74 protein-coding genes and 1 tRNA gene (1 of these 75 only partly in view) are annotated in these 102,067 nt (G+C 56.9%); 23 read left to right on the top strand and 52 right to left on the bottom strand.

Translation table 11 applies throughout. The annotated features are described in order from the left end of the window. Together RBB62_RS01390 and RBB62_RS01395 are read left to right on the top strand one after the other, a co-directional pair. On the top strand, nt 1–2,386 hold the 3' portion of the coding sequence (locus tag RBB62_RS01390) for a TolC family protein (protein WP_309396269.1). 53 nt of this gene lie to the left of the window's left edge; only the last 2,386 of its 2,439 coding nucleotides appear in the window; its start codon lies beyond the left edge, outside the window; its stop codon occupies nt 2,384–2,386. A 47-nt stretch (nt 2,387–2,433) separates the two neighbouring features. After that, nucleotides 2,434–3,114 (top strand): LON peptidase substrate-binding domain-containing protein, encoded by a 681-nt coding sequence (locus RBB62_RS01395; protein WP_309396271.1) that lies wholly within the window; start codon nt 2,434–2,436, stop codon nt 3,112–3,114. A 44-nt stretch (nt 3,115–3,158) separates the two neighbouring features. Here RBB62_RS01395 and RBB62_RS01400 read toward each other — a convergent pair whose 3' ends face one another. Then, nucleotides 3,159–3,914, bottom strand: coding sequence for a hypothetical protein (locus tag RBB62_RS01400; RefSeq protein ID WP_309396273.1), 756 nt, complete (start codon nt 3,912–3,914; stop codon nt 3,159–3,161). A gap of 15 nt (nt 3,915–3,929) precedes the next feature. After that, the gene (locus RBB62_RS01405) at nt 3,930–8,384 is read right to left on the bottom strand and encodes a hypothetical protein (protein WP_309396275.1); all 4,455 of its coding nucleotides are present in this window, start codon (nt 8,382–8,384) and stop codon (nt 3,930–3,932) included. 435 nt (nt 8,385–8,819) lie between these two features. On the opposite strand from RBB62_RS01405, the gene RBB62_RS01410 reads away from it, so the two are divergent. Continuing rightward, nucleotides 8,820–9,434, top strand: a complete 615-nt coding sequence (locus RBB62_RS01410; RefSeq protein WP_309396277.1) for a polysaccharide deacetylase family protein — start codon at nt 8,820–8,822, stop codon at nt 9,432–9,434. Between the two features lie 25 nt (nt 9,435–9,459). On the opposite strand, the gene RBB62_RS01415 is transcribed toward RBB62_RS01410, so the two are convergent. Then, nucleotides 9,460–15,357 (bottom strand): alpha-2-macroglobulin family protein, encoded by a 5,898-nt coding sequence (locus tag RBB62_RS01415; RefSeq protein WP_309396279.1) that lies wholly within the window; start codon nt 15,355–15,357, stop codon nt 9,460–9,462. A gap of 84 nt (nt 15,358–15,441) precedes the next feature. Between RBB62_RS01415 and RBB62_RS01420 the strand changes: the two genes are divergently transcribed. Both RBB62_RS01420 and RBB62_RS01425 read left to right on the top strand, forming a co-directional pair. Further along, entirely contained in the window at nt 15,442–15,753 is a 312-nt protein-coding gene (locus RBB62_RS01420; RefSeq protein WP_309396281.1) for a DUF971 domain-containing protein, read from the top strand. A 41-nt stretch (nt 15,754–15,794) separates the two neighbouring features. After that, the gene (locus RBB62_RS01425; protein ID WP_309396283.1) at nt 15,795–16,241 is read left to right on the top strand and encodes a hypothetical protein; all 447 of its coding nucleotides are present in this window, start codon (nt 15,795–15,797) and stop codon (nt 16,239–16,241) included. 96 nt (nt 16,242–16,337) lie between these two features. Here the strand turns inward: RBB62_RS01425 and RBB62_RS01430 are convergent, their stop codons facing one another. The 9 genes from RBB62_RS01430 to hemF form a co-directional block, all read right to left on the bottom strand. Continuing rightward, entirely contained in the window at nt 16,338–16,988 is a 651-nt protein-coding gene (locus RBB62_RS01430; RefSeq protein WP_309396285.1) for a response regulator, read from the bottom strand. Between the two features lie 41 nt (nt 16,989–17,029). After that, nucleotides 17,030–18,400, bottom strand: a complete 1,371-nt coding sequence (locus RBB62_RS01435; protein WP_309396287.1) for an MFS transporter — start codon at nt 18,398–18,400, stop codon at nt 17,030–17,032. A gap of 255 nt (nt 18,401–18,655) precedes the next feature. Next, entirely contained in the window at nt 18,656–20,593 is a 1,938-nt protein-coding gene (locus tag RBB62_RS01440; protein ID WP_309396289.1) for an ABC transporter ATP-binding protein, read from the bottom strand. A gap of 3 nt (nt 20,594–20,596) precedes the next feature. Continuing rightward, nucleotides 20,597–21,664, bottom strand: coding sequence for an ABC transporter permease (locus RBB62_RS01445; RefSeq protein WP_343219062.1), 1,068 nt, complete (start codon nt 21,662–21,664; stop codon nt 20,597–20,599). Nucleotides 21,665–21,765: 101 nt separating this feature from the next. Beyond that, on the bottom strand, nt 21,766–25,098 hold the full coding sequence (locus RBB62_RS01450; protein WP_309396293.1) for an ABC transporter substrate-binding protein: 3,333 nt from the start codon (nt 25,096–25,098) through the stop codon (nt 21,766–21,768). A 270-nt stretch (nt 25,099–25,368) separates the two neighbouring features. Continuing rightward, nucleotides 25,369–26,373 (bottom strand): LacI family DNA-binding transcriptional regulator, encoded by a 1,005-nt coding sequence (locus tag RBB62_RS01455; protein WP_309396296.1) that lies wholly within the window; start codon nt 26,371–26,373, stop codon nt 25,369–25,371. Nucleotides 26,374–26,443: 70 nt separating this feature from the next. Beyond that, entirely contained in the window at nt 26,444–26,866 is a 423-nt protein-coding gene (locus tag RBB62_RS01460; RefSeq protein ID WP_309396298.1) for a hypothetical protein, read from the bottom strand. A 39-nt stretch (nt 26,867–26,905) separates the two neighbouring features. Next, nucleotides 26,906–27,940 (bottom strand): uroporphyrinogen decarboxylase, encoded by a 1,035-nt coding sequence (gene hemE / locus RBB62_RS01465; protein WP_309396300.1) that lies wholly within the window; start codon nt 27,938–27,940, stop codon nt 26,906–26,908. 288 nt (nt 27,941–28,228) lie between these two features. Beyond that, nucleotides 28,229–29,167, bottom strand: a complete 939-nt coding sequence (gene hemF, locus RBB62_RS01470; RefSeq protein WP_309396302.1) for an oxygen-dependent coproporphyrinogen oxidase — start codon at nt 29,165–29,167, stop codon at nt 28,229–28,231. Nucleotides 29,168–29,493: 326 nt separating this feature from the next. Here hemF and RBB62_RS01475 point away from each other — a divergent pair, with 326 nt between their 5' ends. The 3 genes from RBB62_RS01475 to RBB62_RS01485 all read left to right on the top strand — a co-directional run bounded on the left by RBB62_RS01475 (nt 29,494) and on the right by RBB62_RS01485 (nt 33,174). Then, complete coding sequence (locus RBB62_RS01475) at nt 29,494–30,018, top strand: hypothetical protein (RefSeq protein ID WP_309396304.1); 525 nt, start codon at nt 29,494–29,496, stop codon at nt 30,016–30,018. Nucleotides 30,019–30,296: 278 nt separating this feature from the next. Continuing rightward, nucleotides 30,297–31,724: a UDP-N-acetylmuramate--L-alanine ligase gene (locus RBB62_RS01480; protein WP_309396306.1), complete on the top strand. Its 1,428-nt coding sequence runs from the start codon at nt 30,297–30,299 to the stop codon at nt 31,722–31,724. A gap of 67 nt (nt 31,725–31,791) precedes the next feature. Beyond that, nucleotides 31,792–33,174: a porin gene (locus RBB62_RS01485; RefSeq protein ID WP_309396308.1), complete on the top strand. Its 1,383-nt coding sequence runs from the start codon at nt 31,792–31,794 to the stop codon at nt 33,172–33,174. A gap of 84 nt (nt 33,175–33,258) precedes the next feature. On the opposite strand, the gene RBB62_RS01490 is transcribed toward RBB62_RS01485, so the two are convergent. The 6 genes from RBB62_RS01490 to RBB62_RS01515 all read right to left on the bottom strand — a co-directional run bounded on the left by RBB62_RS01490 (nt 33,259) and on the right by RBB62_RS01515 (nt 40,964). Beyond that, a complete protein-coding gene (locus RBB62_RS01490) occupies nt 33,259–34,338 on the bottom strand; it encodes a nitrilase-related carbon-nitrogen hydrolase (RefSeq protein WP_309396310.1) in 1,080 nt (359 codons plus the stop codon). 152 nt (nt 34,339–34,490) lie between these two features. Continuing rightward, nucleotides 34,491–34,997, bottom strand: a complete 507-nt coding sequence (locus RBB62_RS01495; protein ID WP_309396312.1) for a hypothetical protein — start codon at nt 34,995–34,997, stop codon at nt 34,491–34,493. 360 nt (nt 34,998–35,357) lie between these two features. Beyond that, nucleotides 35,358–37,469: a RecQ family ATP-dependent DNA helicase gene (locus RBB62_RS01500; protein WP_309396314.1), complete on the bottom strand. Its 2,112-nt coding sequence runs from the start codon at nt 37,467–37,469 to the stop codon at nt 35,358–35,360. 181 nt (nt 37,470–37,650) lie between these two features. Then, nucleotides 37,651–38,748, bottom strand: a complete 1,098-nt coding sequence (locus RBB62_RS01505; RefSeq protein WP_309396316.1) for a DUF4129 domain-containing protein — start codon at nt 38,746–38,748, stop codon at nt 37,651–37,653. Next, nucleotides 38,745–40,016 (bottom strand): DUF58 domain-containing protein, encoded by a 1,272-nt coding sequence (locus tag RBB62_RS01510; RefSeq protein ID WP_309396317.1) that lies wholly within the window; start codon nt 40,014–40,016, stop codon nt 38,745–38,747. Before RBB62_RS01510 ends, RBB62_RS01505 begins: the two co-directional genes overlap by 4 nt. A 3-nt stretch (nt 40,017–40,019) precedes the next feature. Then, complete coding sequence (locus RBB62_RS01515; RefSeq protein WP_309396319.1) at nt 40,020–40,964, bottom strand: AAA family ATPase; 945 nt, start codon at nt 40,962–40,964, stop codon at nt 40,020–40,022. 151 nt (nt 40,965–41,115) lie between these two features. Between RBB62_RS01515 and ychF the strand changes: the two genes are divergently transcribed. Further along, a complete protein-coding gene (gene ychF, locus RBB62_RS01520) occupies nt 41,116–42,216 on the top strand; it encodes a redox-regulated ATPase YchF (RefSeq protein WP_343219058.1) in 1,101 nt (366 codons plus the stop codon). Here ychF and RBB62_RS01525 read toward each other — a convergent pair whose 3' ends face one another. The 3 genes from RBB62_RS01525 to RBB62_RS01535 all read right to left on the bottom strand — a co-directional run bounded on the left by RBB62_RS01525 (nt 42,217) and on the right by RBB62_RS01535 (nt 44,786). After that, nucleotides 42,217–43,317, bottom strand: coding sequence for a hypothetical protein (locus RBB62_RS01525; RefSeq protein WP_309396321.1), 1,101 nt, complete (start codon nt 43,315–43,317; stop codon nt 42,217–42,219). Between the two features lie 15 nt (nt 43,318–43,332). Then, nucleotides 43,333–43,770 (bottom strand): glycine-rich domain-containing protein, encoded by a 438-nt coding sequence (locus tag RBB62_RS01530; RefSeq protein ID WP_309396323.1) that lies wholly within the window; start codon nt 43,768–43,770, stop codon nt 43,333–43,335. A gap of 224 nt (nt 43,771–43,994) precedes the next feature. Beyond that, nucleotides 43,995–44,786 carry an ABC transporter ATP-binding protein gene (locus tag RBB62_RS01535; protein ID WP_309396325.1) on the bottom strand — a complete coding sequence of 264 codons (792 nt, stop codon included), beginning with the start codon at nt 44,784–44,786 and terminating at the stop codon, nt 43,995–43,997. A 110-nt stretch (nt 44,787–44,896) separates the two neighbouring features. On the opposite strand from RBB62_RS01535, the gene RBB62_RS01540 reads away from it, so the two are divergent. Then, the gene (locus RBB62_RS01540; RefSeq protein ID WP_309396327.1) at nt 44,897–45,682 is read left to right on the top strand and encodes a hypothetical protein; all 786 of its coding nucleotides are present in this window, start codon (nt 44,897–44,899) and stop codon (nt 45,680–45,682) included. A gap of 7 nt (nt 45,683–45,689) precedes the next feature. Here RBB62_RS01540 and RBB62_RS01545 read toward each other — a convergent pair whose 3' ends face one another. The 3 genes from RBB62_RS01545 to pyrG form a co-directional block, all read right to left on the bottom strand. Continuing rightward, nucleotides 45,690–47,486 (bottom strand): heparinase II/III domain-containing protein, encoded by a 1,797-nt coding sequence (locus RBB62_RS01545; RefSeq protein WP_309396329.1) that lies wholly within the window; start codon nt 47,484–47,486, stop codon nt 45,690–45,692. 154 nt (nt 47,487–47,640) lie between these two features. Further along, nucleotides 47,641–48,597 (bottom strand): AraC family transcriptional regulator, encoded by a 957-nt coding sequence (locus RBB62_RS01550; RefSeq protein WP_309396331.1) that lies wholly within the window; start codon nt 48,595–48,597, stop codon nt 47,641–47,643. Between the two features lie 20 nt (nt 48,598–48,617). Beyond that, on the bottom strand, nt 48,618–50,279 hold the full coding sequence (gene pyrG, locus RBB62_RS01555; RefSeq protein WP_309396333.1) for a CTP synthase: 1,662 nt from the start codon (nt 50,277–50,279) through the stop codon (nt 48,618–48,620). 206 nt (nt 50,280–50,485) lie between these two features. Between pyrG and RBB62_RS01560 the strand changes: the two genes are divergently transcribed. Then, entirely contained in the window at nt 50,486–50,947 is a 462-nt protein-coding gene (locus RBB62_RS01560) for a hypothetical protein (protein ID WP_309396335.1), read from the top strand. Nucleotides 50,948–51,264: 317 nt separating this feature from the next. Here the strand turns inward: RBB62_RS01560 and RBB62_RS01565 are convergent, their stop codons facing one another. After that, entirely contained in the window at nt 51,265–52,062 is a 798-nt protein-coding gene (locus RBB62_RS01565; protein ID WP_309396337.1) for a PEP-CTERM sorting domain-containing protein, read from the bottom strand. Between the two features lie 1,063 nt (nt 52,063–53,125). Here RBB62_RS01565 and RBB62_RS01570 point away from each other — a divergent pair. Beyond that, nucleotides 53,126–54,853, top strand: a complete 1,728-nt coding sequence (locus RBB62_RS01570; protein ID WP_309396339.1) for a sodium:solute symporter family protein — start codon at nt 53,126–53,128, stop codon at nt 54,851–54,853. Then, nucleotides 54,850–57,162, top strand: coding sequence for an FAD-dependent oxidoreductase (locus RBB62_RS01575; RefSeq protein WP_309396341.1), 2,313 nt, complete (start codon nt 54,850–54,852; stop codon nt 57,160–57,162). Before RBB62_RS01570 ends, RBB62_RS01575 begins: the two co-directional genes overlap by 4 nt. Nucleotides 57,163–57,208: 46 nt before the next feature. Here RBB62_RS01575 and RBB62_RS01580 read toward each other — a convergent pair whose 3' ends face one another. Continuing rightward, entirely contained in the window at nt 57,209–58,270 is a 1,062-nt protein-coding gene (locus tag RBB62_RS01580; RefSeq protein ID WP_309396343.1) for a LacI family DNA-binding transcriptional regulator, read from the bottom strand. 218 nt (nt 58,271–58,488) lie between these two features. Here RBB62_RS01580 and RBB62_RS01585 point away from each other — a divergent pair, with 218 nt between their 5' ends. Further along, the gene (locus RBB62_RS01585; protein ID WP_309396345.1) at nt 58,489–60,795 is read left to right on the top strand and encodes a DUF7402 domain-containing protein; all 2,307 of its coding nucleotides are present in this window, start codon (nt 58,489–58,491) and stop codon (nt 60,793–60,795) included. A gap of 15 nt (nt 60,796–60,810) precedes the next feature. Here RBB62_RS01585 and RBB62_RS01590 read toward each other — a convergent pair whose 3' ends face one another. From RBB62_RS01590 to RBB62_RS01625, 8 genes are all read right to left on the bottom strand, one after another. After that, nucleotides 60,811–61,536, bottom strand: a complete 726-nt coding sequence (locus RBB62_RS01590; RefSeq protein ID WP_309396347.1) for a hypothetical protein — start codon at nt 61,534–61,536, stop codon at nt 60,811–60,813. An 18-nt stretch (nt 61,537–61,554) separates the two neighbouring features. Further along, the gene (locus RBB62_RS01595; protein WP_309396349.1) at nt 61,555–64,863 is read right to left on the bottom strand and encodes a pilus assembly PilX family protein; all 3,309 of its coding nucleotides are present in this window, start codon (nt 64,861–64,863) and stop codon (nt 61,555–61,557) included. Between the two features lie 440 nt (nt 64,864–65,303). Beyond that, nucleotides 65,304–66,869: a sensor histidine kinase gene (locus tag RBB62_RS01600; protein WP_309396351.1), complete on the bottom strand. Its 1,566-nt coding sequence runs from the start codon at nt 66,867–66,869 to the stop codon at nt 65,304–65,306. A gap of 6 nt (nt 66,870–66,875) precedes the next feature. Next, entirely contained in the window at nt 66,876–67,553 is a 678-nt protein-coding gene (locus RBB62_RS01605; RefSeq protein WP_309396353.1) for a response regulator transcription factor, read from the bottom strand. 497 nt (nt 67,554–68,050) lie between these two features. Continuing rightward, nucleotides 68,051–68,863, bottom strand: a complete 813-nt coding sequence (locus RBB62_RS01610) for an ABC transporter ATP-binding protein (protein WP_309396355.1) — start codon at nt 68,861–68,863, stop codon at nt 68,051–68,053. 23 nt (nt 68,864–68,886) lie between these two features. Continuing rightward, nucleotides 68,887–69,816, bottom strand: a complete 930-nt coding sequence (locus RBB62_RS01615; RefSeq protein WP_309396357.1) for an ABC transporter permease — start codon at nt 69,814–69,816, stop codon at nt 68,887–68,889. 15 nt (nt 69,817–69,831) lie between these two features. Then, entirely contained in the window at nt 69,832–71,031 is a 1,200-nt protein-coding gene (locus RBB62_RS01620; RefSeq protein WP_309396359.1) for an STAS domain-containing protein, read from the bottom strand. Nucleotides 71,032–71,035: 4 nt separating this feature from the next. Further along, nucleotides 71,036–73,963 (bottom strand): ABC transporter substrate-binding protein, encoded by a 2,928-nt coding sequence (locus tag RBB62_RS01625; protein WP_309396361.1) that lies wholly within the window; start codon nt 73,961–73,963, stop codon nt 71,036–71,038. Between the two features lie 1,372 nt (nt 73,964–75,335). On the opposite strand from RBB62_RS01625, the gene RBB62_RS01630 reads away from it, so the two are divergent. The 3 genes from RBB62_RS01630 to RBB62_RS01640 all read left to right on the top strand — a co-directional run bounded on the left by RBB62_RS01630 (nt 75,336) and on the right by RBB62_RS01640 (nt 79,034). Then, nucleotides 75,336–76,493 (top strand): zinc-binding metallopeptidase family protein, encoded by a 1,158-nt coding sequence (locus RBB62_RS01630; protein WP_309396363.1) that lies wholly within the window; start codon nt 75,336–75,338, stop codon nt 76,491–76,493. Beyond that, nucleotides 76,477–77,454: a glucosyl-3-phosphoglycerate synthase gene (locus tag RBB62_RS01635; RefSeq protein WP_309396365.1), complete on the top strand. Its 978-nt coding sequence runs from the start codon at nt 76,477–76,479 to the stop codon at nt 77,452–77,454. Before RBB62_RS01630 ends, RBB62_RS01635 begins: the two co-directional genes overlap by 17 nt. A 146-nt stretch (nt 77,455–77,600) precedes the next feature. Continuing rightward, the gene (locus tag RBB62_RS01640; protein WP_309396367.1) at nt 77,601–79,034 is read left to right on the top strand and encodes a glycosyltransferase family 4 protein; all 1,434 of its coding nucleotides are present in this window, start codon (nt 77,601–77,603) and stop codon (nt 79,032–79,034) included. 100 nt (nt 79,035–79,134) lie between these two features. Here the strand turns inward: RBB62_RS01640 and RBB62_RS01645 are convergent, their stop codons facing one another. The 17 genes from RBB62_RS01645 to RBB62_RS01725 form a co-directional block, all read right to left on the bottom strand. Then, nucleotides 79,135–79,509: a hypothetical protein gene (locus RBB62_RS01645; protein WP_309396369.1), complete on the bottom strand. Its 375-nt coding sequence runs from the start codon at nt 79,507–79,509 to the stop codon at nt 79,135–79,137. Nucleotides 79,510–79,669: 160 nt separating this feature from the next. Beyond that, nucleotides 79,670–80,449, bottom strand: a complete 780-nt coding sequence (gene tpiA / locus RBB62_RS01650; RefSeq protein WP_309396371.1) for a triose-phosphate isomerase — start codon at nt 80,447–80,449, stop codon at nt 79,670–79,672. A gap of 13 nt (nt 80,450–80,462) precedes the next feature. Next, nucleotides 80,463–81,662 (bottom strand): phosphoglycerate kinase, encoded by a 1,200-nt coding sequence (locus RBB62_RS01655; protein ID WP_309396373.1) that lies wholly within the window; start codon nt 81,660–81,662, stop codon nt 80,463–80,465. Between the two features lie 95 nt (nt 81,663–81,757). Continuing rightward, nucleotides 81,758–82,210, bottom strand: coding sequence for a polysaccharide biosynthesis/export family protein (locus RBB62_RS01660; protein WP_309396375.1), 453 nt, complete (start codon nt 82,208–82,210; stop codon nt 81,758–81,760). Between the two features lie 10 nt (nt 82,211–82,220). After that, nucleotides 82,221–82,493 (bottom strand): Sec-independent protein translocase subunit TatA/TatB, encoded by a 273-nt coding sequence (locus tag RBB62_RS01665; protein WP_309396377.1) that lies wholly within the window; start codon nt 82,491–82,493, stop codon nt 82,221–82,223. Between the two features lie 69 nt (nt 82,494–82,562). Beyond that, a complete protein-coding gene (locus RBB62_RS01670; protein ID WP_309396379.1) occupies nt 82,563–83,360 on the bottom strand; it encodes a TonB C-terminal domain-containing protein in 798 nt (265 codons plus the stop codon). A gap of 96 nt (nt 83,361–83,456) precedes the next feature. Next, nucleotides 83,457–84,269 (bottom strand): sigma-70 family RNA polymerase sigma factor, encoded by an 813-nt coding sequence (locus tag RBB62_RS01675; RefSeq protein WP_309396381.1) that lies wholly within the window; start codon nt 84,267–84,269, stop codon nt 83,457–83,459. A 346-nt stretch (nt 84,270–84,615) separates the two neighbouring features. Further along, nucleotides 84,616–85,155: a cob(I)yrinic acid a,c-diamide adenosyltransferase gene (locus tag RBB62_RS01680; RefSeq protein WP_309396383.1), complete on the bottom strand. Its 540-nt coding sequence runs from the start codon at nt 85,153–85,155 to the stop codon at nt 84,616–84,618. Between the two features lie 90 nt (nt 85,156–85,245). Continuing rightward, nucleotides 85,246–86,757, bottom strand: coding sequence for a pyruvate carboxylase subunit B (locus RBB62_RS01685; RefSeq protein ID WP_309396385.1), 1,512 nt, complete (start codon nt 86,755–86,757; stop codon nt 85,246–85,248). A gap of 201 nt (nt 86,758–86,958) precedes the next feature. Continuing rightward, complete coding sequence (locus RBB62_RS01690) at nt 86,959–89,337, bottom strand: heavy metal translocating P-type ATPase (RefSeq protein ID WP_309396387.1); 2,379 nt, start codon at nt 89,335–89,337, stop codon at nt 86,959–86,961. 6 nt (nt 89,338–89,343) lie between these two features. Continuing rightward, a complete protein-coding gene (locus tag RBB62_RS01695) occupies nt 89,344–89,532 on the bottom strand; it encodes a hypothetical protein (protein WP_309396389.1) in 189 nt (62 codons plus the stop codon). After that, nucleotides 89,507–90,937, bottom strand: a complete 1,431-nt coding sequence (gene ccoG, locus RBB62_RS01700) for a cytochrome c oxidase accessory protein CcoG (protein WP_309396391.1) — start codon at nt 90,935–90,937, stop codon at nt 89,507–89,509. Before ccoG ends, RBB62_RS01695 begins: the two co-directional genes overlap by 26 nt. A 12-nt stretch (nt 90,938–90,949) precedes the next feature. Continuing rightward, a complete protein-coding gene (locus RBB62_RS01705) occupies nt 90,950–91,522 on the bottom strand; it encodes a cbb3-type cytochrome c oxidase N-terminal domain-containing protein (protein ID WP_309396392.1) in 573 nt (190 codons plus the stop codon). Next, nucleotides 91,519–91,701 carry a hypothetical protein gene (locus RBB62_RS01710; protein WP_309396394.1) on the bottom strand — a complete coding sequence of 61 codons (183 nt, stop codon included), beginning with the start codon at nt 91,699–91,701 and terminating at the stop codon, nt 91,519–91,521. The genes RBB62_RS01705 and RBB62_RS01710 overlap by 4 nt, the downstream gene beginning before the upstream one ends. Nucleotides 91,702–91,713: 12 nt before the next feature. Beyond that, nucleotides 91,714–94,131: a cytochrome-c oxidase, cbb3-type subunit I gene (gene ccoN, locus RBB62_RS01715; protein WP_309396396.1), complete on the bottom strand. Its 2,418-nt coding sequence runs from the start codon at nt 94,129–94,131 to the stop codon at nt 91,714–91,716. Beyond that, nucleotides 94,128–94,289 carry a hypothetical protein gene (locus RBB62_RS01720; RefSeq protein ID WP_309396398.1) on the bottom strand — a complete coding sequence of 54 codons (162 nt, stop codon included), beginning with the start codon at nt 94,287–94,289 and terminating at the stop codon, nt 94,128–94,130. The genes ccoN and RBB62_RS01720 overlap by 4 nt, the downstream gene beginning before the upstream one ends. Nucleotides 94,290–94,298: 9 nt before the next feature. Next, entirely contained in the window at nt 94,299–94,778 is a 480-nt protein-coding gene (locus RBB62_RS01725) for a hypothetical protein (RefSeq protein ID WP_309396401.1), read from the bottom strand. 80 nt (nt 94,779–94,858) lie between these two features. Between RBB62_RS01725 and RBB62_RS01730 the strand changes: the two genes are divergently transcribed. The 5 genes from RBB62_RS01730 (at nt 94,859) to RBB62_RS01750 (ending at nt 99,059) form a co-directional block, all read left to right on the top strand. After that, nucleotides 94,859–95,794 carry a PocR ligand-binding domain-containing protein gene (locus tag RBB62_RS01730; protein WP_309396403.1) on the top strand — a complete coding sequence of 312 codons (936 nt, stop codon included), beginning with the start codon at nt 94,859–94,861 and terminating at the stop codon, nt 95,792–95,794. Nucleotides 95,795–96,282: 488 nt separating this feature from the next. Further along, a tRNA-His gene (locus RBB62_RS01735) sits at nt 96,283–96,359 on the top strand. A 95-nt stretch (nt 96,360–96,454) separates the two neighbouring features. Continuing rightward, on the top strand, nt 96,455–97,759 hold the full coding sequence (locus RBB62_RS01740; RefSeq protein ID WP_309396405.1) for a tyrosine-type recombinase/integrase: 1,305 nt from the start codon (nt 96,455–96,457) through the stop codon (nt 97,757–97,759). Between the two features lie 152 nt (nt 97,760–97,911). Further along, nucleotides 97,912–98,481: a hypothetical protein gene (locus RBB62_RS01745; protein WP_309396406.1), complete on the top strand. Its 570-nt coding sequence runs from the start codon at nt 97,912–97,914 to the stop codon at nt 98,479–98,481. A 320-nt stretch (nt 98,482–98,801) separates the two neighbouring features. Continuing rightward, complete coding sequence (locus tag RBB62_RS01750; RefSeq protein WP_309396408.1) at nt 98,802–99,059, top strand: helix-turn-helix domain-containing protein; 258 nt, start codon at nt 98,802–98,804, stop codon at nt 99,057–99,059. Nucleotides 99,060–99,893: 834 nt separating this feature from the next. Here RBB62_RS01750 and RBB62_RS20180 read toward each other — a convergent pair. Further along, complete coding sequence (locus RBB62_RS20180; protein ID WP_343219059.1) at nt 99,894–100,100, bottom strand: helix-turn-helix domain-containing protein; 207 nt, start codon at nt 100,098–100,100, stop codon at nt 99,894–99,896. Nucleotides 100,101–100,249: 149 nt separating this feature from the next. On the opposite strand from RBB62_RS20180, the gene RBB62_RS01755 reads away from it, so the two are divergent. Further along, nucleotides 100,250–101,707, top strand: a complete 1,458-nt coding sequence (locus RBB62_RS01755; RefSeq protein ID WP_309396410.1) for a tetratricopeptide repeat protein — start codon at nt 100,250–100,252, stop codon at nt 101,705–101,707. Nucleotides 101,708–102,067: the final 360 nt, after the last annotated feature.

Genomic DNA, 102,067 nt, shown 5'->3' on the forward strand with positions numbered 1-102,067 from the left:
GCTTGCGAGTATAGTTTGCCAGGCGCAGACGGATGTGCCCGACGAAACCGTCAACCCCACCTTGACGATCGCCATCGTGCGTGATGGCCCGTCCTACATCCTCGATGCGATGATCGACGAGGTGAAGAGGGAGACCACGGCGTTGCTGAAAAGCAAACACAACATCGTTTTCCGTGAAGACGCAGATTTTAACGCGAACTGGTTTCCGGGTGGCGCTCGTTTGGCGCTCAAGCGCGCTTTGGACGATCCGAGTGTCGACGTTGTGTTGCTGCAAGGCTACTTCAGTTTGGAAGAAGCGGCCAGTGGAGTGGTGGAGCTGACCAAGCCCTGCATTGGCGCCTACGTGCAGGATCCGAAAATTGTCGCGCCATTCATCCAGAATGGCCGCTCCACAATCGATAACCTCTACGTCATTGTCTCAGATATTTCGCTGCACGACGATGTAAAGCAGTTCCAAGAGTTGGTTGGCTTTAAGAAGGTGCTCTACGCAGTCACCGATGCCTACTTGCAGGATCTAGAGAATGACGGTCCGGTGAAGGCGCTGCTTCAGCAAATCGATCAGGAGCTCGGCGTAGAACATGGCTTTATTCCACTGAGCTCCACGGCAGCGGATTCTTTGCAGGCAACGCCAGAGCGCGCCGAAGCGGTGTTCTTTTTTCCGCCCTTGCGTTTTCCGAGTGAAGCTCAGTTAGAAGACTACATTACTGGCGTCAATGCGCGTGCGATTCCCACGTTTGCGATGACGGGGGAGTCCGGTGTGGCGCAGGGCTTTCTCTTTGGCGTCATGCCTGACTTGCGCACGCAACTGGCGCGTCGCGCCGCACTCAATATCAAGGAGCTGTTGAGTGGTCGCGTTGCCTCGCAAATGGATTCGCTCTTTCGCGTCGAAAAGAAGCTTTATGTAAACGTGGTGACCGCGGCTGGCATTAACTTCGACTTGCCTACCGAGATGTTGTTCGACGCGGTATTGGTCGGCGGCGAAGCGCCGAAGATCAACGCGAGCCCGCTTAATCTGAACAAGGCTGTTGAAGCTGCATTGAAGGCGAATTACGATTTGCGCGCGCGGCGCGAAGATACTACCGCCACCTACGAAGCTCAGCGGCAATCGTTCTCTCAGATGCTGCCGCAAGTGAGCGCGGTTTACCAATATACGCGGAACAACGACGCGAAGGCGCGCGACTCGCTGGGTACGATTCCGCGGCAATCGAACAGTGTGGGCATCGGCGTGTCGCAAATGGTTTATGACGACGACATCGTGACCGGCTACCGTATCTCGGAGCAGGAAACACAGGCAGCTCAGTATCAGGAGCAAAGCCTTGAGTCCGACACCGTTCAGCTGTCGGCAACGGCCTATCTACGTTATCTGGCGGCTAAATCCATTTTGGCCATCGCGAAGGAAAATCTCGACGTAACTCGGACGAACCTTGGCCTGGCGCGCGTTCGCCTGGATGTGGGCACCTCTGGTCCAGAAGAGGTTTACCGTTTTGAGGCTCAGGAAGCTTCGGACCGCGCGTCGGTTGCCGTAGCCGAGAGCCAAGTGCAAACGGCACTCGTTGCGCTAAACCGTGTGATGGGCATGGACGACTTGGGAGCGCAGTGGGATGCTGAGCAAATCGGCCTCAGCTCCGATTCCTTCGACACCACTTCGCGCCGGGTGGTGGAGCTGATTACCAGCGATTCACGGGCGCGCGGCTTCCGCATGTTCTCGCTACAGTTTGCCATGTCGCATGCGCCGGAGCTACAAGTCGCCGATCGTCGGGTAACGGCGCAAGAGTTGAGCCTCGGGGCAGCGAAGCGTAGCTTCCTGGTTCCATCCGTGGGCGTGAACTTTAACTACCTGAATACTTTCCAGCAGGATACCTATGAATCATTACAGGGGAGCGCCAACACGCCAACGGACGAATGGCAGGTTGTTTTTCAAGCAAGTATCCCGATTTTTGAAGGCGGCAATCGTGTCTACAATGTCTTGCGGCAAAAGGCGCTGGTGCGTGGTCGCGAATACGACCGCTCGCTGATTCGCCAAGGAGTGGAGGAGCGTGTGTTGAACTCACTCTACACGCTGAAGTCTTCTTACAGCGATGTGCGCTTTAGTCGGATCGCCGCTGATCGTGCTCAGAAGAACCTCGACATTGTCACCGAGAAATACCGTGTGGGCCGCGTGAGTATTGTCGACCTCCTCGATGCTCAAAACCAGGCCTTTGTGCAAAAGCAAAACGAGGTGCTGTCCACCTACAACTTATTGGAAGATCTGGTTGACTACATGCGCGCCATCAACTGGTACGAATTCCTGGCGACGCCTGATGAACAGGAGGATTGGCTCGATGCCGCCAAAATATTCCTCGATCAGTCAAGCGCCAGGACTTCTGCTACACCTGCCGAGCAATAAGTTGATCTTTCATTTGCGCATTTTGAGGTCGCGGTTAAATTGGTGGTGTGACCGCTGAATTAAGCATACCCAGGGAGTTGCCGGTGATGACTCTGTCAAACACCGTCTTTTTTCCGCATGTGATGTTGCCGTTGTATATTTTCGAGCCGCGCTATCGGCAGATGCTTGAAGACGTATTGTCGGGCGACCGCCTGTTTGTGGTTGCCAGAGAGGATGTTGTGCGCGGTCAGTCGACGGGCGAGTTTGAGCCGCCGTACCCAGTGGCGTCGGTCGGTGTGGTGCGTGCGAGCCATCGAGAAGACGACGGGACTTCGCATTTGATTCTTCAAGGGCTTGCGAGGGTGCGCTTTGTGCGGATTGCTCGGGAGCAGCCGTATCGAATTGGTGAGTTTGAGCCGCTGAGTTCGATTGGCGCGAACGACGACGCCTTGGTCGATATGCGTTCCGAGCTGGCGTCAGCGGTCCGCATGCGGCGTCAATTGTCGCGCGACGAGGCCTCTGAAGTTTATGATTTCCTGAACGATCTCGAAGACCCCGAGACCTATCTCGACTTGGTAAGCTTCACGCTGTGCGAGGATAACGACATGAAGCAACAGCTCTTGGAAACCCTCGATACGCGCCGCCGCTTTAACCGTTTATTGGACTATCTGCGCCGCAACAACGAGCGCCTTCACCTCGAAAAACAACTCCGCGGCAAACTCCAGGAAGACGGCCTGGACCGAAATTAATTGCGTTGGGTTGTTGTTGTTACGTCGGTGCTATCAGGTTGTTGTTATGGCATGGCGCTGTAGCTCTGCTCTTTCTCGGGGAGTAGTGGGGCGTCGAGCATGCGAACAACTTTTGGTAGGCGCGTGGTTATCACGTCCTTTCCTGCCTGTTCTTTGTAGTCAAAGTAGGTAAAGATCGCTAACCAACGCATTTTGGAATTGGGGATACGGAAGGTGTCGATGGAAGGGTCTGCATTGTATTTCCCATCGATGTCCATAACGTAGCCGAATTGAAAGCGTGTACGTTTTTCCTTGGTCAATACATCGGAAAGCATACTGCTCCACGGGCGAAGCTTGAATGCCTGATCGCCTATTTTGCCAACGACGTTGTTTTTGGTGAGGTTGATGAGGCGTCCCGTGCCCGGTGGATGGGCTTCTGCGGTGTCATCATATACCTGAAAGTTGAGGTCGCGCTTGTTATCGTAATAAAATACGACCAACACTTGTTCCACGGGCGGAATTTCGAGTGAGATGGCGGGGGTGTAAACGACTTCGCCTTTCTGATCGAGGCCTTTGGTATATAGGTTTAGGCGGTTGCTAAGCGGCTGTATGTTGCCCCCCCCTCGTGACTGTGTGCCAACGTGAAAGGCGCGGTATTCATCCATGATGTCTTTGTAATACAAGGCTTTGCTGACCGAGCGATTTTCCAACAATACCGCGCAGACTTTCTGTGATTTATCTCGCTGGTAGTTTTGCGCATGGATAGCAGAAGTCGCTAGGCAGAGGATGGCAGTGAAGAGAGTAGAATAGGTTTTGATCATGTTGTGGGGCATGGGTTAGACGTCTTCGCTGCTTAACCAACGGAAGTTTACGATTTCAAATTTTCGTCCAAAATCGACCTCACCGCTGGTTGTCGTTGCTGGTTCATTGGGGTTAGAGCTGCTTGGGTTTACCGGGTCGACCACGCGTTGGACGGTCATTTCCAACCATGCCTCGGCATCGACTTCACCGGTTAGTTTATTGATCGCAGAACCGTAGCTGCGGATGACGAATGTGTCGCCGCGGGGACGAAGCACTGGCCCTAACATGGATAAGATATCTGCCTGCGTGATGAATCCCGGGCTGTGCGAAAGCAGCATGCCCTGCTCACCAACGGGTGCTCCGGCACGTGCTTCAGAGTCGGCGTACCAACCTAAAGAAGGGTAGGCGACCCAGCGCCAATCCGACGTCCAGCCTTCGTTATTCGCATCGCTGTATCTGCGCGGATTGAACATTGCGTCGAAGGTTTTATAGGTCGTGTGCTCGGTGGTGGTTGGGTAGTTAACGCCTCCGTTGATGCCCGACACATTGAGTGCGCGTTGGATTGCGCCATTGATGCTTTGTAGCCCGACGAGTGAGTCATAGCTCTTACTGATATCTTTGCTCTTACGGGCATTGAGGTAATTCGAATCCGTGTATGATATCTGGCCAGAGTCGGTGCGTGAGAGCCCATCTGGTGGATCCAGACGGCGGTTCACGAAATCTGCCATTGAGTAGAAGGGGCCTCGCAAACGGACTTCATCTACGATGCGCTCCGCGAGTGTTTCGATCATGTCATCGGTTAGGTAGCGATAGCCGCCAAAAATTTTATCGTAGTTTCCATATCCAGTTAGGGACGGAGCTGCACCGTATTCAGAGGCGTCATTGGTGGTGGAGTCGAAAGTGAAATCGATCGCGCCGCGCAAGGGCTCCAGTGAACGAGAGATTGGCACCGTGTCGTTTGGATTGGTGTCATTTCCATCCTGAGTGGAGCGCAGTTGTATGTCCCGAAAAGCGGTTATCAGTGCTTTCCAGGCTTCAACCGAAGTCGAATTTACATTGAAGGCGCCGGAATTGTATACGTAGGCAGCGGCGTCATCGAAATCACGAGCATCGGAGATCGAGAAGTCTTTGCTGCTATTAAATTTTACTCGGCTGTTGCCCAGAGGCTCAGAGTTGTCGAGCGCCACGGATCCCGTATTGGGGATCGTTGAGAGGAAGTAACGATCCCATAGTGTTTCATTGAGTAGGTAGGAAATGTCTACGAGGTGGTTGAAGCGGTTGTTGCCCACACCACTACTGGCCCAGGATTCCGAAGTGCCGACGTAGCTGCCATCGGCATCTTTTGCAGCAACGTTATCTGAATCCACCGAGTAGTATTGCCAGACCGGGCGGGAGGTAAGCCCGGCGATTCGGTCGCGGTCGATGTAGGGGCTGGCTTCCGAATTGCCAATCGCATAGGCGGGCTGCCACATAAACGGACTCACGTTTACTTGCTGTAGCTGGCCTATGGAGACTATATCAAACTCTGGGCGAAAGGCGAGGCGAACTGGCACGGAAGATAAGGCGTCGATTTTGGGATTTTGGTAATTTCGTCGAGTGAGGCCTTCCGGCAGCTTGGTTGCCTGGATGAAGTTAAAGCCTACGGTGCGGCCATTCACCAATTCTGCGCGACGCTCTTCATCGAATGCGTTCCAGGGTTGCCCACGGTCAACCAATATTTTTTTGTTAGCATTTGGGTGACTGTCTCTGGTATGTCTCCAAGAAGACCATTTACCTTCGCCAATGTTTGTGTCGCTGTTGAATGCATCGTAGACCGTGGCTTGGCTGTTGTTACGGCTTTGGAGGCCAAAGACGGCCTCAAAGCGCGCCATGTCTTCTCCTCCAGCTCCGCTATTTCGCCAGTCTTTGGACGCACGCACTCCGTCAACCATTGGATTGTTAGAGGTGAATTGCTTGGCCATGATATTGTAGTTGGCAAAGGGGCGGAAGCTGGTCGCTCCAGACTCAAGGGTGTCGATGGTGCCAGCGCCACGATAGTATAGAGGGTCTAGATAGTTTTCGCCCACGAGCATAATGGGGACATCCATCGGGCCTTGGCGCTGGCTGCTGGAGTTGAGATTGGGATCACGGTCGCCATAGATGGCGGCGCTGAAGTAGTCACCGTCATAGAGCGTAGGCCAAATCATTGGCTGGTCCACCAATACGGAGGCGTTGCGCGAGCCATTAAAGTTGGGCATGAAGCCGCCTCCGCGATTCAAGTTGCCAAAGGATCCGTAGTCGCGCGTTTCAATGCCATTGACTAAAATTCTTATTTGGAACTCCGTGCTGGGCGATGGCAGGAAGACAGCATTGTCCGCCCAGTAACCCGATCGGTTTGCGACTCCTGGAGCGTAATCGAGCGTGGCAAATTGATGATAGGCCGAGCTGGGTGCGTCGCGGTCGAAGACGTTTTCCAGTTGGATGATCGCAATGTTGGTTCCGCTGTCGTTGTTTTCATCGATCTTGTGGTCTTCACCGACGCTGAACATCAGGTGCTCGCCCGCCTTGAAGTTTTGCTGGGAGATGCGTAGCGAGAGTTCATTGCCTTCGGGGAAAATCGCGATGTTGTAAGTGTCGTAGAAGATATCCTGATCTACGGGGTAAACCGAGTTCGCAGCGACATTGCTGAGGTTGGCGTGCCCGGGTTCCATGTGCAGCGCATCGTTGTTGTAAGTGACCACGATTGAGCCGCTGCCGTCATCCACAATTTCGCGCTGGTTGTGCTGCCAGGAGTCAGCATCCGATTGGCTGAGCTTATGGAAGTGGTAATTGGAAGCGCTGGTGTATTCGCGCACCGTTGCAGGGTTGAGCACGGATGTATCCTGGGTGGCGCTGGTTTCGGAGGCCACCATGAAGCGAGTCAGCACAGGCTCGAATTTGATGCGTATGTCGTAGTCAGCAACTTCCAGCCCGGTGTCGTAGGGGTTCCACAAAACGATTTGCGGTAGCACGTTGAGGCGGAGTTTATTACCGCTTTTGGTAAAGCCCACAAACAGGCGGACTTGCGTCAGGATCGGTGTGGTATACTCCGTCACTTCGATTTGGCCCTCACCGTCACCGGTGTTTTTGACTTCGTTCGTGTACCATTCACGAACGTCAGCCCAGGTCGGGATGTTGAGATCGGAGTTAGGGAAGCCTGCGTTGTTGAGCCCCATCCGCGGGTCGTTCCCGTAGTCGAAGAGGTCGCTGCCGTCAGGGTCAGGAATTGGGTTGGAGTCAGAGATACCGCCATTGGTGGCCGACGCGCCGCCTTCGAAGTAGCGGGTTAAATCCTTTTGCAGACCGCCCATTGCGGTATCAGTGAACAGCCCTTTGGAGAATCCAGTGATATGGTGAAAGTTCATGCGAGCCGCGTCCTGGTACTGCTCGGTGAGTACGGTGTCGTCCGGCGCTGGATTGGTCAGGACAATCTGGGAAGTCGTTTCGATGAGTTCCAGCGCTTCGTTGTTTACCATCGCTTCTTGGGCGGACTGGTTGCCATTGAACGCATCAAAAATATCCTTATAACCGGAGATTTGCTCCCAGCCCAGACGTTGGGGGACTTGAAGGCGATAGCGTTCTTCTTTGGTGCCGGAAGCGGCATCGAAGTAGGGGTCGAGGATCGAGAAGTTGGCCTTCATGTTTTCATCGCCCACCCAATAGGCATACTGTCCAGTCACGATGGAGTCGGCGTCGAGTACATCGACCTTGGGGGCTAGCACGCGCCCATCAATACCGTCGCTAGAGAGTGCTTCACTGGCGTCGTCGCTCTCGTTTGGGGAGGCGCTGCCATAGCCAACGAGTGTGGCTACATCTGGATCTTCCGGATCGAGCACGGTGTCTGGCGTGGTCTGCCCGGCAATGGTGTCATCGGTAAATTTTTCATTGCCGCTGATCAACCAGTGTGGCGTTTGTGAGCGGTCGAAGTCACCTTGGTTGATGAAGTTGCCGTCATCATCTTTTCTGTCCGATTTGTATACGCCAACCCAATGGGGGTTTTTGCCCGCCCACCATTCGACGAGCTCTTCATTCCATGATTCACGGTCCTGGTCGAGATTGTTGTCAAAATCTTCGGCGAGGTAGGTTCGCCAGGTGTCCGGTGCGCTGGTGCCACCGCCCAACGGCAGGCCAGTGGCATGCGAACGGTAAATATCCCACAGGTCGCCCACGCCTGGGCTTACCTTGGTAGGGTAAACAACGGTGGCCGGCGCAGTCACTCGCTGGTCCGGGCCTGCGTGCACTTGCAGTTGGCCCAAAGCAATTTGTGCCCCGAGCATTGCGTTTTGGCGCGCCTCGTTGAGCTTGTTTTTATGGGTCGTGCTTTGCATCTCCACGTTGAGGAACGTGGCGAGGCTGAGAACCAAAACGACCATGAAGGACATTAGAGTCAGCGCGATGATCAAAGCGAAGCCACCTGAGCGGGGCCTCCCGTTGGATTTGGTGGGCTGAATGAGGGGGGTGGGGATATTCATGCTGTTAAAAGGTGGAATGGGCGCGTGAAGCTTACATTTCTACCTATCGCGTAAGGGGTGGCAATGCAAATACCTAACGGTTTTTGCGGGGGTATGTCGAAAAAGTAGGTGATTAGACCATAAATCATAGTGCGAAATCAAGTCAATTATGCGGTTGCTTCCAGAAATAGCGCTTGCGATCGGATTTCGATTGTCGAAAACGCGCGTTTGCTCTTCTAATTTTTTGTCAGGAGGAACGGGGAAATGAATGGTGTGGGTTTTCATTTACCCCCCCTTCAGTTCCAGCATGCTTTTATCCATCCGCACAGTTGTCTTTCTGCCGAGAGACACTAATGTACTCGACTTCAAGACGCTTTGCTTAACGAAAAAGCCATGCCTGCATCGATTTCCTGTGTTTGAATGCACTTTGTAGCAAAGGTTCTGCCAATTCTCACTATGCCAACTCCCATTCATCGCGTCGAAACCGACCAGCCATATATTTGCCTCACTTTTGACGATGGGCCCATCGCCGAAACCAGCCGTAGCTGGCTTGAACTTTTGGCTCAGACTGATAGCCGGGTGACGTTTTTTGATCTGGGCAAAAACGTCCTCGCCGAGCCCGAGCTGGCCAAGGAGGTGCATGCGGCTGGCCACGAGATTGGCAACCACACCATGTCGCATCCACATCTACCGGAGCTGTCGTTCAACGCTGTGCGTGCGGAGTTGACTGAGTGCCAGCAGCTCTTCAGCGATGCCTTTGGCGCGGCACCAACGGTCTTTCGCGCGCCTTTTGGTGAGCATTCTGACTATGTCTGGACCGTGCTCAAGGAGCTGGGGCTGCCTTCCATTTTGGGCCGCGGCCATGACGACTGGTCGCCGAATGCCACGGTCGAAGGCATTACGGAGAACTACACCAAAGGCGTTCAGGCGGGGGACATCTTCATCCTCCACACCTGGCAAACCAAGACCCTCGCGGCGATGCCTGAAATGATCCGACGCTACCATGCCCAGGGCTTCCAGCTCGTCACCATCAGTGAGCTCCTCGCAGCCGGTCAACCCGTTTACGTGTAGACAAACAACCGCCAGGCGGCGGTGCTTAAGGTTCGATGGTGATCTTGAGCTCGGCGCTGTTGCCTTTGATCTCGGGCACATACATGGCCTCAGCGATCACGGGCAGGGCGCTGAAGGCACCGGGCGTTTCGGCGCGTAGCTCGTAGCGGATTTCCCAGAGGCCCTGCGGCAGACGGCTGATGAAGCTGGCGATTTGGCGGTCGCGCAGCTCCTGGTAAACCCACTGCTGGCGGCCGGTGTAGCGGTCTGCTTGATCCAGGGCGCTGGGGCGAAGCTCACGTGCGTAGAGTCGGCCGCCGCTTTGCAGGGCGACGGCTTCAAAGCCCGCTGGCTTTAAGTCTTCGACGAGAATGTATTCCAAGTCGTTCTTGGCTTCGATGGTGACAATGGCTTCGATGCGGTCGCCGGAATCTGCGACGCCGCCACTGACGAGCGGCGAACTTTGCGTTGCAAAGCCATCGAGCAAGGTCTTGACCGGAAAGGTCCGCTCGTATTTGCGGCTGACAAATATTTCGCTGCCTGCAGCGGCGATGGGATTTTCGAGTGAGAAGAAGTCAAAGCGCGTCGCAAAATAAAGGGGAGGCTTCCCAGCTTTGCGTTGCAAAGTAAGCGTGTTGCCTTCACCGGACTTCAGTTTGTCGACCGGCACATCAATGACGCGCGGCGCGGTGAGCACGGTTTGCGGCGTCACGTTGATTTCGCCGATGGGTTCGCCGTTGAGCAGCGCGGTGTATTGGCCACTGGCCTCGAGCTCGCCGCTTTCGCGGAGCCAATTATTGAGCGCAAGGAGGACGATGGCGGTGTCGCGCGTGTTGCTCCACTGAGCGCCGCGTCGGTTTTTGACGAGCCAGTTCATCGCGGGCGTAACGAGCTCGCTTTGCGGATTGATTTCCACGAGCGCCGCGAGGACGAAGGCAGTGGTTTCCACACCGCCACGCGACCAGCGGTAGTAGATGCCGTCCTCGCCCCAGTGGGCAGTGGGCAGGATCGTTGGATCATCTTGTGGTGTGGCCCCGGTGGCAGGCGCGAGGACTGAGCCTTGCGGGTTGTTGTCGAGCTTCACGCCGTTCGCCAAGTTATCGGCAAGAATTTTAGCCTCGTCGGCAAACCCTAAATTCTTGGCGGCGATGGCGGTCAGCGCCCGGGAGTAGGCGACCATCTGATCGCGGTTCTTCCAGAGGTTCGCAAAGGCCTTGGCTTCGTTGCGCTCGGGCTTGGCGTCGGGCATGCCGTGGTCGGCGGCGGCGAGCGCGTGAAGCAGCCAGGCTTGCATGTCGTAGCGGCTCTCAAAGTCAACGAGGCGGAGGTTCAGATAATCGCGGCCGCGCTTGAGGACCTCCGCGTCGATCTTCTCGCCCGACTGCTCGGCGAGCGTGAGGCCCCAGACGACGTAGGCGGACATGTAGGGATCGCTTTGGTCGTCTTTCCACCAGCCCCAGCCGCCGTCGCTGTGCTGGAAGTCGACAAGGCGCTTGAGGCCTTCGCTGACCATCTCGTCGAGGTCGGCGAGGTTGCCGTCTTTCTTTGGCTTCAATTTTTGAACGACCTTGTTGGGCGTGTTTTCTTCGATGCCGCCGAAGTTCTGCTCGAGGATGTCATCGGCGTTGAGGCCGAGGTCGGTCAGCGTTTTTGCGATGATGACGGCGGGCAGGAAACGGCTCATGGTTTGCTCGGTGCAACCGTAGGGATACTGCGCGAGGTAGGGCAGCGCGTCGAGCATGGTGGTGGCGATGCTCGGAGAAAGGTGGAGCGTGAAGCTCGCGCCGTCGGCCTTGAACTTGGGGATGTCGAGCGCGAGCCGGAGGCTGTCGCTGGTCATCTTGCCACTGCGCGCGAGGAACTTGTTGATGCCGTGCTCGAAGGCTGGGATGGTGAGCTCCATCGCGTCGCCGTGGGTGTTGGACTTCGCGGTGAGCGTGAGCTTTACATCGCCGGGCGAGACGACGTCGACCATCCAGTTGACCTGCGTGGAGCCGTGCGCAGGCACGTCGATACTTTGCATCGCAGAGTTAACGAGCTTGAGGCCGCCATCGATGGCGAGCTCAGCGCGGACAGATGCGTCGTCCTCGGTGTTGTTGTTGATGACGCCGGTGATGGTTAGCTGGTCGCCGGTCACGAAGAAGCGCGGCGTCTGCAAACGGGCAATGAGCGGCAGGCGGGTTTTAGCCAGAGTGGAGCCTTCGCCAAAGCTGGCGGGCAGGCCCGTGGCGCGGGCTTCAAGTTCCCACGTGGTGAGGTTGTCCGGCAGCTGGAACTCGACGGTCGCCTGACCGTTGCTGTCCGTGACGATGGCGGGCTTCCACAAAACGGTGGAGCGGAAATCATTGCGGACGACGACGTTGGGCTCGGGCGCGGCACCAGCGTTCTCCTTAATTGCATCAGACTCAGCGAGTCCGGCGGCTTTGGCCATCATGGGGGCAAGTGCCGGAGCTCTTGTTTGTAATTCCGCAGTCGGCGCAGCGAAGTAATCTACGTTAGCGCTACTTGAGTCGGCGAAGGTTGCGGCATACTTGGTCCCCACGCCTCCTTCGAGTTTAAGTTGCTCGTTGGCGGCAAGCTTCTGATTGATGCGGAAGCTGCGGAGGTTTTGCGAGCTGCTGGTGTAAACGGTGATGGGGCGGTTTTGCCCGTAGAAGAATTCGCGCGGGTCCGGGGCGAGCGTCGGCTGGATGGCGAGCACGGCTTCGTCAAATACCGACAACGCCACTTCGGCCGGGACAGCGTGGCCATCAATGTTCCGCGTGGTGATGATGGCCGTGGCCTTCTCGCGGGGGAGGTAGGACTCGGCATTGGTGACGACGGATACGTCGAGGAAATGCTTGGTCGGCGGGATGTTGATGTCCTGCTGGTCCTGCCACATTTTGAGGTCGCGCACGGTGTTGGCTTGCAGGCGTGCGTTGGGCACCCAGGCGTCGTTTACATCGAGCTGCAGTAGCTTGACATTGCCCTCCACATGGACGACGCGTGTATCGAGCAGGCCGCCGCCTTGCGCGGTAAAGAGCACCCAGGAGCCGGGCTCGGCGGTTGAGATCATCACGGGCGCGCGCAGACCTTCGCGGAAGGCCTCTTCGTCGGCGATGATTTGCAGGTTGCCGTGGTAGCCGATACTTTGCGATGCAGAGTCTGCGGCCCAGATGGCGGTGTCCGCTTTGATCGGCGCACTGCGCTCGGGCTTGCTGACCCAATAGACGCGGTAGTAGCCGGTCTTCTCTATGGGGAAGGTGATCGTGGCTTTGCCGTCTGCATTGGTGGTGAGCGTCCACGTTTTGATTTCTTCTACATCGTAGCCTTGGCGGATGCGATGCCAGTCATTCGGGTCGAGCGCGGAGGAGAATAGCCCCGCGCCTTTGTTGAGGCGACGGCGGTATTCCTGGCCGGAAATTTCTTCGCCGTCGGGGCCGCGGTAGATCTGCATCCACTCTTCGCGGGTGAGGCGCACCTTGCCTTCGACTTGCACCGGGGCTTCGTTGGCGTTGACGGTCTCGATCGTCACACTGGCGGTTTCGCCGGGGCGGTAGAGCGTGCGCTCCGGGCGGACATTGACAAAATACGGCGCGCGGGTGACGCGGATCGATGCGCGACCGGTGACCTCGCGGCGGGACTCGTCGACGACCCGCGCTTCGATGCTGTATTCAAGGTCTTGGTTGGAATTCCCATTAGTGGGCAGGACGAGGTGTGCGCGGCCTTCGGCGTCGGTCTTGAGCGTTTCATTGAGCACCTCCTTGCCCGGATTGCGGTAGAAATTCGGCTGGCTGTGGAGCCAAGGATAGGACGTGCGCGGCATCCAGTAATGGTAATACGGACTTTCGCGCACGACGACGTTGACCTCGGCATTGGGGACGGCGCCGCCGAAATAATAATCGGCTTGTATCTTGACGTTGACCTCGTCGCCCAGGCGATAAGCGGTGGCGGCTTCGCCGTTGGCGCTGGCGGTTTCAATGGCCACTTTGAACTCTGGCAGTTTGTATTCCTCGAGGCGGAATAGCTCGGCATTGCCAATAAACTCGTCGTTCTTTTTAAGGCTGAACTGCATCTGATACATGCCGAGCTTCCAGTCGGCGCCGGCCGTGAACTCGCCCCAAATGCTGCCGTATTCATTGGGCGTCATGGTGCCGCTGGCGACTTCTTCACCTTGCGGGCCGGTGATGCGGTAGTGTAAATTAACGGCAGTGTCGGCCAGTCGCCAATTGGTCAACGACTCGCGGACGCGGGCAATGGCCTTCCAGTGAATCGTCTCTCCGGGGCGATAGGCGGGGCGATCAGTAAAGGCGTAAACGCGCCACGCATTGCCGTTTTGGGGATCGGTGGTGTAGCGGTAGGGCTGGAGGTTGTGGTTGTCACTGGCGACGTTAAACTGATCTCCCTGCGCGCTGATCGCGATGAGGCGCTCGTAATTGGTGAGGGCGCCCTTCAGCTCGGGAAAGCTATTTTTCGTGAAGCGCGCGAGGCCGTCTGTGTCGGTTTCAAGGGTGGCGGAAATCCAGCCCATCGTGACCTGATTGTTGTTTCGCTGATAATTGCCGAGCCAGACTTTGACTTTGCCATCGGCGATGGGCTTACCGGTTTGGGCGTCGGTCAGCCAGGCGAGGATGGTGTCGCGGTCGCGAATAGTGGTGACGAATTGTTCGGTGACGAGTAGCAGGCCCTGAGCTTCCTGATCACCCGACTTGGCCTGAATCACATAGGCGCCCGCAGGCAGACCTTCTTCAAGCTCGATGAGACTGTGTTGCTGGGCCATGGGCTTGCCATCGGGCTGGCGGGTCATGCGCGTCAGCGGCGTGAGGCCGCTCAGGTCGAAATGGTTATCGTCAAAAGGCGAGTAGCGTGGCTGGTCGTCTTCGGGTTGAAAAAGCTCCTGCAAGTTGACGGCGTAAACGGCGACTTCGACGGTGCCCAAATTCCGCCAGTTAACGGCGAACTCCACGACGCTTTCAGGGGTGAAGGTGTTGCCGATATTGACGTTTAGTTGTTGCTCAGTGAGGTCCTCGATACGTCGTTTTGCCTGCCGGTTGTAGCGGGAATAGCCTTCGGGGTAGCGCTCAACAAATTGCTGGTAGAGCTTGAGTGCGAGGGTTAGGTTGCCTTCGCTGCGGAAGTGGCCGTGGTCGTCCCAATAGCTGGCACCGTAGCTTTGCGCCCACTCGGCGTAGCGAAAAAGCGCGTCATCGGCCCATTCACTTTTGGGGGCCTTCAGCGCGGCCTCGAACGCAGCTTGGGCCTTGAGGGATTGCGCGTTGCCCTGGTGCATGTATTCGAGGGCGAGCAGGTAGTTAGCGTGCGCTTTTTGCTCGGTGGTCTTGGCGACTTCGACGGCGTTCTGGAGCACGGAGATGGGCATCCAGTTGCCAAAGCGGTAGCCGTAACGCCAGTAGTTGGGCCGGACGTTGGGCGGCATCGAGGCGCGGAAAACGATGTCCAGGTAGTGCTCGCGGGCGGAATCAATATCCGTTGAGGCGGCCCACCAGTCGAGTGCCTGCTTATAGTGCTTCCAGGCGTTACTCCAGTTGCGGTATTGATCCGACGTCCAGTAGGAGTCGCCCATTGATTCCTGGATGTCGGCCCAGAGCTGAGGCGGGCGCGCGCCCTTGGCTTCTTTTTTTATTTTTGCAGCGAGCTCCGTGAGCGCCTCACGCGGCGCATTGATTAATTGGGCGTCAGTCTGGTGGGTGGCGGCAAGGTTGCGCCATTGGGAGTCAGCGAGGCGGAATTGCAGATCGTCCGCGGAAACGCCGTCGGGCAGCTTGTCGGCTTGGTCCAGTTGTTCGTAGAGCAGGGCGGCCTGTCGGTAGGAGTGCTCGGCGTAGGCTTGGTTGGCTGCTTTCCAGGTCTCACCAGTGTTGGTTGGCTGGGTGTTGGCTTTTAGCAGGTTGGCGGAGAGCAGTAATGCGAGCAGAAAGAAGCGTAAGTGAGGTTTGCGAGGCATGGCTGGAAGCATGTTGATTTTCTTGCAGGCTTCGACATCTTTGTTGGTTCGAAGGTTTCTTTTTAATTTTATTTATCACCATCTATGCAAGCAGCACCTGAAGATCTGCAACTTATTGGCGCCGAATTGGCCGTCCGCTGGCCCGATGGGCGGGAGGACTACTTTTCCGGCGAGTTTTTGCGCACGAACAGCCCGAGCGCGGAAAACGTCGGCGAGAAGGATATTTTCGGCAACCAATACGGCGGCGACGGGCCGCGTGAATTCCCTGGCGTGAAAATCGAAGGCTGGGACTATCAGGGCAATTACGCCGTCCGCTTTGACTTCAGCGACGGCCACCGCACGGGCATCTTCTCCTGGGAATACCTGCGCAAGCTTGGGGACCGTCAGCACAGCTGACGGAGATTAAAGGAAAAAGATTAAAGGAAAAAGTGGGCGGAATGGGTGAGAATATTGAGTTCGCGGACAAAGATCGCAGCATATTCTTTAACTTCAAAGATGGAACCGTCACTTTTCGGAATTTCAGGGTAGAGGTATTGCTGCCTAGGAAGCTTCCAGTGTTTGTTGTTAGCATCGATGAGATCGGCAAAAATACGGTTTCACACTTCAATGCAGGCACTAAACCACTCAGTGATACGCATGGCATACTGACAGCCAAGGGGAGGGTTTGGGTTCCTCAGAGCTTCAAGGGCTTGGAAGATGTCGCAGAGCTGCTCGCATTGATTTGGGAAGAAAATAAGGCCCATAGAACCAAAGAAGAATTAAAGCAATTCAACCGTGAGCTGAATCGCACACATCCAGTCGCCAAAGTTGTGGGGCTCTCGTTACTTCTGATTGGGCTCGTTGGCGTTATCTACTATTTCATCGTCCTGCTGCCTAAGCTATAGCCACGTGCTTCGACGACACAAAAAAGGACCGCGTTAGAGCGGCCCTTCTTCCTTTAAACTTTTTCCTTTAATCTCCGCGCGTAGCGCGGCCCCAGCTTAATCGAAATTCTGCGGCGGGTTCACCAGGCCGAAGGCGATGGCTTGGCGGGTGAGGCCGGCGACGTCGTGCACGTCGAGCTTCTTCATGAGGTTGGCGCGGTGGGTGTCCGCAGTCTTCACGGAGATGTCCAGCTTTTGGGCGATTTCCTTGCTCGTGCAGCTTTCGGCGATGAGTTGAAGGATCTGACGCTCACGCGGGGTAAGCTCGTCGAGCGAATCGCTCTGGTTCGGGTTGACCATGATTTCGCGCATGATGTCGACAATGCGCAGACCGAAGTGGGTCTGGCCGGCGACGATCTTTTCCACGGCGATTTCGAGGTCGGAAAGGTTGGCGTCTTTTTCGACGAAGCCATCGATGCCGGCTTCGAGGAGTTTTTTAACGGTGCTCTTGCTGGGGAAAGCAGAGAACACGAGGACCCGCGGCTTGTGTTCGCCCTTGCGGATTTGGCGCAGAAGCTCGATGCCATTCAGGTTGGGCAACATGATGTCGAGGATGAGGATATCGGGCATGACTTTCGTGATTTCCTCCACCGCCATTTGGCCGTCGCCAGTCGAACCTGCCACTTCAATGTCCGGGTAGGTTTCCAGCAGTCGGATAATCAGATCTCGCAGGATAGTTTGGTCCTCAACGACATAAACGCGCTTCATGCCGCCAGTAGAAAGTCACCTACCGGTTTTTGCAAATGAAATTACTCGGTATTCGAGGGCGTTTCTGAACACATTTGCACGCGGCGATACGTGAACGACCCGAGGAAGGCCATTAATCCAAGAAAAATAAAGGGGATCGCTTGCAGTAGCTGGGCAAACACCGCGTCGCTCGTTACCGCAATTTTACCATTTGTTAATTCAGTTTCGGCGCTTTCTGGGGCCAATCCAGAGGTCAGCCCGAAGAAGATCAACCCTGCCAGCCCGTAGGCAATGTTGTTGGCCAGACTGCGAAAGCTCAGGACCGTGGCGCGGCGGTGGGAGTCTGTGACGGCGGCGTTGAGGTAATGGCTCATGAAGAAATTCAGCATGAACATGGAGACGCCAATGCCCATCGCCGGAATCACGCCCCAGTAGGGAATCAGCAGCGCCTGCCCGCCCTGACTGAGCAGGATGAGCCCCGCCAGCAGGCAGAAGTTTACCCGCGCGCTCTTTTGCTCCACCAGCTTGCGCGCAAGCATCGGAATGAACAAGCCCAGTAGCCCGCCAATGGCGCCCATGACGCCGAGCGCCGCCTCGGGCAGCCCGATCATCCGGTAATACTCGCTGTTGATCGTGAGGCCGATGCGGACCAGGCTATCGAAGCAGACGCTGGCCACGATCAGCACCAGCACGATTTGCGTCGTTAAAATCCACTTGCCAGTCTGGCCCACCAGCGCAAAGGCGGCGCGGGCATTGGTGGGGGCTTCATCCTCGTGGGTGTCGACAGGCGGCTCAGTCAACCGCCAGGCGGCAAAGAGTGTCACGAGCGAAGTCGCGAGTGTCAGGTAAAGTGGGAAGCGGAGCGTGATGGGCTTGGTCAGCCCGGCGTCGATGCCGATCAGTTGGAGCCCGGCGTTGACGAATTCGTGGTCGTAAACCGCGGCGCCCAGCAGCATGCAGCCGAGGAAGCCGAGCGATTGCAGGCGCATCAGCAAGTCCAGCGCGTTGGGCCATTCTTTCTCGCGACCCAGCGCCTTGAGTGAATCGTAGGCCAGCGCCTCGTCGGCCCCGCTGGCAAAGGCCTCGGCCGCGCCGCTGATCAGCCGGTTGACGCCAAAGGCGAGCAGCAGCAGCCAGGGTTCGCCCATTGGCACAAAGGCGATGATGGCCAGCTCGACCACCATGCACACCCCCGCCAGACGCACCAGATTGCGGCGGCCAAAGGTGTCGGCAAACGCGCCAGACGGCACTTCGAGCAACACGATTGATGCCGCCCAGATCGCATTGAGCAGGAAAAAGTCTTTCAGCGTCAGCCCGATATCCAGAAACAGCACCGTGAACACCGGGTAGTAAAAGCGCGCATTGAAGAACACCCGGAACACAATGAACCAGCGAATGTTCGGGATTTTCAACACACTCTCAGCAGCAGCCATCCACTGGAGCATGCTCAAGCCGACTCAAAAAGCAATCTGCGACCTTTGCTCAGCCACCGCTGCGGCTCGCTGTCTAAAGTTTGCTTTAGATGCCATGAAATGCCAAAAAGTTGGCCCGAAAATGGCATAAAAATACTGGTTTTAAGTGCTGGGTTAGCTAATTTCGTTTTGCAAGATTCTTTTTATCAAGCACTTATGGGATTTTATCATTTTGTTTGAGGTTGCCAGGCTGATTTCGCTTAAAAAATCGATTAATCACCAACTGCGGTCGTCGGGGTCGAGGCTGGGCACCGCGCCGAGCAAACGCTGGGTGTAGGGGTGCTGCGGGTTGGCGAACAGCTCCTCGCTTTCGGCGAACTCCACGAGCTTGCCGCCCTGCATCACGGCCACGCGGTCGCAGATGTGGCGGACCACCGAGAGGTCGTGCGCGACGAACAAATACGTGAGCCCAAACTCGATCTGCAAGTCGGCCAGGAGGTTGATCACCTGCGCTTGCACGGACACGTCGAGCGCGGAGACAGACTCGTCGGCCACGATCAATGACGGGCGCATGATCAGCGCGCGGGCAATGCCGATGCGTTGACGCTGACCGCCGGAAAACGCATGCGGATAACGCTGGCGATGCTCAGGCTTGAGGCCGACTTTTTTCAGGATTTCCACGACCATGTCTTCCATCGTCGAACCGCTGGCCATCTTGTGGATGACGAGTGGTTCGGCCACGATGTCGCCCACCGTCATGCGCGGGTTGAGCGAGGAAAAGGGGTCCTGGAAAATCATCTGCATTTCCTTGCGCAGTGGCTTGAGCTCCTTGCGGGTGAGCTGGGTCAAGTCGATGTCGCGCTCTTGCAGGTCGCTGCGGAAAATCGCTTCGCCGGAGGTCGGCGTGAGGGCGCGCAGGATGGTGCGCGCGCAGGTGGTCTTGCCCGAGCCGGACTCGCCGACGAGGCCAAGGGTTTCGCCGCGCAGCAGGTCGAAGGATACATCGTCCACGGCCTTGAGCACGCCCTTTTGTTTGCGAATCAGGCCCTTGGAATAGATCGGAAAATGCTTGCAGAGATTGCGCACTTGCAGGAGCACTTTCTCTTCTTTGATCGACTGGGTAACGTCCACGCCGTCGTCAACGACGAGCGTCGGCTTGCCGTTGCCGTGGATCTCATCGAGGCGCACGCAAGCGGCCTGGCGACCTTCTTTCCACTTGAGCAAATCCGGCGCGCCGCCGACATCGCACTTGCCGGGCACGGCAAACGGACAACGCGGGTGGAACGGGCAGCCCTTCGGAATCTGCGTCAGCGAAGGCACGCTGCCTTTGATCGTGGGCAGGCGTCCGCCGAGGGTTTCGTTGCGCGGAATCGAGTGAAGCAGCGAGAGGGTGTAGGGGTGCGCGGGGTTCTTTAAGATGTCGCGCACGGAGCCGGTTTCGACCACACGGCCGGTATACATGACGGCGACTTCGTCGGCCATCTGGGCGACCACGCCCAAGTCGTGCGTGATGAAAACGACCGAGCAATTACGCTTCTCCTGGAGCTCGCGCATGAGCTTGAGAATCTGTGCCTGGAGGGTCACGTCGAGCGCTGTGGTGGGCTCGTCGGCAATGAGGATTTCCGGGTCGCACACGAGCGCCATCGCGATGACGATGCGCTGGCGCATACCGCCGGACATCTCGTGCGGATACTGGTCGATGCGCTCTTCGGGCTGCGGAATGCCGACGCTGGTCAGCATGTCGATGGCCTTCTGGCGCGCCTCTTCCTTGGTCACGTCCTGGTGCAGGAGGATGGCTTCGCAGATCTGGTTGCCGACGGTGTGAACCGGGCTCAGCGCGGTCATCGGCTCTTGGAAAATCATGCTGATGTTGCCGCCGCGAATCTGGTAAAGCGTGTCGGACTTCTCGCTCAGCGCAGCGATGTCGACCGTCTCCCCGCGCCGCTGGGAGTGGAAGAGAATCTTGCCGCCCATGATCTTACCGGGCGAGCGGATGAGGCGCAGAATCGAATACGAGGTAACGCTCTTGCCGCAGCCGGACTCGCCGACGATAGCCAGGACTTTACCGCGCTTGAGCTGGAGGCTCACGCCGTCCACGGCGGGTATCTGGCCCTCCTCGGTGAAGAAGTGGGTCTTGAGGTTTTCGATGCTCAGGACGACGTCGTCCTCGGCGCTCGATTGGGAAGTGGGGGAAGGTGCGGTTGCCGTGGACATGGTTTAGCGGGCGTAGGGGTCTGCGGCGTCGCGCATGCCGTCGCCAAAGAAGTTAAAGCAAAGAACGGTAATGATGATGAAGATCACCGGCATGAGCAGCCACGGGTAGTTGGCCACGATGTCGATGTTGAGGCACTCTTGCAGGAGCACGCCCCAACTGACCACCGGTGGGCGCAGGCCCAGACCGAGGAAGGAGAGCGCGGTTTCGCCAAGGATCATCCCCGGCACACTGAGCGACAAACTCACGATGATGTGGCTCGTAAAGCCGGGCAGCAAGTGGCGGAAAAGAATGCGGCCGTGGCTGGCGCCCAGCAGGCTCGCGGCGACGGCGTAGTCTTCTTCGCGGAGGGACAGAATCTTACCGCGGACGAGGCGCGCCAGGCCGGTCCAGCCGAAGATCGAGAGCACAATGGTAATCGCGAAATAGACTTTAACGGGCGGCCAGTCGCCGGGCATCACCGCAGCCAACGCGAGCCAGAGCGGCAGTTGCGGGAAGGCGTTGATGATCTCCATGCTGCGCTGGATAATCATGTCCACCGAGCCGCCCATGTAGCCGGAGATGCCGCCGATACACGCGCCCAAAATGAACGTGGTGATGATGGACACGATGCCGATCGAGAGGCTGATGCGCGAGCCATAGACGAGGCGCGAAAACATGTCGCGGCCAAATTTATCGGCGCCCAGAAAGTAGAACGGCGCGTCCTGCCCGGGCTTGGCCCCGAAGAGATGGCGGTTCATGGGGATCAGGCCAAAGAGGTGGGTTTCCTGGCCTTTGACAAAGAAGCCAAGCTTGGTGATCTCGTCGGTTTTAACGTAGTATTGCTTGAGCGAAATCGGGTCCTTTTCGCTGACAATGTTGTCCACGTAGATGCCGTGCTCAAAGCTGAACTTGGGCATCTGCGGCGGGCAGTAGAGGTAGTCTTTGTTGCCAAAGTCGGCCTTGTAGGGGGCGACGAATTCGGCAAAGACAGCCATCGCATATAGCACCATGAGGAGGAACATGGAGAAGACGGCCGGCTTGTGCTTGAGGAAGCGCAGGCGAATGAGCTGCCATTGCGAAAGGTTGTCCATGATGGCGGCGGGCTTTTCCTCGGGCTCGGGGGCGCGCTCGGCGTTGGGGGATTGGTTGGATGGGGGATTGGAAGTCATGTCTGCTTTCTCCGCTTGTGCGTTCATTTGGAGCCTCCATCCATGCGGATACGTGGATCGACCAGCAGTAGCATGATATCGCTGACGAGGGTGCCGGCGATGCCCAGCAGGCTGAACACCATCAGTAGTGAACCGGCGAGGTAGAAGTCTTCAGTCAACAGGCCGTCGAGCAGGAGCGGGCCGATCATCGGCAGGGCAAGAATGATGGCCGTAATCGAGCCGCCCGAAAGCAGGGACGGGAACAAGTGGCCAATGCCCGAGATGAAGGGGTTGATCGCCAGGCGCACCGGATACTTGATGAGCAGTTTGAAGGGGCGGACGCCCTTGGCCATCGCAGTGGTCACGTAGGGCTTGCGGAGTTCGTCAAGGAGGTTGGCGCGCATCACGCGGATCATGCTCGCAGTTCCTGCGGTGCCGATCACGACGATGGGCACTATCAGGTGCAGGCCGAGGTCTTGGATCTTGCCCCAGGACCAATTCGGGTCCGTCGCATACTCGGGCGAGAAGAGCCCCGTTACGTTGAGGCCGAAGTAGGTGTTGGCCCAATACATCATCAAAATCGCGAGCAGGAAGTTGGGCACACACATACCGATGAAGCCGATAAAGGTCAGCAGGTAGTCGCCGATGGAATACTGCTTCACCGCAGTGTAAATGCCAATGGGCACCGCGACCGCCCAGGTGAACAACACCGTGAGCAGGGAGATGGCCATTGTGAGCAAAGCGCGCTCTTCGACGGTGTCGTTGACGGAGCGCATCGTCTGCATGGAGATGCCGAGCTCGCCTTGGAGCAGACCCTTGTCGCCAGCGTCGAGTGAGGTGAACCACTTCAGGCCAGACCACTTGAGGTATTGTTTCCAAGTCGGGTCATCGAGGTTGAAGACTTCGGTCAGGCGCTCGACTTGCTCGGTGGCGTTGGCGTCGCCGTTCATTTGCAGTTGGATGATCTTCGTTTCCACGAAGTTGCCGGGGGGGAGTTGGATGACCGTAAAGACGATCACCGAAACGATGGCCAGCGTAGGAACCATAATGATCAAGCGTCGCGCGACATAAGGATGCTTGGTGGCCATCATGATGAGGAAACCGAGCAAGCAGATGGTCCAAAGCCAGGGGACGAGTTTGCTGAGCTTCTCGGTGACGCTGCTGTTTGGTTCGCGGCCAGTTTGACCGTCGAGAGTGAATTTACTGGCCAGTGGCGCTGCCATGACGGCGGCTATTTGCTTGGTGATGGCCGGGTTTTCTTTCTGGTTTTCGAAGAAGTAGGTCTCGATGCCGGTGTTGGCTGGGCTGTTGTAGGGGGCGCCGTAGAGCGCCTTCTCAGGCACGTTGCGGAGGTCTTTGTCGACGACCATCAGGAACGGGGGAGGGGTGGCGATGCTGATTGTCCACACTTCCTCGGCGGCGAGATCGGCAATGTGGGAAAAAAGCTCAACGCGCTCTTCCTGAGTGTGGGCGTGGAGCATCTCAGCCCAGTATTCCTGTGCCAGGCGGATGGGGCTGCCAACGGGTGGCTCCTGCGCAAAGCCAGAGGTGATCTCCTTGCCGAGCATGCCGCCCTTGTCATACCAGGTTCCATAGGCAGGCGCATGGAGAGACCATCCCCAGTTGGCGACGAAGTTGCGGATTTCCAGTAGGGGGATGAATTCGCTTTCGGAGGCCCAGATAGTCATGTCCTGCTTGAGGGCCATGCGCTCCTGGCCCCAGAGGCCGCGGTTGCGCTCGCGCTGAATCGCGCGAATGCCGATGTCGCGCCAGTCGTCGACGACGAACTGCGCGGGGCCTTCGCCGGTGTAGCTGGTGAAGTCCATGTAGAAAGTCAGGGGCGTGCCGTCAGGTGCCGTACGCATGCCGTCGTCGCCGCGGTTGGTGAGGCCCAGTTCATCAAGGAGTTGGTTGGCGCGCTCGGGGTTGTATTCGATGTATGACTGGCTGAGCTTTTCGCTGTGGTAGGGGGACTCTTTGCCGGGCTCAAGCTGGGAGGGCTCGCCGATGCCGTGGTAAACGGAGTCAATGATCGTTTGTCGGTCGATGGCGAGGGACAGGGCTTGGCGGAAACGTTTGTCGGCCAGAAGTTTGGCTTTGGTCGCAGAGGCGGGATCATTGTCGAAGGCAGCGCGGTTGATGTTTGGGAAAATGGTCCACACCGAACGAGAAGGGTTGAGCCAGTGGTAGAGCTCGTAGCCGCCATTTTCCGTACCTTCCATCAGCAAGGTGTAGTTGTCGAATGAGAGGTTGCGCCCCTGCATGGTGGCGGAGCCGGCTGAAGCGGCGACGGGGATGAGCTGTGGGTGCTTGACCTCGAACATGACCTGGTCGATGTAGGGCAGTTGGTTGCCCTCGGTGTCGACCACGTAATAGTATGGGTTACGGACGAAGTAGAGCGGAGGAGTGCCTTGCTCGCTACGCGCGATCCAGGGGTTGAGAGTGGGCAGCTCGGGATTTGTGACTTTTCGCACGATGTCCCACACGGCGCGATCGCTGGCGAGGCCCATTTTTTTGCGGACTTCTTCGATCTTCTCCGGATTGCCGATTTTGGGGTGGAATTGGCGGAGGTAGTGCTCCGGCTCCATGAACTTGTAGAAGATGTTGCTGGCCAGGATATCCAGAAATGCGCCGTAGGGTTCAGCAAAAGTGATCTTGAAAGCATAGTCGTCGATGGCTTCGACTTTCGGGGGAACGCCGCCCGGGGAAATCCAGCCGGGAACGATGCCATCGTCTAGGCCTAGCTCGACATCGTTCCAGAAAAACATGACGTCCTTGGTCGTCACTGGGTGGCCGTCTGACCAGCGAATGCCTTTGCGCAGATTCAAGGTCCATTCGGTTTGTTCCTCGTTGGTGGTCCAGCTTTTGGCAATGTGGGGCACGATGGGGTAGCCCATGGGGGACCAGCGGACGAGGTTTGCGCCCGAGAGGCGCCAGCTCATGATGTCCCAGTCGGAGTTGGTGCCGAGGCGCATCCAGGTGCCGCCATACTGGCCGACGCCATCTGGACCAGTTAGAACAATTGGCTCTGGGCCAACGCGCTCGGCAACTGGGGGGAGGTCTCCGTTTTCGACTGCAGGATCGAGTACCTTGCTCTGGCCTTTCGGCCACCAACTGGCTCTTTCGCCCTCGGCGTAATCGACTTCCACTTGATTGCGTGGTGGGTTATCGGGATCGATGTCGAAAGACTCCGTGCGCAGCGCAATCATCTTGGCCTCCAATTCGGGGGCGATGGCGATCTTTTCCGCATGAATAGTGGGTGAAAGAGCCCAATTCAGGAAGGTTAGCAGTAATGCAAAGAGCACTGCGACTCCGGCGAAAAGACCGAAGACCTTGGCTGCGGCTGCTAGCTTAGAACCAGGGCTGGAGGAGTACATGGCAAGAGGGGGTACGGCTGGTTGGTGATTCTTTGAAGAAGCGACGGGGTGTAGAGCGCTATGATGAGGAAAAGTCGATATTTAGGACTTCCAGTCTGTTAGGGGGATTGGATGGGGACTGTTAGGCTAAGTTTTTTATGCGTTAAGTTTTTGTCGTGCTTTAGATAACACGAGTAATCAAATGGCAAAAATGAAGACAACTCTATAGTTTGCAAGGTGATTTTTCACCCCGTAGATTAGAAATCGATCAGCAAAGATCGGATATGGGGATTACTTGCGCTGGCTAGATTCACGAATGACTAGTTTTGGGGGAACTGTGACGGTTTTTACGGGCTTGTTTTCGAGTTTATTGTGGACAGCTTGGACGGCGAGCTCAGCACATCGGGGCATTTCAGCCGTTGCGCTCGTTAGCGGGATAATGCTGAAATCCTCGGCTATCGGTGAGTTGTCAATGCCGGTGACCAGGGGCCATTCCTCGCGAGGCTTGTTATGTCGAACATACCAGTGGTAGACACCTGCGGCTTGACCGTCTGACTGTGCGGAAACGCCGTCGAAATCGATGCCAGCACGTATGAGGTGCTCCATGCCGGCATAGCCGCTCTGCAAGGTGTAGCCTTGGGTAGGGATGGTTAACTGATCGATAGGCTTGATGCCGGCTTCTTCGTGAGCGCGGATGTAGCCGCGGTAGCGGAGCGCCATGCTGAAAAAATGGGCGATGCGCTTGCAGCCTGTATCCAGCAGGTGTTTCGTGGTCAGGTAGGCCTGCATTTCTGAGTCCACCTGGTAGTTCGTGCAGCCATAGCGCTCAATATCACCGTGGCAGGAGAAGACAACCGGTAGACCGCGTTTTTCAATTTCGCGGACGTTCTCAATCAGTTCGCCGTGCGTCATCCCAGCCAGGATTAGCCCGTCCACTTTGCTGAGAAGTTGTTCATTGCAGGCAGCGAGGAACTCTTCCTTCTTCTCGAAGAATTGCATCCACATGTTGTAGCCATTGGCAGCAAGGTGCTTGGCCGCCGCTTGAGTGAAATCCTGCGAAAGCTCGCTGCCGCGCACGCCCACACCGTGTAGGAATACGCCGATGGCCCCCTTACGTCCGCGCTTGAGCGCAACGGCAAGCGGATTTGGAGTATAGTTAAGCTCTTTGGCGCGATCCAGAATCCTCTGGCGAGTCTTCTCGCTGACACGGGTAGTGCCCATACGGTTGCTTAACACGCGGGAAACCAGCGCGTGTGAGACGCCAACATCCTTTGCTATTTCTTTTAGAGAGGCCATTCCTTAAGCCTCATTAGAAATGCAGGTGGCTAAGGTGTCAAAGCAAATGATTAACTATTAATCAAGGGGGCTAAAACCAACTGCCGGATGAGCTGGGTGCCGCGCCTCGGGAAAAGGCTGCGCTAACGCCTTTTTCTTCAATGACAATCGACATCTTGTTATGGCCAGTAAAGGAGACATGGCAGTTGATCAGGTCCTGAGTTTCTGGCTTCAGGCTGAGCTTTTGTCGTTTAGCGCTATAATGACCATGATACTCTGACGGGCCGCCGATGTTCATGTTGACAGTCGCTTTGAAATCACCACTCGGGTGAAACTCGACCACGACATCATCGACGGCCAGTCCGATGGCGTCACCATTGAGTGCGGTGCTGTGCCACTGTCCCACAATGATGGTCTTCGTCGTAAAGACTGGTGGGTGTTTGCGGTGGGCGGGGGGAACCGCTACCGCACTGAAGCTGAGGAAGAGAGTAATAGCAAATAGAAGCAGGCGCATGTCGCAACTATGGAGAACGTTTTGAGTGAGGGCAATGCCTTACTTCTCGCCGCGCGCGACCACGGTGTTGACCAGTGTCTCGACACATTCCACGTGCGCGCTGGGCAGGATGCCGTGGCCCAGGTTGACGATGTGGCCGTGGGCATTGTTCATCCCGTCGAGCAGCTCGTTGGCCGCCTTTTGGACGATCTCGGGCGTGGTGCTGAGCAAGGTCGGGTCGAGGTTGCCCTGGAGCGCGATGTGGGCCGGGGTGCGTTCGCGCATTTCGGGCAGATTCACGGTCCAGTCCATGCCGAGCACCTTGGCGCCGCTGGCCGAAAGCGTGTCCACGTGGTGGGCCATGCCTTTGGCAAAAAGGATGATCGGCGCGCCCTCGGGCAGCTCGTTGATGACCTGGCGGATCCAGCGCAGCGACATGTCATGGTAGTCCGTGCCAGCGCAGGCGCTGGCCCAACTGTCGAACAGCTGCACACAGTCGGCACCCGCCGCGAGCTGCATTTTGAGCAAGGCGGCGCAGGCGCTGGCCAGCTTGGTCATGAGCTGGTCGAACGTTTTGCGGTCTTGATAAAAGAGCGACTTGATCTTCGTAAAGTCCTTCGAGCTGCCGCCCTCGACCATGTAACACGCGAGCGTCCAGGGGGAGCCGGCGAAGCCAAGCACGGCCTTCTGGGCACCGATCTCGGCGTCGACGAGTTTCAGGGCGTCGGCAATGTAGGTTAGCTTTTCATCGACGGCGGTGGCGTCGGCGAGCTTGGCGATGTCGGCCGGGGTTTCGAGGGCGAAGTCCATGCCGATGCCGCCTTGGTCGCGGAAATGGTAGGGCTGGCCCAGCGCTTCCGGCACGATGAGGATGTCCGAAAAAACGATGGCCGCATCGAGCGCAAACCGGCGCAGCGGCTGAAGCGTTACCTCGGTGGCCAGGTCGGGCGTCTTGACCATTGTCACGAAGTCGTACTGCTCCTTGAGCTTGCGGTACTCGGGCAGGTAACGGCCAGCCTGGCGCATGATCCAGATGGGCGGTCGGTCAACCGGCTGACAATTGGCGGCGGCGAGGAATCGTTCTTTGGAAGTCATTGGGAAAAGTGTGGTCGAAACTACGAATGGCGCGAATAAGCGCGAATGTTTTTACAATGGAGGGATTTTTTAGCCGCGGATGAACGCGGATGAACGCGGATGTAACGCGGATAATTTTAGCAGGACGATCGCTAAGCCCGTAAACCGAGCGATCTAGATGTTTAAATTGAAATCTCATAATAGTCAGTGATCTTCCAGTTTTCTAAACTACGCTTCGCTGGCATCCGTGTTCTATCCGTGTTCATCCGCGGCTAAAAAACTGACGCCTCGCTGGCCGCGTCCTCCTCGTTAATCCCGTTCGATCTCCAACGGTTCGCCGTCGGCATCGACCCAGTCGCGCGGCTTGATGAAGTCGGCCAGCGCGGCTTCGCGGCTGCCTTCCTCCGGGTGGTAATCATACTCCCAGCGAACCAGCGGTGGCAGCGACATCAAGATCGATTCCGTGCGCCCGCCGCTTTGCAGGCCAAACAAAGTGCCTCGGTCGTAGAGCAGGTTAAACTCCACGTAGCGTCCGCGGCGGTAGAGCTGCCACTGGCGTTCTTTGAGTCCGAAGTTGGTCTCCTTGCGCCGTTCGACGATCGGCACATACGCCGCCGGGTAGGCCTCGGCGACAGCCTTCATGAAGCCAAACGAATGCGCGAAGCTGTGCTCGTTGAAGTCGTCAAAGAACAGACCGCCGACGCCGCGCGCCTCGTCGCGGTGCTTCAGGTAGAAATATTCGTCGCACCAGTTTTTAAAGCGTGGGTAGAGTTCGACGCCGAAGGGCTGGCAGGCCCGGCGCGCGGTTTGATGCCACTGCTGGGCGTCTTCCACAAAGCCGTAGTAGGGGGTCAGGTCGAAGCCACCGCCAAACCACCACACCGCGGGCTCGCCTTCCTTCTCTGCAATGAAAAAGCGGACGTTCGCATGACTCGTCGGTGCGTAGGGATTGCGCGGGTGGATGACCACGCTCACGCCCATCGCGCGAAAGCTTCGGCCCGCAAGCTGGGGGCGGTGCGCCGTGGCCGAGGGCGGAAGAGACTTGCCGCGCACGTCGGAGAAATTCACGCCAGCCTTCTCAAAAATGTCGCCATCGGCGAGCACGCGCGACTCGCCGCCGCCGCCTTCCGCGCGCTCCCACGCATCCGCCTTAAACGGCTGGTGCGGCGCGAAGCCTTCGAGGACAGTGCAGAGTGAGTTTTGGTAGTCGCGGAGAAACGCGCAAACGGCGTCTGGGTCGGGTTGCATGGAAGGAATGGTTAAAGGAAAAAGATTAAAGGAAAAAGGAAAAACCAGGCAACGTGCCGTTGCATCCTGAGATTGGGCAACGTGCCGTTGCATCCGGAGATTTGCCCACTGGGCAAATGGCGTGAGGCAGGGGTAGGGTGTGTTGTTGTTGGTGGTGAGGATGGGAATTGTATTAAGGTAGCGCGGATCGTCTCGATCCGCAGTTTCATCCGCTCGCGCAAGGTAGGGCGCAGTCTCTAGACAAGCCGCCGCGGCAGAGTGGCCTTTTTTTGAGCAAACTGACTCGTTTGCTTGATTGTGATGCGCCGCATCAATAATCAAGCAGCATGGCCATCGTCGCCCGCAACGACCGCTCCACGAAGGGGCGTGATTTTCTGGACCCTCAGAATATTGGGGAGGTGGCGTTTGCGCATGTTTGTTTGGCAGTGATTTCGGGAGCGGTTTTTGCGATTGCGGCGATTTGTGTGTGGTTTTTCAGCGAAGGGTTCAATGCGTCGGTGATTGCCGTCACTGGTTGGTTGATCACCCAATACTGGATCTACCTACACCTGAAAAAGCGCGTGGACTCGTGGGGCGAGGAGCGCCCGGGTTGTCGGCAGGTAATCTATTTTGAGCTGTGCAGTTTGGTGGTCGTGCTCGCGCTCACGATCTTAGCTTGGCATGACCCCTACGGCATGGATTTCGTTCATCAGCTGAAGGTTATATTCACTTTGATTGTGCTCGTGCTCTTAGTCGCGCAAGTCCTCACGCACTTGGCGTATCGCTATCCCTTTCGCCGCAAGGACGTGCTGCGCTGGTTGGTCATTACCCTCACGGCTGGCCTGAATATTTTGCTGGTCGGCATGGCGTAGAAAGCGTGCTGTCGATTGTGTGAGCTCATGCTTCGCCACTCCAGTGTGGCGGCTTGTCTAGAGACTGCGCCCTACCTTTGCCACTCCGCTGGGGCGCGGCGCTGGGACGCGCCTGCGCTACCTTAGCTAGGTTCAATAGAACGCTTTGGCGACCCCGAAACGTTACGGCCTGATGGCCTTTACCGCAATGCGGTAAACTTCCGATCCAACGGGACGTTGGGGTTTGCGCTTGCGGAGATTAGGAGCTGGAATTTGGGTGGAGCATGCACCTTTACTTTATGGGAATTTGCGGAACGGCGATGGGAAACGTCGCCTTGATGATGCGGGAGCTGGGCCACGAAGTCAGTGGCAGCGACACCGGCATCTATCCGCCAATGAGTGACCTGCTCCGCGACGCCGACGTGGAAATCCTGGATGGGTGGGACCCCGAGCGTCTCGCCGCGTTGAAGCCGGACCGCGTCGTGGTCGGCAACGCGATTTCGCGCGGCAACCCCGAGATCGAATGGCTGCTGGCTACGCGCGCGTTGCCGATTGTTTCGCTGCCTGCGTTGCTTTCGGAGACGACCTTGTCTACGCGTCAGCCCATTGTCATCACCGGCACGCATGGCAAGACGACCACTTCGGCGCTGACGGCGTTTTTGCTGCGTGAACACCGCGGCGATCCTGGTTGGCTGGTGGGCGGTGTGCCGCGGGATCTGCCCAATGGCGCGCATGCCGGCGAGGCGGGCCGCCCGTTTGTGATCGAGGGCGACGAATACGACTCGGCCTTCTTCGACAAGCGCAGCAAGTTCGTGCATTACCAGCCGCGTATTCTGGCGATCAATAACCTGGAATTTGACCACGGTGACATCTTCCGCGACCTGGCGGATATCCAGCGCAGCTTTAGCCACGTGATCCGCCTGGTGCCGCGCAACGGCTTCATCCTGTATAACGGCGACGAGGAAAACCTGCGCCCGCTGCTGCCGGTGGACTGGTGTTCGTGCTACTCGGTGGGCGTCGGCAAGGACTGCGATTTGCGCATCGAGAACTTTAAGGAAAACGCCCAGGGCGCGTCGTTTACTTTGCGATGGAGAGGAACTTTGTGGGACAAAGTAAGCTGGCCTCTGCATGGGCTTTACAATGCGCGCAACGCCGCGGTGGCGCTCCTCGCGGCTGGCCTTGCGCTGAAGCCGGATGATCCTTTCTGTCCGCTTGATGTGACAGCGCTTGCGAAATACCAGGGTGTGAAACGCCGGCAGGAATGCTTGCTGGATGTTACAAACCTGACGATCCTTGAGGATTTTGGGCATCATCCGACGGCAGTAGCTCAAGTTTTAGAGTCCTTGAGGAATCGTTATCCTGGCCACCGAATTACGGCTTGTTTTGAGCCCCGCAGCAATACCGGCGCGACGAATATTTTCCAAGAGCGTTTCACCGATGCGTTGGCTTTGGCGGACGCGGTTTACTTGGGGCCGGTGTTCCGGGGAGATCGCTATACTGACGATAAGCGATTGAATACCAAGGTGATGGCTGACGTGCTGAAGGAGCGCGGCGTGTGCGCTGGGGCGTTTGGCGACTTTGATTCCTTGCTCACTGAATTGTGCGAAGCGACGCGCCAAAAACAGGAGCGCCCGCGGTGCGTTGTCTTCTTTTCGAACGGAGGTTTTGGCGGGATTCACCACCGCTTTGCCACGGAGATGACAACATTTAACACTGCTGTAACATAAACGCCGTATTTGCCCTTGTCGTGTTACGATTGTGACGATTGCGTGCAGCTTTGTTACAAAATTCCCAATGAAGACATACGCAAAAATTTTAACCGCTGCCTTGCTCACGACGGCAGTCCTCCACGCTGAGGACTCGTCGATGCCAGAATTGACTGGTGTAGTGCCGCTCTCCGAGCTGGTCCGTCAAGGCGTGATTACGCAGCAGCAGGCAGACCAAATCAAGGGTGCCGCCGTGGGCATTGAGCCGCGGGTCGTCTCTAAGTCGCACGTGGAAAAGATCACTATCTCGGGCTACGCGCAGTTTGCCTTCGCTTACGCTACGGGGCATGATGACGTATTGCCTAATCCACCGGCGAATAACACATTCTACCTGCCGAACATTATTTTTGGCGTGTCGGCTGATATCGGTTCGGGCTTCAGCACGACCGTGCAGGCGAACTTGGGCGACGGCTTTTCTTCGCGCAACTACATTGAAAAGGCCTACGTCGAGAAGGAATTCGAAGGCTACGGTAATGTGCAGGCCGGCTTTAAGAAGGCTCACTTCGGGTTTGAGCAATACACCTCCTCGCGCTACATCCCGGCGCCAAATCGCTCGATCGCCACGAACTACTTCACCAGCAGCTATCGTCGTAGTGGCTCCGGCACCTTCGCCACGAGCTCGGCTGGCGTTGGCACGACGCGCCTTGGCTTGGGCGCACGTCGCTTGGGTGTTTACTGGGCAGGTGAAATCCCAGGCGTAGATGGTTTCGACTACTTTGCGGAAGTCACGCAGGGCTATCAGAACTTCTCGGCTCCTTCGAACACCGGTTCGCAGAACCACATGGGTTACTCCGGCGGTGTGCAATACGGCTCGAAGTTTGAGGGCGGCAAATACCTGTTTGGCATCAACGGCACCTACATGCCCGAGGGCAATAGCTGGAATAATGGCGGCCTCTCGCAAACAAACTCCATCGGCGCGATCAATCCGTTTGGTAAGCTGGACTACGGCAACTTTCGCATCATGGGTGAGTTTTTTGCGGCCAATATGGAGAACGGCAAGGCCTCTTACCTGAATGGGCCGACGTCGATCTCCGGCTTCAACAGTGGCACCTCCAACCCGTTGGGCGGCACCGTTTACGTGAGCTACATGATTGGTAAGCTTGAGCCGATCTTCCGCTTTTCCGCCATCGATTCCGACCAGGGCGGGGTGAACCCGAACGTCGTCAAGAAGGGCGTGTCCTTCGGTGGCGCGCAGCCCGGCACGACTACGCTCACCAGCAATGGTCAGGGTTTCTTCAATGCCGCGCAGTCCTACTACGCAGGCGTGAATTACTACTTTTTGGGCACGGACGCCAAGATCGGCCTCGGCTGGGAGCACATTCAGTTTGGCGGTCGTTACAACGGCACGAGCTTCGGTGGCGCCAATGCCAGCGAAGACGTGATCCGCTTTGCCGCGCAGGTGGTATTCTAAGCAAATCGCAACAACTTTCTAGGTCGTCACTGATCTGGTTTGCGAATGCTCCGCAGCTTCGGCTGCGGAGTTTTTTCGTGCCCGCTATTCGTATTTAAAATCGCCGCCGAAGAGGTCGGTGTTTTCCTGAATCGGGCCGAGGGTCGTGTCGATAAATTTGGCTTCTTTGCTGAGCAATTGCCCATAGAGCTCGGGGCGGCGGTCCTTTAAATAATGATAGGCTGGGGCGGGGTGGGTGCGGCCGTAGTAGGCAGGCACGCAGTCGCAGACCAGGAGCGTGTCCTGCTCGTTGTGCGCGGCTACGAGTATCTCGCCATGCGGCGAGCAGACCATGGAGTTGCCGCGGTAGTGCCAGCTGTCGCCATCGCGCGTTTCATAGCCGCAGCGGTTCACGTAGGCAAAAAACAGGTTGTTGGAATACGCGTGCGCGGGGAACTGCACCTTGGCCACGTCGGGGTAGGGGACGCTGCTCATGCGGCCATCGGGCAGGCGGTAATACGTGTCCGCCGCCGTGGGGCCGACGATCAACTTCGCGCCCTTGAGCGCCAGAATGCGCATCAGCTCGGGAAACTCGCATTCGTAGCAATTGACCACGCCGACGGGGAAACCCGCGATCTTGTGGACGGGATATTCGCTGTCGCCAACGTCCCAATTGTCGCGCTCCTGCTGGCCGTAGAGGTGGCATTTTTTGTAACTGTCGAGCAGCGCGCCATGCTCGTCGATGACGGCGATGCTGTCGTAATAATACGCGCGGTCCTCGCGGTCGACGCGTTCGCCGTAGCTGACGATCACGCCCATCTTGTGCTTTTTGGCGATCTCCCGAATACGCGTAATGCTGGGCCCGTCGCAGGTCTCGGCGGTGGCGTGCGCGGTCTCGGGGTTGTGCGTGTAGCCTTGCAGATAAATCTCCGGAAACGCAATACACTGCGCGTGATAATGCTTGGCCTTGGCGACGGCCGTTTCGAGCCGCGCGAGGTTTTGCTCGGTCGCATTGTCGCCACACGCGCCTTGCGCTTGATAGATGGCCAAACGAATGCCCGCTCCCTTGGGCGGCAACTCGTCGTAGATCGACGTGCGCACTTGCAGCTTGCGGTAGGAGGCCTCGACGGTCGCGCCGAAATGCGGCGTGCCGTCATTTACGAGAAAAGAAGATGCATCAGCCATGCGGGGACTATGTCCGAGGCGGCGTGAGGCGTCGATTTAATTTAGCCGCGTTCATTCGCAGCAAATGAAGAACGCCCGGTTGGCTCACCGGACGTTTTCTAAAAGTTATTTAGGGACGTTTGAACCCTGCTTGTGAAATCGGTCTGAGCTGGCTAGTTGAGCTTGGTCTTGGAGGAGGTAATGGTTTCCACCGTCCCGTCGCGGTCGAAGCCGACTAGGATTTTCTCGGAGACAATGCTGTTGTCCACCGCTTGGGTTTCCTGCTGGTAGAGCCAAATTTCTTCGCCGACGCCTTCGTGGAAATCCTCGAGCGTGGTGTTGGAGTAGGCTTTACCGTCGGGGACGCCAAGTATGCGGGCCACGTCGGCTCGGGTTGAGGATTGGCGGTTGATTTGGTTCTTTGCGCGGAGGTTTTGTGGGGGGGCATCGCTCTCGTAAGAGGACGCGTAGAAGTAGCCGTTCAGTTTGCCGTCGACAAACTCCAGCACCATGATGCGACCATCGGACTGATTGAAGGCGCGGCTTTCCATGAAGATATACGTCCAAATATTATAGTCGTTATAATCGTTGGATACATTCTTCTCGACCTTGGGGTTGCCAAACATTCTGCGTGCTTGCAGATTTGTGGTCTTGCCCAACTGCATATTGTTTGTCTTCACGATTTGGAAATCATTTCCTGCCTGGTGGGAACATCCAGTCGAAATGAAACCGGTTAAGGTGCTGATTAAAAAGAATGCAAAATACTTGTTCATGCGGAGCGATGTTGGGTGGCAACCGAAGCCACGTCGATCTTTTCTTTGCTTCTTTAACTGCATTGTTTAGCCACGGCTGAAACGCTAATGCTAGCGAGACGTGTTTCTTAAGAACAGGAGGTTATGCCGCTTAAGCTTTAAGTTTTGCGGCGTGGCCGCGACTGCGCTGGTAGGCCCAGTGAATGACTGCCTTGGACTGCGCTCTATCCGTTGATAGGAATTGAATTTTGATTTGATGGAGCATCGCCCGCCAGTAAAAATCCACCCTCAAGTGCTCGCGGTTTGTGCGGCGCTGGCGTTGATCAGCTCCAGGAATGGTGGGAGGATGCTGCGGGCTTTTTGTGGGCCGATGCCTTTGATGGACATCGCTTCCTCGGCGTTGGCTGGTTTGAGGGCGGCCATTTGCTGGAGCACGGTGTTGGGGAAGATCGTGTAGGCGGGCGGGTTGCCGCGCTTGCGGCGCATGTCGTTGCGCAGCTTCACGAGCTGTTCGTAAAGGGCGTCGTCGGGCTCGGCCGCTTGGGTGATGGCGTCATCGGTTTCCGGCCAGACGAGCTTGGGGCGCAGTTCGCCAAACATCACTTTGCTGCCGGAGTCGGTTAGCTCGAGCAGCGGGTAGTCGCCTTCGGTCACGGTCAGGTAGCCGCTGTTTTCCAGCTCGTTGAGGAGCTTGCCGACGAACTCCGTGCCATGCTCTTTCAAGATGCCGTGGGTGGACAGCTTGTCCAAGCCGGGGTCGACGATGACCTTGGCCTGGCTACCGGTGAGGCACTTGATGATGCGGTCGCGGCCGTAACGCGCCTCCCAATGGTGACGACTGCGGCGGACAGACATCCGCGCGACGCCGCTCAACGCTTTTTGGACCACGAGCGCCTTGTCTTCATCGACGGGGCCAACGTTGCCCGGGCGATGACGGCAGCGGTCGCACTGACCGCATTCGGCGGCGTCGGCGTCTTCAAAGTATTCGAGAATCCACTGTTGGCGGCAGCTCTTGGCGTAGGCAAATTGAATCAACCGGCGCAGCTTGTCTTCGTCGCGCTGGCGCTTGATGAGCAGCCCGCGCGCGTCGAGCCCGAGCTCGCTCGCGAGGCGCACGCGCTTGAGCACCCGGGTGCCGCGCAGACGTGAGCCCGGCACGTCAAAGCGCTCGATGGCGCCGCAGCGGCGCAGTTGGCTGATCGCGGAGCTCACGGCCATGCCGTTTACTTTGCCCGGCAAAGCTTCGCAAATTTCTTCGATGGTAAGGAAGGCCTCGTTGTTCTCATTCACGTTCCTTTGCAATACAGAGTGAATGCTGTGGATGAGGCTCAGCGGCGGGTTGGCGCCTTCGATAAAAAACTCCTGTGTGGTCTTGTCGGCGTAGCAGAAAAGCATCTCGCAGTAGGCGGGCTTGCCATCGCGTCCGGCGCGTCCGGCTTCCTGATAGTAGGCCTCGACGCTGCCCGGCATTTCGTAGTGCGCGACGAAACGGATGTCCGACCGGTCGATGCCCATGCCGAAGGCGTTCGTGGCGACGGCAATGGGCACCTCACCTCGGACAAAGCGGTCTTGCGCGGCGTCGCGCTCACTGGGCGTCATGCCGCCGTGGTAGATAACGTGCTGCACGAACTCCTCGCGCAGGTATGTGGACACCTCTTCGACGGACTTGCGGCGGGCGCAGTAGATGATGCCGACGCCGTTGTTTTCGATGAGCTGGCGGATGCGCTTGATCTTGTCCTTGCGCTTGTCGATTTGCTTGATCGCAAAGGAGAGATTGTCGCGACCAAAGCCGGAAACAAAGGTCGCCGGTTGGCGCAGCTTGAGGTTGTTGGCGATGTCTTCGCGGACCTCGGGCGTGGCCGTCGCGGTGAAGGCCGCGCAGCACGGGTGGCCGATCTTTTCCAGGGCCTCGCCGAGGCGTTGGTAGTCGGGGCGGAAGTCGTGGCCCCACTGGGAAATACAGTGGGCTTCGTCGACCGCGAACAGCGAGATCTTCACGCCCTTCAAGGAGTCGATAAACGACTGCGCGCGGAAGCGCTCGGGGGCGACATAAACCAGCTTTAGCTCGCCGCGGCGAAGGTCGTCCAGGCAGGCGCGTTGCTCGTCCCAGCTTTGCGAGCTGTTGATCATGGCCGCCGCGATGCCGCGCGCATTGAGCGCGTCGACCTGGTCTTTCATCAGCGCAATGAGCGGCGAGATGACGAGCGTCACCCCGGGCAGCATCAGTGCGGGGAGTTGGTAGCACAGGCTCTTGCCGCCACCGGTCGGCATGATGACCAGCGTGTCGCGCCCGCCGATGATTGATTCGACGATTTCGTCTTGCGGCTCGCGAAATTGCTCGAAGCCGAAATGTTTTTTAAGTCCTTGGGCGGGCGTCATGAGCCCCTTAACTAACTGCACGGAAATGCAGTTAGTCGAGGCTGAATTTGAAGGAAGTTTGAGCCGCGTCGTTAATGCCTGCGCGAGAGGTAGTTGGGAAGGGGTAGGGATGGTTGCCCTCAACCGTCCAGTTTCAATGCGTTAGCCAAATTACGATGCGGACGGTTGAGGGCAACCGTCCCTACCTTTGGGCAGACTGTGCTTACTCTTGCCGGTAGGCTTCAATCACTGCTTGCGTGGCGGACTGCATAGCCGCGGCGTCGGCCTCGGTGATCGAGCCATCGTTGTAGCAGGCGCGGTAGAATAGGGCGCTGACGGAGTCGCACAGCGGCGTGGGGATCTCGCGCTGCTCGCGGATTTCGCGCAGGGTGTCGAGCGGCGTCGAGGCGAGGTCGTGCGTGAAGCCGAGTTTGATCAGCGCCTTGAGCATTTCATGGTAGCTGTAGATCACGCGCTCGCGCGGGGACTGGCGACCGAGGGTTTTCTTGAACTGCTCGGCGATGCGGTGAAAGGGCGAGTCGCCGCGCTGGAATTCGGCGTCGGGCTCGTCGTTTTTCTCGCCGAAGAGCCGCATGATGTAGGGGAAGCAAAAGTAGGCCAGCGCCGCGAGGATGACGAAGTCCCACCACTTGATTTGGTAGCGGGATTCAGTGGCGGCGGCGCGCTCGATACCTCTGACGGGTGCCTCCGCGGGGTTCAGAATAAAACCGCCGAGATGCAGCAGCATGCCGATTAAAATGTAGGCCATCAGCAGGCCCGCGCTGAGCGCAAGGATGATGAGCGCGAGGTGCCCGTGGTCGCGCCAGCCGAGGTAGGCGCGCGTCTCCGGCGGGTCGTAGGCCAGGGCGAGCGCGAGCATTAACAGCACCGGCACGCACCAAAAAAACGCCAGGCCCGCGAGCCCCCAGAACGCCGCGCCGAGGCCAGCAAACAGCCCGACGCGCAGCAGCACATCGGTCTGCGATTGTGCGCGCATCGCGGTAAGTCCGATCAGCCCAAAGCCGACCGACATGGCCGCACGCTTGGCGGCGGGGTTGTCGTTCATGATGTTGGCGCCGACGAGAACAACAATGATCGGGAGGACAAATTTCCAACGGCCCTCGATGTATTCCCAGTTTATGTCACTGGCTTTGACGAGGTATTCATTGAGTGCGACCGCGATGCAGATGCCAAAGAGAATCAGTACTGTCGTGCCAAACGCGCCGTCGGGAGTCGGGCCAAAGCCGCCGCTCCACAGCGGCAGCAGGCTCAATGCGGCGAGCAGCGCAGCGTGAAAAAAGTGCGGTGTCAGCGCTCTCACAGCGGGCCCTCCAGCATGGATTTTTCAAGGCCGCGCTCAAGGTCCACCCACCAGAGGCATTCCACGCGGTCGCCGATTTCGCCAGCTAACTGATAGCGGTTGGGGCGGGCGGCGCGCTCCTGCGGCGTCGTCTCGTAGGCGACCATGTTTTCGTCGTCGAGGATCACGAGGAAGATCTGGCAGGGCTTCCAGCTAAAGAGCTCCAGCAGTTCATCGAGCGCGGCAATGGAGAAATTGACGCGGCTGAGGATCAGCCAAAATGTAGAGCCATCGCGGATCACATCGGGCCGCTCAAGTAGCAAATTGACGAGCGTCGTTTCGCTTTTTTCGCGCACGGGAATGAGTGCGTCGAGGATGTCGACCAGGTGCTGGTGGCCCATGCCCATGTCGATAAACACCTCGGGCTCGCCGTTGATGAGCACGCCGACGGGTTGCCCGCCCTGGATGGTTTTTGCGGCCAGACTACCAGCGAGCTGCACGCCGAATTCCTCGGTCGACACCTTGCCCGTGCCGGCGCGTCCGGCCAGTGGGAGGTCGAGCAAAATGAAGGTGTTCGCGGGCGTGATCTGCTCGTATTCCCGGACCATCAGCTCTTCGCCGCGCGCGGTTTGCGGCCAGTGAATGTGGCGGTAGGGATCGCCGGGCACGTATTCGCGGACGCCGAGCTGGAGGTCGCTGTCGCCGGCGCGGGCGCGGGGCAGGCCCTCGGGAATCGCGTCCGGGATACCGATGCCGGGCGGCATTTGGGGCATCGGGAACACCTGCGGGTAAACGGAAAACTCCTGCCGCACATCGAGGGTCCGCGTGAAGATAAACATCCCCAGCGGATCGGCGATGGTTACGTGGATCGGGCCGAGCGTGTAGCGTCCGCGATCCATGTAGCACTGCGCGTGGTATTCGAAATCCGTCGCTGAATGGGCGGGCAGCACGCCGGGCAGCGTCAGGAAGATGTCAGCCTCCATTTCGGGCTCGAAATTCTCATGCACGATGAGGCGGAAAATCGGGAACCAGTGCCGGTTCTGCATGGTGATTTTCACGTCGACGTATTCGCCTTCGCAGGCGCCGTCCACGCACTGGCGCTTCACGCGAATGAGCTTGCGCTGCTGCATGACAATCAGCGCGCAGCAGAGGCCAAATGTCGGGATGAACAGGCCGGTCAGCAGATACGCGGCGTTTTGCAGATTCCACCCGAAGAAAATGAGCATGCCCGAGCCAAGCAGCGTGATGGCGCGGCTGATGCGTTGGCGCTTCTGCTCGCTGGCGGTCATGCGTTATTGGGTGATCGGCGCTTCGACGTGTTGGAGGATGCTGTTGATGACCGAGGCGGCGGAGTCGACATTGACCACGGAGCGCGTCTTCAGAATGATGCGGTGCGCGAGGACGAAGCTCGCGACTTCCTTCACGGTGTCGGGCTTTACGAAGGTGTCGCCCTTGAACAGGCTTTGCGCCTGGCTGGCGCGCATGAGGGCCAAGGAGCCACGCGGGCTCGCGCCGACGGCGATGCGGTCATCGTCGCGGGTGGCGGCCATGATGCGCGCGATGTAGTCGAGGATGTTGGGCTCGATGTGGATCTCGCGCACGGCGGCCTGCGCCTCGAGCACTTCGTTGACAGAGATCACAGGTTGCACGTCGAGCACGGGGTGGTGCTTGACCTGCATCTGCATGACGCGGGCCTCCTCCTCGACGCTCGGGTAGCCGAGGGAGAGTTTGCCGAAAAAGCGGTCGAGCTGCGCCTCGGGCAGGGAGAAGGTTCCCTTGAGCTCGATCGGGTTTTGCGTGGCGATGACAAAGAACAGCCGCGGCAAGTCATGCGTCACGCCGTCGACGGTGACAGTCTTTTCGCCCATTGCCTCAAGGAGGCTGGACTGCGTGCGCGGTGTGGCGCGGTTGATTTCGTCGGCTAAAAGGACGTTGGCAAACACCGGGCCCTGGCGGAACTCAAACTCGTTGCTTTGCCGGTTGAAGATGGCGACGCCGGTCACGTCGGACGGCAGCAGGTCGGGCGTGAACTGGATGCGCTTGAAGTCGCCGGAAATGGACTTGGCCAGCGTGCGCGCGAGGATCGTTTTGCCGACGCCCGGCATGTCCTCGATCAGCAGGTGCCCGTCGCAGACCAGGGCGATCAGCACGCCCTGCATAGCGCCGGGCTTGCCGACGATGACAGACTCCAGGCTCTGGCGCAGCCGGGAAAGTTTGGTGACGATGTTTTGATCCATAGCGGTGGCGGGCAATATTTGCTACGGATTGATAACGCTGCGCCCGGCAATGTCAAAGGGGGAGTCGCGCAGGCGCCGTGTATTCACGATTGACGCCGGGCGGCTTTGGCCCTTGCGTTGCGGGTTTCCTAAACAACCCGTATTTTACATTATGCTTCAAGCAGGCATCGTCGGACTGCCCAACGTGGGCAAGAGCACCCTATTTAACGCCCTCACGCGGACCCGCAAGGCGGAGGCCGCCAATTACCCATTTTGCACGATCGAGCCCAACGTGGGCGTGGTCGAAGTGCCGGACGAGCGCCTTGAGCCGCTGCGCGAAATCTCGAAGACCAGCGTCGTCATCCCGGCGGCGATTGAGTTCGTGGACATCGCGGGCCTTGTGGCTGGCGCTAGCAAGGGCGAAGGCCTGGGCAACAAGTTCCTGGCGAACATTCGCGAGGTGGACGCCATTGTGCACGTGGTGCGCTGCTTTGAGGACGAGGACATCATCCACAAGGAGGGCTCCGTCGACCCGATTCGCGACATCGACATCATCAACACCGAGCTCGTGCTCGCCGACTTGGAGTCCGCCGAAAGCCAGCTCGATAAAAACCGCCGCCGCGCCAAGGGTAATGACAAAGAAGCCGTGGCCAACGCCGCGTTGCTCGAAAAGGTCGTCGAGCACCTCAATGCCGGCAAGCCTGCCGTGACGATGGACCTGACCGACGACGAGCGCGAACTGCTGAAGCACTTCTGCCTGCTCTCTTCCAAGCGTGCGCTCTACGCCTGCAACGTGGCCGAAGACGACCTTGCCAACGGCGGCAACGACTTTACCAAGAAAGTGGCCGACTGGGCCGCCGAGCACCACGGCGCCGGCTCTTGCGTCATTTGCGCCCGCATCGAGGAAGAACTTTCCGAACTGGAGCCCGAAGAAGCCAAGGAGTTTTTGGCGGACCTCGGTGTCGATGGCTCGGGTGTGTCCGGTCTGATTCAGGCTGCTTACTCGCTGCTCGGCCTGGCCAGCTACTTCACCGCCGGCGAAAAGGAAGTCCGCGCCTGGACGTTCCACGTGGGCATGAAGGCGCCGCAATGCGCAGGCGTGATCCACACCGATTTCGAAAAGAAGTTCATCAAGGCGGAAGTCGTGAGCTACCCGGACCTTGTGGCCGCGGGTTCAGTCGCCGCCGCACGCGACGCGGGCAAATACCGTCTGGAGGGCAAGGAATACTTGTTTAAAGACGGCGACGTGGCGCTGTTCAAAGTGGGCGGTTAATCAGCTGCCACATCCACCGCCGCAACCGCCGCCACAGGAGCTACCGCAACTACTGCCTCCGTCTCCGCCGTCACCACTGAAGAAGCCGTCTTCACCGAAAAGGCTTTCGAACCAGCCGCCTTCGTTGCGGCGGGAGTCGGTTGTGTTATCGAAGTAAGCGACTGATCCCGCATCGCTGCCGGCGTCACCGGCGTAGGCGCTCGAGGTCGATTCCCGCTTGCGGCTTTGGTCGCCGGCGATGACGCCTTCTGCGCCGATGATGCGCAGATCCTGACCGGTTTCATCGACGACGCCTAAGTCGGAGCAAAATATCTGCCGCTCGTGGCAGAGGTCGGACCAAACCCAGGCGTGGGCAAACGCATCCTGCACACCGTAGTAGTTGTGGAATGCTGGCTCGGAGTTGAGCGGCGCCATGCGGTTGGCGGAGTAAGCGCGGGCACCTTCACCCCGGCGAATCATTTTGCGGAAGGTCTTTTGCTTAGTCGCCTCGATGTGCATGTGCTGATGCAGCGCCATGATCACCGCCCCGGTAAATTGGTCGAACAGGCCGCGCTGTTGGGAGAGATAGGCATCGTAGATTTCCTGTTTGGCGAAGATGGGCGCCAGTGATTCGCGCAACTCGGCGTCGCTTTTATCCTTGGCGGAAAACTCGTTGGAGAAGCCGTTGATGTGGATTTCAATCGGGTGCGCGCCGACTTCGTGACTGCGCAAAATATTAAACTGCAGAAGAAAGGTCATGCCCGGCACATGGTGTTCGAGCACGAGTGAAAGCTCGTCGAAGAGTTCGTTTTCCTGCGGGTCGATTTCGCGCTCGAAGGCATCCATGCAGAGGCGGAGATCCTGCGGAATGCCTTGGTAGTCGTAGTAAAAATCGGTCGCGTCTTTGGATAGGCGGACGATGTTATCGACGCCGATTGCCTGCAGCGCAAGGTTGAGTGATTGTAGAATGGAAACCGCGGTGAAGGTCTGGCGGACTTCCTTGGGCGAGGAGATGCCAAGCGTTAAAAAATGGGCGAGCTTGCCGAAGGCCTTAGTCGGCTTGCGACGTTCGACGTGGGAGAGCTCGGCCGGGCCGACGGTGATGAGTGCTTTGTAGTACATAGTGGAGTTGGGTGGTTAAGAGGCTTCGCAGGCACCGCAGTTGGAGGCGGCGGGCCCGAGGTTGGGGTTGTCCCAGAAGCGAATGCTTGGCGGGCCAAAGGCGGCTTGGTAGGCCGCAAGCGTGGCGTGGTATTGGCGGTGATTTTGGTCGGTGCCTCCACCGGGCGTATGGTGGATGTATTTGCCAAAATGTTGCTGGCAAAACGCATGGTAGTCGCGCGTGAAGAGAATAAACTCGTGCCACGCCAGGTCGACTTTATGCGAGGGCGTGAGCGGGGTTACACTTTGAGCGACGAGCGCCAAGAAGCGGATGGCCTCGGTGAGTGCTTCGGTTGCGGTCGGCGCATCGCAGGCCAATGCGCTGGCAATTTTTTCACCAAGCAATGGCTGAGCCTGTAGCAGCGTGGCTGAGGCAGCTTGGGAGTCGATTGTGTTTGAGCAGCTTGAGTCCATAGGAGTTCCGTTTCCTGAAGCTACCATGCCACCTATGTGCTCGTGAATTACAATTTGAGAAAATGATTGTAAGGCAGTGCGCTTACTTTGCCGCGCAAAGCTTAGCAGGCGACGCGGCCGATGAGCGCGTCGATCTTGTCGGCGAATGAGCGAACTGAGGCGAAGGGCTTATTGAAAAACAAGTCCATGCGGTGGCTTCACGGCGCAACTTGGCCGCTTGACTGTCAGTCGATTTTCAACTGCCAGCGATTATCGGGGCGGCTGAGCGTGATTGCGGCGCCGAATGCGTCACTGAGAATTTCGCTGCTTAACACGTTTTCCGTGGGCCCTTGGGCGAGGGCTTCGCCGGCCTTGATCACGAGCGTGTGACTGAAGCCCGGGATGATCTCCTCCACGTGATGCGTGACGAGGACGATGGTCGGCGCGCTCGGCTGCTGCATGAGGTTGCCCACGGCCTGGAGGAAGTGTTCGCGCATCACGGGGTCGAGCCCGGCGCAGGGTTCGTCTAGAATCAGCAACACGGGGCGCGTCATCAGGGCGCGGGCAATGAACACACGCTGCCGCTCGCCTTGGCTGAGGTAGCGCCACTCGCGCTCGGCCAAATAAGCGGCACCCATGCGATCGAGGCAGTCGCGGGCAAAGCCAACATCCGGCGTGCCGGCGTTACGCGTCCAATAGCCGAGCTGGGCGGACGGGCCACTGAGTACCGTCTTGAGCGCGGGTTCGTCGAGTGGCACCTTCTGCGCGATGCCCGAGCTGACGAGCCCGATGCGTTGCCGCAGCGCTGGCCAGTTGGACTGACCATACACCTGGCCATCGACTTCGATGCGGCCGCGGCTCGGGGTCAGGTAGGCCGTCAGCGATTGCAAAAGCGAGGTTTTGCCCGAACCATTGGCGCCGAGGATTACCCAATGCTGCCCGCGCTCCACGCGCCAGGAAACATCGCGCAGGATGGTGGTTTCCCCGCGGATGACGCTCAGGTCCCGGATGTCGATGATCGCACTGCTGTCTGGCATACGATCAAGGTGTGCCGCTTCCGGGGGAAAGACAAGTGCTCTAGTGTGGTGTCGTCTATGGATGATGTAAAATGCTGGACAATCTGATTTCCCAATAAATGATTGAAATTATGAAGTCTCTGATCTGGCTCATTGCCTTGTTTACTGTCACTGCCGCTAAGGCTGAAGTGGAGCGACCCTATGGGCCGATCGCAGTCGCGGCGACCTTGGCGAAGGAATTACAAGACGTCAAAGGTGTGCGAATCGTGATTGAGATTGTGCATCAGAAGCCTGGTGATGACCGGCCAATCATCATGACGGTGCACTCGCCGGAGGGAGATTTTCGAATGCCGGTCAACAACACTGGCGGCTTCACCTTACCAGATATCATCCAAGAGTTTTGGGCGGACTCCACCATTCAATCAAATTTGGAAAAAGGGGCAGTCGAGCTGAACTTCGGTCTCTATTTCGATGGCGATACAGATGGCAATAGCGCAGAGCCTATCGATTTGAAAAAGGGCAGTGAGAATATTGCCAGGCAAATCCAAGCGGTGGACCCCGAGGTCTGGCGTTGTACCCGCTACTGGAGCCGAAATTTTCCCGGTGGTCAGATTTTCTTTCACGGTGTAAATATCAACAAGGCTCAGGCGGAGCAGGGGCGGTGTGATATTTTGTTGGGTGAAAAATTGGTGGAATCAATCGATATGGCTGGCGACGAAGTTGTTTTCTTGAGCTTCGAGCAATACCCATTGGACAAGGTTAGTTTTAAATTCGCTGGCACGAATGAAGATGATGATGGGACCGTCAACTTTGCGCTTGGTTTCAGTCAACTGAATGAACCGCCTCCTCCGGGCGGGGTGATTCTCTGTGCGCTCTCGCCGGAGGGTCAGATCAGCTTCCCGATGCTGGAGGAGTAGGCGCGCCTTACCAGTCGGCGTAGGCGTCTTCGGAAATGTATTTACTGGAGCCGCTACCGGGGCGCAGCTCGACAAGGAGGATCTCTTCGCTGTTGGCAGGGAGCTTGACCGTGAAGCCGATCATTTTGGCGCCGGGGTTGGGGGCGTCGTAGTCGTTGGGCGGTGGGTCCATTGGGTAAATTTCCAACTGCGCGTTGGCGGGGGATTTGACCACAAGTTCAAGCTGTTTTCCGTCCTGCCGAAGCGTGGCATGGGTGGGGCTGTCGATGGTCACATCAGCGCGGGTGGCCATGCCCCAGCGGATTTCCGTTTCGCGGTCGAGCGTTTCGACGACATCGCGGACGACGACTGTGCCGTGCTCGTGGCGACCGATGCCGCGGCGGGCGGATTTGAGTTGTCCGGTGTAGGCCTCGGTGGTGTCTACAATGGTGTGCGGGAAGGGGCCATCGGCGACGTCTTTCGTTATGGGAATTTCTCCGTTGAGGTCCATGTTTTGGCTGTCGACCATGAGCACGTTGTGGCTCTTGATGCCGAGGCGGAAAACATTCCAGCGCTGCTCGCCCCACAGCGATATGCCGATGCTTTCGAGGCTGTGGTAGTCTTGCATGCCGAGGTCGATTGCCCAGCGCACGCCGTCTGACTCCATGACGAAGGTTCCAGAATCCATATGGCCGTGGCCAGCGGATGGTGAGCCTCCCTTGATGGCGTAGAATGTGGCGTTGGGGTCTTCCCAACTGGTGCGATGGAAGGCTACGGGCACTTCACCGTTGCCTTGCCAGTGCAGCTCGGTTGGCGGAGTGATGTCTTGTAGGGGCGGTGACCAGATCAGGGTGAACGGGAATAGGCGAGTGTCATGGCCGTCGGGGTTATGCTCTTTAGAGAGAAACTCTTCCAGCAATGGGCGTTCGCGCCAGAGCAGGGATGGGTTTTGGGTTCGCTCGGCAAACCAAACCATCAAGTCGCTAAACCCGTTGCGCGGGCGGCAATCTGAGTGATTGAAAAAGTCGCCGCTGGGTCCGGAGACATGAAGGTAATACTCGCTCGATTCGAGAAAGCCAGGTGCTTGCGAGAGGCCGAAGTCGGAACCCAGCACCGAGGCTAGCGCACCGATCAGCAGCACGTTAAAGCTGGTGCCGTAGCTCCAATACATCGGGCCTTCGGGGTAGGCGCCATCGGGCGCATAGACATCCATGCCGTAGTGGATGTTGTCGAGCGCGCGCTGGATTATCTGTTCGGCAAGCTCAGGCTCTTGCTCATAGACGACCAGGGCACCCATGACCATGCTGGCATGGCAGACTTGATTCCAGTTATTGCTGTGGTCGATCCACCACCAGTCTCTGTTCAGTGAGGGTTGGAGCCCCTTTTCGACAATAGCCTGGCGTATCGTCACACGGGCTTCTGGGCTGAGCGCCTGATAGCACCAATCGTAGCCGATCGCGAGGGCGGCGGTCATCTCGGCAGTGTCGAGAAAGTGTGTTGGATTCCAGTTACTGAAGGCGGCTACGTTGAGCATTTCAGCCTCAGCGCGCTGTGCGTATTGGGGGTTGCCAGTGAGGCGGTAGGCCATGCCGAGGTAGGCCATACGACGCAGGCAGGCGCGCGATACGTCCAGCAGGCGACGGCCTTCCAGCTCGTATTGCAACAGCGGCAGCTCAAGCATTTGGTCCGCCAACTCGATTGTGTGTTGGGAAGCTTTGCGAAGCAAAGTATCCTGCTCGATCTTGGCCTTGCAGTCGTTTTCCTCGCTGGTGGGAAGGAACAGTCGTGGGTGAGACTTTGGGGCGCTGGCGAGTAACTCGGGCATATCTTGTGCCTTGGCTAAAGGAATGGCGAGTGACAGTGACGTTAGGACTATCAGAGCTATTCGGGTGAAGAGCATAGGCGCAATTTACCCACGAGCCCGAAGGCGGGGTCAATGGCAATAGAACGCGCCGGTACAGGCCGGATGGGGCACCGTTCTACTTTTTGCGATAGTCACTGGGACTGCGGCCGATTACTTCCTTAAATTGCCGCGAGAAAAAGTATTCGTTACAGTAACCAAGTTGCAGCGCAATCTGCTTGATGAGCAGGTCGGAGTCGCGCAAGAGCAGGCAAGCCTTGTTGATGCGCGCATAAACTTGGTAGCGCTGCGGGCTACAGTGCATGATCTTTTTAAAGACGCGCGTAAAGTAATCGGCGCTGTAGCCGCATTCGGTGGCCAACTCGGCCGTGGTGATCTTGGCACCGGGCTCCTGTTGGATGCGCATGGCGATCTGCGAGATCAGGCGCCGTTGGTAGCGGTCGTGGCTGGCGGTGTTATCTTTGAGGCTGCGTTGCGACTGCGTGAGCACTTCCATCAGGAAGCCGCGGAAAAGGGTGTCGGCCGTGAGGATGGACGCCTGGACCGACTTCACGGTTGGCCGAAAAATGCTGATCGGGTTGGGCGCAAAGATCAGGTATTGGTAGTGGTCGTTGGCAAACAGGAAATACGGGTTGGAGCGTAGGTCTTCGCCGTTGGGCGCGTCTTTGTAATCCACATAGCATTGCCAGTAGAGCTCTACAATGTGACGGGTGACGGTCTCGGCGAGGTCGGCTTCGACAACGTCGATGTGTGGCGAGCAGTCGGGGGGCGGTTCGGCGACGTACTCTCCCTCGCGCTGTATATCGAACGAGATAAAGTTGGTGCCCAACGGCCGCTCCGGGCTTTGCGTAACGCTGTATTCCACGCCCGGCCTGAACCAGTAGAGCTGCCCCTGGCGGACTTCGTAGCGTTCGCCTTCGGCCTCGATCCAGCCGTTGCCACGCCAGAAAAACCACAGCTCATGGTGCTTCAGCACGCGGGTGGTATGCCACGGGCTGTAGGTCTCAATTCCGCTGGGCCAGTCAGCCCGGCCCACGTGCACTACATCAATCTCGATGTCTTGGAGGAATGACATGGAAGATCGATGCGGCGAAGTTAATCCTTTTGAGTGTGTTCAATCGCGGCTCCAATGAAGGACGCGAAAAGCGGGTGCGCGTGGTTGGGCTTGGACTTGAATTCCGGGTGGAACTGCACGCCCACCATCCACGGGTGGTCGAAGACTTCGGCGATTTCCACGAGGTCGCGCTCGGGGTTGACCCCGGCAATGCGCAGGCCGCTGCGCTCCAGGATTTCGCGGAAGTCGTTGTTGAACTCAAAGCGGTGGCGGTGACGTTCATGGATGATGAAGTCGCCGCCCTTGGGCGCATCGAATACGTTGCCGTAAGCTTTGTAGGAATGCGTGTCGGGCGTGAGCTTGCACGGGTAGGCGCCCAGGCGCATCGTCGCGCCCTTGTCCGTCACGTCGACTTGGTCGGCCATCAGGTTGATGACAGAGCATTCGCCGCTCGGGTCAAATTCCAGGCTGTTGGCCTTCGGGTAGCCGGCCACGTGGCGTGCGTATTCGATGACCAAAATCTGCATGCCCAGGCACAGGCCGAAGTAGGGGATCATCTTTTCGCGGGCGTAGGCGGCGGCGGCGATTTTGCCTTCGATGCCGCGGTCGCCAAAACCACCGGGCACGAGGATGCCGCCGAGGCCCTTTAGGTGCGCTTCCGGGCCGTCTTCTTCGATGGCTTCGGAGTCGATGCGGACGATGTTCACGCCGCAGTCATTGGCGACGCCGGCGTGGGTCAGGCTTTCGTAAACGCTCTTATAAGCGTCCTGCAACTCGATGTATTTGCCGACCACGCCGATGTCCACGCGGTTGGCGGGATACTTCAGGCGGCGGACCACGGACTGCCATTCCTTCATGTCGCAGTCCGGTGCATCGAGGCGGAGGTGGTCGACCACGAGGTCGTCCAGATTTTCCTGGGCCAGGCGCAGCGGCAGTTCGTAAATGGAGGTTTCGACGTCCATCTCTTCGATGACCGCCTTGACCGGGATGTTGCAGAACAGGCTCAGCTTCTGGCGAATGTCGTGGCTGATCGGCTGCTCGGTGCGGCAAACCAGGATGTCCGGCTGGATGCCGATTTCGCGCAGCTTGGCGACGGATTGCTGGCTGGGCTTGGTCTTGAGCTCGCCGGCGGCCTTGAGGAATGGAATCAGCGTGACGTGGATGAACAGCACGTTGTCAAAGCCGACTTCGAGCGCAAACTGACGCATGGCTTCCAGAAAGGGCAGGCCTTCGATGTCGCCCACGGTGCCGCCGATTTCGGTGATCAGCACATCTACATCGCCACCGTTGGCGCCGCCGTAAATGTGCTTCTTGATCTCATCGGTCACGTGGGGGATCACCTGCACGGTCTTGCCGAGGAAGTCGCCGCGGCGCTCCTTCTGGATGATCTCTTCGTAGATCTGGCCGGAGGTCAGGTTGTTGTTCTTGGAAAGGGTGCCGTTGGTGAAGCGCTCGTAGTGGCCGAGGTCCAGGTCGGTTTCCGCGCCGTCGTCGAGCACGTAAACTTCGCCGTGCTGGAAGGGGCTCATCGTGCCGGGATCGACGTTCAGGTAGGGGTCAAACTTCTGCAAGCGGCAGGTCAGCCGGCGCTGCTCCAGCAAGGCGCCGAGCGCCCCCGCGGTGAGTCCTTTGCCGAGAGAGGACACCACACCGCCGGTGATGAAGATGAACTTTGTTTTGAGGGATTCCGCTTGGTCAGGCATGGAGCAAAATTGGGATTCTTAAAAAAGAAAAACGGGCGGCGGAGGCTACCGCTGCCCGGGTCTAAATAAAAAGGAGCACGTCCCCCTCAGCGCAACCCGTTTTTCGCCCCATAAGGCAAATTTCTGCCCTGTATTGCGCAAGCCGTTGATCCTGAGCAGGAAAATCCATCATTGATTCGCCATACGTCCTGCCTACACTTTTCACCATGCCCAACATCGAGGAACTTGCGACGCAGCTCGCTGGCGATGATAAATCGCAATACATGCCTTGGCTCGACGCCCTGTCCGAAGGCGCGTTCCTGCAAGGCGAGGCGCATCTGGGCGAGCGTGCCTTCCGCCTCACCGCCGAGGCCTGCGCCACCCCGAAGCAATTCTCGCTGTTGGTCGAAGCCTTCGACGCCCACGCCAAGGAGCACCCCTACGCGCCCAATGGCTTCGATCTGCTGGTCGACCACGTGGACGACTCCCCAGATTCTCTGGCCGATTGGGTGGCCGCCGTCGAATATTTCTACGACTGGCTGGCGCAGAAAAACCGCACCTCCTTGGGCCTTGCCCAACTGCTCGAATACCTGAGCTGCTGCGTGGAAGCGCAGAAATCTCTCCCCCACAAGGAAGCCCTGGTGGATGTCCTGACGGATATGCTCGACCAATACGGCTTCGAAGGGTGACCCGCCGCGTTGCCTCTTGGCGTAGCACAGGTGTCCCGCCTGTGCCCGACACAATCACTCTGAGGTCGTGCCCGTTCGCCGTCTCACCACAAAAAAAATGGCCGGACGCATCATGCATCCGGCCAAGGCTGAGACTTGTGCAGGAAAGTTGCCTTAGAGGTCGTCTAAAAACTCAAGTGGTCTTCCCCGGAGAGCATCTTCGGGGTCAAAATATCATTTCTTCATCTCGACGAAACTGGTTTCGCCTCGATTCAGAAGCCGAAATTTTGCCTCCCGAATACATCTCGCCGACTCGATCAGACTTTTTAGACGCCCTCTTAGCGGCGGCGTTTGCGGATGATCGCGATGGCCAGCGTGCTGGCACCGAGGATCAGCGCCCAGGTGGAGGGCTCGGGAACGCTCGTCAGGCTGAAGTTGTCGTAAATCACGCCGGGTGCGCTGGAGGTGGAGGTCGTGAAGCCCACGCCGGTGATCGAGGAAAGCAGGCCGATTGATTCCGCTTCCGAGTAGGTGAAGGTGCTGCCATATTGGACGTCGTCCACGAACAGCGACAGTGTGTATTCGGAGGCAGTGGTGTCCAGCACGAGCGAGTAGTTGCGGGTGACGGTGACGTCGAAGCTGGAGTCGATCGCGGAGTAGCCGCTGATGTCCGTTCCCAGTGGGCGAAGCGACATGTCTCCCTGATTCGCGGCGTTATTTTGGGTGCGGAGGAACATCCAGGGCGTCTCGGGCCCAAGCGAAGGGAAGGCGGTGAAGGTCGGGCTGGTCTCGTTGAAGAAGCCAATGCCAGCGTATTTGGAGGACGTCGAGGAAGGCGACTGCGCACGGAAGTCGGCGGACAGCGTGTAGATGTTACCAGCTTCCAAAGTGAAGGCGAGGGAGTTGGTCGAAGCGCCTTGGATGGCGTTGCTCGAACCGCTGCCACTTTTCTCAACATAGGTAGGCGTGGACCAGGTTCCGGTGCCGATCGTCGGGGCTTGGCCGCCCAGCTGGCCAGCGGCGCCGGAGAAGTCTTCAAAGAAAATCGTCGTGCTGGCGCTTGCGGGCAGGGCGATCATCAGGCCTGCGGCAACGCGCAAGACTTGAGCGGTGAATTGAGGTTGGTTAAGGGGCATGATCTTTCATTATTTAGAGTTTGGGAGCATATCATCGCCACTTGGCGGCGAGATGATTTATACCCTAATGATGCCGCTCAGTTTTTCGAATGGTTTGAAAATGTTACTGTCCCTAAGTGCGTTTTAGGGAGGTGCTTTAAACTTTTCTGTGGCCTCGGTCGGGAGGCGTCAGCGGGGACATTTGGGTGCCAGTGAGCACGAGTGAGTAATAGCCAGTGGCTCTGACTATTAGTGAGTAGCTCTCAGTGGCGCCGAAAACTAGACATAATGTCAAAAAAGCGCCCCGCCGAGCCAACTGAACCAACTGAGCCTGTGTAGCCAGCCGAGTCATTGCCAGGGTAGGGGAAGTTTGGTAAAATCGTGGGCATGAACCCATCCGATCAACCTCCGACCGAAAGCCGCCACCCGCCTTAGCGCGTGGTCAGTCCAGTCAATGTCGACGTGGCGCATTCGTTCGCGCGTCGTTTTGGAATCGCTGAACAGGCTCATTTGACCGCCGCGCTGGTGACAGCAGCCGGTCGGGCAACGCCTGTAGATTTTAATGCCGCCATGTTCGCCATGTCGCCCAAAACGCCGCCCGACTATGCCAGCTTGCGCCAACGGGCATTGACGTTGAAGCGCGCGATACAACGGCGCGCTCACCCCCACTTGCGGCGCTCTTCGGCCCGCAGGCGGGCGGAGCCATGTTCTTTCCCAGTCTATTAAGTCGTTTTTACCCCCCCCCCAGCGTGCCGCTGGACCCATAGATTTGCCCATTAGGCAAATGGCCAGTCCAACTGCAAAAGGTAGGGCGCAGTCTCCAGACAAGCCGCCACGCTGCCTCAAAGTCTAAGCCATCTCCCTAAGAGGGCGTTATCCTTAACGGGCAGTTTCACCCAACTGGCATCCGCGTCCGTTGTCTCGCAGCTGACTGTGACAGTAACAAGCCGACTGCGATTGAGAGGGCTTTCGTTTGATCGTCTAATTGCGCTCTTGAAACTCATGCCGTAGGCTCCTGGTGATTCTAGAAGGCAAAACCCTCGACCAGCCTCTTCACCATCAACGCCTAACGCGCTTCTCGTCTATGCATACCGTCGATTATTTCGTGCTGACCGTTTACCTGCTGGGGATCTTCCTCGTGGGCCTGTTTTTGTCGACCAAGAACAAGAGCTCTGAGGATATGTTTGCCGCCGGTGGTGAGTCCCCGTGGTGGACCTCGGGACTGAGCTCGTTCATGACGATGTTTTCCGCAGGCACCTTTGTGGTGTGGGGCGGCATTGCCTACCAGCACGGCCTGGTCGCGGTGGTGATCAACTTGTGCTATGGTGCCGCGGCGTTGCTCGTGGGCTACTTCGTGGCGGGGCATTGGAAGCGCATGGGCGTTAAGACGCCGGCCGAGTTTATTGAGCTGCGTTTCGGCGTGAGCGCGGTGCAGTTTTATACGTGGGCGATGATGGTCTTCCGCATTGTGGGCGTGGCGGTATCGCTTTACTCGCTGTCCATCGTGCTCGTGGCGATGATGCCGCTGGCCGAAGGCAATCCGCTGCGCGACCCGGAAACGGGCAACCTCTCGCTGATGTGGGCCATCGTGATCTTTGGCGGCATTGTGGTGATCTACACTATGGCCGGCGGCCTTTGGGCGGTGCTGATGACCGACGTCTTGCAGTTCATTGTGCTGAACCTTGCGGTGATTTTCATCGTGCCACTGGCCTTCGGAACGGTGGGCGGCATTGGTGGCTTCATCGACAAAGCGCCCGAGGGCTTCTTCGCGCTGACGAGTGATAAATACACCGTCTTCTTCCTCGTCGGCTGGGTGCTGATCCACTTTTTCATGATCGGCGCGGAGTGGGCTTTTGCCCAACGCTTCATCTGCGTTTCCAGCGAGCAAGACGCGAAGAAAAGCTGCTACCTGTTTGGTGGCCTTTATCTTTTTAGCCCGATGCTGTGGCTCCTCCCGCCGATGATCTACCGGACCATCAACCCGGACGCCGACCCACAGGAAGCCTACATCCTGGCCTGCCGCGCAGTGCTGCCCGCGGGCATGGTTGGCCTGATGGTGGCCGCGATGTTTTCGGCGACCGCCAGCATGGTCAGCTCGCAGCTCAATGTCTTTGCGGGCGTGCTGACGGAGGAAATTTATGGTCGCTTGTTTAAGCCGAACGCCACGGAAAAACACTTGGTCAACGTCGGGCGCGGCTTCACGATTTTACTCGGCGCGATCCTGATCGGCGTGTCGCTGCTGATCCCGTATTTGGGTGGCGCGGAAAAGGTGGTCGTTGCGATCACGAGCCTGATGGTTGGCCCGCTACTGGCGCCGACGATCTGGGGTCTCTTCAGCAAGCGAGTCAGCATCAGTGCGATTTGGACCACTGTCGCGATCAGCTTTGTCATCGGCCTCATCTTCAAACTGGGCTTGGGCAAAGACGGTTTCCTCGTGATGGACTCGACGGCTGGTCTGGCCGACTGGGCGCAAGCCAACGGCACGACGGTGGACTTGATCATCGGTGTGGTGATCCCGGTGGCGATCCTCACTGTGATGCACCTTATGCGCGGCACGACGGCCGCCGGATGGATGCGCGTCGAAGCGCAAGTGAGCGACGTGATGGCCGCCGGTAAAAAGACCGAAGCCAGCACGATGCCAGCGATCATCGTGGGCGGCTGCCTGTTGGTTTGCGCGCTCCTGATGTTTGGCCTGATCCCTTTTAACGATTCCGGGCACGGCATCCTCGCGGTCTTTGGGGCGGTGCTGGTGCTGATCTCCGGCACGATTTTTCTCTTTATTAAGACTCACAAGAAACAGCGAATTTCATGACGATTTCCGAACCAGCGCTTTCGCGTGCCTTGAAGAAAATAGACCTCGAAGTCGACCTCGCCATCGTGGGCGGCGGCTTGGCGGGTGTGTGCGCCGCGATCACCGCTGCGCGCGAAGGCGTGAAGGTGGCGCTGGTGCAGGATCGTCCGGTGTTGGGCGGCAATGCTTCGTCGGAAGTGCGCTTGTGGGCGCTGGGCGCCACGTCTCACCAAGGCAACAACAACCGCTGGTCGCGCGAGGGTGGGGTGATCGATGAGATCTGCGTGGAGAACCTTTGGCGCAACCGCGAGGGCAACCCGATTTACTTCGATGCGCTGCTCCTCGAAAAAGTGCGCTTGGAGCCGAACATCACCTTGCTGCTGAACACCGTGATGGTGGGCCTGGAGAAAAATGGCGCGTCGCGCATCAAGCTGTTGCACGCATTTTGCAGCCAGAACAGCACGATGTATGATATCAGTGCGCCGCTGTTTTGCGACGCTTCCGGTGATGGCATAATGGGCTACCTGGCGGGCGCGGCTTACCGCGTGGGCGCCGAAGCCGCCGAGGAATTCAACGAACCCTTTGCTCCCGATGAAGCCTACGGCGAGCTGCTCGGCCACACGATTTACTTCTACGCCAAGGAGACCGGCGAGCCGGTTAAATACGTGGCGCCGGACTTTGCCCTGAAGGACATCAACGCGATTCCGCGGCATGATCAGATCGAGGTGAAGCAGTACGGCTGCTCTCTTTGGTGGCTGGAATACGGCGGCCGCATGGACACGATTCACGACACCGAAGAGATCAAGTGGGAGCTCTGGAAAGTGGCCTACGGCGTGTGGGATTACATTAAAAACTCCGGCAAATTTCCCGAAGCGGAAAACCAAACGTTGGAATGGATCGGCACGATCCCCGGCAAGCGCGAAAGCCGCCGTTTTGAGGGCGACACCATGATGAGCCAGTCGGACATCATCGAGCAAAAGCGCTTCGACGACGCGGTGTCCTTCGGCGGTTGGGCAGTGGATTTGCACCCCGCGGACGGTGTTTATAGTGAGCGCTCGGGCTGCACGCAGTTCCACAGCAAGGGCGTTTACCAGATCTCGTATCGTGCGATGTATAGCCGCAACATCGACAACCTGTTTACGGCCGGTCGCCTGATCTCTGCCTCGCACATTGCCTTTGGTTCGACCCGCGTGATGATGACCTGCGCGCACAACGCGCAAGCCGTCGGCATGGCTGCCGCACTCTGCCGTGAAAACAACCTGGAGCCCCGCGACTTGGTTGAGCCCAGCCGCATGTGTGCGCTGCAGCGTCGCCTGCGCCGCAAGGGGCAGTTTATTCCGCATCTAACGCTGCCGGAAGACGCGGAAGACCTCGTTCGCATGGCACGCTTGTCGGCCTCAAGTGAATCCAGAATCGCGGGCTTCCCGGACGATGGCGGCTATGCGTCGCTGGATTGTTCGCGTGCGTTATTGTTGCCTGTCCAAGCCGGGTCCATGCCGGAGCTGACGTTTACTTTTAACGCGCCTAAAGATACCGAGCTGACCTTCGAACTGCGCCGCTCGGTGCGCGCTGGCAACTTCACGCCCGACGAAACATTGGAGTCGGTCACGCTTCCGCTCGCCAAAGGCGAGGGCGTTCCGGTGACGGTTAAATTTCAGGCAACGCTGCCGCAGAATGAATACATTTTTGTCTGCATCAACCAATGCCCGGGCGTAACGATTGCGCAGTCGAAAGCGCATCACACCGGCGTCATGGCGCTCGTGCACAGCGCCAATAAAAAGGTGGCCAAGAGCGCGGTGCAGATGCCCGACGAGGGCAGTGGCTTTGACAGCTTTGAGTTCTGGTTGCCGGAAAGACGTCCGCTGGGCAAGCTGCCCGCCGTGGTAATGAATCCGCCCTTGCCGGGCTTTGGCGTGGACCAGTTGGCCAGCGATTACGAGCGCCCTTTCGTGCAGAGCAATGCCTGGGTGGCGGATGTCAACGACGCCCAGCCGACGCTGCAAGTGCAGTGGGAAGAGCCGCAGCAAATTGCCGAGCTCGTCTTGTATTTCGACGTCGATTACGACCACGCGATGGAGTCCGTGCAGTGGCATCATCCGGAGAATGCGATGCCGTTTTGTGTGAAGCATTTTCGCCTGCTCGATGATGCAGGTAACTGCCTCGCCGAGAGCACAGGGAACTACAACGGCCGCGTAAAAATTTCCCTGGAGTCACCGGTCAATACCCGTGCTTTGAAGCTCGAGTTACTGGACACACATGGCGCGCCAGCGGCGCTGTTTTCTATCCAAGCCTTCGGCGCAGCCAAGATCAGGAATGCGTCGATCGCGTAAGGTACGACTTTAATTTAGGTCGCTGGAGTTTATATATATTGGGGGGCTAGTGTTGACTAGCACTCCGGCGACCTAAATCATTTTTGCCAACATGCAGAGAGTTGCCTTCTATCCACGTGCCAGCCGTGAGCATGAGTACCGGTTCCTCCGGTTCACCTAACTCATGCGTAAAGCGCGCGCGGACCAAGAGGTCGATTGCGCACTTGGCGATGCGGGATGAGTTTTGGTAGATGCCGGAGATGTGGCCGCGTTGATTGCGCACCGCGAGTGACATAAAGCCGCATTCCTGGTGCTCGCGTGGAATAAACTGATGCCAGGGATCACAGTCGGCAATGATTACATCCGGATTCTGTTTTTTCAGCCAATCGTCAAGTCCGTCGCCACTCGGTTTGGCGGCGTGCCAGATCCGTTTCGCTGCGTGTCCCCAAGCCAAAAATGCGGCGGTGTAGGCGCGCAGCATACGCAACTCTACATCACTGCGGACGAGGAGGCATGGCTTTTTATAACCACGCTCATGCAAGATCTCAAGGGCCATCACCATGGCGGCATAGTGGCTGGCTTGTGCGCGGTGAAACTGTGGTTCACGCAATGAGCTACCGATGATCACACTGCTGAGTTTTTCCCACTCTAATTCGGGCGCGCCGATCTTGACTGAAACGGGAGGCGTTAGGACGACGCCTTGAATGTTGCGCGCCTGCAGAATGCGCATGATCACGCGCGGCGTCATCTCTTCGGACAGAACGAAGTGATCCATCTTCCGCCCATGCAGTTTGGCACCTTCATTGAGGCCCTGGTAAATGTCGGACTCAAAGCCTTGCCCGGAGTCGACGAACTTCCAGCGCTCTGGCCACCAAATCGCGGCAAATGTTTCCTGGTAGTTGATGGGGCGTCGGCTGGCAAAACTGGTCATCAATTCGCTGACCATCGTATCGGGCACGTAGCCGAGTTCGCGCGCTTTTTCCAGGATGCGCTCACGCACTTCGGGCTTAATCGAAGACTCCGGCTTGAAGGCGCGGGAAACGGTCATCCGCGAGACTCCGACTGCTTCCGCGATCTGACGGAGCGAGACTGCTTTTTTCGGGGCGGACTCTTGGGAAGTGCTCGACATGATACAAGCCTGTGACAGTAACACCTCGGCGGCAATTCTATTTTGAAGTCGAAGTCAGTTTCATGTTTTATGAACGCTTCTGAGCTAAGCGTTTGCCACTATTTAGTCGCTGTTAAAGGCAGGCTAAGATTGTGATCTCGCTGCGAGTAAGCGCCCTAATGTTTATATTTTCTAAGTTCTTATCTATCCGCCCGAAAAATCCTCACACCCGCAACAGAATGATGCTGCTTGGGTTAGCGTATGGTTGGTTTCTGGGCGCCGGTTTGGTCAGCGCGGCGAGACCAGAGAATTTGGCGTTAAGCGCTACGGTGCGCGCGAGCTCAGTTCATCAGGATAATGTTGCCGCGCATGCAATCGACGGTAAGACAGCGGACGATTCACGCTGGGTCAGTGCATTGGATACCGGGTCTGCGGAATGGCTGGAACTGACCTTTGAACAGCCGGTACACTTGGGCGGCATTCACTTGTATAGCGGGTATCAAAACCGCGATGCGATCCCGGCCTTCGCAGTGCAATATTGGGAAGGCAGCGAGTGGGTGAGCATTCCATCGGCCGCAGTCTCGGGCAATACGTCGACTGCGCTGCGTGTGCCATTTGATGCCGCGGTCGAGGTGACCACCGATAAGCTGCGGCTCTACATCGAGGAGGTGTCAAACCATGCGGCGCGGGTGAAGGAAATCAAAGTTTGGGCTTACAGTGCCACTGGCATTCCGCAGCTCGAAAACGCACCTCCATCGTGCGATGCGGACATCCCGAAAATCTATTTGAATCAAAGCGGTTTTAATCGCGGACAACCCAAGCGCTTCACGGCGCCGCTGGCTGAGAAGGGCACTTTATTTTGGATTACTGAAAGCGGCCAGGATGCCGTACTTTATGAAGGCACCTTGCAGGACCGCTGGGGTGACTTCAGTGACTTCGAACCAGCGGGCAATGCCGAATACGTCGTGCATGTTGGCTCCGAAGTATCCGTGCCGTTTCGCATTGGCAACTGGTGGCTGGAGCGCGTGAGTTATCAGGGTATGATCGACTTCATGGTCGATAGTCGGCACTACGTGGGCAACCACCGCGGGGTGTGCATCGGATCTTTCGGTTGGCGCGATGACCATCATTTTGGCTACGAGTTAAACTCGCTGGTGCCGATGTTGTTGTCCAACCCAGACGCTTACTTGCGCATGCCGAAGCAGGTGACTTACGAGGCCCCGAAAGACAACCGTTGGGGCGCGCTTTTGCCTTATGATCCCGAAGCACCGGACTTGGTGAAGCTCATTCATTGGGGCGCCGATGTGATCGTGACTCAGCAGCTCAAGCACATGATGTTGAAAGAGCAGCTCGCCTATTTTTTGTATGCGTGGCCGGTGCTTGAGCAGTGGCTGCCACAGCAGAATTACGACGTCGTGAAAGCCTATGCATTGAGCACGTGGACCGATGAAGATATCACGCGCACCTATCGCTACGACGAGACTCAGGAGAACCACAATTTGCTCGAAGTGAAAGAGCAGATCGGGACGACCAAAGGCGCCAATCCGCCCGGCCACAGCATCCTGCCCAACCTGCTTATGTATGCCGTTGCTTTGCGTGATGGTGACGCCGATGCCGAGCGCTTTTTTGATGTCGCCTATGCGCAAACGCAGTGGGTGATCGATGCGGTGGATTGGCATGATCCGCTGACGACCAAAGGCCAACGCATGAGCGAGCACGTGACGATGCTTGGCCTGGCCGCAATGGCGCAATTTTATCCGGAGCGCGCACCGCGTGGCTTGCGCGCCAAGCTCAACCAGTGGGCGCGCATCATGATCGAGCGCTCCAACAATATGTGGGACTTCCGTCGCTTGTCCGACACCCAGTGGACGCCCACCGGTGAGCTGCATACGCATTGGAATGAGCCGGGCAACGTAATGGGCTTCCCCGCTTGTGTTCTCGCGGTAATGCCCTTTGTGGATTCGCCCACGGAGCGGGCGCGCTTGAACGAAATTGCCTGGGCGCATTTCGACAACGCTTTTGGCCGCAACCCGGCAGGCCGGCATTTTTCCTATGATGCTCCGCGTGAGATCGAGGGTGTGGAGCACGGTTGGTATTCCTACCACGAGGGCGGTATCGGGCAGTTGGCCGAAGCGCGATTCGTGTTCGATGGCTCGCCGAAAAACCAGCACTACCCGTATCACCCCGAGGTCGGTGACGTGGGTTGGTCGGAAGGCTGGGTGACGTTTAACACCGCCTACAATTTAAGCCTGAGTTACTTGGCCTTATCGGAGTCGTCAATTGAGGCCAGCTACGATGGCCAAGTGTTGACGGTTCGTTTGCAAGCACCGATCAACTTTGACTACGACCTCATCGAACGCGCGCAAGTGCGTGTGCTGATGAGGGATGGTTCCGAGCAAATCATGACGGTGATTGAAGAGTCCGTGGACAGTCCGTTTCTGTCGGGGAAACTCGCACTTAAAGGTGAACCGCATTCGGTTGCCTACGGCTATGGCTACTTCGAAACGCGCTTTATACTGCCGCAGTCGGCCGCTGTTATAGATTAAAAAAATCTCCCTTGGCTACTGTTGTGCGACGGGGGGCGCGGGCAGGAATTCTTTATACATCCGGATTTCAATCGGGTCGATTTCATCGCCGGTGTTAAAGATGAAGATGTTCACGCGGTTGTTCGCTTTGTGAGCCCAGAGCGAGCTGTAAGCAAGGCTCCATGCATCGTTTTCATTGCGCGCAAATTTCACATCAATCGTGGTGGTTTTTTGCAGCGGAAGTTTAATGATCTGGCTGCGTTGCGTGTCGATCTGAAACAGCTGTTCGTCAATCTTTCCAGAGATGTGGTAGTCGCTCAAATTGAAGATTTGATAACTGCCGCGTGGGAAATTATTGCGATCTCTTTTAATGGGAAAAATTTGGTAACGTTCGTTAGCGCCTTGGCCACTTTGTTTAAAGATGAGGAGCAGCTCTTTGGTGCTTTCCGGGATGTTGACTTGAGCAATGGTTTTGCGGAGGGTTGCTCCCGTAGCCGGGTCGATAACTTCGCGGAAGAAGCGCATGTTCCGTGGCCCATGGTACATTTGTGGAATTGAAAAGCCGCGCTTGTATATGCTGACGGACTCCACTTCGCCATCGGACTCGAACTTCAAATCCTTAATCACGGTGGCGTCCCAACTTAGCGTGGTGAACTGGATGGAAACATTGGGCTCTTCTTGATTGATTGGCGCTGCGCCCAGAGGATTTAATACTGTCGCCAGGGTGCAAAGCGCCAGAGTAATACGTAAAAAACGATGCATCTTAATGTGTAGTTTCAATTAGACTTCTTCCGGGGTTAGCCACTTGAACTTTACGATCTTGAACTTGCGGCCCATCTCGCCCTCGGGGTTGTTGATATTGGCAATGGATGCCGGGTCGCCCGAGGCTGGTTCGGGAATGCGCTGCACAATGGCCTCGCAGTAGGCGGTGGCCGTGATCTCGTCCGTAAAGGGGTTGCGCACATCGCCATAAGCGCGGACGATGAAGGTGTCCGAGCGCGTGGTGAGGATCGGGCCCAATGCTTGTAATATATCGCCCTGGAGCAGGTGGCCGGGGGCACCGGCGCCCTGGTGGCCAGTAATGTCAGAGACGAATGGGTTAGCGCCTTGGGTGTCATTCACTTCCTCGGAGAGGTAGTCGTTGATCGAGCTGTTAATGTTTGTATCGGTCTTGTCGATTGCCTGTTGGAGGAGGCCGCTGAGGCGATCATCTTCCGCCGTTTCAGGCAGGTTGACCAAGCTACGATTCACGAATTCGGCCAGTGAGCCGAAGGGGCGACCACGGGCATAAATGAGGTCTACGATTTCTTCAGCGAGGTTGGAAATCTGTGCTGGGGTTAGCTCTTGGAACCCGCGCCAGAAGTTGTCGTAGCTGGCTTCTTCGCCAGACTGGTAGGCGTCGCCGAAGGGCAGGCTCAAGCGACTGAAAAACAAGTTGCCTTCGGTCGGTGTGGAAAGCAGGGAAGCTGGATCATAAACCGGTATCTGGAGACTGTTCATTGAGCTCAGCACGGCGGTCCATGCCTTGACTGAGGTCGAGTTGATATTGAACGGGCCGTTGATCGCGATGTACGAGGCGAGTGCGTGATAGTGATCGATGTCATTGCGGGCTGCTGCGAAGACGCCGTCGTTGATCATCTCACCCGCGTTTTTCAGGAAGACATAGCGCTTGTTACGGTAGGTCTTGAGCTCGATTTCCTCTTGAATCTCGGCGTCCGTTTGCGATGGATCAATCGAGGAGAAAAAGTAGCTGTCCCAAAGCTTGTCGTTGACCAGATAGGGCAAGTCATAAACGTCGTAATCGCTGTAAACGAAGCCTTCGTTCACGGTCTGATCCAGCGGGATGCGTGGATTGGCGTAGGAGTTGCCGACGATGAGGCTTGGGTCACTGCTGTAGCGGCCTAAATTTGCGTGCTGCAAGGCGCCAATTGAAAGCAGCGGCTCCTGCGGGATGTCAAAAAGCACCACGTGGCCCTGGCCGGCGCTTTCGATGCTGTTGCCCCAGCGGCCGCTGTAGCGGTCGTCGTCGTAGGTCTGCGGGGGCAGGGGGGTGTTGAGTAGGCCCTTGTCTCCCTGGGCGGAAAAACCGCTGAGCGTGGTGTTGCCATTGCCGTTGACAAAGCCGTCCCAATTGGGGTTGGCGAGCACCGTGCGCAGGTTGTTGTCGATGCCGTTACGCAAGCCGTGCTCGCTGCGTGTGGTCTGCATGTTGAAGGCCCACGTGGCAATCTCCTCGCCCTCGTAGAGGCTGGAGAGCGCCATCGGCGGTAGCGGGTTGAACATGTTAATCGGCGTTGGGTGCAAGCTGGACGGGCTGGACTGCCAGAGCTTGGTGAACTTCTGTAAGTTATTCGTTGCGGTGTCACGCGTGTCTCCGACGAGGAGGTTCATAAAGGCGTTGTTGCCGATGTCGATGCTGGTGATTTCCACCGTGGCGGTGTGGTTGCCGTGTTCGTCCTCTTCCGGATCGATGAGGATTAGTTCTTTGGAGTCGTTGCTCACATCGTAAAGCGTGGTGTAAAGCTTGCCATTGGCAGAGTAGGTGTTGCGGAGCACATTTGGGATTTTATCGCCTGGCTTGTAGCCGCTGCCGGGGAGCCAGGCAGTCCGGCTAAGGGGCGCAAACAGGCGGGTCTCGCCGGGTAGAAAATCAATGCCATCGTCGCTGTCAGAGGTGTTCACAATGAAGCGCATGTAGCCGCTCCCATTACTGAGTAAGCCGAGGTCCTTGAAGTTGATCTCATAATTATTGCCGCCAGCGGTCAGCGTGATGGTGGGATTGAAATGGAAGAGGAAGATGTAAACGGCGTCATTGAGTTTGACGTTGTAGGGGTTGTAGAGCCCGATCACCGGGCGCACTTCGATGCGGATCTTGTATTTGCCGGTATCGTCATGCAGCTCGGCCTGGATGCCGAACTCCAGTTGTAGCCGGGAGAGCACGGGATGCACCGCGTTGTTGCGCTGATAAGGGTCGATGTAGGTGTAGTGCCAGAAATCATTGATCGCGCCATGCTTGTAGGGAAGGAAATCGGTACGCAGCGCAGAGTTGGCGTCCGGGAGTGCGGGCGTGACCGGCATGGAGCCCAAATTCACATTATTGTAGAGCGAATAGTAGCTGCGCAAGATGTCCCAGTTGGGGCCGGTGAGGCCGGTTTCCGGGTCTTCCAGATCATCGATGAAGAAGCGGTCTGCGCTGCCTTCCGCGCCAAACTCCATGGTGTAAACGCCGTTGTTTTCAAAGGCAAAGGTCAGGTCTTTTTTAAGGCCGCCGTTGCGCGTGTCGGTAAGAAGGCCGAGGCTGGAAGCCGTGAGGTCATGGAAATACTCCTTGGGCATGCTTGCGTCGTTTGTCAGCAAGGTAAGATCGGCAATGGAGAATGACTCGCCGGTGCGCTCATCTTCTTCCAGATCACTTGCCGCGAAGGTTGTGCTGAGTTGGTTGATGCCAAACTGATACGAAAGAGTGGTTGGCGAAGCGGTTTGGCTGGCGGCAGGGGTATTGTCTTCTGCATCGATGTTAAACTTTGCCTTTATGCTCTCATCGCCCACCCAGTATGCGTAGTGCCCTGTGTCGGCATGGTTGGCATTGGTGACTAGAACCGTGGGTGCCTGGATGCGGTCATTGTCAGTAGCGACGCTGTGATTAACCAGCCATACGTAGTCGTTGGAGCTGGAGGGAATGGGCAGGTTTTCATCCGGTGTTATGTAGTCGGGGTCGTCAGGCGTTAGTCCTTGATTGCCACTGATGATCCACGCGGGGGGCTGAGTGGTGTCAGTTGCGTCCCAAACACCGGTCCAATACGGGTTGGAAATGTCGGCGTCGGTAATGTCCGCCCTGGCGGTTACGCGTTGGTCATGGCCGGCATATTTTTGCAATTCACCCATGGCTACGAGGAGCGCAAGTTGGGCGTGTTGGCGGGCTTCATTTTGAATGCGATTGTTTTCCGTCGCATTGATTTCGACAGTCGTGAGGCTGACCATGCTCACGAGCAGCAATACGATGAATGACATCAGCGTCAGGGCAATGACAAGGGCAAAGCCGCCTGCTTGAGGCTGGCGTCGTAAAGATTTACTCGGGTTCTTAGACATGGGTGGATTCGATACTGGGGGATTATAGAGGAGGGGGCTGTGAGTCCGCTTGAGTCGTTTGCCGTGACTCACTTTCGAGGGGATGTGTAAGGTTTGAATGTAGATCTAGCAGGAGCACATGGAAAGTATGCCTGCATTGTTACTGTAACTTGATTTGCGCTGATCACCTGGGAATATTTTCCTTATCCACGCTCATAAACTTCGGTTAAGTGAATGTGTGCTAAGCTACTTGGATTCAACCGACGCTGGGCCGATTCATTGACAATTGCCTGCACCGTTTCAGTGGTTTCCCAAAAAAATACAGTCGCTACATGTACGAAAGCATTTCGACCTTTCTTATAGTGCTTGCCGCAGCTTATCAGGCCCACTGGGTGTATCGCCATGCAGGTGGTGGCTTGGGAGGCCCCTGCAATAATCCGCCAAGTTAGATGAAATGTGCTCTAGTTTTTTTGCACGGGCTCCGTCGTAGGACTTCGAGGATTGGGGGTGTCACTTTGCGATATGCCTGTAAGATTACTTTGGGGTAGCGTGATGCGGAATGTAGTTTCGACTTCCGGTGTGCTACGGGCGCTGAGCACGCCTCCGTGTGCTTCCACGATGGCTTTGGAAATGGCCAACCCCAGTCCGACATTGTTATGGCGGCTGGTATGTGAAACGCTTTCCTGGAAGAAACGGTCAAAGAGTTTGTCGATGTTTTCGGGTTTAATGCCCTTGCCATCATCACTGACTTCAATGACTGCGTTTCCTTGATCGAACCACCCGCGAAGGGTGATGTTTAGCGGGCGAATATTGTGCTGGATTGCGTTGTTTACCAGATTGGTGATTACTTGCTCCAGGCGAAATGGATCACAGCGAATAATGCCGGTAGCTAGGTTGGTTTTCAACTCGCTGCCGCGGTCGCTCACATAGGCTTGGAGTTCTTCGGTGAGGCCGATCAGCATGCCGTCGAGCGGTAGTTCCTCGAACTCTAAATCCACGCGACCAGAGTCAAATTTGGAGAGCTCGATGAGCTGTTCGGTAATACGTTGGATGCGCTGCGCAGAACGCTGTGATACCTTGAACAGCTGTATGTATTCTTCTACGGTGCGTTCGCGTTTTAAGCCCAGAGCAATTTGCGCCATCAGCGCAGTCAGCGGAGTGCGTAGTTCGTGTGAAGCGTCAGCGGTGAAGCGGACCTGACGGTTCACGAGGTCTTCCATCTTTTCGAAGGTATGGTTCAGATGATCCGTGAGATCAACTAGCTCTTTTGTGCGTCCAATTTTGCTTTCAGGAATGCGCTCATACAGCTCGCCCAAAGCAATTTTTTGAGTGGTAATCTCAATGTCGCGCAATGGCCTCAGTGAGCGATTTACGAAGACATAGCCGACGGATAAGCCGATGATGAAAATAAACAAGGTGGTGCCGATGATTTGCAGCTTCAAGATGTTGAGCTCGCTCTGCATCGGATGGAGATCTACGCCGACGATTACGTAGAACGCCGGGCTAACATGAAGGATCTCGCGATAGAGACCGTCGCGCGTGCGGAAGTAGTACCCCTCGCTCAAATTGTAAGGTATATCGATGTTTGGAAAGTTGGACGTCTTAATGGCAAACTCACGATTACGTTTACGGATCAACGCAGCGTAGTATCCGTCAGCGACAGCATCGTGCTCAAAGGCACCTGTGGCGTTCTGGCCAGCTAGTTCGCTGGGTGAGGGCATGCTGTAGCTTGAGCGCGTCCAAGTTTCGGCACCATTCGCATCGGCCTGGTCTTCCGTGGCTTGATTGATCGGCTCGCCGGGCCTTTGCCCGGGCTCGCGCATGCCCATGCCGCTCGGGCCTTGGCGCGGCGCAAGGCGGGAGAATTGCCCAATGAGCGGTGGTAGCTTTTGGTCGAGCCGCTGGTCTATATTTGCTTGCCTGCGGGACTTCTCATAAAAGTAAAATCCAGTGCCGAGCACAGCGAGCACTCCGCCCAAAATCAAGGCGTGCCAGAGCTGTATCTTCCATTTGAGTGAAAGAGGCATCGAGCGTTACAAGGGCTTGGGAACAATATAACCGAGGCCTCGTCGGTTCTGTAGAAAGTCTTTACCTAGCTTACGCCGAATGTGGTGCACCTGCACGTCGATCACGTTGGACATTGTGTCGTCGTTGTCGCCACTGATCGCCTCAGACAATTCTGTTCGGGTAACTACTGCACCCGCGTGCCGCGCCATGTAGGCGACCAGCTTGTATTGGGCGGCGGTCAGTTTAACGGGTTCGCCGTCGAGGAATACCGTCTGCTCGGCAATGTCGATAAACACACGGCCGAGGTCGATTTGGTTTTCCGCCAAGCCCATTGAGCGGCGGGAAAGCGCGCGGATGCGGGCCAGCAGCTCGCGCTCATTGTAGGGTTTGACGAGATAGTCGTCGGCTCCGCTGTTGAGGCCCTTTACGCGGTCGTCGATATCGGCCAGCGCGGTGAGCATCAGCACGGGGGTGGCCTTTTGTCGGCGGAGCTTTTCAAGAATGGTCCAGCCGCTCATTTCGGGCAGCATCACGTCGAGCACGATCACATCGTAATCCCATTCCTGGGCGCGGTAGAGCCCCTCGGGGCCGTTGTCCACTGCGTCGACAATGAAGTCTTCTTCGGTCAGTGTTTGCACTAGACCGTTCCTCACATCGATGTCGTCTTCTATTACTAAAATCTTCAATGTGGCAAGCTTCAGCATGCCACCATACTAGCATTCGCATAATTAACAATGCCTTAATCTTGCGGAGATATTGCTTAAATTCTGGATAATTAACCCTAAATTTAGAGGGGCTCTGGTAAGCAGCTGAATAGGAGAAACGGTGTCTCTGATTGGGGCTAATTATGCATTAATAGAGCACCCAGTATCATGGCTCATATTTCCAATCATGATGAAGTTGCCCATTCATTGTTTTTCGCTGCTGCACTACCTCGTGATGGGCATCACAACGATCCCGCAACCGCCGAAGCCGGCATCGCCACATCGTCATTTTCACACTGCGAAAATTAATCAGTCCAGTCTGAGAGGGCGTCTAAAAACTCAATTGACCTTCGTTGGAGAGCGTCTTCGTGGTCAAAATTCCATTTCTTCACCTCGACGAAACTGGTTTCGCCTCGCTTCAGAAGCCGAAATTTCGCCTCTCGAATACATCTCCCCGACTCGATCAGACTTTTTAGACGCCCTCTGAGGCTGGCTGACTAGATGTACTGCTCGGCGAGCATGGCGGCAGTGCTTTCGTCGAGCTGTTCGCGGCGGCGAATTTCTTCGAAGCAATCGAGCAGGTCTTCGGTGCGCAGGCGCTTCTTTTCGGGGCCGGAAAAATCGTAGGCGATCTTGCCCTTGTTCATCATGATGATGCGGTCGCCGAGGTTCACGGCCTGCTGCATGGAGTGGGTGACCATGAGCGTGGTCAGCTTGTCGCGTTTCACCACTTCATCGGTCAGCGTAATGACCTGATGCGCGCTCTTGGGGTCGAGCGCGGCCGTGTGCTCGTCGAGCAAAAGGAGCGACGGCTTGAGCCACGTGGCCATGAGCAGCGTCAGCGCCTGACGTTGTCCGCCAGAAAGCGAGCCGATGGCGTTTTCGATCCGATCTTCCAAGCCCATCTTGAGCGTGACCACGCGTTCGCGCAAAGCGTCGGTCACCTTGGGCGAGAGCGCCCAACCGAGCCCGCGGTTTTTGCCACGCATCGCGGCCATGGCAAAGTTTTCGGCGATGGACATATCGGGCGCCGTGCCGCTGAAGGGATTCTGAAACACGCGGCCAATCAGCTGCGCGCGCTTGTGCTCGGGCCATTTGGTGACGTTCTTGCCCGCGATGCTGATCTTGCCCTGATCCACGTAGAACGAACCCGCCACGGCGTTGAGCAGCGTGGATTTGCCGGAGCCGTTCATGCCGAGCACCACGACGAACGAGCCTTCCTCAATGGTGAGGTCGACGCCCTGCAGCGCGCGCACTTCGTTGACCGTGCCGGCGTTGAATGTTTTGCGGATGCCTTTGATTTCGAGCATAGCTTTGTGATGCAAAGTTAACGTTAGGACGCGGCGGGTTTGTTGGGCTTCAGCTTCTTGATAAAGCCCGGCAACACGAGTGCGGCGAAGACGAACACAGCGGTGATTAGCTTGAGGTCGTTCGGGTTGAGACCCCAGCGCAGCGCAATGGCCACGAGCAGGCGGAAGAGCACCGAGCCCATGACCGCCCCGATGATCGTGAGCCCGAGACTACGCTCACCAACGAGCGCCTCGCCAATGATCACACTGGCCAAGCCCCACACGATCATGCCGATGCCCATCTGCGCGTCGGCAAAGCCCTGATACTGCGCAAGAATCGCGCCGGCCAGCGCGACGAGTCCATTGGACACCGCCAGGCCAAAGACGACGTAGCGCTCCACGTTGGCGCCGAGGGCGCGGATCATCTGCGGGTTGTTGCCGGTAGCGCGCATGGCAGTGCCGACATTGGTGCGGAAAAACCAGTAAAGCAGCGCGCCGACGAAGGCTACGAAGAACGCCGCGAGCACCATCACAAAGAAGTCCGCCGTGTCGGTTTCCCAACCAAAGATGTCCATGTCCTCACTGCCCACAATCGCATGGCCAATGTCGGCACCGTAGTCGGTGACGTTTTCGGTTTGGAGCAGCGGTACATTGCTGCGGCCCATGACATGGAGATTCACCGAGTAGAGCGCAGTCATCACAAGGATGCCAGCGAGCAGGGCGTTGATCTTAAACTTCGTATGCAGAATGCCGGTCACGGTGCCAGCCACGGCGCCTGCGGCGGCGCCAGCCAAGGTGGCGAGCACGGGATGCGTGCCGTTGACAATGAGGATGGCCGCCGTAGCCGCGCCGAGCGTGATGCTGCCGTCCGTCGTGATGTCGGGAATATCGAAGATGCGGAACGACACGTAAACGCCCATCGCCAGGAGGGCGAGGATGAGGCCGATCGTCAGTGAGCCGAGGAGGAGAGTCATGGTCGTAGTGCGAAATTAAAATTGGGCGGGTGCGAACCAGCAGGCGCCGCGGTAGAACTGGCTTTCGCCTGCGCCGAGGACTGGCCGTGTATCGGCGAGCAGGTGGAGCACGGCTTGGATGCTGCGGTTTTCAAAAGCCTCACCGACTATCTCCGTCAGCTCGACTTGGCCCTTCTTCAGCGGATGGTAGGGGAAGGCGGCGGCGTGGAAGTGGCCGAGCAGTTTGCCTTCCGCATCTAAGGGACGAAGTTGCGCCTCAATGGGCGAGCCCGGGCGCGCAGCGATGCCCACGAGAAGCGTGGTCGAGTCGCGGTGAATGCGGTCCGCGCTGAAGGATAGCCAGTCGCGCACGGCGGGGAATTTGAAACGCTCTTCTTCGCCAGCAGCCACAGGCGAACGTTGAAGCGCCGTGCCGATTAATCCGGCGGTTTCGGTCATTGCGACGATGACGGCGGCGTCAGACTTTGCGATGCAAAGTATTTGCTCGGCGAGTTCGGATAAGCCAATGACGCCGTGTTCGCCCTTGGCTTCGAAGCGTGTCAAGCCGGAGGGGAGGGCATCGGCGGAAATCGCGGAGATGACTTGGCCATCGGCTTTCAAGTCGCCATGCGTCACCATGAAGTCCGGTTGCTTGGCACCGTCGGTCGGTTGGTAGGTGACGTTGCCGGCGACGGCGAGCAGCTCGCCCATGCGGTCGTGGTTGTCCGTCGAGCTGCGGCCGATGGCACCGACGCCGAGCAGGACAGCGGGCGAATCAAAGTTGTGTAGCTCACCGGCTCCGGTGGCGACTGCGCGCTCGTCACCGATAGCCGTTACTTTGACGGCGGGTGGTTGCGCGGGGCCGTGGATTTCAAACTCGGCGACTTTGGAATCGTGACGCGTGACAACGCTGGCTTGCTCAGCTGGCTTGGCGGCGGGCTCGGCCATGAGCGTTTGCAGGCCAGCAAGGCGCAGGACGTTGGTGGTGTTCTCCGACGGATTGGTGATGATGAAGCTGCCGTCGATGCCCTTGAGCTGCTTAAAGGTTTTCAGCAGCAGGCGAATGCCGGCCGAGCTCAGGTAATGCACGTCGGCGAGGTCGAGCTGCACATGGTGTTCGCCACGGCGAATGGTCTCGTCGAACACTGAGCCGAGGTGGTCGCACCAACTGGCGTCGAGGCGGCCGTTGAGCTTTAGCTGGGTGACGCTGCCGTCTTTGATGGTTTCGATTTGCATGGCGCTAGTCTTGAATGGTTCCGACGGTTTCGAGCAGGGCGGGGGGCAAGGTCATGCCGAGTTTCTCCGCGTTCTTCTTGCTGGCGGACGAGACGATGCGCGGCGAATTGCGGAAGGGAATCTTGGCGATGTCTTTGCCGCCGATGACCTCTAGCATCGTCAGGCCGGTTTCAAAGCCCGCCTCGTAATAATCGCGGCCCATGGCGTAGGCGGCACCGAGCTCGACAGTCACGCTGTTCATGCTCAAGAGCGGCGTTTGTGTTTTATCCGCAGCGGCGGAAATCGCAGTGAAGCCGGCGGACGACAGGTTGTCGGGAATCTGGACTACGGCGTCGAGGTCTTTGCTCATCAGCGCAAGAGCTGCGTCGCTGAGCTCGGCGGAGCTGTTGACCGCGACCGTCACGAGCTCGATGCCGCGTTCTTGGCAGGCAGCGGTGAAGAGCTTTTCCGAGTTTTCGCTGTTGGCTTCGTTGGGGCAGAAGAGGGTGCCGATACGCTGGTATTGCGGGAAATATTTTTGCAGCACGTCGAGCATTTCATCGGTCGGTAGGGAGACGGCCACGCCGGTCACGTTGGCTTGGTGATCGGTGAATGACTTGCCGGCCCCGGCGATGACGGGATCGGAGACGATGCCGAACACGATGGGCGTCTCGTCGGTTTTGCGCATGGCGGTTTGCAGGCCTGGGGTGGAGAGCGCGACGATGAGGTCCGCCCGCTCGGTCAACGCGTTGTCGATGATGCCATTGAGCGCGGCGATGTCGCCCTGCGCGGATTTAAACGTGAGCTCGTAGTCCTTTCCTTCTTTTAAATCGCTTTGCTCCAGCGCGGCCTTGATGCCTTCGTAGCCTTCCTCGAAGGGCGGCGACTCGACGTAGGCAACGATGGTGATCTTCCAAGTTTTGCCGCTGGGGTTCGGGTTTACGTATTCTTTTTCGTTGGCGGCAGTCATCTCCGCCTGTGCTTCCTTGAGGGCGGCACGGAACTCTTTGGAAACGGGAATGCCGAGCTTCTTGGCAACGTCTTCATCGAAGCGCGCGTTGTTGACGGATACGTTTTCCATCGGGATATCCGCGGGGTCTTCGCCGAGGAGCACGCGGGCCAGGAGCGGCGCGGCGCCCGCGCCGCTGAAGTAGTAGCCGGGGCCCACGGAAAGGATCGGACCAGTCACGCTGGGGTCGCCGTTGATGAGCGGCAGTTCCGCTTCGGCCACGATCTGCGCCACCGGCTCGAAGGCTTGGTAAACGGTGTTGTCGCTGGGCAGATAGACTGCATCGAGGTTGCGCGCGACGAGCGCTTGAATCGCCTGAATGACTTCGTTGCTGTTGGCGGCGGTTACGGAGACGAGTTCGATGTTTTTCTTTTTTAATTCCTCCTCCAATACCGTGACTTCTTTGACGGAGTTCGCTTCGCCGCTGTTGTAGAGCGCGCCGATGCGCTTGACGCGCGGCAGGAGCAGCGTGGTGAGGTTGACGGTGTCTTTAAGCGGCGGCATCGAGCCCACGCCGGTTAAGTTCGGATTGTGGTCGGTGAAGCTCTTGCCCGCCCCGGCGGCGATGGGGTCGGTGACGTAGGTGAAGACGACGGGATGTTTCTCAACCGCCGTTGTGGCCGACTGCAATACGGGCGTCGTGAAAGTGACAATGACATCGACATCCGAGCTGTCGAAGTTGAGTAACATGGGGCGGATGTTGATCATCTCGGCCTGCGCATGGGCGCGCGCGACTTCGAGGTTTTTTCCTTCCTCAAACCCGAGGTCTTTTAAGCCATCGAAGAGGCCTTGCACGCAGCGCTCCCAGCTTTCTTCGGGGGCGTAGTAAGCGATGGCGATCTTGTAATTCTTACCGGGCTCGGCCTGATATTGAGAGGCGTCGGCGGGGAGCCTTTCGGTGCGCTTGCCGTCTTTGTCGATGTAGACTTGGGCGTTGTTCTTAAGCTCGGCTGGAATGCTCCACTTGCCCTTCGCATCTTCCAGGGCCTGGGCATTGATCATGAGCAGCTCGGGCATGTAATTGACAATCTCGACGGAAGCGGGGTCGCGGCCATTGAGGATGTCTCCCGCCAACAGGCCGGTGTGTTCGCCGACCATGTAATAATTGGCGCCGATGTCGAACAACACGCCGCGGTCGACGTTGGGCGGGATGACGGTGAAGACGGGAATGTTGCCCGCTGCGCCGATCAGGACATCGATGGCGACGATTACTGTGACGTCGCCCGGCACCCAAATGGCTTCGACGCCGCGCGCAACGAGGGCCGCCGCTGCTTCGCCGACGGCAGTCGCGTTCTCGGCCATGGCTTCTTCGAGCTTGATGTCCATGTCGGCGCAGATCGCGCGCGCCATTTCGATTTGCTTGATGGAGTTGGCTTCGGCGGCGTTGTAAACCGTGCCGATCTTTTTGATCTGCGGGTTCATTTCGCGCACAATTTGAAAGGCGCGCTCGACGGGCTGCATGGTGCCGTAGCCCGCCATGTAAGACGGGTGGTCAAGCGGGTCGGTTGCGCTGATGCCAACGCCGGTCGCGGAGGGATCGGTGACGAGGCCAAAAACGTGCGGCGTTTTGCCGTCGGTATTGGCGTTGGCGACGGCCTGGAGCGATGGCGTGCTGATGGAGAGCAGGAGGTCGTAATTACCACTCGCCATAGCGGAGGCCATCGTATGCGCAGTGGGCATGTCGCCCTGCGCATTGAAGACTTTGACTTCCAGGTTTTCGCCTTCGATCCACCCGCGTTTGCGGAGGCCGGCGAGCATGCCTTCGCGCCCGTCGTCGAGTACTTCCTGTGACGCGTGCTGCAGGATAGCGATGCGCTTGGTGGTGCGAATGCCGTCGTCGGATTCGTCCGATTCCCGCGAATCCAAATCGGAATAAAGGAGCAGCGCGGATGCGGCCAGAATGAGGGCGCAACCGAGCCAAAGATTTTTAAGAATCTTCAACATGTAGAGCGTAGGCTGGTCGAGGCGCGTCGTAGAGTGTGTGTCGTTTAAAACGCCTCTCGTGCGTATTGCGATTAGACTGATGGCAGGGAACAGGCAAGCTCCTGTTTTTATAGGGGAGAGGTGATTACTTTAAAAAATAACGCGCCCCTTGCGAGGGGGCGCGTTTGTCACGCTATAAAACGGACATGTGTTTCCTACTACTGCTAGCTATTCAAATTAGGACGAGTTCAGTCAAATGCGTCGCTTGCACCTTTCTTAGCTCAGCCTGCGTTGAACAGACGAGTGCACTTTAGCAGGTCTAAGATTAACGGAGGGTTAATCCCGGCAGAAAATTTTATCTATTTGATTTTTTTCTAATGGAGTGTCTGGAAATAAAAGGTTAGGCGGGCCGCATCGATAATCGGCTCTCAATCATTCTGATTCTCCTGTCGGAGGGGGGGGCGAGTCGGTCGGTAAAATCTGTGAAAGAACATGAAGCATTCTGCCCGGTCGCCGGTCTGGCGCAGGCAAGTGACTCGTGCTTGAAAATGGCGCTATGGCTGCGGAAAGCACACGCGCAGGTTTCATGCGTGGGTAAGAGTCGTGGATTCGCGCTTGTGACCCGAATGTTCTGCGTGGCATCAACCGGGGCGGCATTGGCGTAAGCTCTGCATCGAAAAGTTAGCTCAACGTTGCATGGCAAAGTTTGTTTAAGGCCCGCAGGCCCCAACGCCGCGCTCGCAGTTGCACAGACTGGGTGGCAGCACAAAATTGGTCCGGCAATGTGCGTCGAAACGCAGCCGGTCTGGGCGCTGGCTAAGGCTCGCCCGAAGGCGGCAGTGCGCGGTGGAAATTACTGGGATAACACATGGCAGTGATGGTGGATGGTTAGTTGGAAAATTGGATTGTTAGGATGTTTAGTGGAAGGGACGGGTGCCCTCAACCATCCGGTTTCATCCGGTTGGCTATTCATGTGTGGCGGACGGTTGAAGGCAACCGCCCCTACCTTCAAGTAGGATGACGCTGCCCGTTCGGGACGCGCCAGCCCCACTTTTTGAGTATCGTTTCTAAGCATAGACTAAAACCCGCCTTCCGCAATCTTTTTATATGAACATAAGAATATTAATAGTGAGAGCTAGTGAGCACGAGTGACTATTAACTCGCCTTGATTATCAACGACTTGTGGGGGCGTTTTTGGGGGGTAGTGTCGATTGAATCACCGGTAAGGGCTTCGCGGTCCGCTCATGGGTGGTAGTCGAAGTGCCCATTGGAGTGGGTGGCATGCGGTAGCTTGAATGCTAAATAAGAGTCGGCATTTTTACCAAGCGATAAAAAACATTTGTCGCCCGCAGATTTAGCGCGATAGTTTAAGGCACCACTTATGGCTGAACCAATGAAAGACCTAATCGACGCCTTGCCAGACTTGCGTGAGCGGCTCGCTGCGCGTCGTGAACTGCTATTGGCCAATGCCGTGATGTTTAGCGAAATTCCTTCGCACACATTTGAAGAGGCTGATCGAGCCCGCTTCATGATGGACCGCCTTATCGAGGCCGGTTGTCACAATGTGTCGACAGATGAGCTGGGCAACGCGGCGGGCATTCACCAGGGCAAGTCGGGCAAGCGGAACATCCTCGTTTCTGCGCACCTGGACACGCCTTTCTCGCGGTCTGTAGACCATGCAGTGTCGGTGAGTCCGAATAGCATTATGGGCCCGAGCATCATGGATAACTCACTGGGCTTAGCGGCGGTGGCCACGCTGCCCACGCTCTTGGAGCAGCTTGGCATCGAGCTGAATGACAACCTGGTGTTATTGGGGTCAACCCGCAGCATGGGCAAGGGCGACATCGAAGGCATGCGCTTCTTCCTTGATAACAATCAGCTGGCGCTGCGCGCCGGAGTCCTTTGTGAAGGCGGTACGCTGGGGCGCCTCAGCTACAGTTCGCTGGGTGTGATCCGCGGCACGATCGACATCACCACGAAGCGCGGCGCCACTGGCCTGGCTTCCGGCGGCGCAATTCATATTTTAAATCGCGTGGTCACTAAAATGCTCGAGATACCGCTGCCGCAGGACCCTGTGACGCAGCTGATTCTGGGCTCGATTTACGCGGGCACCACATATAACACTGCATCCCGCGATGCACATTTGCGCTTCGAAATTCGCAGTGAGGGTGTGGGGATGGCCAGTGAAATTTATGAAGCCATCGAAGGCGTGGTTGCCGAGGCCAACGCCATGTCGGGCACGAAGGCAGTCCTCAATAAGGTTGGATACCGTAATAACGTTTCGATTAATTTTGCGCATCCGTTGGTTCGCAGCGCCCGCCGCATCCTGAAGGAGCTCGACGTGGAAGAGCACGCCGCGCCGTCCACCGGCGAGCTGAGCGCCTTGCTCGGCCGCGACGTCCCCTCGCTGGTCATTGGCCTGACCAAAGGCGAGCACCGCCACGACTACAATGAAACTGTTGAGATCGAGCCCATCTTTACTGGTCTGGCTCAGCTCATCACCCTGCTGCAAGCAATAGATGGAGGACTTTGCGATGTCGACGAAGCTTGATAAATGGATTAAATCTAACACGTTTCACCATAGCCAGTTCTTTGACCAACTGGAGCTCTTGAAACAAAAGGAAAAGACTGGGCTGACGATCTCCCTGTGCATCCCGACGCTCAACGAGGAGTCCACGATCGGCAAAGAAATCGTCATCTTCCGTTCGGAGCTGATGGAGCGCTACCCGCTCGTTGACGAGATTGCGGTGATCGACTCCGGCTCGACGGACAAGACGCTGGAAGTCGCCTCGTCGTTTGGCGCGGACGTGTATTTCGCGGGCGATATTTTGCCCGAGCAAGGCCACAAGCGCGGCAAAGGGGAGAACCTCTGGAAGGCGATCCACCAACTCAAGGGCGACATCATTTGCTATGTCGACGCCGACATTAAAAACATCCACCCGCGCTTCTGCTACGGCCTTGTTGCGCCGCTGCTTTACCGCCCGGAGATGAGCTACGTGAAGGCGTTCTACGATCGCCCGTTGGCATTTTCGCAAGGCATTCGCCCGTCGGGCGGTGGCCGCGTGACGGAGATTCTGGTGCGCCCGCTGTTCTCGCTGTTCTACCCGGAACTGACCGGCCTCGTGCAACCGCTCTCCGGCGAATACGCCGTTCGCCGCCACGTGCTGGAACGCCTGCCGTTCCCGATTGGCTACGGCGTTGAGACATCGCACATCATGGACGTTTACAAGGAGTGGGGGCTCGAAGCGTTCGGCCAGACCGACCTCGATAAACGCGTGCACCGCAACCAGGAAACCCTCTCGCTGGGCAAGATGAGCTTCGGTATTTTGCAGAGTTTCCTTGGGCGCATGAAAGGCATGGGCATGGAGGGTAATTTGCCGGAGATGCACAATATCTTGCGGCAGTTCCAGGCTGTTGATCAGCAATACGAGCAGATCTGCCACGACATCGTGGAAGAGGAACGCCCTCCGATGATCGACATCCCGCAATACCGCGAAAAGATGGGCTATTAGCGTTTCCTGATGCCTGGTTCTTAGTGCTTGATTGGTTCAAGTGTTGAATGTCACCGCTGCGTAAAAAAATGCGTAATTTGCATTAACGTTTGCGAACCAAGCACTAAGCACTAGGAACTGAGGCACGTGCTTATACGCGTTACCCGATGAAAGTTGCGATCGTTCATTACCACCTGAAGCCAGGCGGGGTCACCCGTGTGGTTGAGAATGCGTATGCTTCCCTTGTGGGGAAGGGCGTGGAAATAGTTGCTTTGGCGGGTGAGCCCTACATGGGGGATTCGCCGATGCTGACTGCTGTGGTGCCTGGTTTGGGTTACACGCAGGCCAATGAAAAACCGGATCCCGGTGCGCTGTGGTTTTCGTTGAAGCAGGCCGCGCGTGAGGCGTTGGGCAGCGAGCCGGATGTGTGGCACATTCACAACCACTGCCTGGGCAAAAACATGGCGATGCCGCAGGTGGTTGACCGGCTGGCTCAGGAAACGCCGGTGCTGCTTCAGATCCATGACTTTGCGGAAGACGGGCGCCCGGGCAACTACGCGGCTATAGCTTCGCAAACGACCAACATGGATCTGCTTTACCCGCAGGCCTCGCAGGTGCACTACGGTTTGCTCAATTCCCGAGACTTGAGCTTTCTATCGCAAAGTGGCTTTGCATCACAAAGCTTGCACCTGGTCCCGAACCCGATTTCCGTACCCGAGCTGTCGGCTGAGCGCGCGACATTAGCGGGCTTTGAGGAACGCAAACTGATCTTGTATCCAACGCGGGCGATTCGCCGAAAAAACCTGGGCGAGCTGCTTCTGTGGGCCGCACTTTCGGAAGGAGGCGAAACGTTTGCGACGACGCTCACGCCAGCTAATCCCACGGCATTGCCAGTCTACAATCGCTGGATGGAGTTTGCGGGTGAGCTGAGTTTGCCCGTTCGTTTTGCACTGGGCGAATCCGTGACGCTGTCGTTTCCGGAGCTGATGTCCAGTGCCGATGCCATCATTACCACGAGCGTCGCCGAAGGCTTCGGCTTGGCGTTTTTGGAACCCTATCTTTTTGGCAAGCCGCTGGTGGGCCGCAACCTGAGCGACATCACTTGCGACTTCACGAACACCGACGTCGACCTTGGCTCGCTATACGATCGCCTGATGGTTCCTATTGATTGGGTGGGCGTCGGTGAGGTGCGCGATGTGCTGGCGCATGCGCTGTGCGACTACTACGACGCCTATAATCGCGATTTGCCGCTGGAAGCAATCGACAATGCCTTTGACGCGATGACCGACGGTGATCGCATTGAGTTTGGCCGCCTTTCGGAAGCTTTGCAGGAGAAAGTCATCGCGCGCGTGCAGGCCGACCCGTCGCTGCGCAGCGTGGTAGCGCCGCAACAGCTGGGCATCGCTTCGGCCGCAGATTGCGTGGCGGCAAACCGCGAGGTGATCGCGCAGAATTTCAACCTTGAGCGCTACGGTCAAAACCTAGCTGCGATTTACGCTAAGGTCGCGAACTCCCCGGTCGAGCCATTGGAGCGCATGTCGCACACGGCGGTGCTGGATCAATTCCTCGACCCACGACGCTTCAACCTTCTACGCACCTAACCAGCGTCCCGCCGGACCGGAGGATTTGTACTTTGTGCAAATGTGGACTCCGCTGGAGGGCGAAGCTCTGTCATCGACGTGCGTATGCTTGGCCAGTGCTTTAAATTTCCGCCCATTCGCGGGCACTGGCTTCGTCTTCGAAAATGGCGAATCGCCAGCTGGATTTCAGGCTGCGGGAGACGCGAATATACTCTTCCACTGCCTTCGTCATGGGGGCGTAGGTGCAAACAAAGGCGAGTTTGATGCGGGGATTGGAGCGGCTGGCACCCAGATCGTAAGCAGCGGTGCGCGCCATGTCCTGCACACTGATGTCGACGCTGGTTATTTGGCTTAAGTCAACTAGTTGGAAGCGAGCGCTGTCACTGCGTGGGTCGCGGAAAAAGCATTCGTTGGCTTCATCGATTTCCTCGCCGGTAATGTCACCGGTGAACCGCATGATGAAACCTGTTGGCTCCCAAGTAGTTTGATAGGCCATAAGCGAAAGCTAATAAGTCGATATCATTAATCAATAACGCAGTAATGGAAATGCATCATTTTTCGGACGGAAAATGTAGTAGGAAGAATTGAGATAATAAAAAACGCCGCAGCCCGGTTGGGAGCTGCGGCGTTGCTAAAATATGTAGCGAATTCCGTGCCTAGGCACCAGCCTTGGCGGCAGATTCTACCAATTTGATGAAGGATTTTGCGTCGAGGGATGCGCCACCGATCAGGCCGCCGTCGATGTCTTCCTTGGCGAGGAGGCCGTCGGCGTTTTCGGGCTTCATGGAGCCGCCGTAAAGGATGCGGATTTTGTCGCCGGTTGCCTTGCCAAAGCGGTCACGCAGCAGCACGCGGATCGCGGCGTGGACTTCCTGCGCCATTTCGGGCGTAGCCGTCTTGCCGGTGCCGATGGCCCAAACAGGCTCGTAGGCGACGACGACTTGCTCAGCCTTGTCAGCCGGCACGTCGACGAGACCGCCGAGGAGTTGGGTTTCCACGACCTTCAGGGTGTCGCCAGCTTCGCGCTCTTCGAGGGTTTCGCCCACGCAGAGGATCGGCTTGAGGTTGCTTTCGAGGGCAGCGAGGAGCTTCTCGTTGATCTCGGCGTCGGTTTCCTTGAAGTATTCGCGGCGTTCGCTGTGGCCGAGGATGACGAAGCTTACGTAAAGCTGACGCAGCATCGCAGCGGAGATTTCGCCGGTGTAGGCGCCACTGGGCTTTGCGTGCATGTTCTGCGCGCCGAGCTGGACATTGCTGCATTCGCTGAGGACCTTCGCGCCGGTTTCGAGCGAGGTGTAGGGCGGGCAGACGACAACGCCTACGCCGTTCTTGTCGCCGAGTTCCAGGAGGATGGCCTTGATCAGCTCTTCGGCGTCAGCCGACGTCTTGTTCATCTTCCAGTTGCCTGCGATCAGGTATTTTCTGCTGTTTGACATGGTAAAGTGTAGTTTACTTGGTTTCGAGTGCAGCCACGCCCGGGAGGGTCTTGCCTTCGAGGAATTCGAGGGAAGCGCCGCCACCGGTGCTGATGAAGCTCACGTTGTCGCCCTGGCCGCTCTTCTTGATGGCCTTGACGGAATCGCCGCCACCGATGATGGAGCAGCAGTCAGCCTTGGCCACGGCTTCGGCCACCGCGAAGGTGCCTTGAGCGCAGGCCTTGATTTCGAAGACGCCCATTGGGCCATTCCAGAGAACGGTCTTGGCGCTCTTCACGGCGTCTTCGTAAAGCTTGATGGTGTCGGGACCGATGTCCACGCCTTCCCAGCCGTCTTCGATGTCGCCGGAGACAACCTTGACGTCGCCCACTTCACCAGCGCCGAAGTCGAGCTTGTTGGTGATGAGGTTGTCGACGGGAAGGAGGAGCTTCACGCCCTTGGCTTCAGCCTTGGCGATGGCTTCCTTGGCGGTTTCAACCTTGTCCGGCTCGGACAGGGAGTCGCCAACCTTCTTGCCGTTGGCAAGGGCGAAGGTGTAGGCCATGGCGCCGCCGATCAGCATGGTGTCGCACTTTTCCAGGAGGGAGTCGATCACGGTGATCTTGTCGGAAACCTTGGCACCGCCGAGGATCACAACGAACGGACGCTCGGGCGTGGTGGTCTTTTCGCCGAGGTATTCCAGCTCGCGCTCGATGAGGAAGCCGGCGACCTTGGTGTCAACGAGGTGGGCAACGCCTTCAGTGGAGGCGTGGGCGCGGTGGGCGGTGCCGAAAGCGTCGTTGACGTAGGCGTCAGCCACGGAAGCGAGCTGCTTGGCGAACTCGGGATCGTTCTTCTCTTCGCCGGCGTAGTAGCGCACGTTTTCGAGCAGGACGACGTCGCCGTCGCTCATGGCGTCCACCGCTGCCTTCACTGGCTCGCCGATGCAGTCTTCGACAAAAGTTACGGGTGAGCCGAGCTGGTTGGCGAGCTCGACGGCGACGGGCGCCAGCGTAAACTTCGGGTTCTTTTCACCCTTCGGGCGGCCCAGGTGCGAGCACAAGATAACCTTCGCGCCTTGGGTGACGAGGTGCTTGATGGTCGGGAGGGCGCCGACAATGCGGGTGTCGTCAGAGATCTTGCCTTCCGCGTCGAACGGAACGTTGAAGTCGCAGCGTACGAGTACGCGCTTACCGGCTAGATTGACGTCGGATACAGTCTTTACAGTGGCCATAGGGCGGACAATTCTCGGCGCCCCCGCCAAGCCTGCAAGACGAAACTTACCCAAGGGGCGTGAACTTTGCGCAACTCCTTGGCTGTTAAGCAAATCTAATGGTCGCTCTTGTTAGAATTAGTGTTGTTTGGTGGACTGGGCGCGTCGTTTGGGCGTTCTTTTGCCTCTGCAAAGCGGGCAACGGCGTCATTGTATTGCGCGAGTTTTTCGTCCCAGAGCCCTCCTATGCCCAAGCCTACGCAGGATGAGACGAAAACAGTAGCATTGATGGGTAGTATAAGCTCCTGCCCGGTGTCGACGAGTTGGAGCGTATCCACGATGCGAATCGCTTTGCGGCCATCTGTGTTTGGGGTGACAATCTTGACTTGATCGCCGCCGCTGCCAGGGAGGAAACCGCCTGCTTGGTGGACGAGTTCGATCAGGCCTTCGCCTTCGGCCAGTGAGTATTTGCCGGGTTTTTGCACCCCGCCGTAAATGCCGACGGTGGTTTCGGCGCGTAGGATCAGCGTGCTCAACAGGATGAGTCCCAATGAGCAAATGTGCTGCATGCGGCTGGCTTTAAGCCTTGGCGGCTTCTTCGGGCTTGGGTTCGGCTGCGTTCTTCGGCTTTTCGGCAGCTTCGTCCTCTTCATTCATGGCTTGCTTGAAGGTGTCTTCCGCGCTTTTGGAAGCCTTCTTAAACTCACGGATGGCCTGACCCGCGCCGCGGGCAAACTCCGGAAGCTTTTTGCCGCCAAAAATGATGAGGCCAAAGATCACCAACAGGGGGATTTCCCAACCCTGGAGGTTGCCAAATATGGCCAAAGGCAGGCTGTTTAGAAACATGTTCATCGTATTAATGTAACTTAAGTTCGCTTGAAGTAAACCCTCAAAATGCGGCTCTGGGAGTGCGCAACTGCATTAACGGAGGCGGAAAGTAATGGTCATCAGGCCATCCCAGCCTTGGGGGCGGGCACCGATGGAGACTTGAGTGGCCACGGCGGTGCGGACAGATGACACGAACGCGGACGGGCCATTGGAGCGCACAATCTTGATTTCGCCAATGCTGCCATTGGAGAACACGCGAAAGCGGATTTCGGTGTATTCGTTGCCGCTACCGGAGACTGGGCGGTCCCAATTAAGCTCGATGGCGTCGCGGAGGCGCTTTTGGTAGCTGGCAACGACAGAAGAATTCGCAGCGGCCGTCGATGGCGCAATCTGCGATGGCTGGATCGAAATTTTATTTGTCTTGATCTGAGGTGCGACTGTGGAACTGCGCGGCTTCGGCGGCGTGGGCGTGCTCGGGCGCATGTCGTGGTTCTTCTGGAAATCCTTAAAGCTGGTCATCTTCGGCTTCGGCGGCTCGGGCTTTGGCTCCGCTTTGGGCTTGGGCTTTTCGATCGGCTTGGGAGTTACGACTGGCTCGGGCGGTTTTGGCGCGGGAGGCGGCGCTTCGGGTTGAGGCTCGGGAATATTGATGTCCGGCAGCTTTCGGTGCTGAGATTCGCTGACTTTAAATTCTTCGACCGTGGGCGTTGTGGGGGTTGGTGGGGTGGGGGCGTCCGGCGCGGGCGTTTCATCGGGCAGTGAAACCAGCTCCAGGACGATCGGTTTCTCCTCGGCGCGTAGTGGGTCGATGAAGATGAACAGCGCCAACACGCCAATCGCAATGCTGTGCAGCACTACGGACGCGATGAAAGCCTGGCGGTTATTGGTCATTTAATCTCCCCTGATATTGGACCAATCTTTGAGAAAAGAAAAGCGGCTAATTGTTTCCAACTAGCCGCCCGATCGCGAAAAGATTTTTTTTGATTCTTAGACCTTAGCGGCCTCTACTTCTTCTAAGCTGGCTCCGGCGCCGATCTTTTGGAAGCATCGGCGGAGCTTGGCGACCGCCTGGCTGTGGATCTGGCAGATGCGGGCCTCGGTCACGCCGTAAACTTCGGCGATGTCGGAGAGACGCTTGCCCTCGTAGTAATACTGGATGATGATGTTGCGCTGACGCTCGGGCAGGGACTCGATGAGCTGCGAAACTTCGTCGATCATCTCGGTGTGCTCGAGGCGCTGCAACACTGGTACGGTGCGCTCGTCGGCGATGGTCTCATGGAGGTCGGGCTGCTCATCGTTGGACGAGTTGTGGCCTTGGTCCAGCGAGACAAACATCACGGGCTCGGCGCTGGTGCGGAACTTCTCGTATTGCTTCGTGGTGAGCTTCAGCTCGTCGGCCAGTTCGGAGTCGGTCGGGGCGCGGCCCAGCTTCTGCTCCAGCTTCTCCACAGTGGCGCGCATTTTGCGGACCTTGGCGCGGCGGGTGCGAGGCAGGGCGTCCATGCGACGAAGTTCGTCGAGAATGGCGCCGCGAATACGGGTGCCGGCGTAAGACTTAAAGGTCTTCGCGTGGCGCGGCTCGTAGCGGTCAATGGCTGCGATCAGGCCGGTAACGCCCACACTGTGCAATTCGTCTGCATCGGCGCAGAGAGGCAAGTGGGCGAGCATGCTGTTCACAATTGTGCGAACGAGCGGATAGTATTCTTCGATCAGTTCGTTGCGTGTCCTCACCGCAACTTGTTGTTCGTTTGAGTCGGAGATTGGATGGTCGGCATACATGATAACTAATTTGGTTGCCATTAATTTAGCAACACGCATGCCATCTGTTTTTGTTAGAATGCAAGCCTCTCATTTACAACGATATAAAATTTTATAGATGTTTTACCACTTGAATATTGGTGTTTCGGAAAATGCACCAGTGGTGCATATGCATTGCAAAATAGATGCAAAAATAGTGCGAGTTGGTTTTGTGGTAGTTTATCAAGTGGCTATAGCCCTCAAAAATGCGGGGTGGCTTCAGTTCTGCCGAAAATTGCGGTGGCAGCGGGCGCTGGAAGTCGGTTTAGACTGATACAGCTCTAACTGTGCTGCTTGCACAGTGCCAAATTAGGCGAATTCTGTCGCCTGGTCGAGCATTTTGCCTGACTCAGTCCACCGAGTCGCTCACGGTGGCTTCGCGGGCGAGGAGCCAGAGGGCGTCGGCGAGACGGTTGAGGTATTGTAATAACACCGGGCGGACAATGCCTCCTTTGCCTTGTAAAGTCACTACCATGCGCTCGGCGCGGCGGCAGGTGCTGCGGGCTTGGTCGAAAAATGCTTGGGCGGGATTTTCTCCGGGGAGCATCCAGCCGTCGAAACCGCCGGACTCAGATTCCAGCGTTGTGACGATTGCATCGAGGCGCGCAAGGTTGTCTTCGGTAATCGGGTGCTTGGCTTTTTCCTGATAGCGATCCTGGTCGGTGTTGTCCACGGCCAGCTCGGCCATGAGGCTGATCAGCTCTTGCTGGGTAGAAAAAATGAACTCGCGCGCTCGGCTGCCGGCTGCGTGAGCGCGGCATAGGCCGAGAGCGGAGTTCAATTCGTCCACCGTCCCGTAGGCGACTACTCGGGGATGATCTTTCGCCACGCGGCGACCGAAGACCAAAGAGGTCGTACCTTGATCTCCGCGTTTGGTTGCGATGGACATTTTTCTTACTACTACTGCTACTACTACTTATTTATACTACTCTTACTACTACTCTTGACTAGAGATTATTGGCTTGAAGGCGGCGAATAATCAAAGTTCTTCCACGGACACTTCCATACGCTTGCCGTCGATCGTCAGCGCATAGAGGTGCGCGTTTTCGGAGACGGGCTCAGCGGATGCAGCCGGTGCGGCGGCAGGGGCAGTGGCTTGCTGCGGGGCCGGAGCGGGCGCGGCTTCCTTGGGCTTGTTTTTGTTCGCGTAATGGGTGGCCAGCTGTGCGGGGAACATGGCATGGATGACGCAGTGCTCGTCGTCGCTCGGCAATCCGGCTGCTTCGAGCTCTTTCCGGAGGTCTTCCATGTGCTTGTGCTTCGCGCCAGGGGCGTCGACTGGGCGGCAGGTGATCGGCTCCTTGCCGGCCTGCTTGGCGGCGAGCTTTTGGATCTCGGGATCGACCGGGGCCGGGCAGGTGCCGTAATAACCCAGTGCGATGTCCGCAGCTTGCGGGGAAATTTGCTTCCAGCGGCCGAACTTTACGTTAAGGAAGGCCTGCATACCGACGATTTGCGAGGTCGGCGTGACGAGCGGAATCCAGCCCAGTGCTTCGCGGACCACCGGGATTTCGGCAAAGACTTCGTCGAACTTGTCTTCCATCTTCTGCTGCGCGAGCTGCGTGCGGAAGTTGGAGAGCATGCCGCCGGGGACTTGATAGAGCAAGGTGTCGCTGTCGACGATTTCATTGGAGTGCGAGGTGAACTCGGACAGCTCCTTATAAGCTCCCTTGAGGTGCGCGCTGATGCGGTTGAGGCGCTCGTAGTCTTCCGGGGAAAAGTCCGGGCAGCGCTCGTGCTCCTTGAGCAGGGCGAGCATGCGGATGGTGTCCGGCTGGCCGGTGCCGTTGGCAAACGGGGTGACCGAGCAGTCGATTGCGTCGACGCCTGCATCGATGGCGGCCAGGTAAGTGCTGGCGCCGAGCCCGGCGGTGTCGTGGGTGTGAATCCAGACGGGGATCTTAATCTTGCTCTTGAGGCCCTTGATGATCGCCTGGGCGTGCATCGGGGGGATCAGGCCAGCCATGTCTTTGATGACGATGGCGTCGCAGCCCATTTCTTCCAGCTGAATGCCGAGCTCGATGAACTTCTCGGTCGTGTGCACGGGGCTGGTGGTGTAGCAAATGGTGCCATGAGCCTGAGCGCCGGCGGCCTTGGTGGCCTCGATCGCGGTCTTCATGTTGCGCGGGTCATTGAGCGCGTCGAAGATGCGGAAAATGTTCATGCCGTGCTTGGCGGACATCTTGACGAACGCCGTGACGACGTCGTCGGGGAAGTGCGCGTATTGCACGATGTTTTGACCGCGCAGCAGCATCATGTGCGGGGTCTTGGGGCAGGCCTTCTTGAGGGCGTCGAGGCGGTCGAAGGGGAATTCGTCCAAAAAGCGGAGGCCGGAGTCGATCGTCGCACCGCCCCAAGTTTCCAGCGCGCCAAAGCCGAGGGCATCGAGATCCTCACAGACCGGCAGCATCTGCTCGGTCCGCATGCGCGTAGCGGCGAGGCTCTGGTGGCCGTCGCGCAAGACATTGTTATTAAAGATAACTTTATTCATGGCAAGAGGTGTATAAGGAAAATGAATAGCAGAATGGCTACTGACACAAGCAGATTATAAAGAAATTTTCGCGTATTAAGCACGCTAATTTGGGTGTTAATGGATTCGTTTGCTGAGTGAGAGGGATGCAATCCGTAGAAGCGGCATCTTGCCGCTTTGCCGAATCCAACTGGAAAAAAAGTGGCTGGAAGGCGATTCTACTTACCGGCTCAGCCAGAACCACGGCGTAATCAGCGTAACGATGGAGCTGAGCGGCATGAGGATGGCCGCGAGCAGTGGGTGCATCGCGCCAGCCAGGCAGATTGAAACCGCCACGACGTTGTAAATGATCGCCAGCGCGAAGATTGCGTTGACGGCTTGGCGTCGCTGATTAGCCAAGCGAAATAAATCCGGCAGGCAGCCAATGCTGCGGCCAAAGAAAAAGAAATCTGCCGAGGCTTCGAGCAAACTACGGTCAACGATGGGAGCGCCGCGGCAAATGGCGCGGTCGAAGGCCAGACGGTCGTTGGCACCGTCGCCAATCATCAGCGCGGAGTCGGGAGCGAACTCACCGATCCAGTCCGCCTTGGCGTCGGGGGAGCATTGGGCGCGGGCTTGGGGCTCATCGATGCCGAGGAGTTTGGCAATGCGGCCGACGTTCGCCTGGGCGTCGCCACTGAGGATCGCGATGTCGTAGTGTTTGCGCTTCAGCCAGTCCATGGCCTCGCGGGCGTCATCGCGGATGTCTTCTTCGAAGCGGAAAGTGGTGATGAGTTGGCCGTTGCAGCGGAGCTCGCTGGCACCGCTAACTTTGCCATGCAAAGTATCTTGGCATTCGTGCAGGGGAGACCATTCGGGTTTCCCGAGGCTCCAGCAGTCGCCGTCGTTGGTGATGAAGTAAACGCCTTGGCCCACGGTCTCCTGATTGACCGCTGGCACTGCCTGGAGCTGCAGCGATGGGTAGCGCAGGAGCAGGCTTTCGCGGATGGAGCGCGCGACGGGATGCAGGTTGTTTTCCACCAGGCGATGAAGCGCGAGGGTGGAGAGGCTGCTGAGGCGGTCGAGGATGCCGGCGTTCGTCAGGCGCGGCGTTTCGAGGGTGAGCGTGCCGGTCTTGTCAAAGACGACGGTGCGGACTTGGCGCAAGCGTTCCCAGATGCTGTGGTCGCGAACGAAGAGCCCGAGGCGTCGTAACTTTGTCTGGCAAAGTTCGTCGGTCATCGGCAGCGAAACGCCGATGGCGCACGGGCAGGAAACGATCAGCACCGAGATGAACACTTGTAGAGCGTTGATTAACCCACCGCCCGCAATCAACCAGCCTGCGCCGCCGAGAATCGATGTGGCGATGACCACGCTGATGTAAATCGTGAGCACGCGCTGAAGCCGCTTGGCGTGAAAATTATCCTTGGGTGGTTCGAGTAAGCGAGCGAGCAGGCTGTCGGCCCAGGATTCTTCGGCGGTCAGTGCGACGGCGTTGAGGCCCACATTGACGGCGCCTGCGGGCGCGACCTGCTGGGCTTCCCAGGCGACGGGATCCGGCTCGCCGTTAATCCATTCCAGGCTCAAGGAGGCGTTGGCGTGGAGGCGCGCGGCCACGGGGTTGATTTCGCCCGGAGCGACGATAAACGAGTCGCCGCGCTTGACGGATTCAATCGGCTTGCGCGCGCCGTCATCGGGCCCTCCAAAGGCGGTGACGTATTGGTTCTCGGCGTGGCGCTTGTTCAGATGCTGGCGATTTTTCTCCAGCGCAAACTCCTGCAGCCAGCGCCCCACGAGCATGAGGAAAACAAAGGTCGCAACGAAATCGAAATAGATCAGGTTGGCCGCGCCGCTGAGCCAACCCAGCATGGAGCCGATGTAGGCAACGCCCAAGCCGAGCGCGATCGGGAAGTCGATCGACAATACTTTGTGTTGCAAAGCTTTCGCAGCGCGGCGGAAGAAATAACTGCCACCCACGGCTAAGCTGAGCGTGGCAAAAAGCGCGCCAAGCAGTTGGAAAAGTGGCGCGAGAAAATAATCCTCCTCCATGCCGAGGTAGGCTGGCAGGGTGAAGAGCATGGTGTTGAGCAGGAAGAAGCCGCTGATGCCGATGCGGTAGGCGATGTCGCGCGAGGAGCTTGTTTTCGCGGACTTGTCTGGCTCGGGTACGACTTCGTAGCCTAGCTTTTGCAACTCGCGCGCAAAGAGTACGGCGTCGAATTGGCCGACTTCCCAACGTGGGCGGATCGCGCCGGTGCGCGCATCGATGTTGATCGAAATTGAGCCGGGTTGGGCGTCGTAAACCGCTTCGATTAGCCACACGCAGCCGACACAGGATATGCCGCGGATGCCGAAGGCGAGCTCGGCGACTGGGCCGGTGGCCTCGGCCTCGGCTTTGTCGACAGCCTCTTTGAGCCAGACGGCGTCGATGGTGCGAAACGCGCGCGAGCCGACAGGCGGCGTGGCCTGGCTGCCTTTTAAATCATAGAATCGCGTGAAGCCCACGTCGTGCAAGAGCTGATAGACATACGCGCAACCGTGGCAGCAGAACCGTTCCTCAGCCTTGGGCTGGAAGGGCGTGCCGCAATGTTCGCAGTGGGTCTTCTTGCTGGTGGTGGCCATGGCAGGCTACTCTGCTTGGTCGGTGGTGGTTTGTTGGGCGACGGGCTCTTCGAGCGGAACGATCTCGGTGGGGTGCTTTTTCGCGATGACGATGAGCGTGGTCCACGCGGCGATGAGCAAGATGAAGGCAAGCGTCACCGGAATCCACAGCGAGAGCTTGATGCCCTTTTTATTCTTTTCCGGTTGCTGACTCATGTTCTTGGAAGAGGCGTGGATCGGGGCCGAGGAATTCGGTCTCACGGGTTATGATGGTTTCGCCATCGGCTGAGAGCAGTGCAATGGTCACGGGAAATTTGCCAGCGTAGTTGTCTTTGGAAATGGTCACGATGATCGGTTGAACGAGCTCGCCCAAGGACTCGACGCTGATTGCCTCCTCGTTGCCGGCGACGGTGACTGGGTGGCCTTCGGCAGTGGCGAGGATGGTGTAAGTTTGCTCGCTGTCGGTCTTGTTGATGATGCGGACCATGTATTGATTGCGCAGGCCGGTGTCCGTGATGAAGTAGGGCGAGCCGGTCATGCGGACAACATTCATGTTCGCGCTCTTGAGCTTGGTTGCTGAGAAGCTCATTGCGGCGAGGCCGAGTAGCATGAGGAAGCCGTAGAGGAACAAACGCGGGCGAATGATACGCGTCTTTTGGCCGCTGAGTCCGTTCATCGAGTCGTAGCGGACGAGGCCTTTTTCGCGGCCGAGTTTGGCCATGATCGCATCGCACGCATCGATGCAGTTCGAGCAGCCGATGCACTCGATTTGCAGGCCTTGGCGGATGTCGATGCCGGTGGGGCAAACCTGCACGCAGCGGCGGCAGTCAATGCAGTCGCCGATGTCGGTCTTCTTGGCCGGGCCGCGGGGTTCGCCGCGTTTTTCATCGTAGCCGATGACGATGGAGTCATCGTCGATCAGCGCGGATTGGAGGCGACCATACGGGCAGATGACGAGGCAGAGCTGCTCGCGGAACCACGAGAAGTTGAAATAGATAATCCCTGTGGCGATGAAGACGAACAGGAATGCAGTCCAGTGCTCCAGCGGGCTATGCGTCATCCACACATACAGCTGCTTGATCGACACAAAGTAGGAGAGGAAAATGTGCGCAATGAGCAGCGAGACAATGATGAACAGCGAGTGCTTGATGACGCGCAAGGTGACTTTGTGGGCGTCCCAGTCTTTGCGGTCCAGTTTTTTGCGGGCGGTGTGATCGCCTTCGATAATGCGCTCGATGCGGCGGTAAACGTGCTCTAGAAACACCGTTTGCGGGCAGGCCCAGCCGCACCAGATGCGGCCAAAGAGCGAGGTGATGACATACAGCGAAAACCCAAGGCCGGTGATGAAGAAGAACATCATCCAGAGGTCTTGCGCGGCAAAGGTCAGCCCGAACAAGTGGAAGCGCCGCAACGCGACATCGAGGAACACCGCCGGGTATCCGTTGATTGGAATCCACGGCAGGGCGATGTAAACCAGGATGAGCAGGACGGCGGTTACTCTGCGAAGCAAAGTAAACTTACCGCTCACATCCGCCGGGTGCAGAAAGAAGCGCGAGCCGTCTTGGTTGATCGTCGTGACGGACTCGCGAATCGGTTTCTTGTTGGCGGCGGGGGCGGACATGCGGTGTTGTTTTTATTCGCCAGCAGCGCGCAGGGTAGCCTCGTCGTTTTTGCTCATGACATAGGCGACGACTTCGGTGATCTGCTTTTGGCCAAGGACGGGGCCCCAGGCCTGCATCCCCTTGTCGGGCACGCCGTCGAACACTGTCGTGTAGATGTCGGATGGCTTGGCTCCGTGGACCCACTCGCCGTCGACGAGGTTGAAGCCGATGCCGCCCTTCAGGTCGGCGCCGTGGCAGGGGACACAGTTGGACTGATACGTCTTTTCGCCTGCCGTGAGGAACGATGAGTTCTTGCTCATATCCCAGAACATATCGTTGTTGGTGACGTCGATGGAGTTGGCGAGGCGAATGGCGTTGATTTGCTTCATCTGATCTTCGACGCGCTCCTGGTTACTTTGCGATCCAGAGTAATACTGATAGACCAGGAAATACGCGGCCGCAAACAGCATGGCGCCATATAGCGTGATGAGCCACCAGCGCGGCAAGCGTTGGTCATACTCCTGAATGCCGTCGTAGGTATGCTCCTTGAGGACGACGCCTTTCGGCAGGTCCTCTTGTTTAACTGAAGGTGGTTCGTGGCTCATGCTTTTGTTTCAGTTTCCGGGGTGTCGTCTTCGAGCGGAAGGTTGCCCATGTGGTCAACGAAGTCCTTCTTGAAGCACAGGGCGCGGACGGTGATGACGATGAACACGCCAAAGGTCAGCCAGAAGGAAAGAACGGGGACGATGTTGGTCCAGTTGTCGTAAACGATGCGCTTGAACATAACTTTGCTGGGTTAGTTGTTAGCTGGTGTTGCGGTGGCGACGGATTCAAAGGGGAGGTGGGTTGCCTCTTCTTTTTCCTGCTTTTTCTTTTCGTTGGTCATCTCGAACGCGCCGAGTTTTTGCAGGTAAGCAATGACGGCGACGATCTGCTTTTCCTTCTCGACGAAGACGCCGCTCGCAGCGAGGTCGTCGACGATTTCCTGGGCCTGCAGATTGTATTCAGCCATGACTTCTTCTTCGGACAGACCGATGTCGTAGGGGACACCGAGCATGCGCATGGCGTTGATCTTCGACATGAGCGTGCCGGTCTTGGCGTCCTTGAATTGCAGCCAATCGTAGTTGGGCATGTTGGAGCCATCGGAGACTTGGCGTGGGTCCACGAGGTGGAGGTAATGCCAGTCGTTGGAGCGCTTGCCCACGCGCATGAGCTCGGCGCCCTTCTGGATGTCGCCGCCTTCGCGGGCGAGGTCCGGGCCGGTGCGCTTGGAGCCCCACTGGAACGGGTGGTCGTAAATCGATTCACCGAGGCGCGAGTAGTCGCCGTAGCGGAGGATGTCGGGTGTCATGGTGCGGATCATTTGCGAGTGGCAGTTGTAGCAACCTTCACTCACGTAGATGTCGCGGCCGGTGAGCTCGAGCGGCGTGTAGGCAATTTGCAAACGGCCCTCAATGTTGCTTGCGCGCTGCACGGTGACGGTGGGGATGATCTGCACGGCGCCGCCGATGGCTGCCGCAATGATGGTCAGCACGGTAAAGGTGAGGCCGTGCTCTAGGAGCTGGTCATACCACTCGCTCCACTTGGCACCGCTGAACTCGAAGTGCGAGATCGCCGCCAGGGTGAAGACACCGGTAAAGAATACGCCGACGAGGAAGACCGGGCCCTTGCCGAAGATCAACATCGCAGCCGAACCGAGGATCAGCACGCTGTAGATAACCGGTGGGTTGAGGTAGCCACGGAACTTCTTTTCGTCGCCAGTCATTTCCTGCATGGCCGACTCGACCTCGACGGTGCCGTTAACCGGCGAACCGCTCTTGACCGTCTTGTAGATGTTGAAGGCCAGCATGAAGAAGCCCGTCAGGTAAAGGCCACCGCCAATCAGACGGAAGAGCATCATCGGGCGAATGGCTTGCAGGGTGTCGAGGAAGTTCGGGTATTTCAGCAGGGTGCCTTGCTCGATTGTGTCGTTGAGCATGAGGCCCTGCGTGATGCCCGATACCCACATCGCTGCGACGTAAAGGAGGATGCCGACCATGCCCAGCCAGAAGTGGAGGTTGGCCATGCCCTGCGAGTAAAGCTTTGTATTCCAAAGTCTCGGCGCGAGCCAGTAGGTCATGCCGGCTGCCATGAAGCCATTCCAGCCGAGGGTGCCGCCGTGCACGTGTCCGATGGTCCAGTCTGAATAGTGGGAGAGCGCGTTGACGGACTTGATCGACATCAGCGGGCCTTCAAAGGTGGCCATGCCGTAGAACGTCACGCCTGCGGCGAAGAACTTAATGACCGGATCGGTGCGAAGCTTGTCCCAGGCTCCACGGAGTGTCAGCAGGCCGTTGAGCATACCGCCCCAAGACGGCGCCCAGAGCATCAGGCTGAAGAGCATGCCCAGCGTTTGGAGCCAGCCGGGGAGGGCGGTGTTGAGCAGGTGGTGCGGACCGGCCCAGATGTAAATGAACACCAGCGACCAGAAGTGGATGACGGACAAACGGTAGGAGTAAACCGGGCGTCCCGCCGCCTTTGGCACGAAGTAATACATGATGCCGAGGATCGGCGTCGTTAAGAAGAACGCCACGGCGTTGTGCCCATACCACCATTGGACGAGGGCGTCTTGCACGCCGCCAAAGATCGGGTAGCTGTGCAGGAAGCTGGTCGGCAGCGAAAGGTGGTTGACCACGTACAGCATCGTCACGGTGACGATGGTTGCGATGTAGAACCAGATCGCGACGTAGAGGCTCTTTTCGTTGCGCTTGGCCAGCGTCCAAAAGAAGTTTGCGGCGAAGACGAGCCAGATGACGGCGACCAGGATATTGATCGGCCAGATGAGCTCGGCGTATTCCTTACCGCGGCTGTAGCCGAGGGGCAGGGTGATCGCCGCGAGCACGATGATGAGCTGCCAGCCGAAGAAGTGAATCTTCGTCAGCAAGTCATTGCCGAGTCGGCAACGGCAAAGGCGCTGCGTGGAGTAATAAATGCCGGCAAACATCATGTTGCCGACGAAGGCGAAGATCGCCGCGTTGGTATGGAGCGGACGCAGGCGCCCGAAGGTCAGCCACTCCATGTTGAAATTCATCTGGAAGAAGTTGAGCTGAGACGCGACGAGAACGCCGGCGCTCAAGCCAACCAAGGCCCAGACGATGGATGCGATCAGGAACCAGCGGACCGACTTGTCGTCGTATTCGATGGTGGTGGTTGCGGTGCGGGTTGTAGTACTCACTTGCGAATGGCCTCTACGGGTTTTTCAGCGGCGAATGGGCGCAGGGACTCCTGCTCCAGGCTTCGGTGCGTTTCAGACTTCCGGTCCCGCCAAAAGAGGAACAGGAAGAAGCCGGCGAGCAGCGTGCTCAGAAACACGGTTAAGATTAAAATTTCCATGGGTGAAAGTTAGTTGAGGTAAAAGGGGCAGTCGTCCTTGCCGATGCGGTGGGGGCAGCGGAAGATCTCCTGGCCAAAAATCCAGGCGAGGGCTTCGTTGATGAGGCGCAGGGATTGCTCGCGGTCGAAGTCGGTGAACTCGTGCTGGGTGTCCCAGTTGTCGGACAATACAGCGCCAAATGCGCGGACGCCGGCCTCGTGAAGCTCCACACAGACGTAGCCGCGCTCACGCTCGGTTTGGCAGGCGCAGGTGACGCCCAAAATATCTTGCAAGTGCATACGGGGGGATTCGCCAGCGAGCAGGTTGACGGCCTCGCGTCCACCGATGCGGCCCAAAACATGATCAAACACTTCTTCCAGAAAGACCACGGGCACCGAGCCCTCGCTGTCGCTATTCACGACGGGCGGGGGTAGGTCGCTCTCGGTCAACCAGTTCTCGATAATGTGATCCCGGTTGTCCCGCAGGTAGCTGACGAGACGTTTATTCATGGGTTGATTTTCTCATAACCCTCTCTAGATTGTCTCCGCATATACTGACCAAGACTGCGCAATTCTTCTTATTTACCTCTATGAAATTTGCTAATAATCTCGACGATGCCAAAGTTGCTCGTGAGAACTCTCCAGCGGCTGCGCGTCGGGCTGCAAGTTTGCTGGAAGAAACGCAGATTTTTCAGGATTACCAAAAGGCCTTCCGCAAGGCGACGGGGCTGCCGCTGGCGATCCGCCCGATTCAGTCCTACGAGAACGCCCTAGCTGGGCAGCAGGACGAAAACGAGTTTTGCAAACTCATGGGCCGCACCAATGTCGGCTGCGCGAATTGCCTGAAGATGCAGGAGGATTTAGAGAAACAGGCCTGCCTCGAGCCAAAGAGTCTGCATTGTTTTGCCGGACTTTGCGACACCGCGGTCCCGATCCGGGTGGGCGACCAACTGATCGCCTTCTTACAGACGGGGCAAATCTTGCTCCACCAGCCGAACGAGCAGGAGTTCACGCAAACCACAAAGCAGTTGCTCAAGTGGGGCAGCGAGGTGAACCTCAAGCACTTGGAGGAAGCGTATTTCAACACCAAGGTCCTCGACCGCGAGCAATATCAGGCGATGATTTCCCTATTGTCTACCTTCGCCGAGCACTTGGCCACGATCAGCAACAGCATCGCAGTCGAAGAAAGCGACACGGACCCCATGCTCGTCGCCAACGCCAAGAAATACATCCAGGACCGCTACCAGGATCAGCTCTCGCTCGACGACGCCGCGAAGGCGGTCAACGCGAGCACGCGTCATTTTTGCAAGGTCTTCAAGCAGGCCACGGGCATTACGTTTACGGATTACCTTTCCCGCGTCCGCGTGGAAAAAGCCAAGACAATGCTCGCCAACCCGAACCTCCGCGTGAGCGAAATCGCGTTTGGTGTCGGCTTCGACTCGATCTCGCAGTTCAACCGCAGCTTCAAGCGAATCACCGGACAAACCCCGACCGAATACCGCCGCATCAAGGCGCGGGCAGGGTAGCGTCGGAATCTGGTTTGGTTTGTTACCATATTTCGCAGCCTGTAGGGCTGCTCCAATGTAGCGTGGGGCAACACCCCTCGTAAGTTTATTGGTTCAGCGACAAGCCTGAAGGGCTTGTCTAAAACTATATGGTCGCCTGGTGTTTTGTACATGGCTACAGCCTTGGTTCGATGAGGTGAACTTGAATCGAGGGCGTTACTCGTTTACTCCAAGTGCTGCGTTCGCAATCGCTGACTTTGCATGCAGCTCAACTTGAGTCATGCCCCATCTGTCGCCCCAATTCGAGCTTGAGCAAAGTAATGCTTTGGCAAGCTTTTATGATAATTTGAGCCGAAGCCATGTCCTTCGCCAGGGCTATTAGAGTGAATAAATCGGTCTCACACTTGCATACTCGGCATATCATGTTGTCCGAATTTTCTCAAAATTCTTGAAAAGAGGAGATTGACAGCCACGAAAATAACGATTTTCCTCTTCGCTTCTTAATCTTGGTGGATGTAGCTCAGTTGGTTAGAGCACCGGTTTGTGGTACCGGGGGTCGCGGGTTCAAGTCCCGTCTTCCACCCCATTATAATGAACGACTTGCGGGATTTTTAAGGGATTCCTGTCTCATTCCTGTCAAAATGACTTGCCACGCTGCACTGAGTGGTTCAGCCTCCGCATATGGCTGCAAGCAGTGACAGTAAGCTCAAGAGTTGGGAATATCCCAAAGGATCGGGCATCAAGATTCGAGAGATTATTAATCAGACGGCCGGGAATGCTTTCAGCGGGTCTTATATGGTTATTGTTCCGGCTCGTTTGACTGGAACTGTCAGGAATCGCAAACAGTTCAAATCGAAAGAGGATGCTGAGAAGTGGGCATCTGATGAATTCCGAGGTTTTCAAAAGCAAGGTGAAGGCTATTTCAACGCAACCGCTGAAGAACGCAACGAACTGGCAATCTGCCTCCCGAAGTTGCGTGAGAGTAACATTACACTCACTGAAGCCGTGGAGTTCGCCATCAAGCGTCTTCGGCCTAATGGAGGCGAACGAAAAGTTGGTGAAGTTATTGAGGAAGTTATCCGGAGTAAAAAACTCCGATATGAGCGCGGTGATCTGCGCGAACGGAGTTACCAGGATTTTCGACAGAGAGCGGAGAAATTCCAAGGCCCCTTCGAAAATACAGCGGTTAAAAATCTCAGTGTTGCCGACATCAAAGATTGGCTCCTGGGGCTTGAATCCAGCCCGCGAACGACGCAGAACTATCTAGCAGTTGTTGCAGAGATACTTAAATATGCTGTTCAGAAGCGCTACATTTCGCTTTCACCTATTGATGAGCTGACCGACTACGACCGTAAGGAGCTTTGCGGCAATTCAGGATCAATCAAGGAACCTAGCATATTGACGCCAGAACAAGCCCAAAAGCTGCTTTATGCTGCTCAGGAGCACTCTGAGTTGCTATTGCTGGGAGCCGTTATCCTCGGGCTATTTTGCGGCATTAGAACCGAAGAGTTGAAGCGTTTGCAGTGGGAAAACGTGAAAGACGCCGAACTGCCACCATTTGTGACCATAACTGGCACCGTGGCAAAGAAGCGCCGCATCCGGAATATCGACATCCCAGAAAATGCTTTGGCATGGCTGTCTCTATGCCAGAAGCGTGAAGGAGTGGTTGCCGCCAATCTCTATACCACTGATTACCAGAAACGGTTCCAGAAGCTCCTTAAAGCCGGTGGATTTGGCTTTAAAGACAAAGAGACGGGCAAGTGGCGGACTCAATGGAACACTAACGCCATGCGCCATAGTTTCGGCACTTACCATTACGCCCTCCATGGTAACCCGCTGGAAACCTCCCGTCTCCTCGGGCACAAAGCCAGCGATCAAGTCCTGTTTGACCACTACCGCGCGTTAGCTACCAAAGCCAAAGCCGAACAGTATTTCTCCATCATGCCGAAAAAGACCAAAGCAAAAGTCATTGAATTCGGAGGCTAAAGGACCTCAGTATACACTAAATTTTAACCGAAATTATCTCATGGGTAGAAAAACCAATGTATCGAAAGTGGCTGCTAGCAGTCCGTCATTCCATGTTTTGAAAAATGCCTACTGGGATGCCAAGTGCATGCAGAGTTTCTATCCGTCTTTAGATGAGCCTGAAGCGAACTCAGAGAAGCGTAGATCATTTATTACAACAGTTAATCGCTAAGTCCATACCCGACTTGGCCAAAGACAGATCTGATAAGGATGAAGATCGTCCCGAGGTGTGTAAAAAACTATCCCAGATTAGTAAAGATATGGCTCGCCTTGCTCTTTATGACCTCGGACTCGCCGTGCTGCGAGCAGAGCCTAGGGATCTGCTCGCACTCGTCGAATTGCTTGATAAACGAGAGAATTTCAGTCGCGACGCTCAACTTGATCAAATGGCGCAGGGGCTTGTTAGACGTTATTGGGCCAAAACGGGAAATACTCTTCAGGAAGCAACCAAGAATAAAGTTATGGCGTATTCGAGGGAACTGAAAGGCCAAACAGATGGTTTAAAGGATGAGCTGAAGGTGAAATTGGACGATGGCACTGAAGATATTTTGCACCTTGAGCGCATTCAGAAGGCCTTGGATCATTATAGGAAGGCGATTGGTGGAGATTATCACTACCACGAAAGCGGTGAGTATTCGTTCTTTTTGGGTTCAGAGATCGAAGGCAATCCTTGGTTTGGATAGTTTTTGATGAGATTTATTGAGTTATAAACATTTGATTGTTAGATCTTTACGAAAGGCAAATTCCTTAGTAAATAAGCCTTTCGCTCAAGATCAATATTCATTCGCATCGCTATGTGTAATTGCCGTTAGTGATGAAATGTCGAATACATCACTGAGCACAAAGCAAGCCTCCATGTTTGTCATGATATGCGTTTGTTTGGGCGGATGGTGTGCTCGTCAGTTTGTTATAGCTAAAAGCTCTTTCCAAATCGAATACAGCTTGTTCGCAGCTTCTACAGCGGAGCAATGTTTGGCTCTAAATCTCGGGGAGGAGGTATCGGATGAAGTCTGACCTTAGCTTGGAGAAACAGCTGTCTGATAATACTGATCAGACACAGGCATGGATCAAGGAACTTGAGATTCGCCGTAATCCTCCAGCGCAAATGACCGTGCCTGAGGCTGCGATCTACATTGGAATTTCAGAACGCAAATTGCGTGAGGACATTGGCAAGAGACAATTCAAATCAATTCGGATCGGAAACCGCGTCATCTTGCGTGCGAAAGATATCGATGCAGCACTGGAAGCTATGACCCAATAAAATACAGTGCCCCTACGCTAGCGGCGGCTACTGCCCCAAATTTGGCAAGCTAGCATCAGGAGACGTGCCTCGAAGCCCAGTTTGGGTGGCAGACGCTCCACTGTGCGGAATGGTATGGAGCTCAATCGCCATACCATGATACAGTAATCGCATAAGAACCTATGGACACCTTTCTAGGGGGGGTGCAACACAGCGTAGATAGATTACTGATTTCAAAGGCTATACAGCGACGGGAAAGGCCGTTCTTTATTCTTTTATCAAACTCCTCCTAGCCCGCTGGGTGTGTCCCTGGGGGTTAGGGGGAGTTGATATTTTTTGACTACCAGCTCAAAAATAGGCCGGTTCTTGTAGAGGAACTAAAGAAAAGGAGGAAGCGCAGGAGTACGGGCGGTACTGATTGAGGGGTGGCACAATTAGATACTATAAGTACAGTACCGACACGGCCGTACAGTTTAGTAGCTCTATGCATGAAAGGGAGACATTACCCAGATGAGATGAGAGGGGCCCCTAAACAGGCAGCACGACGCTGACGTTAAACCACCGGCCGCTCTATTTCTCTTTAGCAATTATAGGGTAAAAACAGGGGTATTTGGGGCTGATCGAATGACCCAGATTCATAATATTCACTGGGATGCTGACCATTCATGCGGCACGACAATTTTGACGGAGAAGTTCATGAAATTTGGATAGATTTGAAGTAACAGCCAGTTGTAAGAAGTTCGTAATCTGCCATAACTAACACTATTAGGTAATGAGAAAGCAAAAATACACAGTCCAGCAGGTCAGCAATGCGCTCTATGAGGCACGTGGGATCAAGTCTGTCGCAGCCCGGAGCTACTTGGGTCGATTCAGTTCCTCAATGTAGTCCTGAAGAAATTCTGAAGGAGACTGCTCAACCGCTTGTACCAAACTGATAAACTCGATCACATCAAGGCGGCGCTCTCCCCTCTCAATTTTAGCAACAAATGACTGAGGTTTATCCAATCGCTTAGACAGTTGCGATTGGGTCATATTGTTATTCAGGCGTGCGCGTTTTAGCATCTCGCACAAAAGTGTGTTTTCGACGCTGTATATGGATTTTTGCACTGCTTGATAAGTTTTTGAAGCAGCTATTATAATCCCACAGTAGGATTATCCCAAATTGGGATATATGGCTTGCCTAAGCGCCTACAAAGTAGGATTACTGTCGTATGAAATTCAACATCACCTGGGGGTTAAATGCCGCCGTATTGGCAGTGTTTTTGGGAATCAACAAAGCGATTTTAGGCGATCTTGATAATGGAATCGGGATCATCCTTGTTTTCGGGTGTATCTTCTTCACGGTCGGAGGACTGTTGGGCCTCAAGGCTAGAAGCACTAAATTCCACAGAAAATCAAAGACGTACTGGTCGATACTTATCTGTCTAACTGTGATTTTGTTGATTGGTCGTTTCGCGACTCAGCCATTTCAGCAACATCAAGAGACATCGGACTCCATAAGTGTGCTACAATACGAGGTTTTAGGCACGGACTTAGAAAACTCCGAAGCCTATCATCTCCGTAAAGGTCTTCGATTCTATGTAGGAAAAGGCGTTCAAAGAGATTATGAAAATGCTGTTTATCATCTGAAAATAGCGTCTGAACTGGGCTCTCTACCTGCACACTACATGCTTGGAATTTGTTACTACGAGGGAAATGGGGTAGAGCAAGATTACAGCAAAGCAATCGATCACATGGAAATTGCAGCTGAATTGGGTGACTCATTAGCTCAAACCACTCTAGCTCGTTGGTATTTCAATGGTGCAGGGAAATTCGGGAATCGAATTAAGAAGGACGATAAGAAAGCAATCTACTACATGACGATTGCGGCAGAAAATGGCGATGTATCAGCACAATCAAACTTAGGGAGTTGGTACCGCTATGGACAAGCGGGCGAACTAGACATTGAGAAAGCGGCTTATTACATGGAAAAAGCCGCAGAGAACGGGGAGCAACAGGAGCAATACACCTTAGGGCAATCCTTTCATGATGGTAGAGGCTACCTATCCAGCGATCGATTCGAACAAGACTATGAGAAGGCATTCTATTATATGACAAAGGCTGCGAAACAGGAAGGAGATTACACGAAGCATGCACAAACACAGTTGGGACTATGGCTTTACACTGGTGATGGAGTTAATGTTGATTACGGAGAAGCATTAAAATGGTTTAAGCTTGCAGCTGACAGAGGCGACCCAGTCGCGATGACATATATTGGGATCTGTCTCTATGAAGGGCATGGCGTTTTCCCAAACCATGACCTAGCAAAGAAATATTTGCAGGAAGCTGCTGACCAACAAAACGCCGAGGCACAGCGATATTTAGCTTACCTAAATGAAGATAACCAAAACTACCCTGAAGCGATAAAATGGTATCGAAAAGCTGCAATGCATGGTGACGCCGTCTCATCAATTATGTTATCAGAGCAATATCATACGGGGAACCATGTAGAAAAAGACCTTATTGAAGCATATGCATGGGCACGAATTGCCTCAGAAAACGGTAATGCATCTGCACTAGAGGCTATCCAGTCAAAGCTAACAGCTACCCAAATCGCAGAAGGGAAAAAGAGACTTAGCCGCATCAAGGTCGAAAAAACGCTAGAAGACTCTGGAATAAACATGAACTGAATCGATGAATACTCTTGGTGAAGTCATATGGAATCAGTGACCGTCGTGGGTGCAGGCTTTTGGAGTTGAACTGTGGGCTTGTATATGAGCGCCGCTCAGCGTAGAGTAATTTTCAAAGTTATAATCAACGCCAATGAGGTGGTCCCGAACCTTGGACAGGTAGCCTTGATTATTAAGATGTAATCCAGTTGTGTTTGGGATGGAAGTCCAGACAGGAAGGATGTTTGTTGATGATGTGGTTGGTTGGCAACTGCCTTGGCGTAGTGCAGGTCGTCCCCGTAGGTGAAGTAGTTACGAGGCAATCTGACAGTTGTGTGATAGACCATGGATTATCAGTCTGGTCCTAATGCAAGAACGACG

The sequence above is a fragment of the Cerasicoccus maritimus genome, assembly GCA_031296935.1.
In the GTDB taxonomy this organism is placed as follows: Bacteria; Verrucomicrobiota; Verrucomicrobiia; order Opitutales; family Cerasicoccaceae; genus Cerasicoccus; species Cerasicoccus maritimus.

Excerpts from the sequence above, each read along its gene's own strand:
- RBB62_RS01400 (WP_309396273.1), bottom strand. The coding sequence starts at position 3,914 with ATGATCAAAACCTATTCTACTCTCTTCACTGCCATCCTCTGCCTAGCG.
- RBB62_RS01405 (WP_309396275.1), bottom strand. The coding sequence starts at position 8,384 with ATGAATATCCCCACCCCCCTCATTCAGCCCACCAAATCCAACGGGAGG.
- RBB62_RS01410 (WP_309396277.1), top strand. The coding sequence starts at position 8,820 with ATGCCAACTCCCATTCATCGCGTCGAAACCGACCAGCCATATATTTGC.
- RBB62_RS01415 (WP_309396279.1), bottom strand. The coding sequence starts at position 15,357 with ATGCCTCGCAAACCTCACTTACGCTTCTTTCTGCTCGCATTACTGCTC.
- RBB62_RS01420 (WP_309396281.1), top strand. The coding sequence starts at position 15,442 with ATGCAAGCAGCACCTGAAGATCTGCAACTTATTGGCGCCGAATTGGCC.
- RBB62_RS01425 (WP_309396283.1), top strand. The coding sequence starts at position 15,795 with ATGGGTGAGAATATTGAGTTCGCGGACAAAGATCGCAGCATATTCTTT.
- RBB62_RS01430 (WP_309396285.1), bottom strand. The coding sequence starts at position 16,988 with ATGAAGCGCGTTTATGTCGTTGAGGACCAAACTATCCTGCGAGATCTG.
- RBB62_RS01435 (WP_309396287.1), bottom strand. The coding sequence starts at position 18,400 with ATGGCTGCTGCTGAGAGTGTGTTGAAAATCCCGAACATTCGCTGGTTC.
- RBB62_RS01440 (WP_309396289.1), bottom strand. The coding sequence starts at position 20,593 with ATGTCCACGGCAACCGCACCTTCCCCCACTTCCCAATCGAGCGCCGAG.
- RBB62_RS01445 (WP_343219062.1), bottom strand. The coding sequence starts at position 21,664 with ATGGACAACCTTTCGCAATGGCAGCTCATTCGCCTGCGCTTCCTCAAG.
- RBB62_RS01450 (WP_309396293.1), bottom strand. The coding sequence starts at position 25,098 with ATGTACTCCTCCAGCCCTGGTTCTAAGCTAGCAGCCGCAGCCAAGGTC.
- RBB62_RS01455 (WP_309396296.1), bottom strand. The coding sequence starts at position 26,373 with ATGGCCTCTCTAAAAGAAATAGCAAAGGATGTTGGCGTCTCACACGCG.
- RBB62_RS01460 (WP_309396298.1), bottom strand. The coding sequence starts at position 26,866 with ATGCGCCTGCTTCTATTTGCTATTACTCTCTTCCTCAGCTTCAGTGCG.
- hemE (WP_309396300.1), bottom strand. The coding sequence starts at position 27,940 with ATGACTTCCAAAGAACGATTCCTCGCCGCCGCCAATTGTCAGCCGGTT.
- hemF (WP_309396302.1), bottom strand. The coding sequence starts at position 29,167 with ATGCAACCCGACCCAGACGCCGTTTGCGCGTTTCTCCGCGACTACCAA.
- RBB62_RS01475 (WP_309396304.1), top strand. The coding sequence starts at position 29,494 with ATGGCCATCGTCGCCCGCAACGACCGCTCCACGAAGGGGCGTGATTTT.
- RBB62_RS01480 (WP_309396306.1), top strand. The coding sequence starts at position 30,297 with ATGGGAATTTGCGGAACGGCGATGGGAAACGTCGCCTTGATGATGCGG.
- RBB62_RS01485 (WP_309396308.1), top strand. The coding sequence starts at position 31,792 with ATGAAGACATACGCAAAAATTTTAACCGCTGCCTTGCTCACGACGGCA.
- RBB62_RS01490 (WP_309396310.1), bottom strand. The coding sequence starts at position 34,338 with ATGGCTGATGCATCTTCTTTTCTCGTAAATGACGGCACGCCGCATTTC.
- RBB62_RS01510 (WP_309396317.1), bottom strand. The coding sequence starts at position 40,016 with ATGACCGCCAGCGAGCAGAAGCGCCAACGCATCAGCCGCGCCATCACG.
- RBB62_RS01515 (WP_309396319.1), bottom strand. The coding sequence starts at position 40,964 with ATGGATCAAAACATCGTCACCAAACTTTCCCGGCTGCGCCAGAGCCTG.
- ychF (WP_343219058.1), top strand. The coding sequence starts at position 41,116 with ATGCTTCAAGCAGGCATCGTCGGACTGCCCAACGTGGGCAAGAGCACC.
- RBB62_RS01525 (WP_309396321.1), bottom strand. The coding sequence starts at position 43,317 with ATGTACTACAAAGCACTCATCACCGTCGGCCCGGCCGAGCTCTCCCAC.
- RBB62_RS01530 (WP_309396323.1), bottom strand. The coding sequence starts at position 43,770 with ATGGACTCAAGCTGCTCAAACACAATCGACTCCCAAGCTGCCTCAGCC.
- RBB62_RS01535 (WP_309396325.1), bottom strand. The coding sequence starts at position 44,786 with ATGCCAGACAGCAGTGCGATCATCGACATCCGGGACCTGAGCGTCATC.
- RBB62_RS01540 (WP_309396327.1), top strand. The coding sequence starts at position 44,897 with ATGAAGTCTCTGATCTGGCTCATTGCCTTGTTTACTGTCACTGCCGCT.
- RBB62_RS01545 (WP_309396329.1), bottom strand. The coding sequence starts at position 47,486 with ATGCCCGAGTTACTCGCCAGCGCCCCAAAGTCTCACCCACGACTGTTC.
- RBB62_RS01550 (WP_309396331.1), bottom strand. The coding sequence starts at position 48,597 with ATGTCATTCCTCCAAGACATCGAGATTGATGTAGTGCACGTGGGCCGG.
- pyrG (WP_309396333.1), bottom strand. The coding sequence starts at position 50,279 with ATGCCTGACCAAGCGGAATCCCTCAAAACAAAGTTCATCTTCATCACC.
- RBB62_RS01560 (WP_309396335.1), top strand. The coding sequence starts at position 50,486 with ATGCCCAACATCGAGGAACTTGCGACGCAGCTCGCTGGCGATGATAAA.
- RBB62_RS01565 (WP_309396337.1), bottom strand. The coding sequence starts at position 52,062 with ATGCCCCTTAACCAACCTCAATTCACCGCTCAAGTCTTGCGCGTTGCC.
- RBB62_RS01570 (WP_309396339.1), top strand. The coding sequence starts at position 53,126 with ATGCATACCGTCGATTATTTCGTGCTGACCGTTTACCTGCTGGGGATC.
- RBB62_RS01575 (WP_309396341.1), top strand. The coding sequence starts at position 54,850 with ATGACGATTTCCGAACCAGCGCTTTCGCGTGCCTTGAAGAAAATAGAC.
- RBB62_RS01580 (WP_309396343.1), bottom strand. The coding sequence starts at position 58,270 with ATGTCGAGCACTTCCCAAGAGTCCGCCCCGAAAAAAGCAGTCTCGCTC.
- RBB62_RS01585 (WP_309396345.1), top strand. The coding sequence starts at position 58,489 with ATGATGCTGCTTGGGTTAGCGTATGGTTGGTTTCTGGGCGCCGGTTTG.
- RBB62_RS01590 (WP_309396347.1), bottom strand. The coding sequence starts at position 61,536 with ATGCATCGTTTTTTACGTATTACTCTGGCGCTTTGCACCCTGGCGACA.
- RBB62_RS01595 (WP_309396349.1), bottom strand. The coding sequence starts at position 64,863 with ATGTCTAAGAACCCGAGTAAATCTTTACGACGCCAGCCTCAAGCAGGC.
- RBB62_RS01600 (WP_309396351.1), bottom strand. The coding sequence starts at position 66,869 with ATGCCTCTTTCACTCAAATGGAAGATACAGCTCTGGCACGCCTTGATT.
- RBB62_RS01605 (WP_309396353.1), bottom strand. The coding sequence starts at position 67,553 with ATGCTGAAGCTTGCCACATTGAAGATTTTAGTAATAGAAGACGACATC.
- RBB62_RS01610 (WP_309396355.1), bottom strand. The coding sequence starts at position 68,863 with ATGCTCGAAATCAAAGGCATCCGCAAAACATTCAACGCCGGCACGGTC.
- RBB62_RS01615 (WP_309396357.1), bottom strand. The coding sequence starts at position 69,816 with ATGACTCTCCTCCTCGGCTCACTGACGATCGGCCTCATCCTCGCCCTC.
- RBB62_RS01620 (WP_309396359.1), bottom strand. The coding sequence starts at position 71,031 with ATGCAAATCGAAACCATCAAAGACGGCAGCGTCACCCAGCTAAAGCTC.
- RBB62_RS01625 (WP_309396361.1), bottom strand. The coding sequence starts at position 73,963 with ATGTTGAAGATTCTTAAAAATCTTTGGCTCGGTTGCGCCCTCATTCTG.
- RBB62_RS01630 (WP_309396363.1), top strand. The coding sequence starts at position 75,336 with ATGAAAGACCTAATCGACGCCTTGCCAGACTTGCGTGAGCGGCTCGCT.
- RBB62_RS01635 (WP_309396365.1), top strand. The coding sequence starts at position 76,477 with ATGTCGACGAAGCTTGATAAATGGATTAAATCTAACACGTTTCACCAT.
- RBB62_RS01640 (WP_309396367.1), top strand. The coding sequence starts at position 77,601 with ATGAAAGTTGCGATCGTTCATTACCACCTGAAGCCAGGCGGGGTCACC.
- RBB62_RS01645 (WP_309396369.1), bottom strand. The coding sequence starts at position 79,509 with ATGGCCTATCAAACTACTTGGGAGCCAACAGGTTTCATCATGCGGTTC.
- tpiA (WP_309396371.1), bottom strand. The coding sequence starts at position 80,449 with ATGTCAAACAGCAGAAAATACCTGATCGCAGGCAACTGGAAGATGAAC.
- RBB62_RS01655 (WP_309396373.1), bottom strand. The coding sequence starts at position 81,662 with ATGGCCACTGTAAAGACTGTATCCGACGTCAATCTAGCCGGTAAGCGC.
- RBB62_RS01660 (WP_309396375.1), bottom strand. The coding sequence starts at position 82,210 with ATGCAGCACATTTGCTCATTGGGACTCATCCTGTTGAGCACGCTGATC.
- RBB62_RS01665 (WP_309396377.1), bottom strand. The coding sequence starts at position 82,493 with ATGAACATGTTTCTAAACAGCCTGCCTTTGGCCATATTTGGCAACCTC.
- RBB62_RS01670 (WP_309396379.1), bottom strand. The coding sequence starts at position 83,360 with ATGACCAATAACCGCCAGGCTTTCATCGCGTCCGTAGTGCTGCACAGC.
- RBB62_RS01675 (WP_309396381.1), bottom strand. The coding sequence starts at position 84,269 with ATGGCAACCAAATTAGTTATCATGTATGCCGACCATCCAATCTCCGAC.
- RBB62_RS01680 (WP_309396383.1), bottom strand. The coding sequence starts at position 85,155 with ATGTCCATCGCAACCAAACGCGGAGATCAAGGTACGACCTCTTTGGTC.
- RBB62_RS01685 (WP_309396385.1), bottom strand. The coding sequence starts at position 86,757 with ATGAATAAAGTTATCTTTAATAACAATGTCTTGCGCGACGGCCACCAG.
- RBB62_RS01690 (WP_309396387.1), bottom strand. The coding sequence starts at position 89,337 with ATGGCCACCACCAGCAAGAAGACCCACTGCGAACATTGCGGCACGCCC.
- RBB62_RS01695 (WP_309396389.1), bottom strand. The coding sequence starts at position 89,532 with ATGAGTCAGCAACCGGAAAAGAATAAAAAGGGCATCAAGCTCTCGCTG.
- ccoG (WP_309396391.1), bottom strand. The coding sequence starts at position 90,937 with ATGTCCGCCCCCGCCGCCAACAAGAAACCGATTCGCGAGTCCGTCACG.
- RBB62_RS01705 (WP_309396392.1), bottom strand. The coding sequence starts at position 91,522 with ATGAGCCACGAACCACCTTCAGTTAAACAAGAGGACCTGCCGAAAGGC.
- RBB62_RS01710 (WP_309396394.1), bottom strand. The coding sequence starts at position 91,701 with ATGTTCAAGCGCATCGTTTACGACAACTGGACCAACATCGTCCCCGTT.
- RBB62_RS01720 (WP_309396398.1), bottom strand. The coding sequence starts at position 94,289 with ATGGAAATTTTAATCTTAACCGTGTTTCTGAGCACGCTGCTCGCCGGC.
- RBB62_RS01725 (WP_309396401.1), bottom strand. The coding sequence starts at position 94,778 with ATGAATAAACGTCTCGTCAGCTACCTGCGGGACAACCGGGATCACATT.
- RBB62_RS01730 (WP_309396403.1), top strand. The coding sequence starts at position 94,859 with ATGAAATTTGCTAATAATCTCGACGATGCCAAAGTTGCTCGTGAGAAC.
- RBB62_RS01740 (WP_309396405.1), top strand. The coding sequence starts at position 96,455 with ATGGCTGCAAGCAGTGACAGTAAGCTCAAGAGTTGGGAATATCCCAAA.
- RBB62_RS01745 (WP_309396406.1), top strand. The coding sequence starts at position 97,912 with ATGAGCCTGAAGCGAACTCAGAGAAGCGTAGATCATTTATTACAACAG.
- RBB62_RS01750 (WP_309396408.1), top strand. The coding sequence starts at position 98,802 with ATGAAGTCTGACCTTAGCTTGGAGAAACAGCTGTCTGATAATACTGAT.
- RBB62_RS20180 (WP_343219059.1), bottom strand. The coding sequence starts at position 100,100 with ATGCTAAAACGCGCACGCCTGAATAACAATATGACCCAATCGCAACTG.
- RBB62_RS01755 (WP_309396410.1), top strand. The coding sequence starts at position 100,250 with ATGAAATTCAACATCACCTGGGGGTTAAATGCCGCCGTATTGGCAGTG.